General features: G+C 71.2%; 50 protein-coding genes (1 of these 50 running past the window's edge). 16 read left to right on the top strand and 34 right to left on the bottom strand.

Annotated elements, in window-relative coordinates; translation table 11 throughout:
- A protein-coding gene (locus HNQ61_RS18865) for a response regulator (protein WP_170032145.1) crosses the window boundary here: on the top strand, positions 1–61 show its 3' portion. Its footprint begins 365 nt before the window's first position; only the last 61 of its 426 coding nucleotides appear in the window; the start codon falls outside the window, past its left edge; it ends in the stop codon at positions 59–61.
- Here the strand turns inward: HNQ61_RS18865 and HNQ61_RS18860 are convergent.
- The 15 genes from HNQ61_RS18860 to HNQ61_RS18790 all read right to left on the bottom strand — a co-directional run bounded on the left by HNQ61_RS18860 (position 58) and on the right by HNQ61_RS18790 (position 72,161).
- On the bottom strand, positions 58–405 hold the full coding sequence (locus HNQ61_RS18860) for a tRNA-binding protein (protein ID WP_170032148.1): 348 nt from the start codon (positions 403–405) through the stop codon (positions 58–60). The two genes, HNQ61_RS18865 and HNQ61_RS18860, sit on opposite strands and share 4 nt — an antisense overlap.
- Positions 406–420: 15 nt before the next feature.
- A complete protein-coding gene (locus HNQ61_RS18855; protein WP_170032151.1) occupies positions 421–903 on the bottom strand; it encodes a GxxExxY protein in 483 nt (160 codons plus the stop codon).
- A 196-nt stretch (positions 904–1,099) separates the two neighbouring features.
- A complete protein-coding gene (locus tag HNQ61_RS18850; RefSeq protein WP_170032153.1) occupies positions 1,100–17,992 on the bottom strand; it encodes a non-ribosomal peptide synthetase in 16,893 nt (5,630 codons plus the stop codon).
- A gap of 164 nt (positions 17,993–18,156) precedes the next feature.
- Positions 18,157–21,510: a non-ribosomal peptide synthetase gene (locus HNQ61_RS18845; protein WP_170032155.1), complete on the bottom strand. Its 3,354-nt coding sequence runs from the start codon at positions 21,508–21,510 to the stop codon at positions 18,157–18,159.
- A gap of 22 nt (positions 21,511–21,532) precedes the next feature.
- Positions 21,533–22,615 (bottom strand): HAD-IIIC family phosphatase, encoded by a 1,083-nt coding sequence (locus HNQ61_RS18840; RefSeq protein WP_205761199.1) that lies wholly within the window; start codon positions 22,613–22,615, stop codon positions 21,533–21,535.
- A 154-nt stretch (positions 22,616–22,769) separates the two neighbouring features.
- Positions 22,770–27,188, bottom strand: a complete 4,419-nt coding sequence (locus HNQ61_RS18835) for a type I polyketide synthase (RefSeq protein WP_221305274.1) — start codon at positions 27,186–27,188, stop codon at positions 22,770–22,772.
- Positions 27,189–27,360: 172 nt separating this feature from the next.
- Positions 27,361–37,029, bottom strand: coding sequence for a non-ribosomal peptide synthetase (locus HNQ61_RS18830; protein ID WP_170032159.1), 9,669 nt, complete (start codon positions 37,027–37,029; stop codon positions 27,361–27,363).
- Between the two features lie 7 nt (positions 37,030–37,036).
- A complete protein-coding gene (locus HNQ61_RS18825; RefSeq protein ID WP_170032161.1) occupies positions 37,037–43,414 on the bottom strand; it encodes a non-ribosomal peptide synthetase in 6,378 nt (2,125 codons plus the stop codon).
- 224 nt (positions 43,415–43,638) lie between these two features.
- Positions 43,639–48,384: a non-ribosomal peptide synthetase gene (locus tag HNQ61_RS18820; RefSeq protein WP_170032163.1), complete on the bottom strand. Its 4,746-nt coding sequence runs from the start codon at positions 48,382–48,384 to the stop codon at positions 43,639–43,641.
- Positions 48,385–48,610: 226 nt separating this feature from the next.
- On the bottom strand, positions 48,611–53,173 hold the full coding sequence (locus tag HNQ61_RS18815; protein ID WP_170032165.1) for a type I polyketide synthase: 4,563 nt from the start codon (positions 53,171–53,173) through the stop codon (positions 48,611–48,613).
- Between the two features lie 137 nt (positions 53,174–53,310).
- Positions 53,311–63,006: a non-ribosomal peptide synthetase gene (locus HNQ61_RS18810; RefSeq protein ID WP_170032167.1), complete on the bottom strand. Its 9,696-nt coding sequence runs from the start codon at positions 63,004–63,006 to the stop codon at positions 53,311–53,313.
- The gene (locus HNQ61_RS18805) at positions 63,003–69,380 is read right to left on the bottom strand and encodes a non-ribosomal peptide synthetase (RefSeq protein ID WP_170032170.1); all 6,378 of its coding nucleotides are present in this window, start codon (positions 69,378–69,380) and stop codon (positions 63,003–63,005) included. The genes HNQ61_RS18810 and HNQ61_RS18805 overlap by 4 nt, the downstream gene beginning before the upstream one ends.
- A 515-nt stretch (positions 69,381–69,895) precedes the next feature.
- Positions 69,896–70,663: a thioesterase II family protein gene (locus HNQ61_RS18800; RefSeq protein WP_170032173.1), complete on the bottom strand. Its 768-nt coding sequence runs from the start codon at positions 70,661–70,663 to the stop codon at positions 69,896–69,898.
- 176 nt (positions 70,664–70,839) lie between these two features.
- Entirely contained in the window at positions 70,840–71,916 is a 1,077-nt protein-coding gene (locus tag HNQ61_RS18795) for an NHL repeat-containing protein (protein WP_170032176.1), read from the bottom strand.
- A gap of 8 nt (positions 71,917–71,924) precedes the next feature.
- The gene (locus HNQ61_RS18790) at positions 71,925–72,161 is read right to left on the bottom strand and encodes a hypothetical protein (protein ID WP_170032179.1); all 237 of its coding nucleotides are present in this window, start codon (positions 72,159–72,161) and stop codon (positions 71,925–71,927) included.
- Between the two features lie 153 nt (positions 72,162–72,314).
- Here HNQ61_RS18790 and HNQ61_RS18785 point away from each other — a divergent pair, with 153 nt between their 5' ends.
- Both HNQ61_RS18785 and HNQ61_RS18780 read left to right on the top strand, forming a co-directional pair.
- Positions 72,315–72,782, top strand: a complete 468-nt coding sequence (locus HNQ61_RS18785) for an EVE domain-containing protein (RefSeq protein ID WP_170032182.1) — start codon at positions 72,315–72,317, stop codon at positions 72,780–72,782.
- Complete coding sequence (locus HNQ61_RS18780; RefSeq protein ID WP_170032185.1) at positions 72,779–73,873, top strand: protein kinase domain-containing protein; 1,095 nt, start codon at positions 72,779–72,781, stop codon at positions 73,871–73,873. The genes HNQ61_RS18785 and HNQ61_RS18780 overlap by 4 nt, the downstream gene beginning before the upstream one ends.
- Positions 73,874–73,889: 16 nt before the next feature.
- Here HNQ61_RS18780 and HNQ61_RS18775 read toward each other — a convergent pair whose 3' ends face one another.
- A complete protein-coding gene (locus tag HNQ61_RS18775) occupies positions 73,890–74,642 on the bottom strand; it encodes a Rad52/Rad22 family DNA repair protein (protein WP_170032188.1) in 753 nt (250 codons plus the stop codon).
- A gap of 1,007 nt (positions 74,643–75,649) precedes the next feature.
- A complete protein-coding gene (locus HNQ61_RS18770; protein ID WP_170032191.1) occupies positions 75,650–76,516 on the bottom strand; it encodes a hypothetical protein in 867 nt (288 codons plus the stop codon).
- Positions 76,517–76,635: 119 nt separating this feature from the next.
- Here HNQ61_RS18770 and HNQ61_RS18765 point away from each other — a divergent pair, with 119 nt between their 5' ends.
- The 4 genes from HNQ61_RS18765 to HNQ61_RS18750 all read left to right on the top strand — a co-directional run bounded on the left by HNQ61_RS18765 (position 76,636) and on the right by HNQ61_RS18750 (position 83,590).
- Positions 76,636–78,423, top strand: coding sequence for an ABC transporter ATP-binding protein (locus tag HNQ61_RS18765; RefSeq protein ID WP_170032194.1), 1,788 nt, complete (start codon positions 76,636–76,638; stop codon positions 78,421–78,423).
- Between the two features lie 37 nt (positions 78,424–78,460).
- Positions 78,461–79,420: a sensor histidine kinase gene (locus HNQ61_RS18760; RefSeq protein WP_170032197.1), complete on the top strand. Its 960-nt coding sequence runs from the start codon at positions 78,461–78,463 to the stop codon at positions 79,418–79,420.
- Between the two features lie 5 nt (positions 79,421–79,425).
- Positions 79,426–79,821 carry a response regulator gene (locus HNQ61_RS18755; RefSeq protein ID WP_170032200.1) on the top strand — a complete coding sequence of 132 codons (396 nt, stop codon included), beginning with the start codon at positions 79,426–79,428 and terminating at the stop codon, positions 79,819–79,821.
- A gap of 835 nt (positions 79,822–80,656) precedes the next feature.
- A complete protein-coding gene (locus HNQ61_RS18750) occupies positions 80,657–83,590 on the top strand; it encodes a M16 family metallopeptidase (RefSeq protein ID WP_170032204.1) in 2,934 nt (977 codons plus the stop codon).
- A gap of 437 nt (positions 83,591–84,027) precedes the next feature.
- On the opposite strand, the gene HNQ61_RS18745 is transcribed toward HNQ61_RS18750, so the two are convergent.
- Positions 84,028–85,299, bottom strand: a complete 1,272-nt coding sequence (locus HNQ61_RS18745) for a pyridoxal phosphate-dependent aminotransferase (RefSeq protein ID WP_205761204.1) — start codon at positions 85,297–85,299, stop codon at positions 84,028–84,030.
- Positions 85,300–85,482: 183 nt separating this feature from the next.
- Positions 85,483–85,761: a hypothetical protein gene (locus HNQ61_RS18740; RefSeq protein WP_170032207.1), complete on the bottom strand. Its 279-nt coding sequence runs from the start codon at positions 85,759–85,761 to the stop codon at positions 85,483–85,485.
- Positions 85,762–86,380: 619 nt separating this feature from the next.
- On the opposite strand from HNQ61_RS18740, the gene HNQ61_RS18735 reads away from it, so the two are divergent.
- The 5 genes from HNQ61_RS18735 to HNQ61_RS18715 are packed head-to-tail and all read left to right on the top strand — an operon-like array spanning position 86,381 to position 91,661.
- Complete coding sequence (locus HNQ61_RS18735) at positions 86,381–87,493, top strand: M20/M25/M40 family metallo-hydrolase (RefSeq protein ID WP_205761205.1); 1,113 nt, start codon at positions 86,381–86,383, stop codon at positions 87,491–87,493.
- Positions 87,494–87,504: 11 nt separating this feature from the next.
- Positions 87,505–88,251 (top strand): ABC transporter ATP-binding protein, encoded by a 747-nt coding sequence (locus HNQ61_RS18730; RefSeq protein ID WP_170032213.1) that lies wholly within the window; start codon positions 87,505–87,507, stop codon positions 88,249–88,251.
- On the top strand, positions 88,248–89,885 hold the full coding sequence (locus tag HNQ61_RS18725) for a putative ABC exporter domain-containing protein (protein WP_170032217.1): 1,638 nt from the start codon (positions 88,248–88,250) through the stop codon (positions 89,883–89,885). Before HNQ61_RS18730 ends, HNQ61_RS18725 begins: the two co-directional genes overlap by 4 nt.
- Complete coding sequence (locus HNQ61_RS18720; RefSeq protein WP_170032220.1) at positions 89,872–91,119, top strand: sialidase family protein; 1,248 nt, start codon at positions 89,872–89,874, stop codon at positions 91,117–91,119. The genes HNQ61_RS18725 and HNQ61_RS18720 overlap by 14 nt, the downstream gene beginning before the upstream one ends.
- 5 nt (positions 91,120–91,124) lie before the next feature.
- Entirely contained in the window at positions 91,125–91,661 is a 537-nt protein-coding gene (locus tag HNQ61_RS18715) for a TlpA family protein disulfide reductase (protein WP_170032223.1), read from the top strand.
- Between the two features lie 542 nt (positions 91,662–92,203).
- Here HNQ61_RS18715 and HNQ61_RS18710 read toward each other — a convergent pair.
- The 4 genes from HNQ61_RS18710 to HNQ61_RS18695 all read right to left on the bottom strand — a co-directional run bounded on the left by HNQ61_RS18710 (position 92,204) and on the right by HNQ61_RS18695 (position 95,808).
- Positions 92,204–92,698: a hypothetical protein gene (locus tag HNQ61_RS18710; RefSeq protein WP_170032226.1), complete on the bottom strand. Its 495-nt coding sequence runs from the start codon at positions 92,696–92,698 to the stop codon at positions 92,204–92,206.
- Between the two features lie 87 nt (positions 92,699–92,785).
- Entirely contained in the window at positions 92,786–93,457 is a 672-nt protein-coding gene (locus HNQ61_RS18705; protein ID WP_170032228.1) for an ankyrin repeat domain-containing protein, read from the bottom strand.
- A 154-nt stretch (positions 93,458–93,611) separates the two neighbouring features.
- Complete coding sequence (locus tag HNQ61_RS18700; RefSeq protein ID WP_170032231.1) at positions 93,612–94,640, bottom strand: DNA topoisomerase IB; 1,029 nt, start codon at positions 94,638–94,640, stop codon at positions 93,612–93,614.
- 655 nt (positions 94,641–95,295) lie between these two features.
- Positions 95,296–95,808 (bottom strand): hypothetical protein, encoded by a 513-nt coding sequence (locus tag HNQ61_RS18695; protein WP_170032234.1) that lies wholly within the window; start codon positions 95,806–95,808, stop codon positions 95,296–95,298.
- 216 nt (positions 95,809–96,024) lie between these two features.
- Between HNQ61_RS18695 and HNQ61_RS18690 the strand changes: the two genes are divergently transcribed.
- The gene (locus tag HNQ61_RS18690) at positions 96,025–96,921 is read left to right on the top strand and encodes a lytic transglycosylase domain-containing protein (protein ID WP_170032237.1); all 897 of its coding nucleotides are present in this window, start codon (positions 96,025–96,027) and stop codon (positions 96,919–96,921) included.
- A 474-nt stretch (positions 96,922–97,395) separates the two neighbouring features.
- On the opposite strand, the gene HNQ61_RS18685 is transcribed toward HNQ61_RS18690, so the two are convergent.
- The 4 genes from HNQ61_RS18685 to HNQ61_RS18670 all read right to left on the bottom strand — a co-directional run bounded on the left by HNQ61_RS18685 (position 97,396) and on the right by HNQ61_RS18670 (position 102,433).
- Positions 97,396–97,998, bottom strand: coding sequence for a response regulator transcription factor (locus tag HNQ61_RS18685; protein ID WP_170032240.1), 603 nt, complete (start codon positions 97,996–97,998; stop codon positions 97,396–97,398).
- 10 nt (positions 97,999–98,008) lie between these two features.
- Positions 98,009–99,166: a sensor histidine kinase gene (locus HNQ61_RS18680; protein WP_170032243.1), complete on the bottom strand. Its 1,158-nt coding sequence runs from the start codon at positions 99,164–99,166 to the stop codon at positions 98,009–98,011.
- 166 nt (positions 99,167–99,332) lie between these two features.
- Positions 99,333–101,093, bottom strand: coding sequence for an amidohydrolase family protein (locus tag HNQ61_RS18675; protein ID WP_183685755.1), 1,761 nt, complete (start codon positions 101,091–101,093; stop codon positions 99,333–99,335).
- Between the two features lie 653 nt (positions 101,094–101,746).
- The gene (locus HNQ61_RS18670) at positions 101,747–102,433 is read right to left on the bottom strand and encodes a hypothetical protein (protein WP_170032249.1); all 687 of its coding nucleotides are present in this window, start codon (positions 102,431–102,433) and stop codon (positions 101,747–101,749) included.
- Positions 102,434–102,528: 95 nt separating this feature from the next.
- Between HNQ61_RS18670 and mqnB the strand changes: the two genes are divergently transcribed.
- A complete protein-coding gene (gene mqnB / locus HNQ61_RS18665) occupies positions 102,529–103,302 on the top strand; it encodes a futalosine hydrolase (RefSeq protein WP_170032252.1) in 774 nt (257 codons plus the stop codon).
- Positions 103,295–104,146, top strand: a complete 852-nt coding sequence (locus HNQ61_RS18660; protein ID WP_170032255.1) for a 1,4-dihydroxy-6-naphtoate synthase — start codon at positions 103,295–103,297, stop codon at positions 104,144–104,146. The genes mqnB and HNQ61_RS18660 overlap by 8 nt, the downstream gene beginning before the upstream one ends.
- A 503-nt stretch (positions 104,147–104,649) precedes the next feature.
- Here HNQ61_RS18660 and HNQ61_RS18655 read toward each other — a convergent pair.
- From HNQ61_RS18655 to HNQ61_RS28820, 6 genes are all read right to left on the bottom strand, one after another.
- Positions 104,650–106,710 (bottom strand): DEAD/DEAH box helicase, encoded by a 2,061-nt coding sequence (locus HNQ61_RS18655; RefSeq protein WP_170032258.1) that lies wholly within the window; start codon positions 106,708–106,710, stop codon positions 104,650–104,652.
- Positions 106,711–106,738: 28 nt separating this feature from the next.
- On the bottom strand, positions 106,739–107,272 hold the full coding sequence (locus tag HNQ61_RS18650; RefSeq protein WP_170032261.1) for a hypothetical protein: 534 nt from the start codon (positions 107,270–107,272) through the stop codon (positions 106,739–106,741).
- A gap of 136 nt (positions 107,273–107,408) precedes the next feature.
- Complete coding sequence (locus tag HNQ61_RS18645) at positions 107,409–108,293, bottom strand: L,D-transpeptidase (RefSeq protein WP_170032264.1); 885 nt, start codon at positions 108,291–108,293, stop codon at positions 107,409–107,411.
- 189 nt (positions 108,294–108,482) lie between these two features.
- On the bottom strand, positions 108,483–109,307 hold the full coding sequence (locus tag HNQ61_RS18640) for an MBL fold metallo-hydrolase (RefSeq protein ID WP_170035869.1): 825 nt from the start codon (positions 109,305–109,307) through the stop codon (positions 108,483–108,485).
- 30 nt (positions 109,308–109,337) lie between these two features.
- A complete protein-coding gene (locus HNQ61_RS29650) occupies positions 109,338–110,897 on the bottom strand; it encodes a rhomboid family intramembrane serine protease (protein WP_170032267.1) in 1,560 nt (519 codons plus the stop codon).
- Positions 110,898–111,071: 174 nt separating this feature from the next.
- Complete coding sequence (locus HNQ61_RS28820; protein WP_170032270.1) at positions 111,072–111,926, bottom strand: rhomboid family intramembrane serine protease; 855 nt, start codon at positions 111,924–111,926, stop codon at positions 111,072–111,074.
- A 182-nt stretch (positions 111,927–112,108) separates the two neighbouring features.
- Here HNQ61_RS28820 and HNQ61_RS18625 point away from each other — a divergent pair, with 182 nt between their 5' ends.
- Positions 112,109–114,511, top strand: coding sequence for an aldehyde dehydrogenase family protein (locus HNQ61_RS18625; protein ID WP_170032273.1), 2,403 nt, complete (start codon positions 112,109–112,111; stop codon positions 114,509–114,511).
- Between the two features lie 183 nt (positions 114,512–114,694).
- Here the strand turns inward: HNQ61_RS18625 and HNQ61_RS18620 are convergent, their stop codons facing one another.
- Positions 114,695–115,234 (bottom strand): YybH family protein, encoded by a 540-nt coding sequence (locus tag HNQ61_RS18620; RefSeq protein WP_170032276.1) that lies wholly within the window; start codon positions 115,232–115,234, stop codon positions 114,695–114,697.
- Between the last annotated feature and the right edge of the window lie 109 nt (positions 115,235–115,343).

The raw sequence follows: 115,343 nt of genomic DNA, 5'->3' as shown, positions 1-115,343 counted from the left end.
GGAAATGGGCGCACTCCTGTCCGCCGTGGCCGCTGCGCTGACCCCGGGGCGGACGGCCTAGAACACGCGCCCGCCCAGCGGCACGTCGTGGTCCGGCGCCATCAGCACGATGGCGCCGTTTTCGTCCGGCAGGCCCAGTACGAGCACCTCCGACATGAACTTGCCGATCTGCCGCGGCGGAAAGTTGGTGACGGCCACCACGCTGCGTCCCACGAGCGACTCCGGCGTGTAGTGCACCGTGATCTGCGCGCTGGACTTGCGGACGCCGATCTCCGGGCCGAAGTCGATCCACAGCTTGATGGCCGGCTTGCGGGCCTCCGGAAACGGTTCCGCGCGCTCGATGCGTCCAACGCGCATCTCCACGCGGTCAAAATCGCCGTACTCAATCATCTTCGTGTCTGACATCATGTAGAACTGCCCTCACGCGGAGGTCGCGGGGGGCGCGGAGGTCGCGGGGAGCTCTGGCGCGCGCCGCGGGTTTCCTGTCCGCTGCCGGTTTACGCGCAGCGCAGACTGCGCGGAAGGAACATGATCGTTTACGATGCGGCGCAATCCTTCGTTCATGCGCGGCGCACCGAAGTTGATCAGCAGACCAACCGGCAGATTCAGGAGGCGAAGGTACGTCAGAACCTGCTTCTTGTGAACGGGAGCAAGGGCCTCAATCGATTTCAACTCCACGAGCACCCGGCCCTCCACCAGCATGTCAGCCCGGAATCCCTCGTCAAAGTCCATTCCGGCAAAACGGAATGGCATTCTCTTCTGTCTCTCCACCCTCAGGCCGCGATCTTCCAGGAATCGTTCGAGCACCACCTCGTAGACGGACTCCAGCATGCCCGGGCCAAGATCCGTATGGAGTTTGTACGCGGCGCTCACGATCCGGCCGGTGATCTGGTCGATCTCCATGCTCCTCCCCTCTCGTTCAGTTCCCCGCGACCTCCGCGACCCCCGCGGCCTCCGCGTGAGGGCTGTTCGGTTTAGATCCATGATAACGAGCGGATTTCTGGACGCAAGACTCTCGTTCAGCCAAGTCTCCGCCGAAGAAAAACCGCCCCAGACACGATATTCCAGGGGCGGCGTAAAGGGTGAGGATTCGGAAAAATCAGCCGTCGCGCAGCGCCTCGCGAAGAGCGTCCGCGAGTACCCGCACATTCGGCTCGTACACCATGCGGGCGTGCGCTCCCGGGATCGTCCACGTCCGCAGACTTCCCGCCACGAACGGCTTCCAGCGCTCCGCCAGCGGGGGAAGGTGAGCATCCTTTGGATTCGCCTCTTCCGCCACGAACAGCGCCACCGGCCCATCGTACGGATCCGCCAGCCGGTACGCGTCGGTAGCCTCGGCCGTCGCCTCGTACACGTCAAAGACGCGCGACAGCCGCTCCAACTGCGCGTCCAGCACCTGCGCACCGTTTCGCGCCACCCACGCCGACAGCGCCTTCATCCATCCGGCCGGTCCCGCGGCGCGCAGTTCCGATTCCAGTTCCGCCAGCCGCGCCTCGTCGTTGGTCACCGAGTTGCGCGCAAAGCTCACGTACTGCTCCACGCGGTCCGGCGCCACCGCCTCGCGCAGCCCGTCCGGCGGAATCGTGTCGAACAGCGCCAGCAGCGAGACCTCCTCGCCGCGCGCGCGGAGCCGGCGGGCCACTTCCAGCGCCACCAGCCCGCCCGCCGACCACCCGCCCAGACGATACGGACCCGCCGGCTGCGCGAGCCGGATCTCGTCCACGTAGCGCTCCGCCATCGCCTGCACCGAACGCAGCGGCTCATCCTCCGTGGCGACTCCCGGCGCCTGCAGCGCATGGAACGGCTGGTCCGACCCCAGCAGCCGCGCCAGGTCCGTGTACGGCGTCACCGTTCCGCCTGCGGGAGGCATGCAGAAGAAGGGCGGCAGCGTCCCGCCGGAAAGCGTCACCCGCAGACGCCCCTCGTCCTCCGCCTCCGCACCGTCCCGTACCGCCGCCGTAAAGACCGACAGTGTCGGGTTCTGAAAGAGCGTGGCCAGCGGCAGGTCGCGCCCGAACCGCTCCCCCACGCGCGCCAGCAGCCGCACCGCCAGCAGCGAATGCCCGCCCAGCCGGAAGAAGTCGTCCCGCGCACCCACACATTTCACGCCCAGCGTGTCCGCCCACAGCGCGGCCATTTCCACCTCCGCCGCGCCGGTGGGCAGGAGGTATCCCGCCGCTCCGCCGCTCCCCGGATCGGGAAGCGCGCGGTAGTCCACCTTGCCGTTTCGCGTCACCGGCAGCGCATCCACCGGTACGATCACCTGCGGGACCATGTACACCGGCAGCCGCGACGCGCACAGGTCACGCAGCTCCGCCTCATCCACCTCTCCCGCCACGTATGCGATCAGCCGGTTCTCCCCGGCCGCATCAGGACGCGCCGCGACCGCCACGTCGCGTACGCCCGGATGCGTGCGCAGCACCGACTCCACCTCTCCCGGCTCCACGCGGAATCCGCGCACCTTCACCTGCATGTCGGCCCGACCCAGGAACTCCAGTTCCCCGCCGTTCCACCGCGCCAGGTCGCCGCTGCGGTACATGCGAGAGCCCGGCTCGCCGAACGGGTCGGGGACAAAGCGCTCCGCCGTGAGCGCGGGACGGCCCAGGTAGCCGCGCGCCCCCACCGGCCCGCCGATGTACAACTCGCCCGGCACCCCTTCCGCAAGCAGCCGCAGACGGGCATCCAGCACCCGAAGCGTCCGCCCGGCCGGCGGCGTACCCACGGGCGTCCGCGCCGGGAGCGCCTCCGCCCCGAACCCTTCCGGAACGGTGTACAGCGCAGCCGTCACCACCGTCTCCGTCGGCCCGTAACCGTTTACCAGCACGCCGGTTCCGGGCGCCTGCACCCACCGCCGCGCCCGCTCCGTCACCATCGACTCTCCGCCGATGCACGCGAGCCGCACGTGGCGGCGAACCAGGGCCAGCGCGGCGGAATCGTCCACCAGCTGGTTCCAGTACGCGGTCGGCAGGTCGAGATAGGTAATCCCCTCTTCCGCCACGCGCGCGGCAAACTCCGCCGGCGTCCACAGCTTGGAGCCGCGCATGACCAGCCGCCCCCCGGACAGGAGCGCGATCAGGATCTGCTCCACCGACGGATCAAAGGTCAGCGATGAGAACCCCAGCACGCCGTCCTCCGCCGTAATCCCGAAGCGCGCGCTCACCGCGTCCACGTTGGCGAGCGCAGCCGCGTGCGACACCACGACCGCCTTGGGCGCGCCGGTGGAGCCGGAGGTGTACAGCACGTACGCGGCGCTGTCCGGATCGGGAAGGTCCAGCATCCCCGTCCCGCCATCCTCCGCATCCTCTTCAATGACGAGGACGGGGAGGTCCGTGGGCGGAAGCCGGTCGCGCAGGTGCGCCTGCACCGCGACCACCGTCGCGCCCGAATCGGCCAGCGTGTACGCGATCCGTTCCGCGGGATGCGCGGCGTCCACCGGCAGATAGGCGCCACCGGACGCCATCGCCCCCATCATCCCCACCACCGCCGCCGCCGAGTGCTCCGCCACCACGGCGACCGGGCGGTCCGGCCGCGCACCCGCGGCACGCAGCCGGGCCGCCATCCGCTCCACCCGCGCGGCGAGGTCGGCGTAGGTGAACGACACGCCTTCCGCCACCAGGGCGACCGCGTCCGGCCTTCGTGCGGCCTGCGCGGCGAAGCGGCCCACGACGGTTTCCGCCCCGAGCGCTCCGCCACCGTCGCCCAGCGCCAGCAGGCGCTCGGCTTCCTCCGCGGTCGCCAGCGAGAGGCCAGACACCGGGGAATCAGGATCCGCCAGCGCCGCGTCCAGCAGCACGGCGAAGTGCTCCGCCATCCGCCGCACGGTTTCCGCCCGGAACAGGTCCGTCGCGAACTCCATCACCCCCGACAGGCGGCCGCCCTGCTCCGCCAGTGTAAGGGAAAGATCCACCAGCGACGTGTCGCGCGAACGCGGCAGCGGCACCCACGCCAGCTCTCCCGGCGCCGCCTCTCCCGTCCGCGCCGGCGGGGTGTTCACCAGCGTGAACATCGCCTGGAACAAGGGGTTGTGGCTCAGCGTCCGCTCCGGCTGCGCCGCTTCGACCACGCGCTCGAACGGCACGTCCTGGTGCCCGTACGCGCCCAGTGTGGCCTCGCGCACGCGGGCCAGCAGCGTCGTGAACGGAGGGTCGCCGGACAGGTCGCCGCGCAGGGCGAGGGTGTTGGCGAAGAAGCCGATCAACCCTTCCACTTCCGGACGGGTCCGGTTCGCGATCGGCGTTCCCACGACCATATCGTCCTGCCCCGACCAGCGCGCCAGCAGCACCTGGAACGCCGCGAGCAGCACCATGAACGGCGTGGTCCCCGTGCGCCCGGCGAGTTCCCCGACGCGCGCGCCCGCGTCTCCCGCGATCTGAAAGGAAACGGACGACCCTTCGCCGCTGGGGGTGGCCGGCCGGGGATAGTCCGTGGGCAGCTCCAGCAGCCCGGGCGCGCCGCGCAGCCGGTCCGCCCACCACGCCACCTGACGGTCCATCACCTCTCCCGCCAGTACACGACGCTGTTCCGCCGCGTGCTCCCCGTACGACAGGGAAAGCGGCGGCAGCGGCGACCCGTCTCCGGCGGCAAAGGCGCGGTACAGCGTGGCGAGTTCACCGCGAAAGATGCCGATGGACCAGCCGTCGCTCACCACGTGGTGCATGGTCCACAGCAGCAGGTGATCGTCCTCCGCCGCGCGGACAAGGCGGACGCGGAAGTAGGGACCCTCCGCCGGGAAAGGCCGCAGCGCCTCCTCTTCCGCCATCCGCCGGAACACATCCTCCACCCGCTCGCCGTCGCGCGGACTCACCTCTTCCGCCCGCAGGCGCACGGGGCGCGGCGGCTGCACCACCTGCACCGGCTCGTCCCCGCGCCGCTCGATGCGTGTACGCAGCGGCTCGTGGCGGCGCACGACCTCGTCCAGCGCCCGCTCCAGCGCCCACTCGTCCAGCGGCCCCACCAGGCGCAGCACGCCCGGCATGTTGTACGGCACCGTGCTCCCCAGCTGCGACAGCACCCAGAGCCGCTGCTGCGGAAAGGTGAGCGGATACACGCCGGGCGGATACACGGCCGCCGGCTCCTCATCCTTCGCCGCCACCGCGGGTGCGGCGGAGGCGGGACGGGCGGCATCCACCGCGGCCGCCATTGCCGCCACCGTGGGCGCAGCGAAGAAGGCGCGAATGGGCACCTCCACGCCAAGCCGCGAGCGGATTCGCGACAGCACCTGCGTGGCGCGAAGCGAATGCCCGCCCAGCGTAAAGAAGTCCGCGTCCGAGGCGATCCGCCCCGCCTCTCGCCCCAGCACCTCCGCCCAGATCTCCGCGACCGCCGTCTCCGTCGCCGAGCGCGTCACCTCGGGCACGGGCGTGGCCGTGATGGCCGGTTCCGGAAGGGCCGTGCGATCGACCTTGCCGTTCGGCGTCACCGGAAGAGCATCCAGCCGCACCACATCCGCCGGGATCATGAACTCCGGAACACGCGAGCGCAGGTGCTCGCGAACCCCATTCTCATCCGCGGACCCCACCACATACGCCACCAGCCGGCGCTCGTCTCCGCCTCCGCGCGCGACGACGACCGTATCGCGGATGGCGGGATGCGTGCGGATCGCCGCCTCCACTTCCCCCGGCTCCACGCGAAAGCCGCGCACCTTTACCTGCCGGTCCGCGCGCCCCGCGATCTCCACGGTACCGTCTGCACGGTAGCGGCCCAGGTCGCCCGTACGGTACAGGACATCGTGCGGATCATTCGTCCATGGATTGGGGACGAACCGTTCCGCGGTCAGCACCGGCTCGTCGCGATAGCCGAGCGCCACGTGCGGGCTGCGCATCCAGATCTCGCCCAGTTCGCCGATCCCCGCCGGCGCGCCGGACGCGGTGCGAAGCAGAAGCTGCACGTCCGGAATGCCGCGACCCACCGGAATGATCTCCGCGCCGAGCGATTCCAGATCGCGCGGAACGGGGAAATACCCCACCGCGCGCTGCGTTTCCGTCGATCCGTAGTAGTTGACGACCTGCACCGCGGGAGCGAGCCGGTGCAGTCGCGCCACCTCCGCCCGCGTGAGCACGTCGCCGACAAAGAAGGCCAGGCGCAGCGAAGGAATCCGCGCCGCCGAGTCCTGCACCTCCGTCAGTTGCTGACCCATCGCTGGCGTCAGATGAGCGACGGTGATCCCCGTTTCCGTCATCCACGTGGCGAGATAGCCCGGCTCGCCGGTGCGTTCCGCATCGGGAGCCACGATCGCGGCACCCAGCTGCAGCGGGGTGAAGACGTCGCGGTGCAGCGGGTCGTGCGCCAGCCCGGAAAGCAGGCTGAAGCGGTCCGCCGCGCCAAGGCCGAACGCCTCCTCCAGCCATGGCGTAAAGTGCGTGAGCGAGCCGTGGCGGCCCATGACTGCCCGGGGTGTCCCCGTCGTCCCCGAAGTGAACGACAGGTAGGCGAGCGAATCCGGCCCGATCTCCACCTCTGGCGCCACGGCTGCAACGGATTCGAGGCCGTCCACCTCGTCGGCCGACACTCCCGTCCGGACACCGAGCATGATATGGGAACGTGTTGTCGCGGAAAGCCGCTCCTCCACGACCGGGGGAACCGGGCCCGCCGCCGCCATGCGCAGCAGCGCCGTCGGCCGCGCGAGCCGAACGTATTCCGCCAGCCGCGTCGCGGGATACGCCGGGTCCAGCACGACAAAGGCGGCGCCCGCGCGCAGCGTTCCCATCAGCGCGCGCACCAGAGCGGCGGAGCGGTGCGCCCAGATGGCGACCACGTCGCCCGGGCGCACTCCATCAGACACCAGCCGCGCGGCGATGCGGCGGGTGGCTGAATCCAGTTCGCCGTACATCCAGCGCTCGCCCGGATCCTCCACCGCCACCTGGTACGGTGCACGTGACGCCTGTGCCGCAAAAAGGGCGGGTACGCTCCCCCGCCACTCGTCGGAAAGCGGTTCCGCGGGATCCGGCAGCGCATCCTCGTCCGACCGGAGCAGGAACCCGTCGAGCGGGCGAGCGGGGTCCTTTACCGCCTGCCGCAGCACTCCACCAACCTGCGCGAGCAGCGCTTCCATCCGGGGCGCGTCGAACAGGTCCGCATTGTAGACCAGGTGCATCGCCAGCCCGTCCGGCCGCTCCGCCGCGTACAGCGTGAGATCGAACTTGCTGGCGAGCTGCGCCCCGGCACCCAGTCCGGTCACCGCCGTATCTCCCGGCTGCCCCGCCGCTTCCGCGTCACCCCCACCAAAATTCAGCAGGTTGAGCATGACCTGGAAGACGGGGGTGTGGCTCAGGCTGCGCTCCGGCCGGATCTCCTCAAGCACGCGTTCGAACGGCACATCCTGGTGCGCGTACGCGCCCAGCGTGGCCTCCCGAACCCGGCCCAGCAGTTCACGGAACGACGGATTTCCCGACAGGTCCGTGCGCAGCGCGAGCGAGTTGAGGAACAGGCCGATCAGCCCCTCCAGTTCCGCGCGCGTGCGTCCCGCCAGCGGCGTCCCCACGACCACGTCTTCCTGCCCCGAGAGGCGGGAAAGGACAAGGGAGAACGACGCCAGCAGCACCATGAACGAGGTGGCGCCTTCCCGGCGCGCCAGGTCGCGCACCGAATCCGCCAACGCTGGTTCCAGCGTGGCCACGGCGGAGGCGCCGCGATGCGTCTGCACGGCGGCGCGGGGGCGATCCGCCGGAAGCTCCAGCCGCGGCGGCGCCCCGGCCAGCGTTTCCCGCCACCAGGCGAGCTGCTGATCCAGCACCGGGCCGCGCATCCACTCCCGCTGCCAGAGCGCGTAGTCCGCGTACTGCACGGGAAGCGGCGCCAGCGGCGAAGGCCGCCCCTGGCGGAAAGCGTCATGCAGGGCAGCGATTTCCGTGATCAGCACCCGGTTGGACCAGCCGTCGCTGACCGCGTGGTGCACGTTCAGCATCAGGACATGATCATCCGCGCCCAGCCGCACCAGCGAGGCGCGGAAGAGCGGCCCGCGCTCCATGTCGAACGGAGAGTTCGCGTTTTCCGCCGCAAGCGCGCTCAGCGCCTCCGAACGGCCCGGCTCCGCCCGCCCGGACAGGTCGTGAAACGGAAGGTCGACGGGGCCGGCCGGAAGAATCCGCTGGACCGGAAGACCATCCACCTCGGGGATGGCGGTGCGCAGCGTCTCGTGCCGGCGCACCATTTCCGTCACCGCCGCGCGCATGGCCTCCGCATCGACGGCACCGCGCAGGCGATGCACGGAGGGCATCAGGTAGACGGAGCCCCCCGGCTCCATGCGGTCGACAAACCACATCCGCTCCTGCGCAAAGGAGGCGGGAGCGGTATCGCCGCGGGGAACGGGGCGGATGGGGGGGATCGCGAGCGCGGGCTCCGCGTCCCGGACCCGGTCGATCTCCGCCGCGAGCGCGGCCAGCGTGGCATGCTCGAAGACGGCGCGAAGGGGGAGTTCCACCCCGAACGCATCGCGGACCCGCGCCGACACGCGCGTGGCGAGAAGGGAGTGCCCGCCGAGCGAAAAGAAGTGGTCCTCACGCCGCGGGTCCGGCCGCCGCAGCAGCGTGGACCAGATCTCCGCGAGCGTGCGCTCGGTGTCCGTTGCCGGCTCGCTACCCGCGCTCGGCGCCGCCGCGTCCGGCGCCGGAAGCGCGCGCCGGTCCACCTTGCCGTTCGGCGTGAGCGGGATGGCGTCCACCCACACGAACCAGGAGGGGATCAGCCATTCCGGGAGAAGTGCGCGGAGGTGTCCGCGAAGCGCTCCGGCGTCCGGCCGTTCCCCATCCGCCACCAGCCACGCGGCAAGTGCCCGGTCCGTCCCCGTCCCGTGCGCCCCGACGACCGCATCGCGCACGGCGGGAAGGGTGCGGAGGGCGGCGACGATCTCCGCCGGCTCCACGCGGAATCCGCGCACCTTTACCTGCGCGTCCGCGCGGCCGGCGATCTCCACCATCCCGTCCGGACGGTGGCGGCCGAGGTCTCCCGTGCGGTACATCCGGTCCGCCGGATCGCCGGTCCACGGGTTGACCACGAAGCGCTCCGCGGTCAGTTCTGCGTCGTTGCGGTATCCCGCCGAAAGGTACGGCGTGCGAATGACAACCTCACCCACCTCGCCCACGCCGGCCGGTTTCCCGTCCGGGGTGAGAACGAGCAGCTGCACGCCATCGATCCCCTGCCCAACCGGCTGAATACCCGGAATGGGGGCCGCGGGAACGCGGAACAGGCCCATGGCCTGCGGCGTTTCGGTGGCCCCGTAGAGATTCACCACCTCCACTCCGGGCGCCATCGCGCGAACGGCCTGCACGTCCGTGGCGGAAAGCAGGTCACCGCCAAAACACGCCAGTCGCAGCGCAGGGAGTTCGTCCGCCCCCGCGCCCCCGGCCAGAAGCTGCGCCATCGCGGGCGTAAGGTGCGCAACCGTGACGGCAGAGGAACGCATCCACCCCGCCAGCCACCCCGGCTCGCCGATGCGCGCCGGGTCGGGGATCATCAGCGATCCGCCACAGGTGAGCGGCGCGAACAGGTCGCGGAGCAGCGGGTCGTGCGCCAAGCCGGCAAGCAGGGCGAAGCGGTCGCCCGCACCGGTGGCGAACTCCCGCCCGTACCAGCCGAAGAAGTGGGAAAGCGGCCGGTGCGTTCCCGCGACGGCCTTTGGCGCACCCGTCGTCCCGGAGGTAAACGCGAGGTACGCGAGATCGTCCGGCCCGGCAGAAAGTCCCGGCGCCGTGGCCGGCGCATCGGAATCCATCAATCCCGCAGCGCCCAAGACGATATGGGAACGCACGGTTTCCGACAGCGCCGCCGCGAGTTCGTCCGGCACGTCACCCGCCGCGGCGATACGCACGAACGCGGCGGGAAGTGCGATACGCGACTGCGCGGCGAGACGAGCGGCCGGATACGCCGGATCGAGCACCATGAACGCCGCGCCCGCCTTCCACACGCCCAGGAGCGCGCGGACCAGCCCCGCGGACCGGTGCCCCAGAACCGCGACCACGTCGCCGGGGCGCACGCCGTCCGCGATCAGCCGGTTGGCGACACGGTTGGCGTCCGCATCCACCTCGCCGTACGTCCACCGCCGCTCCGCGTCCACCAGCGCCACCCGGTCCGGCGCGGCGGCCGCCCGCGCGGCGAACCGCTCGTGCACCGCGCCCGTCCACTCCTCCACCGGGAGCGAAAGTGTCGGGTCAGGAAGGGCGGGCCGCCCATCTTCCGTCACCAGCGAGAACGCATTGATCGGCAGGGCCGGATCGTTTGCCGCCTGCCGAAGCACGCTCCCAATCTGCGCGAGGACGCCCTTCATCCGCCCCGCATCAAACAGATCCGGGTTGTAGACCAGGTGCAGCGACAGCCCGTCCGGCGTTTCTCCCGCGTACAGCGTAAGGTCGAACTTGCTGGCGGGCGCGCCACCCGTCCCAATCGGCCGCACCTGCAGCCCAGGGAGGGAAACGTCGCCCTCCGCGAAATTGGACAGGTTGAGCATCACCTGAAATACCGGCGAATGCGCCAGGCTTCGTTCCGGGCGCAGCTCTTCCAGCACGCGCTCGAAAGGCACGTCCTGGTGCGCGTACGCCTCCAGCGTTGCTTCGCGAACACGCCGCAGCAGTTCGCCGAACGAGGGATTTCCCGACAGGTCCGTGCGGAGCGCGAGCGAGTTGAGGAACAGGCCGATCAGCCCCTCCGTCTCGCCGCGTGTGCGCCCGGCGATGGGCGTCCCCACGACGACATCGTCCTGTCCGGCCAGTCGCCCCAGGACCAGATCCAGCGCGGCGAGCAGGACCATGAAGAGCGTGGCGCCCTCACGCCGGCCGAGGGCCAGCACGGAATCCGCCACCTCACGGTCAAGCCGCACGCTTTCCGCGGCGCCCGTGTGCGTCTGCACCAGCGGGCGTGGACGGTCGGTGGGAAGCGCGAGCAGCGGTGGCGCGCCACCCAGCCGATTCCGCCAGAAACCGAGCTGCGATTCCAGCACCGGCCCGCTGAGCCACTCGCGCTGCCAGTGCGCGAAGTCCGCGTACTGGATGCGCAGCGGCGTGAGCGGCGATGGCGCATTCCGGGAGTACGCGTCATAGAGCGAGGACAGCTCGTTCCACAGCACGCCCATGGACCACCCGTCGCTGATGACGTGATGCAGCGTCAGCAGGAGCAGGTGCTCGTCTTCAGCCAACCGTACCAGCGATGCCCGGAATAGGGGGCCCTGCTCCAGATCGAACGGAGCGGCGGACTCGGCGCGGGCGCGGCGCAGCGCCTCGGGCCCGCGCTCAGCCTCGGGCAATCCGGTCAGGTCCTCCGTCGGGAAAGGAACGGGGGTAGCAGCCTCTACGCGCTGCACCGGGACGCCGTCCACGCGCGGAAAACGTGTGCGCAGCGGCTCGTGCCGGCGCACCACGTCGTCCAGCGCGCGGCCGAGCGCGTCGCGGTCCAGCGCTCCGTGCAGCAGGTACTGAAACGGCATGTGGTAGACGGGGCTCCCCGGCTCCAGCCGGTCCACGAACCACATCCGCTCCTGCGCAAACGACAGCGGCAGATCTCCCTCGCGCGGGACGGGAACGATGGGCGGCGCCTCTGATCCCGCCACGGCGCGCGCCATCCGGTCGATCTCCGCGGCCTGCGCGGCAAGGTTGGCGTGCTCGAACACGGCGCGAACCGGCAGTTCCACGCCAAATGCCTCGCGCACCCGCGACACCACGCGCGTGGCGAGAAGCGAGTGCCCGCCCAGCTCAAAGAAGCCATCCTCCGGACCGACCCGCGCCACATCCAGCAGGTCCGACCAGATCGCCGCGAGCAGTTCCTCCGTGGGGGTGCGCGCCTCTGCGGAACCCGGCCGGCCGGACAGATCCGGCTCCGGAAGCGCGCGCCGGTCCACCTTGCCGTTTCGCGTCAGCGGAAGCGCATCCATCCGCACGAACGCACCGGGGATCATGTACTCCGGCAGGCGGCCGCGAAGATGGATGCGAAGCTCCGCGTCCGTCATCGGGGATGCCATCACCATCCACGCCACCAGCCGCTCTGCGTCGCCGCTGCCGCGGGGGAGGACGACGACCTCGCGAACGTACGGATGCGCCAGCAGCACCGACTCGATTTCGCCCAGTTCGATGCGGAATCCGCGCACCTTCACCTGGTCGTCCGCGCGGCCGAAGAACTCCAGCCCGCCATCCACAAGCCGCCGCGCCAGGTCTCCCGAGCGGTACAGCCGGCCGCCCGCTCCGGGAACGAAGCGCTCCGAAGTCAGCGCTGGCCGATTCAGGTAGCCACGCGCCACACCCGCCCCGCCCACGTACATCTCTCCCACGACGCCGACCGGGACCGGAGCGCCGCGCCTATCCAGCAGGTGAACGGAAAGATCCGGGATGGGGATGCCGATGGGACTGGCCGCGCCGCCGTGCACGTCGGCCTCGCCGATCACCCGCCACGTGACGTGAACCGTGGTTTCAGTGATCCCGTACATGTTCACCAGCCGGGGCCGATCCACCCCGCGGCGCTCCACCCACCCGCGCAGACTGGCGGGATCCAGCGCCTCGCCGCCAAAGATCACTTCGCGAAGCGCCAGCGTGCGCGCATTCCCCGCCGCCGACGCGAGCTCGTCCGCGCGCATGAGCTGGCGGAATGCGGACGGGGTCTGGTTGAGCACCGTGACCTCCTCGGCCTCCAGGAGCGCGTAGAAGGCGTCGGGCTCGCGGCTGACCAGAAAGGGGACGACCACGAGCCGTCCGCCGTACAGCAGCGCGCCCCACAGCTCCCAGACGGAGAAGTCGAACGCGTACGAGTGGAACAGCGTCCACACGTCCTCCGGCCCAAAGCCGAACCACTCGTCCGTGGCGGAAAACAGCCGCACCACGTTCGCGTGCGTCACCTGCACGCCCTTGGGGCGGCCGGTAGAGCCGGAGGTGTAGATGACGTACGCGAGCGATTCGGGATCGGCGGTCTCCACCGGTGCCGTGGACGGCTCCGCGTCGATCGCCGCCGCGTCCGCGTCCATCCGCACGAGCGTGGCGGATTCAGGGAGCCGCTCGGTCAGCGCGTCCGTCGTCACGACCAGGCGCACACCGGAATCCTCCAGCATGTACGCCAGCCGGTCTTCCGGATACGCCGGATCCAGCGGGAGGTACGCGGCGCCCGCCTTGAGAATGGCGAGAATGCCTGCCACGGTCTCCACTGAGCGCTCTACGCACAGGCCGACCAGCGTGTCCGGCCCGGCGCCGAGCGCGCGGATGTGGTGCGCCAGCCGGTTGGCCCGCGCATCCAGCGCACCGTAAGTGACAGCTTCATCCCCGAACGTGACGGCGATGGCGCCTGGAGATCGCGCCGCCTGCGCCGCGAACGCACCGTGCAGCGTCTCCGTGACCGGAAAGGAGGAGATCGCGGCCCCCATCGCCGCGGTCGCCAGGCGCTCCTCGTCCGACATCAGCGGCAGGTCGGTTACAGCCATGTCGGCATTTGATGCGGCCGCGACGAGCAGGTTGGCAAAATGCCCCGCCATCCGCTCCACCGTTCCGCCGTCGAACAGGTCCGTGGCGTATTCGATGGCACCCCGCAACCCGCCATCGCCGGTCTCCACGAGCCCGAGCGTGAGGTCCACCTTGGCGACGGTGCCGCCCCCCGGGGCACCGGCCATGGCGATTCCCGGAAAGCCCTCGCCGGCGCCGTCCGGCGTGTTCTGCAGCACCATCATCACCTGGTAGATGGGCGCATGGCTCAGGCTGCGCCCGGGCTGCAGTTCCTCCACCAGCCGCTCGAACGGAAGGTCCTGGTGCGCGTACGCTCCCAGCGTGGCTTCGCGCACGCGGGCAAGGTGCGCGCGGAACGACGGGGCGCCGGACAGGTCGCCCCGGATGGCCAGCGTGTTGACGAAGAAGCCGATCAGCCCTTCCACTTCACGCCGCGTACGGCCCGCGACCGGCGTTCCGACGACCACGTCTTCCTGCCCGGACCAGCGCGACAGCAGAACCTGCCACGCGGCCAGGAGCGCCATGAAAAGGGTAGCCCCTTCCCTTCGCGCCAGCGCGCGAACGGGCTCGACCACTTCAGACGGAATGTGGAAGGGGAGCGCCGCGCCGCGATGGCTCTGGACGGGAGGACGGGAACGATCCGCGGGCAGTTCCAGGCGCGCGGGAGCGCCGGACAGGTGCTCCCGCCACCAGGCGACCTGCCGCTCCAGCACCTCGCCGGAAAGCCATTCGCGCTGCCACGCGGCGAAGTCGGCGTACTGCACGGGAAGTGGCGGAAGGTCAGCGTCTTCACCCTCCACGAAGCCGCGGTACAGCGCAATCACCTCCCGCCAGAACACGCCCATGCTCCACCCGTCGGACACGGCGTGGTGCATCGCCAGCAGCAGCAGGTGGTCGTCCGCCGCGAAGCGGATCAGCCGTGCCCGGAAAAGAGGGCCGTTCTCCAGATCGAACGGGAGCGAGGCCCACGCCGCCGACTGCTCCGCCGCCACCGCATCCCGATCGGATTCCGCCACCGGGGCGGCATCCTCGACCGCCAGCGCGAACCCGTCCGCCGGCTCTACCCGCTGCACCGGCAAACCGTCTACCACCGCGAACCGGGTCCGCAGCACCGCGTGGCGCTCCACCAGAGCCGCCATCGCCCGCGCAAGCGCACCCGGGTCCAGCGCGCCCCGCATGCGCACCGGAAACGGCATGTTGTACACGGGGTTGCCGGGTTCCATCCGGTCGATGAACCAGAGCCGTTCCTGCGCGAACGAGAGCGGAAGATCGTCCGCCGCGGCCGGCGTGAGCGGCCGCGCGGCGATCCCCGATTCCGCGCGGACGGCCTCGTCCACCCGCTCGGCGAACGAGGCCAGCCGCGACGACTCGAACAGCGCGCGCAGCGGCACCTCGGCGCCGAACGCCTGCCGCACGCGCGAAAGCACCTGCGTGGCGACAAGGGAGTGGCCGCCCAGCAGAAAGAAGTCGTCTTCCGTGCCCACGCGGGGCAGGCGCAGCAGCTCGGCCCAGATGGCTGCGAGCACGTCTTCGGTAGGCGTGCGCGGGGCGGCAAAGGCGGCGTCCGCCTCGGGGCCGGCGGTGGGCGCCGGGAGGGCGCGCCGGTCCACCTTACCGTTTGGCGTCAGCGGAAGAACATCCAGCAGCACCCACGCGGAAGGGACCATGTGGCCCGGCAGGCGGCGGGAAAGGGCATCCCGCAGCGCCGCCGGTTCCGGTGCCACGCCGTTGCGCGCGGTGACGTACGCAACCAGCCGCTTCTCGCCCGGGCCGTCCGCCCGCGCCACGACCACCGCGTCGCCCACGTGCGCATGGTCGCGGAGCGCCGCCTCGATCTCCCCCGGCTCGATGCGGAAGCCGCGCACCTTCAGCTGCTGGTCGATCCGACCGAAGAATTCCAGCACTCCCCCTTCGCGCCAGCGCACAAGATCCCCGGTGCGGTACAGGCGGGAGCCGTGCGCGCCGAAGGGGTCGGGGACGAAGCTGGACGCCGTCAGCCCCGGGCGGTTCAGATAGCCCAGCGCCAGTCCGGATCCGCCCGTGTACAGCTCGCCCGGAACTCCCGGCGGGCACGGCTGCATCCGGTCATCCAGCACGTGGACGATGGTGTCCGCAATGGGATGGCCGATGGGGACGGACGCGCGGGCCAGGTCGCCCGGCGCGACATCGTGGCAGGCGGTAAAGGTGGTGTTCTCAGTAGGCCCGTAGCCGTTGGTGATGCGCAGCGACGGAACGGCATCCATCACCCGCCGCAGATGATCCACCGAGAGCACGTCCCCGCCGGCCATGAGGTGGCGCACGCCCGTGAGCGCGGCCGGATCCTCATCCGCCACCAGATGGAAGAGCCCGGCGGTGAGCCACAGGTGCGTCACGCCCTCGCGCCGCACCTCCGCCGCGATCGCCGCCACCTCCGGCGTCCCCGCCGGGGCGAGCGCCAGGCGGCCGCCGTTCAGCAGCGGACCCCAGATCTCCAGCGTCGCCGCATCGAACGACGAAGGCGCGAGCTGAAGAAACACGGTGTCCGGCCCCAGCTCCGCAAACCCGCCGCCGCGCACCAGCCGCACGATTCCACGGTGCGGAACCACCACGCCCTTGGGCCGGCCCGTGGACCCGGAGGTGTAGATGACGTACGCCGCCGCATCCGGTCCGGCGTGTACCTCCGGATCGGTTTCCGCCTGCGTGCGGATCGTGTCCCGCTCCGCGTCCAGATCGACCAGGATGGCGTCCGTGGCGGGAAGCAAGTCCCGCAGTCCGGACGAGGTGACCGTGGCGGAAAGTCCGGCGTCCCCCGCCAGCCAGGCAAGCCGCTCGGCCGGGTACGCGGGATCCAGCGGCACGTAGGCAGCGCCTGCGCGCAGGATGGCGAGAAGGGTGACGACCAGTTCCGGCCCGCGCTCCAGAAACACCCCCACCCGCGCGCCGGGGAGAACCCCGCGCCCGCGCAGGTGATGGGCGAGCCGGTTGGCCGCCGCGTCCAGCTCGCCGTACGTCATTGCCCCGTCCGCCCACGAGAGCGCGGCCGAACGCGGCGACTCCGCCGCGCGCCGGCCGAACAGGACGTGAACCGGAATGTCCGTTTCCGCCGCGGCGGGACCCGTGCTCCACCGGGCGAGTTCGGCGAGTTCTTCGCCGGGTGCCATCCGCAGCCGCTGGACGGGAAGGTCCGGATCGCCGAGCGCCGCCTCGAGCAGTGCCTCGAAGTGGTCCAGCATCCGCTCCGCCGTGGTCTCATCCAGCAGATCGGCGGCGTATTCCAGCCGCACCGTCATGGCCGGGCCCGAGTGCCAGACGGCGAGCGTGAGGTCGAACTTGGCGAACGCGAAATCCTGCCGGACCTTTTCCATCCGCGTATCGGGCTTGGCGGATTCCGCCGTCCCGGTTCCCGCCACCGGCGTGTTCTGCAGGACGAACATGGCCTGCACCAGCGGCGGCGTTCCCCCCGCGCGGTCGGGGTTCAGTTCCTCCACCAGCCGCTCGAAGGGCATCTCCTGGTGCTGGTAGGCGTCCAGGAGCGTCTCGCGCGCGCGGCGCACCAGCTGGCGGAAAGTGGGATTTCCGTTCAGGTCACCGCGAAGCACGAGCGTGTTGGCGAAGAAGCCGATCAGCCGCTCCAGTTCCGCGCCGGTCCGCCCCGCCACCGCCGTCCCCACCAGCAGATCCGTCTGCCGCGTGTAGCGGGAAAGGAGAAGCTGAAAGGCGGCAAGCAGCACCATGAACGGGGTGCTTTCTTCCTCCGCGGCCAGCATCTGCACGGCGTCGGGAACGCCCTCGCGCAGCTCGATATCGACGACGTCGCCGCGTCCGCTCGGGGTGGCGGGACGGGGATGGTCGAGCGGCAGGTCCAGCAGCACCGGCGCACCGTCCAGGCGGGCCTTCCAGTGCCCGGTGAGCGAGTCCAGTCCGGTGCCGGAAAGCCGCTCGCGCTGCCGGCGGGCGTACTCGCCGAAGGTGAGCGGAAGCGGCGGCAGCGGCGAGGGTTCCCCCCGGCCGAACGCGCCGGTCAGGGTGCCGAACTCGCTCCAGAACACGCCCATGCTCCACCCGTCGGTCACCGCGTGGTGCGCGGTGACGAGCAGGGCCCAGTCCTCCCCTCCCATCCGCACCATGGTGGCGCGAAAGAGCGGCCCCTGCTCCAGGTTGAACGGCTCCAGCGCGAACGCCTGGGCCAGACGTTCAAGCTCGGCCTCGCGCCCGTCCTCCGGCCGCCCCGACAGGTCCACGACCGGGAGAACAAAGGGCGCGTGCGGCGCCACCATCTGCACCGGGCTTCCGTCCCGCGTCGCGAACCGGGTGCGCAGCGCCCCGTGGCGGCGAAGAATCTCGTCCACCGCGCGCTCCACCACCGCGTCGTCCACGGCGGAAAAGAAGCGGCGCGCGTTGGGGACGTTGTAGGCCGGGTTGGCGGGCTCCAGCCGGTCCAGCAGCCACATGCGCTGCTGCGTGAACGACACGGGAAACTCGCCGCCCAGCGCGCTGTCGGCGGGGGCTTCGGGCGCGGGCTCGGCGCGGCGCGTCTTGAGGCGGAGGGCGAGCAGCCTGCGCTGCTCCGGAGTCAGTTCGTCCAGCCTGCTGGGGATCTTGCTCATCACATTCTCGGTGCTCTCCCGCGGCGGGGAGAGGAACAGAAACAACGTTCGGCTCCGGACAGGGCGTGCTCACCGTGTCCGGTACCGTACTGAATCCAGAATCCGCCACGGACGGCCTGACCGGCCCGCCCGTGGCGGATTTGATGCAGGCTTGCCCGCGCGCGTCAGTCGCCGGCTTCGGCCAGCAGCGCCTCGATTTCTTCCGGCGACAGGTCCGCCAGCTCGTCCACCATGCGCGCCAGCACGGGCGAGCCGGCGCCCTCCACCGCTTCGGACACACCCGCGATGGTGGGGTGCTCAAAGAAGGTGCGGATGCGGATTTCCACCTCGAAGGTCTGCGCGATGCGCGCCAGCACCTGCGTCGCGAGCAGCGAGTGTCCGCCCAGGGTGAAGAAGTTGTCTTCCACCCCGAAGTCGTCGCGGCGCAGCACCTCGGTCCAGATGTCGGACACCATCTCCTCCACCACGGTGCGTGGCGCGATCCGTTCGGCATCCGACACCGTTTCCGACTGCGGCGCGGGAAGCGAGCGCCGGTCGATCTTGCCGGTGGTGGTCATCGGCATCGCGTCCACCGTCACGTACGTGGCGGGAACCATGTACTCGGGAAGCCGCTCGCGAAGAAAGGCGCGCAGATCGGCGCCTGCCGGTTCGCCCTCCGCCGAGGGAACCACGTACGCCACCAGCCGCGGATCGCCCGGCACGTCCTCGCGGACCAGCGCGGCGGCCTGCGCCACCGAGGAATGCCGCAGCAGCGTCGCCTCGATCTCGCCGAGTTCGATGCGGTAGCCGCGCAGCTTCACCTGCGTGTCCAGGCGCCCCATGAAGATCAGCTGCCCGTCGCTGCTCCAGCGCACGCGGTCGCCCGTGCGGTACATGCGCGGGCCGCCGTCGGGAAAGGGATTGGCGACAAAGCGCTCGGCCGTCAGTTCCGGACGGTTGTGGTACCCGCGCCCCACGCCGGCGCCGCTGATCCACAGCTCGCCGGGCACGCCGATGGGGGTGGGGCGCAGCGCCGCATCCAGCACGCGGGCACGGGCGCCCGCGATCGGACGGCCGATGGGGAGGATTCCTTCTCCGCCATCCTGGGCACGGAAGAAGGTCGCCCACACGGTGCACTCCGTCGGCCCGTAGACGTTGATGACCTCTCCCGCGCGCGCCAGCAGCCCTTCGGCCAGTTCGGTGGTGAGGGCCTCGCCGCCGCAGAGGACGCGCAGGCCGGGGTGCCCGTTCCACCCCGCGTGAATCAGCATCCGCCACGACGCGGGCGTCGCTTGCATGACGGTGACCTTTTCCGCCTCCAGCATCCGCGCCAGTGCGAGCGCGTCGGTCGCCTCCTCGCGCGAGGCCAGAACGAGCCGGGCCCCGGTGATCAGCGGGCCGAACAGCTCCAGCACGGAGATGTCGAACGAGGTGGTGGTGACGGAGAGCAGCACGTCGTTTTCCGCCAGCCCGGGATCACGGACGACGGCGCCCAGGTAGGCGGCCGTGGTGCCGTGCTCGATCTCCACCGCCTTGGGGCGGCCGGTGGACCCGGAGGTGAACAGCAGGTACGCCAGGTCCGACACCGACACCTCCACGTCGGGGCGCGGGAACACCTCTCCCGCCGCGGGGCGGGCGGGAACGGCGAGTTCGTCCGCCGCCGCGCCGGCATCCACGATCACCAGCGCCGCACCCGTGTCCTGCCGCATGAAGGCGATGCGCTCCGCGGGGTAGTCCGGCTCCAGCGGCAGGTACGCGCCACCCGCCTTCCAGATGCCGACAAGCGCGGCCACCATGGCCGCCGTGCGCTCCATCCGCACGCCCACCACGTCGCCCGGCTTCACCCCGCGCTCCACGAGCACGGCCGCGATGCGGTTGGCCCAGTTGTCCAGCTCACGAAAGGTGACACGCTCGGTACCGGCCACCACGGCGGTGGCGTCAGGAGTGCGCTCCGCCTGCGCCTCGCACAGCACGTGGATGGGCGCGATCGGCGCATCCAGCGGTGGCCCGGCGGCCCAGCTTTCCGCCACCGTGCGCTCTTCGGCCTCGCCCATCATCGGCAGGTCGTCGATGCCGGTGTCGGGCGAAAGGGAAGCGGAATCCAGCAGGGTGCGCAGGTGCTCGGACAGCCGCACGATGGTTTCGTGCTCGAACAGATCGGTAGAATACTCCATCTTGGCGCCCAGGCCGCTGAGCGTTTCCACCGTGGCCAGCATCAGGTCGAACTTGGCGACGCCGGTGTCCACCAGGCTCACGTCCTGGTCCGCGTCCACCGGGCGCGTGGCCAGCCCCACGCGGGTCTGCGGCACCGTAAGTTCGCGGTGCGTACGGACAAAGGTGTGGTGAAAGTACAGCGCCTGGAACACGGGGTGGCGGCTCAGGTCCCGCTCGATCCCCAGCAGGTCCACCAGCTTTTCGAACGGCAGGTCCTGGTGCACGTCCGCCTGCAGCACGGCGTCGCGCGTCCGGCGCACCACGTCGCGAAAGGTGGGGTTTCCGCTCAGGTCCATGCGCAGCGCGGCCGTGTTGACGAACACGCCCACGATCTGCTCCACCTCGGCGCGGCTGCGGTTGCCCAGCAGCGTGCCCACCACCACGTCGTCCTGCCCGCTGTAGCGGTGCAGAAGCACGTAGAAGCCGGCCATGATGACCATGTTGAGCGTCACCGCGTCTTCGCGGCACAGGTCGCGGAGCTGGCCCGTAAGGCGCGCGTCGAAGCGGAACCGGTGGAACCGGCCGCGAAAGCTGGACACCGCGGGACGGGGGTGGTCCGTGGGCAGTTCCAGGACGGGGCCGCCGGCCAGCGAGTCGCGCCAGTACGACACCTGCTTTTCCAGCGTTTCGCCCGTCAGGAACTGGCGCTGCCACACCGCGAAGTCCGCGTAGCGCAGGGTGGGATCGGTCAGCGGGGACGGGCGCCCCTCCGCGTAGGCGCCGTACAGGTCCACCACCTCGCGCAGCACCACCGGGTATGACCACCCGTCGATGATGATGTGGTGCAGCGTGATGACCATCGCGTAGTCCTCGTCCGAGACGCGCAGCAGCGTCACGCGGAAGAGGGGGAGCGTGTCCATGCGAAAGGTGCGCGCCGCTTCTTCCGACACGAGCGCGTTGACGTCCGCGGAGAAGTCCTCGCCCACCCGGTGGCGCATTTCGATGATTTCGATGCGCACCTCGAACGGGTCGTGCACGAGCTGCTTCAGCTCGCCGTCGGGCCCCATGTGAAAGGTGGTGCGCAGCGATTCGTGGCGGCGGACCACTTCCGAGTACGCCCGCTCCAGCAGCGCGACGTCCAGGTCGGCCTGCACCAGAACCGAGACGGGGACGTTGTACATGGGGCTGTCGGGGGCGAACTCGTTCAGGAACCACATGCGTTCCTGCGCGAAGCTGGCCGGGTGCTCGGGGCCGGGCCCGGCGGCGCGGGTCACCAGCTCCCGGGGGCGCAGGGCCGGCGCCTCGCCCCGCAGGCGGCGCTGCAGAAGCGCGCGCTTGTCGTCGGAAAGGGAGGCCCGCTTGGCGGTGATGTCGTGCGTGCTCATGGCTGCATCCACTCGGAACAGGTCAGCGCGTGATGTGCACGCGCACGAATTCGGGAAAGGGCTGCACGGCGGCGAGGTCGTGCTCGAATACGATCAGGTCTCCGTCGCGCTCTACCTCGCGAAAGCCGCCGAAGCGGTAGGTGACCTCCATCATCCGGTTGCGGCCGTTGGGCTTGAACTCCGCCCGCAGCCGCGCGCCGGCCGCGCGCGCTTCGTTCATCACGTGGCTCATCATGATCGTTCCCACGCCGCGCGACATCACCCGGCACGACATCAGCAGCAGCTTGAGGGTCCACACCGCGTCCGAGGTCTTTTCCACCAGCGCCAGGCCGATCTTGCCGTAGCCGCCGTAGCGGTCGTCCAGCCCGGCCACGAGCAGCAGGTGTCGCGAAGAGGTACGGAACGCGTTCAGCTCGTCGTAGCCGTAGGTGCGCCCCGTGGTGTTCAGCTGGTTGGTGCGGACGGTCAGCTCCTCCGCTCGCTGCAGGTCGGCTTCGGTGCAGGGGCCCAGGGTGAAGCGCATGTCCAGCGTGCGCAGAAACTCCTCGGACGGGCCGTTGAAGGTTTCTTCGGCGCGGCCGCGGTCGATGTCCGCCTGGTACATGCGGCGGCGGTTTCTGCTATCCTCGGTAATGAACTCGGGGTTCAGCTCCGGCCGCTCCAGCATCCCGTCCAGCTCCGCCGCGTCCAGCGTGCGCACGGCGGGACAGGCAAAGGCCACCTCCTCGCGCTCGAACGGCTGGTCATCCACGAACAGGAACGTGTCCTGGCCGATGTTGAGTGCCGTGGCGATCGCCTCGACGTTCTGCCCCTTGGCGTTCCAGTTGATGTGCGGGTACAGGAAGTAGTCGGCGATGCCGAGCGCCTGAAGCCGCGCCATGGCCCGGTCGTGGTCGTTGCGGCTGGCCACGGACTGCAGGATTCCGCGCTCGTCCAGCGTGCGCAGGATTTCGGCGACCCCGGGCCGGAGCTCGACGGTGTCGTCTTCCAGCAGGATGCCGTTCCAGATGGTGTGGTCCAGGTCCCACACCACGCACTTGACCGTCTTGGGCGGCTTCCGGGTGTCCGAAGCCGGCGCGTCGGCCGGCAGGGTTTCGTTGGTCACGGCTTTCCCTCGGTGATCGGGGTGTCCGCGAGGGACAGGGCCCGGCTGTTCGTCGTCATCGCCATCACGTTCCCGCCATCCCCGCTCCCGGCGGTCCGCCGCTGTCCGCAACGGGACCGCCGGAAGCCGTCATCGCCGGGCGCGCGCGTTCCCGTCAGGCGGTGCCCATGATCTGCGCCGCCTCGTCGTCCGAGATCCCCTCGATTTCGGCGATGATGGCGGCCTCGATCAGCTCCGCGAAGCGCGCGATGGTGGGCGCCTCGAAGATGGACTGCAGCGGCAGTTCGAGCTGGAACATGTCGCGCACGCGCGCCACGATCTGCGTGGCCAGAAGAGAGTGCCCGCCCATTCCGAAGAAGTCATCGTGGATGCCGATGCGGCGGATGCCGAGCAGGCTCTGCCACAGCTCCGCGAGCTGCTCTTCCACCTCGTTGGTGGGGGCGTGGTACTCCGACTCCAGCTCCGGGCGGTCGTAGAGCACGTCCGCGGGAGCGGCGGCCGCGGCGCGTTCGCGCCACCGCGTCTCCAGGTCCGTGGTGGACACCAGCACCTGCGCCTCTCCCGCCAGCGCGAGCGCATGCGTGAGGGCGGAAGTCAGCTCCTCCGCATCAATTCCCGCCTCGTCCGTTTCCGTCGCGGCCCGGTCCATCGCCAGCGCCGTCCACCCGGCACGGGCCGCAAAGGCGTCGATCAGCGTGTGCGCCGCCGTCACGCGGACGTGGCCCACCACGCCGAGCTCGCCGGCCAGGGAGGTGGCGAGAACCACCCATTCCGGACGCCGTTCGCCCAGCGCGGTGCGGAAGGAGTCCAGCGCCGCTTCCACCTCGGCCAGCTGGTCCGCCCACCCGGTCGTGGCCTCGCCGACGCCCGCGATCCCCACGATTGGCGACAGGTCCGGCGCGTAGAGCACGCCGTCCACGCGCCCCAGCCGCGTTTCCGCTTCCGTGACGGCTTTGGAGAGGGCGTCCGCATCCGCCAGATTCGCGCGGATCACCTCCACTCCCTCGCCCGCTTCGCCCGGCTGGCCGTCGGGGAGGATGAAGGCCATGCGCACGCCCGCCGTGGCCGCAATGGCGGAGGCTATGCGCGCGGAGCCCGCGCCCACCAGCAGGTACCCGCCGTTCTCGCGGATGCGCGCCGCGGGAGAGGCGGTCCGGGCCGGATGAAAGGCGCGAACCCAGCGGTGCCGTCCGCGCAGCGCGACCACGTCGCCGATGCCGCCGGAGACGATCTCCGCGGCGACCCGGGGCGCCAGATCCGCCGCGGCCGGCCCGGCGGGCACGTCCACCACGCGGCAGGAAAGGTGAGGGTGCTCGCGCTCGATCCCGCGCGCCACGCCCAGGAGCGCGGCCGCCAGCGGCGCGGGCTCCTCGTCTCCCGTCACCTGCTGCGCACCCTCGGTGAGGATGATCAGTTCGGCCGGCACCCCGGACGAGGCGATGGCGTCCGCAAAGAGCAGAAGGCTGGGGATGGCCATCCGCGGATCGGAAAGCGCCAGCGCGTGCACCACCGCGCGCGGCTGCATCCCGATGGAGGCGAGGGTGTCCGCCATCTGGCGGTAGTCCTCGCGGAACTCCGGGCGAACGGTGTGCAGCCGCTTGCCGGCGCTGTACCCGGTGTCGGGGCGAACGGAAATCACGTTGTAGCCCACGCGGTCCAGCGCCGAGGTCACCCGGTCCGCCAGCCCGCGCCCGCTGGACATCAGCAGGATGTGCTCATGTCCGTGCGCTGGCGCCGGAGGTGCGGGCGTGCGCGTCCAGGTGGGCGTGTGAATCCAGTCCGCGGGATCGTTCGAACGCGCGTTTTCCGCCCCGTGCGGCACCTGCCCGTCCCCCTGCGGAAGCTCCACCCAGTAGCGCTGGCGCTCCCACGGATAGGTGGGAAGCGCCACGCGCCGGCGCCGCTCCGACCCGCGGAAAGCCGCCCAGTCCGCCTCCACCCCGGCCAGCCACAGGCGGCCGAGCGCGTCCAGCAGGAACTGCGGATCCGGACGCCGGTCGTACGCGTAGCGCAACGACGGAATGGTGGCGGCGGGCGCCGGCTCTCCGTCCGCGCGCTGGCGGACAAAGGTGGAGAGCGTCTGCCCCGGTCCCACCTCCACCAGCACGCGTCCGGGTTCGGACAGCAGTTCCGAGATCCCTTCGGCGAAGCGGACGGTGCCCGTCAGGTGGCGGGTCCAGTATGCCGGGTCCGTCGCCTCCGCGTCGGTGATCCACGTCCCGGTCACGTTGCTGAGCATGGGGATGCGGGGCGGCCGCAGCTCCGCGCGCGCGGCGCGCTCCGCCAGGGCACCCGTCGCCGGCGCCATCATCGGCGAGTGAAAGGCGTGCGTGGTGGCCAGGCGGCGCGCCGTGTGGCCCGCCGCCGTGAGCGCCGCCTCCAGCGCGGCGATGGCGGCATCCGGTCCGGCGGCGACGGTCAGCTCCGGCGCGTTCACCGTGGCCACCACGGTGTCGGCGGAGAGGAACGGGCGCAGCGCCGATTCGGAAAGCGACACCGCGAGCATGGATCCGCCCGGCAGGCCGCCGATCAGCCGCGCGCGGTCCGCCACCAGCGCCAGCGCGTCTTCCAGCGTGAGCACCCCGGCGATGCAGGCCGCCGCGTACTCGCCCAGCGAGTGGCCGATGACGGCATCCGGTACGATTCCCCAGCTCATCCACAGCCGGGCCAGCGCGTAGTCGATGACGAACACGGCGGGCTGGGCCAGTTCGGTACGGTTCAGCCGCTCCGCCTCAGGGCTGGCGGCAGAGGTGCGGCCGAGCATTGCCTTCAGGTCGACGCCGAGCGAAGGCGCCGCGTCCGACGGGGCCTCCCCCGCGAACAGGATTTCCCGCAGGTCCAGCCCCAGCAGGGGCCGGAGCAGCTCGGCGCAGCGGTCCACCTCGGCGCGGAACCCGGGCTCGGCCTCGTACAGCCCGCGCGCCATTCCCGGGTACTGGTCGCCCAGTCCGGGAAAGAGGAAGGCGACGGACCGGCTCCCGGATTCCGCCACGCCGCTGGCGACGCGGTCCGGCAGGCGCTCGCGCAGCAGCGCCGCCGCGTTCTCCCCCTCGTGCACCACCAGAGTGCGGCGGTGCGAAAAGGCGCGGCGGCCCTCCCGCAGGGTGAAGGCGACGTCGGCCAGCGGCTGGTCCGGGTTGGCTTCCAGGTGCTCGGCAAGGCGGTCCGTCGCCGCGTCCAGCGCGCGGGGGGAGCGGGCGGACACGGTCAGAAGCTGCCACGGACGCGACGGGCCGGAGAGTTCGCGGGGCGGCGCTTCCTCCATGATCACGTGCGCGTTGGTTCCGCCGATGCCAAAGCTGCTCACCCCGGCGCGGCGTGGGTGCCCGGGCGCCGGCTGCCAGTCGCGCAACTCGTTGCAGACAAAGAACGGAGAGCCCGCGAAGTCGATCCTGGGATTGGGCTTGGTGAAGTGCAGCGTGGCCGGGATCTGGGCGTGCTCCAGCGAGAGCACCGTCTTGATTAGCCCGGTCACCCCGGCGGCCGTGTCCAGGTGACCCACACTGGTCTTTGCCGCCCCAAGCGCGCAGAAGCCGCACTCCTCCGTCGCCGTGCGGTACGCCCGGGTCAGCGCGGCGATCTCGATCGTATCACCCAGCTCCGTCCCCGTGCCGTGCGTTTCCACGTAGGTGATGGACGACGGATCGACGTCCGCGGCGGAAAGCGCCTCGCGGATGGCGGACGACTGTCCTTCCACGCCAGGCGCGGTAAAGGCGACCTTGGCCGAGCCGTCGTTGTTGATGGCGGATCCGCGGATGACGGCGCGCACCGGATCGCCGTCGGCCAGCGCATCGGCCAGCCGTTTCAGGACAACGACGCCCACGCCGCTCCCGCTGAGCGTGCCCGCGGACTGCTCGTCAAAGGCGCGGCAGTGGCCGTCGGGCGAACTGATCCCGCCATGGGAGTACAGATAGCCGCCGTCCTGGGGGATGAGGACAGTGGCGCCGCCGGCCAGGGCCATGTCGCTTTCGCCGCTCAGCAGGCTCTGCGCGGCCAGGTGGATGGCGACCAGCGAGGTGGAGCAGGCGGTCTGCACGGTGAGCGCGGGGCCGCGCAGGTTCAGCTTGTACGCCGTGCGCGTGGCGATGAAGTCCTTGCCACTGGCCAGGTTGGCCTGAAAGTGCCCCACGCTTCCCATGAGCGCGGGGTTGTTGCGAACGTGCTGCTCCACGTACATCGGCGCGCCCGCGCCGGCGTACACGCCCACCCGGCCGCGCACGTGCTCCGGCGCGTACCCGGCGTTCTCCATCGCCTCCCAGGCGCACTCCAGAAACAGGCGGTGGCTGGGCTCCAGGATCTCCGCCTCGCGCGGGCTGTAGCCGAAGAAGCCCGCGTCAAAGTGCTGCACGTCGCGCAGGCGGCCGATGGAGCGCACGTAGTCCGGGTGGGCCAGGTGCGCCTCGGGAACACCGGCCGCGCGCAGTTCGTCGTCGGTGAAGTGGGTGATCCCTTCCACGCCGTCGCGCAGATTGTCCCAGAACTCGTCCACACTGTCCGCGCCGGGAAACCGGCCAGACATGCCGATGACGGCAACGTCGAATTCCCCGTGCGCCTCCCCATCCCTATCCGCCATCAGGGAATCTTCCCCGTCGATCCGTCTCTGCTCGTGCTCGCTCATCGTTTCCGGTCCTGGCTGTGTATGTCCCGCAGTGTCGATCGATGTCGTGTCCGAATGCGTCTGCCGTTCCCAGACTGGCGCGTTCCGGGAGGCGTTTGATGGAAAACCTCCTCCGCGCGCCCGCCGCTTACCTCCGCCGGCGCAGGCGGTCGCGGCGGCTGGCGCCCCGGTCCGCGGCTTCGGCGTGCGGTGATTCCGTCGTTCCCGCCGTGGCGGGAGAGGCGCGGGGGTCCAGGTGGGCGGCCAGCGCGGCGACGGTGGAGTGCTGAAACAGGTCCACCACCGACACCTCGCGACCCAGCGCCCTGCCCAGCTTTTCCTGCACGCGGGCCACCAGCATGGAGTGCCCGCCGATCTCAAAGAAGTTGTCGTCCAGCCCCACCGCGTCCACTTCCAGCACCTCGCGCCACACGGCCGCGATGGTGCGCTCCGTGGCGCTCTGCGGAACGGAGACGGTGCGCGGCTCCTCGCTGGACGGCTCCGGCAGGCGGCGCCGGTCCACCTTGCCCGTGGCGCCCAGCGGCAGCCGCTCCAGCAGCACGGCACGGGCGGGAACCATGTAGTCGGGGAGTCGTTCGCGGACATGGGCGCGCACGGCGGCGCCGTCCAGGACGGCGCCGTCCGCCGGCTGGACGTAGGCCACCAGCATCCGGTTGGCGCCTTCGCCGCGCACGGTGACGGCGGCCTGCACGATGGCCGGGTGGGCCAGCAGGACGGCCTCGATCTCCCCCAGTTCCACGCGGAACCCGCGCACCTTGACCTGGCCGTCCGCCCGGCCCAGGAACTCCAGTTCCCCGTCCGCCAGCCACCGCACCCGGTCGCCCGTGGTGTACATCCGGGCGCCCGGCTCTGTCGCGAACGGATTGGGGATGAAGCGCTCCGCCGTGAGCGCCGGGCGGTTCAGGTAGCCGCGGGCCAGTCCCGCTCCCGCCAGGTGAAGCTCACCCGCGATGCCGATGGGCACCGGTTCGCCGCGCGCGTCCAGCACATAGCACTGCTGGTTGTGCAGGGGCTTTCCGATGGATGGCAGCCCCGGCCCGGCGGGCGGCACGTCCGACGTGGTGCTGAATACCGTGTTTTCCGTGGGCCCGTATCCGTTGACCAGGCGCAGCCCGGCGGGCCCGCGGCGGCGGAGCGCGTCGCCGCCGCTCAGCAGCGCACGGAGCGAGGCGGGGCGGGGAACGCCGCGCTCAATGGCTTCCAGCACCGCCTCCGCGGCGGGCGTGGGAAGAAAGCAGACGTTGACGCCGGTGTCCCCAAGCCAGCGCGCCAATCCGGCCGGGTCCCCGCGCAGCGCTTCGGGAAGAACGTGAATCGAAGCGCCGGCGCTGAGCGGCGCCCATGTTTCCATCACGCTCGCGTCAAAGGCGGGGCTCCCCAGCAGCGAGCCCCGGTCATCCGGGCCCAGCGCGTAGGCGGACTGGTACCAGCCCAGCAGGTTGGCGGTGCTGCGGTGCGTCACGGCTACCCCCTTGGGGCGGCCGGTGCTGCCGGAAGTGTAGATGACGTACGCCAGGGCGTCCGCGTCGGCGTGGACGGGCGGCTCTTCGGCGGACTCGCCGGACAGGTCGTCCTCGTCCAGCCACAGGACGGGGGCGGAGACCAGGACCAGCCGTTCGCGCCAGGCGGAGCCGGCCACCACGGCCACCACGCCCGCGTCGTCCAGCGTGTACGCGATGCGCTCCGGCGGGGAAAGCGGGTCGACGGGGACGTAGGCCGACCCCGCCTTGAGGATGCCGAGTTCCGCCGCGACCAGCGCCGGCGAACGGTCCACCAGCAGGGCCACGCGCCGCTCCAGCCCGGCACCCATCCGCGCCAGACGGTGCGCGATCCGGTTGGCCCACTGGTCCAGCTCCGAATAGGTCACGGACGCATCACCCGACACCACCGCGGGCGCGTTCGGAGTGCGCCGGACCTGCTCGGAAACGAGCCGGTGGATGACCTGAACCGGATGATCCGCCGCCGTCCGGTTCCACTCCTCCACCACGGTGCGCCGCTCCTCCGCGCCCATCATTCGCAGCGCGGACACCCGGCTGTCCGGAGCCGCCACCGCGGAGGCGATCAGGGTGCCGAAGTGCTCCGCCAGCCGGCGGATCGTCGCCTCGTCAAAGACATCCTGCGCGTACTTGAAGCCGCCGTGCAGCACGCCGCCGGCATCCACCATCGCCAGCGTAAGGTCGACCTTGGCGCTTCCCGTGTCGGGCTCGCTCGCCCCCACGTGCAGCCCCGGGAACTCCAGCGCGGCCCCGGTTCCGCCAGGCTGCATGGAGAACAGCACCTGGAACAGGGGGTGCCGCGCCACGCTGCGCTCCACCTTGAGATCCTCCACCAGCCGCTCGAACGGCACTTCCTGGTGCGCGTAGGCGTCCAGCGTGCGCCCGCGCACCTGCTCGAGCAGGGCGGAAAAGGTGGGGTCGCCGGCCAGGCTGGCGCGCAGCGTGAGCGTGTTGAGGAAGACGCCGATCAGCCCCTCCGTTTCCTCCGGCGTGCGGCCGGCGATGGGCGAACCGATGACGACGTCGTCCGCGCCGGACCAGCGCGCCAGCAGCACGTCGAACGCCGCGAGGAGCGTCATGAACACGGTCGCGCCGTGGCGTCTTCCGAGTTCCGCTACCGAAGCCGACAGCTCCGGCGTCAGCGCGAAGGGCACCATTCCGCCGCGGAACGAGGGGAGCGGCGGATGCGGGCGGTCCGTGGGGAGGGCCAGGACGGGGGCGCCGTCCAGCGTTTCCCGCCAGAAGGCAAGCTCCCGCTCCAGCGCCGGGCCGTCCAGCCGCTCGCGCTGCCACACCGCGTAGTCCGCGTACTGCACGGGAAGCGGCGCCAGCGCGGCTTCCCTTCCCTCCCGCGCCGCGCCGTAGAACGCCGACAGTTCGCGAAAGAGCACGCCCAGCGACCAGCCGTCGCTGACGATGTGGTGCATGGCCAGGAGCAGCACGTGCTCCTCTTCCGCCACCCGCAGCAGGCGCGCGCGGAACAGCGGACCGGCTTCCAGGTCGAACGGCGCGCGGGCCATCTCCTCCCCCGCGGCCTGTGCCTGCTCCCCCGCGTCCGCCGTCCCGGCCAGGTCGGCAAAGGGAAGGGGGACGTGCAGTTCGGGAAGGATGACCTGCACCGGCTCCCCGTTCTCCACGCGGAACACGGTGCGGAGCGACTCGTGGCGGGCAACGAGTGCATTCACCGCGGACTGCATCGCGACGGCGTCCAGGCCGCCCCGCAGGTGCAGCGCGACCGGAATGGTGTACGCCGTCCGTGCCCCGGCCAGGCGGGAAACGAACCAGAAGCGCTGCTGCGCAAAGGAAAGCGGAAGGGCCCTGTCACGCGCCGCGGGCACCAGCGGCGGCGGAACGAATCCGCTCCCCGCGCGGGCAGCGGCCGCGCGCGCGGCCAGCCCGGCCACCGTGGGGGCCTCGAACAGCGCGCGCAGCGGCAGATCCGCGCCGAACGCTTCGCGGATGCGGGACATCACCTGCGTGGCGCGAAGCGAATGCCCGCCCAGATCGAAGAAGTTGTCGTGCACGCCGGGCGCGGTGCCCAGGACGCGAGCCCAGATCCCGGCCACCACCTCCTCGGCGGGGGTGCGCGGCGCGACCCGGCCGGCTGCCTCCGCGGTGTCGTCCGGGGCGGGAAGTGCGCGGCGGTCCACCTTGCCGCTGGGCGTGAGCGGCATCCGCTCCAGCGTGACCCACGCGGCGGGAACCATGTACTCCGGCACGCGGCTGGCGACATGGGCGCGCAGTTCCGCGACCGTGGGCGCGGCGCCTTCCACCGGGACCAGCCAGGCGACGATCCGCTTTTCCGCGCCCTCGCCGCGCACGGCGACGGCGGCTTCGCGCACGGCGGGATGGGTGCCCAGCGCGGCCTCGATCTCCCCCGGCTCCACGCGGAATCCGCGCACCTTCACCTGAAAGTCGGTCCGCCCCACGTACTCCAGTTCCCCCGCGGGGAGCCACCGAGCACGGTCTCCGGTGCGGTACAGGCGGCTTCCGGGCGCGCCGAACGGGTCGGGGATGAACCGCTCCGCCGTGAGCGCCGGGCGGTTCAGGTAGCCGCGCGCCAGGTTCTGTCCCGCGGCGAACAGTTCGCCGGGAACGCCGACCGGCGCGGGAAGGAGCCGCCCGTCCAGCACGTGCAGCCGGGTGTTGTCCACCGGCGCGCCGATGGGCGGAAGCAGGGGCCACTCCGACGCGTCTTCCGCCACCTGATGCGCACTGATGACGTGCGTCTCCGACGGGCCGTACTGGTTGTCCAGCCGCAGCCCGGGGTTGGCGGCAAACAGGGCCCGCAGCTGCGGCGTGGTCCGCAGCGCCTCGCCCGCGGTGATGATCTCCCGCAGCTCCGGCAGTCGGCCGTCCACGTGCTCCGCCGTCTCCGCCAGGTTCTGGAGGGCGGCAAAAGGAAGGAACAGCCGTTCCACACGCTGGCCGCGGAGGAGCGCCAGCAGCGCCTCCGCGTCGCGGCGGGTGTCGTCATTCGTAAGGACGAGCGTGCCGCCCGCCGCCCACGCCGCAAAGATCTCCTGGAACGAGACGTCGAACGAGAGCGAGGCGAACTGCAGCGTGCGCGCGGCCGCGCGCCCCTCCCAGCGGGCGAGCTGCCAGCGAAGCAGGTTCACCAGCGCGCGGTGCGGAAGGGCGGCGCCCTTGGGCAGCCCGGTGGAGCCGGAGGTGTACAGGACGTACGCGAGGTTCTCCGGGTGCACGTCCACCCGGAGCGGCGCATCGGATTCCGCCACGATCGCGTCGCGGTCGGCGTCCAGTCGCAGCACGGGCGTGTCGGCAACCGGCAGCTTCTGCAGTACGGAATCGGTCGTCACCAGCACGGCCGCGCGGCTGTCGCGCAGCATGTACGCGATGCGCTCCGCGGGATACGCGGGATCCACCGCCACGTACGCCGCGCCCGCCTTGAGCACGGCCAGCACGGCGACCGGCATGTCCACCGACCGCTCCAGGCAGATGGCCACGCGCGCGTCGATCCCCGCGCCGAGCGCGGCAAGGCGGCGGGCCAGGCGGTTGGAACGCGCGTCCACCTGGGCATAGGTCAGCGACTCGTCCCCGAACTCCAGCGCCGCCGCGTCCGGCGTCAGCGCCGCCTGTGACGCGAACAGGTCGTGCACGCACACCCCTGCCGCCGCCGGGCGTTCGGTGCGGTTGAAGTCCGCGATCCACTCCGTTTCCGCCGTGGAAAGCATGGACAGACGCGAGAGCGGCGCATCCGGAGCGGCGACGGCGGCGGCGAGAAGCACGTCCAGGTGTTCCATCATCCGCGCGACCGTTTCCTGGTCCCACAGCGCGGCCGCGAACTCCACCCCACCCAGCATCTGCTCGCCGGCCTCGATCACCCCCACCGTCATGTCGAAGCGCGAGGTGCCCAGCTCCGTGCGGCGCCCCGCCAGCCCGGCCTCGCCCAGAGCGAGCGACGCGGGTGGCGCATTCTGGAGGGTGAGCATCACCTGGAACACCGGCGGGTGGCTCAGTGCGCGCTCCACGCCCAGCGCGTCCACCAGCCGCTCGAAGGGCAGGTCCTGGTGGGCGTACGCGCCCAGCGTCGTGTCGCGCACGCGACCGAGCAGGTCGCGAAAGGACAGGTTCTCGTCCACGCGCGTGCGCAGGGCAAGCGTGTTGCCGAAGAAGCCGATCAGCCCTTCCAGTTCCGGACGCGAGCGAGTGAGGATGGGCGTTCCCACGACGATGTCGTCCTGCCCGGACCAGCGGTGCAGCACGGCCTGGAAGGCGGCCAGCAGCACGATGAACAGCGTGGCGTTCTCCGTTCGCGCCAGCACCCGTGCACCCTGCGCGGCCGTGGCGGAAAGCGCGAAGCGATGGCTGCCGCCGCGCAGGTCCTGTACGGCGGGACGCGCCCGGTCCGTCGGCAGTCCCAGCGTGGCGGGCGCGCCTTCGAGCCGCTCGCGCCAGTAGGCGATCTGCTCCTCCAGCGTGTCTCCGGCCAGCCACGCGCGCTGCCAGGCGCTGAAGTCCGCGTACTGGATCGCCAGCGGCGGCAGCGGAGAGGGCTCGCCGCGCGAGAAGGCCTCGTACAGCGCCGTGAGTTCGCGGTACAGGATCCCGGTGGACCACGCGTCCGAGGCCGTGTGGTGCGCCACGGTCAGGAGGACGTGGCGGTCCGGTCGCAGGCGGAAAAGGGTGGCCCGCAGCAGCGGTCCGGCGGACAGGTCGAATGAAGCGCGGCTTTCCTCCGCGATGCGGCGTTCCGCCTCCGCCTCCCGCTCGTCTTCCGCCACGGAAGTCAGATCCACCCGCTCCACGCGGAAGCCGTCCGCCGGCAGGACGACCTGCACCGGCCCGTCCGCGCCGGGAACGAACGCCGTGCGGAGCGCCTCGTGGCGGCGAACGATCTCCCGCACCGCCGCGACCAGCGCGTCCGCGTCCACCGGGCCGGCGAGCTCCACCGCGTGGGGGACGTTGTAGACCGGCGTTCCCGGATCCAGCTGATCCAGAAACCAGAGCCGTTCCTGCGCAAAGGAAAGCGGGATGGGCTGGTCGCGCGGGACGGGGACGAGCGGAGGGCCGGCCTGCGCCTTTCCCGTCAGCGCGTCCACACGCACGGCGAGTTCGCGGACGGTCGGCGATTCGAACAGGGCCCGCAGCGGCACGTCCGCGCCGAACCCTTCGCGCACCCGCGCGATCACGCGCGCCGCCAGGAGGGAATGCCCGCCCAGATCGAAGAAGTTGTCCTCCGCCCCCACCCGCTCCGCGCCCAGCACTTCGGTCCACACCGCGGCCAGCCGCCGTTCGGTTTCCGTCACCAGTTCGGCGTGCTCCGCCCGGGACCCGTACTCCGGCGCGGGGAGCGCGGCGCGGTCCACCTTGCCGTTTCGCGTCAGCGGCAGTTGATCCAGCACCACCACGGCGGAGGGAACCATGTACGGCGGAAGTGCCGCGGCAAGGCGCGCGCGCAGCGCCGTCCCCGCGTCGGCATCGCCCGCGTCGGCATCGCCTGTGACGGCGTAGGCCACGATGCGGTCCTCGCCCCCGTCCCGGCGCACGACGGCGATGGCCTGGCGCACCCCGGTCTCCGCCCGCAGCAGCGCCTCGATCTCCCCCAGCTCGATGCGGAATCCGCGCACCTTGACCTGGAAGTCGATGCGCCCCAGGAAGTCGAGGGTGCCATCTTCCCGCCACCGCATGCGGTCGCCGCTGCGGTACAGGCGGCTTCCGGGCGCTCCGAACGGGTCGGGGATGAACCGCTCCGCCGTCAGCGCCGGGCGGTTCAGGTAGCCGCGCGCCACCCCCGCCCCGCCGATGAACAGCTCGCCGGGGACGCCGGCCGGAACGGGCCGCATCTCCCCATCCAGCACGTATGCCGTCACGTTCGCGACCGGCCCGCCCAGCGACGGCCGGGGATGCGCGTCCGAGATGCGCAGCGCGGTGGTGTCGACCGTGGCTTCCGTCGGGCCGTAGACGTTGAAGAACGCCGCGTCGCCCCGCGCGGAAAGCGCCGTCCACAGCTCCGGATCGATCGCTTCGCCGCCCACCAGCACGCGCGACGGCCCGATCGGCTCCGCGCCCGCGGCATCCAGAAGCAGCCGCAGCTGGGCGGGAGTGCAGTCCAGCACGTCCGCGCGCACCTGGAGCAGATGCGTGCGCAGGGCGGCGCCATCGTAGCGCACCTCCTGGGGCACGACCGCGAGCGCGTGCCCGTCCAGCAGCTGAATCCACTGCTTGACGGAGGTGTCGAAGGTGAGCGGCCCGTTCAGCGTCACCCGCCGGGGACCCTCGTCCGTTCCGTGGACCGCCCGCCCCAGCGCGTGCAGCAGGTTCACAACCGACCGCTGGCGGACGGCGACCCCCTTGGGCGTCCCCGTGGAGCCGCTGGTGTAGAGGACGTAGGCCAGGTTCTCCGCCGTGGCGGAAACGGCGAGGCGCTCCGCCGGCTCGGCTTCGATCTCCGCGCGGTCGCACTCCAGGCACACGACCTCGGCGCCCGCCCGGTCCGCCGCGGCGCGCAGGGCGGACTGGGACACCACCATGCGAATCCCGCCATCAAGCAGCACCGCACGCAGCCGCTCGTCCGGGTGCTCGGGGTCCAGCGGCACGTACGCGCCCCCGGCCTTGAGCACCGCGAGCAGGGCGACGACCGGCTCCACCCCGCGCTCCAGCAGGATGCCGACGCGCGATTCCGGCCCCACGCCGCGGCGGCGAAGCACGCGGGAAAGGCGCGTCGCGGCGGCGTCCAGCTCACGGAAGGTGACATCGCGCACCCCGTCGGTGACGGCGGTGGCGTCCGGCGTGCGATCCGTCTGCGCCTCGAACAGCTCCGCGAGGGTGGCGGTGTCGTTGAAGGGGAGGGCCGTGTCGTTCCATGCCCCCAGTACGAGGGCGCGGTCCTCCTCATCCAGCAGCGGAAGGTCGGAAAGGCGGCGGTCCGGATTGGACGCGACCCGCTCCAGCAGCCCCAGGTAGTGCTCCAGGATCAGCTCGATGGAGCGCGCGTCGAACAGGTCCGTCGCGAAGAGCGCACGCACCGCGATGGGCCCGCCGAACTCCGCGGCCTCCACGGACAGGTCGAAGCGCACCGTTTCCGCCTCCAGCCCCAGCGGCTCCAGCCGCAGTTCCGGAAGGGGCCCACCCCCGCCGGCCGGCGTGTTGTGGAGCGAGAACATGGCCTGGTAGACCGGCGCGCGGGACAGGTCCCGCGGCAGGCGCAGCTCCTCGACGACGCGCTCGAACGGCAAGTCCTGGTGCTGGAACGCGTCCAGCACGGTTTCCCTTTCCCGCCGCACGAGCTCCCTGAACGTGGGGTCGCCGGACAGCGGCGTGCGCAGCGCGAGCGAGTTGATGAAGAAGCCGATGAGCCCCTCCACCTCGGCGCGCGTGCGGCCGGCGATCGTGGTTCCGAGCACGACCTCGTCCTGCCCCGCGTGCCGGGCGAGGACCACGCGGAGCGCGCCGAGCAGGACGGCGAACAGCGTCGCGCCTTCCGCCAGCGCCAGGGCGCGGAGACCACTCGCGACGGCTTCGGGAACGACGATGACGCGCGGCTCGCCCCGCCCGCTGGGCGCGGCGGGACGCGGCCGGTCCGTCGGCAGCTCCAGCGCGGTGGGCGCGCCGGCAAGCCGTTCCCGCCACCACGCGGCTTCCTGCTGCAGCCGTTCGCCGGACAGCCACTCGCGCTGCCACACGGCGTAGTCCGCGTACTGCAGGGGGAGCGGGGGGAGCGGATCGGGACGCCCCTCGCGGAAGGCGCTGTACAGCGCTTCCAGTTCCCGCCCCATCACGCCCAGGCTCCACCCGTCGCTGACGATGTGGTGCATGCTCAGCAGCAGGGCGTGGTCGTCGTCGTCCAGGTGCAGCAGGGTGGCACGAAAGAGCGGGCCGCGGGCCAGGTCGAACGGGGCCAGCATGTCCTGCCGGGCCAGCCGCAGCGCTTCTTCGCCGCGCGCCTCCGGCGGCAGGTGCGAGAGATCCACCACCGGCAGCGGTACCGGCGTAAAAGGATGGATCACCTGCACCGGCTGCCCGTCGCGCTCCGCGAACACGGTGCGGAACGGCTCGTGGCGGCTGCGGAGCGCGTTGAGGGTGCGTTCCAGCGCGGACACGTCCAGCGGGCCGTACATCCGCCGCGGCATGGCCATGTTGTACAGAGCCGCTCCCGGCGTCATCCGGTCGATGAGCCAGAGGCGCTGCTGCGCAAACGAGACGGGAAGCGGTTCCCCCGTGCGCTCGCGCGCGGCCAGGCCGCCCGCGGCGCTGTCGCGCGAGGCCCGCAGCCGCATCTCCAGCAGGCGGCGCTTTTCCGGTGTCAGGCCGCGCAGGCGGTCCAGGAGCTCAGTCATCGTTGCCTCAGAATTCGGCGCCGGGCGTGGCGGATTCCGCCAGCAGCGCGCGCAGCTCGTCGTCGGAAAGATCGTCCAGATCTTCCAGCAGTTCGGACAGCGACGGATCCAGCGCGGCGTCCAGGCGCGCCGCCAGCTGGTCCAGCCGCGGCGTCTCGAACACGTCGCGAAGCGGAAGGTCCACCTGCAGCCGCTCGCGGATGGCGGATACCATCCGTGTCGCCATCAGGGAGTGCCCGCCCAGCGCAAAGAAGCCGTCCTCCGCCCCCACCCGCTCCACTCCCAGCAAACCGCCCCACACCTCCGCCAGCATCCGCTCCGTATCGGTGCGCGGCTCCACGTACGCGGCCCCCTGCACGGTGGGCGCGGGAAGCGCGCGGCGGTCCACCTTGCCGTTTGGCGTCCGGGGAAGCGCATCCAGCACCACCACGACGGACGGGACCAGGTAGTCGGGAAGGGTGCGGGCGAGCGCACCCCGCAGTGCCTCGGGGCTGGGCGGCTCCGCGCCGTCCACCGGAGTAACGTAGGCCACCAGGCGGGTGTCGCCCGCCCCGTCGGAATGCGCCACCGCGATCGCGTCGCCCACACCGGGGAGGGAGGCCAGCCGCGCCGCGGCTTCGCCGGGCTCCACACGGAAGCCGCGGATCTTGACCTGGTCGTCCATGCGGCCGGCGTAGTGAAGCTGGCCGTCCGCTTCCCAGCGCACACGGTCGCCGGTTCGATACAGCCGCGCGCCGGGGGTGTCGGAAAAAGCGTCCGGGATGAACCGTTCGGCGGTGAGCGCCGGCCGGTTCAGGTAGCCGCGGGCCACACCCATCCCGCCAATGTGCAGCTCGCCGTAGATCCCGGCGGGGAGCAGGTCACCCTGCGGGTCCAGGACGTACAGGCGGGCGTTGGGCACCGCCGTGCCGATGGACGGGGCGGGATCGTCCGCCTCCACCACGGCCGTGGCGGCATAGACCGTCGTTTCCGTGGGACCATACCCGTTCACCAGCCGGCGCCCCGCGCCCCAGCGGCCGGCGACCGCGGCGGAAAGCGCCTCGCCCCCGGCCAGCACGGCGCGAAGGTGCGGCAGATCCACCGGGTCCGTCACCGCGAGGGCGGAAGGAGGGGCGTGGAGCACCGTGATGCGCTCCGTCCGCAGGGTGGCGGACAGGGGCTGCCCCGGCATCAGCGCCTCGCGCGGGGCAATCACCAGCGCGGCGCCGCTCAGCAGCGTCGCGAACAATTCGGAGACGGAAACGTCAAAGGCGAGCGAGGTGAAGTGCAGCACGCGGCCGCCCTCATCCAGTTGCAGCCGCCGCGCGGACGCCAGCGCAAGGTTGGCCACGCCCCGGTGCGGCACGGCGACGCCCTTGGGACGCCCGGTGGAGCCGGAGGTGTAGATGATGAACGCCAGCTGCTCCGGGTGCACTCCGATGGCGGGATCCGTGTCCGGCTGCGCCGCGATCGACGGCGCTTCGGAGACCAGGTCCACCCGTTCCACGCCAGCGGTGCCGAACACGCCGGAGCCGTCCGGGTCGATCAGCAGGCGGGCGCCGGCGTCCGCCAGCATCTCCTCCGCCCGTGCCGGGGGGAGGGCGGGATCCAGCGGCAGATAGGCGGCGCCCGCCCTGAGCACGGCGAGGACGGCGATGACCGTCTCCGCCGACCGCGCGGCGATGATGCCGACGATGGATTCGGCGCCCGCGCCCCGTGCCCGCAGGTGGTGCGCGAGCCGGTTGGCGCGCGCGTCCATCTCCGAATACGACACCGTTGATCCGCCCGCGACCAGCGCGGGCGCGTCCGGCGTGCGCGCGGCCCGGGCAGAGACCAGGGCGTGCACGGGTGCGTCGGGAACCGGGACGGACGCGCCGCTCCACTCCGCCAGCAGCGTCTGCCGCTCCGCCCCGCGCAGCAGCCCGGGAAGGGCGTGGAGGGGGCGGTCCGGATCCGCCACCGCCGCGCCGAGGAGGTCGACGAGGTGCTCCGACATCCGGCGGACGGTCGCCTCGTCAAACAGCTCCGTGGCGTACTCCATCCCGCCGAACAGCCCGTCGTCCGCCGGCGTGAAGCCGATCGTCAGATCGAACTTGGAGGTGCCGGTCCCCGAGTCAGGCTGGACGGCGACGGCATCCCCCATCCGCCACTCCTGGCCATGCGGACGCTCTTCCACCGTGAACGCGACCTGGAATACGGGGTGGCGGCCCAAGGACCTCTCCACCCCCAGTTCATCCACCAGGCGTTCAAACGGAAGATCCTGGTGCGCGTGGGCGTCCAGCGTCGTTTCGCGGACGCGGCGCACCAGTTCGCGAAAGGTCAGCTCCGGGGTGAGCGCCGTGCGGAGCGGGAGGGTGTTGACGAACATCCCGATCAGCCCCTCCGTTTCCGCCCGCGTACGTCCCGCCACCAGGGAGCCGACCGTGTGGTCCGTCTCCCCCGTGTACTTCCAGAGCAGCAGGTGCAGCGCGGCCAGCAGGGGCATGAAGAGGGTTACCTCTTCGCTTCGCGCCAGCGCGCGGACGGCGGCCGCGGCCCCGGCGGGGACGGCGAACCCCAGGCTGCCGCCGCCGAACCCGGACACCGCGGGGCGCGGGCGGTCCGTGGGCAGCTCCAGCGAGGGAGCGCCGGCCAGCCGTTCGCGCCAGAAGGCGAGCTGTTCTTCCAGCCGGTCGCCGGAAAGGTACGTCCGCTGCCACTCCGCATAGTCCGCGTACTGCACGGCCAGGGCGGGAAGTGTGGCGCGCACCCCGCGCAGCCGGGCCTCGTAAAAGGCGCCCAATTCGCGATGGAAGACGCCCATGGACCAGCCGTCCGCCACCGAGTGGTGCACGTCCATCAGCAGCGTCCACCGGGCCGCCCCGTGGCGGACCAGGTGCGCCCGGAAGAGCGGCCCCGTGGCGAAGTCGAACGGCGCCACCGCCGCCTCGCCCGCCATCCGCTCCACTTCGCGGTCCGCGCGTTCCTCCGGAAGGGCGGACAGGTCCGTCACCGGCAGATCGAAGCCGGAGGGCGGGGCAATGACCTGCACCGCGCCCCCGTCGCGCTCCGCCAGCGTAGTGCGCAGCGGCTCGTGCCGGGCGACCAGATCCTCGAGCGCGCCGCGCAACGCCTCGGGGTCCACGGCCCCCCGCAGCTGAAGGCGGATGGGGATGTTGTAGAGGGCCGACCCCGGAAGAAGCCGCTCCAGGAACCAGATGCGCTCCTGCGCAAAGGAGAGGGGGGCCGTGCCGCCGCGCAGCCTGCGCTCCAGCGGCGTTCCGTCCTGCGCCGCCCGGGACGCCGCATCCACCCGCTGCGCCAGCTCTTCCACCGTGGGCGCCTCGAACACGGCGCGAAGGGGGAGTTCCACGTCCAGTTCTCGCCGGATGCGCGACACCACCTGCGTCACCATCAGCGAGTGCCCGCCCAGGGCGAAGAAGCTGGCGTGCACGCTCACGGAGGGCACGCCCAGCACCTCGCACCAGATCGCGGCGACCGCGCGCTCCGTGGCCGTGCGGGGTGCCTGCCATCCTTCTTCCGCCACCGCGTAGCCGGCCGGATCGGGTAGCGCGCCGCGGTCCACCTTGCCGTTTGCCGTCAGCGGCAGGCGCTCCAGCACCACGAAGGCGGAGGGGACCATGTACTCCGGGAGCCGGGCGGATAGCGCGTCGCGCATCGACTGCGGCGAGGGCGCGCCCCCCTCCGCTCCCGCCACGTACGCGACCAGGCGGCGGTCGCCGGGAACGGGCTCGCGGACCACAACGGACGCCTGCGCCACGCCGGGGACCGCGGCCAGCGCCGCCTCCACCTCGCCGGGTTCGATCCGGAAGCCGCGGATCTTGACCTGCAGGTCCACCCGGCCCAGGAACTCCAGTTCGCCACGCTCGTTCCACCGCGCGCGGTCTCCCGTGCGGTACAGGCGGCCGCCCGCGGCGCCGAACGGATCAGGAACGAAGGCGGCCGCGGTCAGCGCCGCGCGCCCCAGGTAGCCGCGCGCCAGCCCGGGCCCGCCCAGCAGCAGCTCGCCGGGCACGCCGGCCGGAACCGGCCGGCCCCGCTCATCCACCACGTACGCGGTGGTGTTGGCGATGGGACGGCCGATGGGCACCGCCGGCCCGGGATCGCCGGTGATGGGGTGAGTGACGGCAAAGGTGGTGCACTCGGTGGGGCCGTAGCCGTTCCTCAGCCGCACGCTTCCCGTCGCGGCCAGAACGCGGCGGACGGCGCCCGGATCCACCGCGTCTCCCCCCACGATCAGGTGGCGCAGCGGGGCAAAGGCGTCGGGGCGCTCCGCCGCCACCTGCGTGAACAGCGCGCTGGTCAGAAAGGCGGCGGTGATGCGCCCGGCCCGCAGCGCCTCGGCCAGCCCGTCGGCGGAAAGGGCCGCGTCGCGCCCGATCCCCACCAGGGTGCCGCCGTTGAGCAGCGCGCCCCACAGCTCAAAGTGCAGCGCGTCGAACGAGGCGTTGCTGAGCTGGGCGAAGCGCTCCGCGGCGCTGAAGGGAAAGAAGTCCGTGCCGCGGACCAGGCGGACGATGCCGCGGTGCGGAGTGCCGATTCCCTTGGGCGTCCCCGTGGAGCCCGAGGTGTAGACCACAAAGGCCAGCGCGTCGGGGTCGGAAACGGTGTCCAGCGGCGCCGCCGGGACGGCCTCCGCTGCGGCTTCCCGCAGGGACACCACGGCCCCGCCGAACCCTTCCAGGCCGGCGGGCACGTCGTCGCCCACGACAAGGGCGGCCGCGCCGCAGTCCGCCAGCATCCACGCCAGCCGCTCCGGGGGATGCGAAAGATCGAGCGGAACGCAGACGCCGCCGGCCTTGAGCACCGCGAGCAGGGCCACGAAGAGCGGGGCGGAGCGCTCCACCGCCACGCCCACGCGGCTTTCCGGCCCCACGCCCGCCGCCGCGAGGCGCCGGGCAAAGGCATTGGCGCGCGCGTCCAGTTCGGAATACGTCAGCACCGCGCCGTCGAACTCGAGCGCGGGCGCATCGGGTGTTTCCGCCGCCTGTGTCGCGAACAGAGCGTGGATCGTACTCGCGTCCGGATACTCGCGCGCCGTCTGCCCGCCGCGCGCCAGAAGCCCGTCCGCTTCGCCCGGCGCCATCAGCGGCACTTCGCCCACCAGGCGGGAGGGATCGTCCGCGATCCCTTCCAGCGCGGCGCACACGTGGTCCACCAGAATTCGCGCGGCGTCCGGGGAGAACCGGCGCAGGTCGTAGTTCAGCCGCAGCTCCAGCGAGGGCGCGGGGACGACCACCAGGGTGAGCGGAAAGTTGGAACGCTCCACCACCGGCAGGCCGGAAACGCGCAGGGTCGCCGCGGCGGATTCGTCCGCGGTGGCCGAGGGCGCGTTCTCGAACACCACCAGGCTGCCAAAGAGCGGGCGCTCGCGCGGAACGCCGCTCCACCCCTGCACGTCCGCCAGCTGCACGTGCTCGTGCTGCCGCGCCTCCGCCTGCCGCCGCTGCAGCGCCTGCAGCCACGCGGACACCGTCTCGCGCGCCGGAACGGCCACGCGCATGGGGAGCGTGTTGATGAACAGCCCCACCATCCGCTCCACCCCGGGCAGCTCGGCCGGCCGGCCGGACACCGTCGTCCCGAACACGACATCGTCCGTCCCCGCGTGGCGGGCCAGCACCAGCGCCCACGCGCCCTGCACGAGCGCGTTGACGGTGAGTGCGTGCTCGCGCGCCACCGCGAACAGGCGGCCGGTGCGCGCCTCGTCCAGCCGCGCGCGCACGGCGCCGTGCTCTTCGGCCACGTCGCCGCCGCCGAGGTCGAGCGGGAGCGGTGTGGCGGCCGCGAAGCCGGCCAGGGCGGCGCGCCAGTACGCTTCCGCGGCGCCCGCGTCCTGCCCCCGCAGCCAGCCGATGTAGTCGCGGTAGCGCGGCGCGGGGGGAAGGCGCAGCGGCTCGCCCGTGGCCTCGGCGTGGTACAGGGCGAACCAGTCGCCCAGTACGATTCCCGCCGCCCACGCGTCAATGAGGATGTGGTGAAAGGTGAAGACGACCACCCGCGCATCCGGGCGCACCCGCAGGAACGCGAGGCGGACGAGCGGCGCGGCCTTGAGGTCGAACCCGCGCCGCCGGTCCTCCGCCAGAAACGCGTCCAGCCGGGCCTTCCACTCGTCTTCCGACACCGCATCCGTCCAGTCGCGCCGCTCGGCCGCGACCTCTGCCTGGCGGAAAACGACCTGCAGCGGGTGCGGAACGCCTTCCCACACGAAGCCGGTGCGCAGCGCCGGGTGGCGCTGCACCACCTGGCCGAGCGCGCGATGGAACGCGTCCTCGTCCAGTTCGCCCTCCACAAGCAGCGGCCACTGCTCCACGTACGCCCCGCCCTCCGGGGCGTACAGCGCGTGGAACAGCATGCCGTGCTGAAGCGGCGACAGCGGGTACAGGTCTTCGAAGTGGTTCCGGCTCATCGTTCTTGATTCCGGCCGCATGCGGCTGGAAAAGGTTCTTGTTCGATGGGGAGCAGTCGTGGTGGATGACCCGAACCGCGCGTCCCGTTCTGTCCAATCCGGCGATTATCGTCCGCAACCGTCCGTGCCGCCGGCGTGGGCGGCGGCCCTGCCCCGTAGAATCCGGCTATGCCGCCGCGCGATCCGCCCCGGCCCCCGGGCGGATCGCGATCATCCGGTTTCCGTCACCCGCCGAGCTGCGCCATCAGCGCGTCCAGCCCGCCCTGGTCCAGCCCGGCGAGGTCGAAGTCGGAGGGCGTGAAGCCGCCTGCCTGCGGGTCGCGGCAGTGCGCGATCAGCGTCCGCAGCGCGTCCAGGTAGCCGGCGGCCAGGCGCTCCACCGTTTCCGGCCGGTGCACGCCCGGCGCAAAGGCCCAGGTCACGTGCAGCCTCCCCTCCGCCACCAGCGCGTCCACCCCGATCAGGTGCGAGCGCGCGCCCGCCGGCCCGCGGGTGGGGCCCACGTCCGCGTGCAGCTGCGTAAAGAGAGATTCGCCCGCGGCGCCGCCGTCCATCTGCCCCAGGTAGTTGAAGCTCACCTCGGGCGCGGGGATGGCGGCAAGGGTGCGGCGCGTCTCCTCGTCCGCCATCCAGCGCAGCAGGCCGTAGCCCAGGCCGCGCGAAGGAACGGCGCGCAGCTGCTCCTTGACCGACTTGAGCGTGTCGCCGGGATCACCCGTGGCGGGAAGCGCAAGGCGGACCGGGTAGATGGCGGTGAACCACCCGGCCGTGCGCGACAGGTCCACCCCCTCGAACAGGTCCTCGCGGCCGTGGCCCTCCAGGTCGATGCGCAGGTCTCCGGCACCCGTCCACGCGTGAAACGCCATCGCCAGCGCGGCCAGCAGCGCGTCGTTGATCTGCGTTCCGTACACGGGGGGCACCTCCTGCAGCAGCGCGCGCGTCTGCTCCTCGTCCAGCTGCACGGTGATGCGCTCCGCGGCGGCTTCCGTGTTTTTGCCCTCGCCGTCCCGCGGCAGCGCGGACGCCCCGCCCTGCGAGGTCCAGAACGGGAGTTCGTCCCCGGCGGCGGCGGAACGGGCATGCGCTTCCAGCGTTTCCGCCCACTGGCGGAAAGAGGTGGTCTTGGCGGGAAGGCGGACCTCCGCCCCGCGGGCGATCTGGCGGTAGGCCGACTCCAGATCCGCCATCAGCAGCCCCAGGGAGATGGCGTCCACCACCAGGTGGTGGGCAATCATCAGGAGCCGCGACGCGCGCCCGGCGCCCAGGTCCAGCAGGGCGAAGCGCACCAGCGGCCCGTCCGCCAGGTCCAGCGACGTCTGCAGCGCGGAGGCGCGGGCGGCCACTTCGTCGTCCACGCGATCCGCGGGAACGGCGCTCAGGTCGATGCGCTCAAAGGGGAGCGGACCATCCACCCCCGCGTTTTCCGCCGTCCAGCCCTGCTCGCCGCGGCGGAAACGGAGGCGCAGCGCGTCGTGGTGCGCCATCACCGCGGCCACCGCGGCCTGCACGTCCTCCGCGCGCGACACATCGCGCATCTCCAGCAGCAGCGCGAGGTTGAAGTGCGCGGGGTCCGGCAGCTCCTGCCCCAGGAACCAGCGCTGCACCGGGGTCAGCGGAAGGGGTCCCGCCACCACGTCCTGCTCCGCCAGGGGCTCCTGCGCCGCCGCGGCCACGGCGGCCAGCTCCGCCACCGTCTGGTGGATGAACATCTGCCGGGGCGTCACGCGAACGCCGCGCTGCGCCGCCCGCGCGATGATCTGGATGGAAAGGATGCTGTCGCCGCCGAGCGCGAAGAAGTTGTCGTGAATGCCCACGTGCTCCAGCCGCAGCACCTCTGCCCACAGCTCGCACAGCACGCGCTCCGCCTCGTCACGCGGCGCGTCCACGCCGCCCGCAGCGGCGGCGGTAGCGGCCCGCTCCGTCCGCACGGTGTCGGCATCGGGAAGGCGCTTGCGGTCCACCTTGCCGTTCGGCGTCAGCGGAAGCGCATCCAGCGCCACGAAGACGGAGGGGACCATGTAGTCCGGCAGCCGCGTCCGCAGGAACGTGCGGAAATCGGCGGCCTCCAGCGTGTCTCCATCCTCTCCCGCCACGTACGCCACCAGCCGGCGCTCGCCGCCCGGCTGGCGCGGCGCATGGACGAACGCCTCGCGGACGAGTTCGTGCGCCCGCAGCGCCGCTTCCACCTCGCCCGGCTCGATGCGGAATCCGCGCACCTTCACCTGGTCGTCCTCGCGCCCCATGAACTCCAGGGTGCCGTTCTCCAGCCAGCGCACGCGGTCGCCGGTGCGGTACATCCGCGATCCGTCCGCGGCGAACGGATCGACGGCGAAGCGCTCCGCGGTCAGCTCCGGGCGCCCCACGTATCCCGCCGCGACGCCTTCCCCGGCGACGTACAGTTCGCCGGGAACGCCGATCCCGCACAGCAGGCCGTGCGCGTCCAGCACGTACGCGCGCGTGGCGGCAATCGGGCGGCCGATGGGGACGGTGGCCGCGTCGTCATCCACCGCGGTGACGTGATGGGCGGTGGCGTATACCGTGTCCTCGGAGGGACCGTACATGTGCAGCAGCCGGCCCGGCGCGCCGCCGCGCAGGCAGATGCGCACCGCGTCCGCGTCCACCTGCTCGCCGCCGAAGAGCACGGCCGCCAGCGGCGCGAAGATCTCCGGCATCTGCCGGACGTGGCGGTTGAAGAGCTGCGTGGTGATGAAGGCGTGCGTGATCCCGCGCTGGCGGAGGGCGGATGCGTACGCCGCCGTATCCAGCAACACGTCGCGGTCCACCCCCACCGAGCAGGCGCCGTTCACCAGCGGCGCCCACACCTCGAAGATGGACGCATCGAACGACAGGTTCGCCGACTGGGCGACGCGGTCCGTGGCGCCGAGGGTGACGTAATCCGGCTGGTGGACGGTGCGCACCACGCCGCGGTGCGTGAGCCGCACCCCCTTGGGGCGCCCGGTGCTTCCGGAGGTGTAGATGATGTACGCCTCCGCATCCGGCCCGGGGGCGGCGGGAAGCGGGATGTCATCTCCCGCCGCGAACGCGACCGCATCGGTCACGTCCACCGTGGCGGTGCCCCGCGCGGCAAAGGCGGCAAGCGGGTCTCCGGTGCCCAGCACCAGACGGACGCCGGAATCCTCCACCATGAAGGCCAGGCGGTCCGTGGGGTACTCGGGATCCAGCGGCACCACCGACGCGCCCGCCTTCAGGATTCCACCCAGGACCGCCACCATCCGCGCCGACTGCCCGGTCAGCAGTCCCACGCGGTCGCCGGAGCGGACGCCCATCCCCGCGAGCCCGCGGGCGATGCCGTCCATCTGCGCGCGCAGGTCGGCATAGGTGAGGCGCGCATCCGCGTACTCCACCGCGGGGGCGTGGGGCGCCGCGTCCGCCCGTTCATCCAGCAGCGCGACCACGGTGGCGGCTTGCGAAGTGGATTCCGGGCCGGTGCCCCAGGCCAGCAGCTGCCGGCGCTCCTCATCCGACGTGATCGGCAGTGTCGCGATCGGTGCGTCCGGGCGGTCGCAGGCCGACTCCAGCAGCACACGCACGTGGTCCAGCATCCGCGCCATCGTGGCGGGATCCCACAGGTCCGACGAGTACTCCACCATGTTGGCCAGCTGGCCGTTCATCTCCAGCGTGGCGAAGGTCTGGTCGAACTTGGTGGCGTGCGTATCCACGAGGGAAACGCCGGTTTCCTGGAACAGCGCGCGGATGTTCAGCCCGCTGCCGACCTCGCTGTGCTCCTTGTGATGCAGGTTCCTGACGAACGTGTGATGAAAGTACATGACCTGGAACAGCGGATTCCGCGACGGGTCGCGCTCCGAGGTCACCGCGTCCACGATGCGGTCGAACGGCAGGTCCTGGTGCGCGTCGCCGTCCAGCACCGCCGTGCGCACCTGCGCCGCCAGGTCGAGAAAGGACATTTCCGGACGCAGACGCACCCGGATGGGCGCGGAGTTCACGAAAAATCCCACCACCGGCTCCGTTTCGGCCCGGTTGCGGTTGCCCAGCAGGGTGCCCACCACGATGTCGTCCTGGCCGCTGTACCGGTGCAGCATCAGGTAGTAGCCCGTCATGATCAGCATGTTCATGGACGAGCCGGTGCGCACGCCCAGCTCCCGCAGCCGGTCGGTGAGCGCCGCGTTCCACACGAAGCGGTGGATGGCGCCGCGGTGCGTCTGCACGGGGGGGCGCGGCCGGTCCGACGGCAGCTCCAGCGTGGGGGCGCCCTCCATGTGGCCGCGCCAGTAGTCCACCTGCCGCTGCAGCGTATCTCCCGTCAGGTACTCGCGCTGCCACGCCGAATAGTCCGCGTACTGGATCTCCAGCTCGGGAAGCGGCGAGGGGAGCCCCTGCACGAACGCACCGTACAGTTCGTCCAGTTCGCGGGTGATGATGGGCATGCTCCACCCGTCGGTGACGATGTGGTGCACCACGATCACCAGCGCGTAGTCCGCGTCCGAAACGCGCAGCAGCTTGGCGCGCATCAGCGGGCCGGCGGCCAGGTCAAAGGTGCGGCCGCCCTCTTCGCTCACCCGCTGGCGGATTACGTCTTCCTGCGCCGCCTCGCCGTTGGGGCCGCGCATCTCTTCGATCTCGACCGAGATGGGATACGCCGGCTGCACGATCTGCTTGGGCTGGCCGTCCACGAGGCGGAAAACGGTACGCAGCCCCTCATGCCGCCGCACGATTTCCGTCAGCGTGCGCTCCAGGACGGCCACGTCCAGCCGCGCGGAAACCAGCGACGCGATGGGGATGTTGTAGAACGGATTGCCGGGCTCGAGCTGGTCGAGGTACCACAGCCGTTCCTGCGCCCACGACATGGGATGCACGGGCCCGCCGCCCCGGCGCGTGATGGCGCCGCGGGAGTTGGCGGGCTTCACCTGTCCGGCCAGCCGCCTCTGAAGAAGCAGGCGCTGGGCTTCGGAAAGGCGGTCGCTGGGGCGCGCGGAAGTCTGGTTGCTCATTCCCTGAATCTGATGTCGCGTCGGTGCCGTCCGCTCTTCCGGAAGGTGCCGGAAGACGTGTCTGCCTGTCTGAAAACGAGTGCGGCGCTCTCGTCCGATCTCTCACCCGCGTGGCGGATTCCGTGTGACGCCGTCCGCCCGCCATCCACCCCGGCCTCCCCGGAGGAGAGGCCGGCGCGGGGCGCGCACTCACGCACCCCGCACTCACGCACTCACGCACTTCCCGTCAGGCGCTTCCCGCCAGCGCCAAGGCTTCCTCGTCCGACATCCCTTCGATTTCCGCCACCAGCGCGTCTTCCACCAGGGCGGCGAAGCGCGCGATGGTCGGCGCCTCGAAGATGGTCTTGAGCGGCAGTTCCAGCCCCAGCGTGTCGCGGCAGCGGGAGATGATCTGCGTGGCCAGAAGCGAGTGCCCGCCCAGCGCAAAGAAGTCGTCGTGCACGCCGATGGGCGAAATCCCGAGCAGTTCCTCCCACATCTCGGCGATGGTCTGCTCCACCACGTTCCCCGGCGCGTGGTACTCCGTCGCCAGCTGCGGCCGCGCGTACGATCCACCCGACGCGGGACCGCCCCTGGGTGCGCGGGCTGCCTCTTCCAGCCGCCGCGCGGGATCTCCGGTGGCGATCAGAACGTTCGGCTCGCCCGCAACCGTCAGCAGGTGCTCAAACGCCGTCGCCGCCTCGTGCGCGTGGATGCCGTAGTCCGCGGAGCCCTCGACGGACCACTTGTCCCACCCGGCGGATGTCCACGGGGTGGCGGCTTCGGCCTGCCCAGCGGCAAAGGCATCCACCGCCGCGTTGGCCGCCGAGGCATCCACCACGCCCACGCCGCCCAGGACGGGGGCCATCGACGATTCCACGACCACGAAGTCCAGCACGCGGTCGCCGATCGCCTGCGCCACCGTCCTCAGCTCGGCGGAAAGAAAGCCCATCCGGGTTTCCCACGCGGCCACGCGCATCTCCGAAACCGCCACCGGGTCCGCCGAGTCGTATCCGAACGGCGCGAACACGATTCCGTGCAGCGTTCCGAATTGCTCCTCAATATGGCGGAAAGCGGTGTGCAGGTGGTCCAGTTCCGAGGGGATCGCCTGAATTGGGACAATGTTGCCACCGTCTGCTTCCAGACGGCGGATCAGTTCGATCTGCCCGCGGGTGGGATCCTCGGGAAGACGGGCCGCCACCATGGCGTCCCAGCCGCCGCGGTGGGGAAGAACCGGGTCGATGACGGCGATCCGTGCGCCGTGCACGCGCACCAGGTGCTCGGCCAGCATGCCGTTGCGCCCGCGCAGCCCGCCGATGAACAGGTAGGCCCCTCCGGAGCGGACCGGCGACACCTCGGTCATTCCGGAACGGATGGATTCGTAGGCGCGCGCCCAGCGGTGGCGGCCCCGGAGTGCCACCAGGCGCTCCGTTCCCGCCAGCGCCTCCGCCGCGACGCGCCGGCCGAGGGCCCGCCCGTCCGATTCGGATTCCGCCGCGGCGTGGTCAACGTCCACGATGCGGACGGTGACGGCCGGATACTCGCCCGGCACCGCGGCCAGGCCGCCGAGCAGGGCGGCGCGCGCGGGATCCACGCGGTCACCGGACGCGACCTCCGCCGCGCCGGAGGTCACCGCCACGAACGCCGTTTCCGCCCCGCGGCCGAACGCGTCGGCCACCGCCAGGGCGCCCACCAGCCCGCGGTCCGCGCCGTCTCCCGCCAGCGGCCACAGGTACAACACGGTGCGCGGGGCCGCGTCTGTCCCCATCGCGTCGGCCAGGTGGCGCAGGTCCTCGCGCGAGGCGGGACGGAGCGTGTAGCCGTCCTCCGCCGGCGCGAACGCCGCGCCGGGGCGCACGACCGTCACCGTCCGCCCGTGCGCCCGCAGCCCGGCCAGGACGCCCGCGGACACCGCGTCGCCGTCGGCGAACAGCAGCACCGTTTCCGCCGTGGACGACACGGCGGGACGCGGCGCGGCGGTGCGGCGCCACGAGGGGACGTACAGCCACTCCGCCGGGTTCGGCCGGCGTCCGGAAACGGTGCGCTCCTCCTCCTGCTCGTCCGCGCGCAGCGGGTCGATGAAGTAGCGTTCGCGCTCCCACGGATAGGTGGGGAGCGGAATGCGGCGCAGGCGCTCGCCGTCGTGAAAGGCGGCCCAGTCTGGCGTCAGCCCGGCCAGCCACAGCCGTCCGAGCGCGCCCAGCAGAAAGCCCTCGTCCGCCGTGCGGTCGTACGGATAGCGCAGGGTGGGAATGACGGCGACGCCGCCGCTGTCCGCGCGCTGGCGCACAAAGGTAGACAGCGTCTGCCCCGGGCCCACCTCCACCAGCACCCTTCCCGCCCCGCGCAGCACTTCGCCCATCCCGCGGTCAAAGCGCACCGGCTCGCGCGTGTGGCGGGCCCAGTAGCCCGCGTCCGTGGCCTCCGCGTCGGTGATCCACGTTCCCGTGACGTTGCTGGCCATGGGAATGCGCGGGCGGCGCAGGCGGAATCCCGCCACCAGCCGCTGCACCGGCTCCACCGCCGCGTCCATCATCGGCGAGTGAAAGGCGTGCGTCGCGGCGAGCGGACGGGCCGCGTGCCCCGCCCTTTCCAGCCGCGCGCGGACCGCTTCCACCCCCGCCGCCGTCCCCGCGACCACGCAGAGCGCCGGCGCGTTCACCGTCGCCACGGTGACGCCATCGGAAAGGAAGGGCGCAACCGCCTCCGGCGAGAGCGGCACGGCCAGCATGGCGCCGCCCGGCAGGTCCGCGATCAGCCGCGCGCGCCGCGCGACGAGCGCCAAGGCGTCTTCCAAGGTGAAGATCCCCGCGATGCAGGCCGCCGCGTACTCGCCCAGCGAGTGGCCGATCACGGCTTCGGGAACGATTCCCCACGCCATCAGCATGCGCGCGAGGGCGTACTCGATGACGAACACCGCCGGCTGCGCGAGTTCGGTGCGGTTCAGGCGTTCCGCCGCGGCATCGGGCTCGGCCTTTCCCGCCAGCATCGCGCGGAAGTCCAGCCCGCCCGCGGGGGACGCGGCCGGCTCGGATCCGGCGGGAAAGAGCACTTCGCGCAGGTCCAGCCCCAGGTGCGGCGCCAGCAGATCCGCGCAGCGGTCCACCTCCGCGCGAAACACCGGCTCCGCGTCGTACAGGCCGCGCGCCATTCCCGGGTACTGGTCGCCCACGCCGGGAAAGAGGAACGCGACGGAGCGGTGCCCGTCTTCCACCGCCGCCGTCAGCATCCGCTCCGGGTGGCGGGAAGCGAGCAGCTCCGCGGCGTCCTCCCCGTCGCGGACGACCAGCATCCGCCGGAAGGCGAACTCGCGACGTCCCGCCTGCAGCGTCCAGGCGGTGTCGGCAATGGACGTGGCCGGTGCGTCGCGCAGGTGCGCCGCCAGCCGCTCCGTCGCGGCATCCAGCGCCGAGGGCGTGCGGGCGGAAAGGACGAGCAGGTGCGTGTCGCGGCGGGACTGAGACGCCTCCGGCTCCGGCGCCTGCTCGATCACCACGTGCGCGTTGGTCCCGCCGATGCCGAAGCTGCTGACGCCCGCGCGGCGCGGCACCCCGTCCATCCCCCACGGCTCCAGCCGCCCGGAGACGTAGAACGGGCTGGACGCAAAGTCGATCTTGGCGCTCGGCGACTGAAAGTGTACGGTCGGCGGCACCTGGCCGTTCTCCACCGCCAGCACGGCCTTGATGAAGCCCGCGACCCCAGCGGCGGCGTCCAGGTGGCCCACGTTGGTCTTTACGCTCCCCACCGCGGCGAACTGGCGGCGCTCCGTCCAGCTGCGGAAGGCCTGCGTCAGCGCGCTGATCTCGATGGGGTCGCCCAGGTCGGTTCCGCTGCCGTGTCCTTCCACGAAGCGGATGGTTTCCGGATCCACATCGGACACCTCCAGCGCCTCGCGGATCACGGCGGCCTGCCCTTCCACCGACGGCGCGGTAAAGGCGACCTTGAGCGAACCGTCGTTGTTGATGGCGCTTCCCTTGATCACGGCGCGGATGGGGTCGCCGTCGCGAACCGCGTCATCCAGCCGCTTCAGCAGCACCGCGCCCACACCCGAGCCGACAAGCGTGCCGGCGGCTTCCGCGTCGAACGCGCGGCAGTGCCCGTCCGGCGAGCTGATCCCGCCCGGCGCGTACATGTAGCCGGTGGTGGCGGGAACCACGTTGGCGCCTCCCGCCAGCGCCAAGTCGCACTCGCCGTGCAGCAGCGACTGCGCGGCGGTGTGGATGGCGACCAGCGAGGTGGAGCAGCCGGTCTGCACGCTCACCGACGGGCCGCGCAGGTTCAGCTTGTACGAGGTGCGCGTGGCGACGAAGTCCTTGCCGCTCCCCACGAAGAGCTGAAATTCTCCCACGGTTGCCGCCAGCTCGCGGCGGGGGCGCACGTGGTGGTCGGTGTAGTGCGGCACCCCGGCCCCGGCGAACACGCCCACGTTTCCGGCCACGCGCGCGGGATCCTGGCCGCCGTTCTCCAGCGCCTCCCAGCAGCATTCCAGAAACAGGCGGTGCCCCGGCTCCAGCGTTTCGGCCTCGCGCGGGTTGTAGCCGAAAAAGGCGGCGTCAAAGCCCTCCACCACGTCGCGGCTCAGCGGCCCCCCGGCGGCGACCCAGTTGGGATTCGCCAGGTCGTCGGGGTGCGCGCCCGCGGCCAGCATCTCGTCGGGCGAAAAGGTGCGGATCGACTCCACGCCGTCGCGGAGGTTGCGCCAGAACGCATCCAGATCGTCCGCGCCGGGAAAGCGCCCGGACATGCCGATGACGGCCACTTCGGGCGCGCCGCCGGTCTCGTCCATGTCGTGTTCGGTATCAGCGTTCATGATGGTGCCCTTCCGGTTCGGTCGGTCGATCTATGGTCGATGGACGGGGCGCGACTGCACGCCCGCTGTCCCGATTGGTGTCTCCACCGGGGTGCGCGGATGACGCCGCGCCCCGTTCCCGTCACTGCCGATGGCGGCTACCGCCTGCCGCGCTGCAGCATCTGCCTGCGCGCGGAGCCGCGGCCCAGTCCGCCCTCCTTCTTGCCCCCGGCCTCCTCTTCACCATCCTCGTCCGCGGGTGCGGAGACGGCGCGGGCGGCGCGCGCGGCCGCTTCCAGACGCGCGGCAAAGGCGGAAACCGTGGGATACTGGAACAGGTCGATCAGCCCCACGTCCCGGCCCAGCGCCGTCTGCAGCCGCTCCTGCAGTTGCGCCAGCAGCAGCGAGTGCCCGCCGATGTCAAAGAAGTTTTCGTTCACGCCCACGCTCTGGCGGCCCAGCAGCTCCATCCACACCGCGGCGATGCGGCCTTCCAGCTCCCCCTGCGGCGCGGCCCGGGGGCCGGCGTCGTCCGTGGCGGGAAGCGGGAGCGCGGCGCGGTCCACCTTGCCGTTGGCCGTCATGGGGAAGGCGTCCAGCACCACGAACGCGCTGGGCACCATGTAGTCGGGAAGTGCGCGCTTCAGCTGTTCGCGCAGCACGGTGGCGGAGGGGGCCGCCCCTTCCTCGGCGGGGAGCAGGTAGGCCACCAGGCGCTGGTCGCCGGGACGGTCTTCGCGCAGGATCACCAGCGCGTCGCGCACCCCGGGAACGCCCACGATCCGCGACGCGATCTCCCCCGGCTCCACGCGGAACCCGCGCACCTTCACCTGCTCGTCGATGCGGCCCAGGAACTCCAGTTCGCCGTCCGCGCGCCAGCGCGCACGGTCGCCGGTGCGGTACAGGCGGGAACCGGGCGTTCCAAAGACGTCGGGAACGAACCGCTCCGCCGTCTGCCCGGCGCGGTGCAGGTATCCCCGCGCCACCCCCACCCCGCCGATGCACAGCTCGCCGGGCACGCCCACCGGCGCGGGCTCACCCGTGGTGTCAACTACGTAGATGCGCACGTTGCGGATGGGCCGGCCGATGGAGGGCGTGCGCCCGTCCGGAAGGCAGACTCCGCACGCCGGTCCCACCGTGCTTTCCGTGGGCCCGTAGGCATTGATGAAGCGGCGGCCCGTGCCCCAGCGCTCCACCGTGGCCGCGCTGACCGCCTCGCCCGCGCTCACCAGCGTCTGCAGCTGGGGCAGGTCCTCCGGCGCGAGGACGGCGAGCACGCTGGGCGGAAGGGTTACGTGCGTGACCCCTTCGGCGCGCATCGTCGCCGCCAGCGCCGCGCCGGGCAGAAGCGCCTCGCGCGTCGCCAGCACCAGCGTCGCCCCGCTCAGCAGCGTCGTGAAAAGCTCGGATACGGCGGCGTCAAAGGAGAACGACGCGAACTGCAGCAGGCGGCTTTCCCCGTCGATGCGGAACTGGCCGATCTGCTCCAGCGCCAGGTTGGGCACGCCGCGGTGCGTCACCAGCACGCCCTTGGGGAGGCCGGTGGAGCCGGAAGTGTAGATGACGTACGCCAGGTTTTCCGCGTCCACCGCCACGCGCGGATCGTCCACCGGGCGCGCGGCGATGGCCTCCGCCTCCGCCTGGAGGTCCAGCACGTCCGCGATCATCCCGCCGGGCAGCCCGGCCGGCACCCCGGCGGGGGCCACGACGGTCTGCACCCCCGCGTCCGCCAGCATGTAGCGCAGGCGCTCCGCGGGGTAGGCGGGGTCCAGCGGCACGTACGCGCCGCCGGCCTTGAGAATGCCGAGGATGGCCACCACCGTTTCGGCCGCACGGTCGGCAAAGACGCCGACGCGCGTTTCCGGCCGCACGCCGCGCGCAACCAGGTGCGCGGCGAGGCGGTTGGACTGCTCATCCAGGGCGCGATAGGTGAGGCTCCGCGCCGCGCCGCGCAGCGCCTCGGCGTCCGGCGTCCGCGCCGCCTGGGCGGAGAAGAGTTCGTGCACGCGCGCGTCGGGAAGCGGGCGGTCGGTTCCCGCCCACTCGCGCAGCACGCGCTCTCGCTCGTCTCCGCGCAGCAGCGCGGGAAGCTGGGAGACGGGAAGGTCCGGCGACGCGGCCAGCTCGCCCACCAGTGCGGCCAGGTGCTGCGCCATCCGCTCGATGGTGGCGGGATCGAACAGGTCCGCGGCGTATTCGAAGCCGCCGAACATCCCGTCCTCCCGCAGGGTGAAGCCGCAGGTGAGGTCGAACTTGGCCGTGCGCGTGTCTCCGCCCTCGGTGTCGGCTTCCGCGTGGCCCAGGCGCAGGCGCGTGGGCGCGGCGTTCCCCTCGTCCACCGTGAACGTCACCTGAAACAGCGGGTGCCGGCTCAGCGTGCGCTCCACCTTCAGTTCATCCACCAGCTTCTCGAACGGCACCTCCTGGTGCGCGTACGCATCCAGCGTCGTTTCGCGGACGCGGCCGATCAGTTCGCGATACGTGGGGTCGCCGGACAGGTCCGTGCGCATGGCCAGCGTGTTGACGAACAGGCCGATCAGCCCCTCCGACTCCGCCCGCGTGCGCCCGGCGATGGGCGCGCCCACCACCACGTCGTCCTGCCCGGCGTAGCGGGAAAGGAGCAGGGCGAACGCGGCCAGCAGCGTCTGGAACGGAGTGGCGTTCTCTTCCCGGGCGATGGACTGCACCGCCCGCATCACGCCGAGCGGCATGTCGAACGCCATCCACCCGCCGCGCAGGCTGGCGGTGGCGGGACGGGGACGGTCCGTGGGCAGCTCCAGCGGCGGCGCCCCGGCCAGAACCCGCCGCCAGTGCGCCAACTGCGCCTCCAGCCGCTCGCCCGCGAGCCAGCCGCGCTGCCACGCCGCGTAGTCCGCGTACTGCAGCGCCAATGGCGGCAGAGGATTGGATGCGCCGGCCAGACGCGCCTCGTAGAAGGCGGCCAGTTCGCGGTACAGCACCTCCATGCTCCACCCGTCGCTGACGATGTGGTGCATGTCCAGCGTCAGGCGGGACTCGTCCGGCGCGACGCGGAGGAGCGACGCGCGAAAGAGCGGGCCCGCCTGCAGGTCGAACGGCCGCACCGCCTCGGCCGCGGCGATCCGGTCCGCTTCGGCGCGCGCCTGGTCCGCCTGTAGATCGGTGAGGTCGATGACGGGAAGGGTGAATCCGCGGAACGGGTGCACCACCTGCGACGGCTGCCCCCCAAGCGAGGTGAACGTCGTGCGCAGCGGCTCGTGCCGGGCCACCAGGTCGGCCAGCGCGGCCTGCATCGCCGGGGCGTCCACCGCGCCGGAAAGGTGCAGGCGGAACGGCATGTTGTAGGCGGCGGACGGGAGCATGCGGTCGATGAACCACATGCGCTCCTGCGCGAACGACAGCGGAATCGCCCCGTCCCTGGGCACCGCTACCAGCGGCGGTCCGGCGGCCTCGGCGCGGCCCCGCGCGGCGTCCACCCGCTCCGCCAGGGCGCGCAGCGTGGGCGCCTCGAAGATGGCGCGAAGGGGCAGTTCCGCGCCCAGCCCGGCGCGGATGCGGCTCACCAGCTGTGTCGCCAGCAGGGAGTGCCCGCCCAGGTCGAAGAAGCCGTCCTCCGCTCCGATGCGGTCGATGCCCAGCAGCACGGACCAGAGCGCGGCCAGCGCGCGCTCCGTGTCCGTCGCGGGCTCGGCAAAGGCGCGGTCGTCCGCCAGTTCCGGCGTGGGGAGCGCGTTACGGTCCACCTTGCCGTTGGGGTTCAGCGGCAGCTCCGCCATGGGCACGAACGCGGCGGGAACCATGTAGTCCGGAAGCCGTTCGCGGACCGCGTCGCGCAGTTCCGCCAGTTCCGGCATTCCTCCATCGCGCGGGACCACGTAGGCGATGATGCGCTTTTCGCCGCGGCTGTCCGCGCGCGCCACCACGCATGCGTCCTCGATGGCGGGATGCGTCTGCAGCGCCGCCTCGATCTCCCCCGGCTCGATGCGGAAGCCGCGCACCTTGACCTGCGTGTCCAGCCGGCCCAGGAACTCCAGCGTCCCGTCCGGAAGCCAGCGCGCCAGGTCGCCGATGCGGTACATCCGCGCTCCCGGCGTGGCGTCAAACGGATTGGGGATGAACTTCTCCGCCGTCATCCCCGGCCGTTCCAGGTAGCCGGTGGCCAGCCCATCGCCGCCCGTGTACAGCTCGCCCACCACCCCGGTCGGGCAGGGGCGAAGGTGGCGGTCCAGGACGAACGTGGTCGTCCCCGCGATCGGCCGGCCGATGGGAATGCTGGTGCGCGACAGATCCTGTTCGCGCACGGTGTGGCAGGTAGTGTACGTCGTGTTTTCCGTCGGGCCGTAGCCGTCCACGATGCGGAGGGAGGGACAGGCTTCCTGAAGCCGCCGCACGTGGGCCACGGAAAGGATGTCGCCGCCGGAAAAGAACTGCCGCAGCCCCTGAAAGGCGTCCAGCGCCTCATCCGCCACCACGTGAAAGAGGCCGCTGGTCAGCCAGAGCGTCGTCACCCCGTGGCGGCGCACCACGTCGCGGATCTCCGCGGGCTCCGGAATGCGCGGCGGATACAGCACCAGGCGGCCGCCGTTCAGCAGCGGCGCCCAGATTTCCCACGTGGCCACGTCAAAGCTGACGGGAACGATCTGCAGAAACGTTTCGCCCGGGCCCAGGTCCGCGTAGTCCGCGCCACGAACGAGCCGGACGATGCCGCGGTGGGGGACGGCGACGCCCTTGGGGCGGCCGGTGCTGCCGGAGGTGTAGATGACGTACGCCATCGCCTCCGGGCCCAGGTCGATGTGCGGATCCGTGGCGGCTTCCGCGTCGATCATCGCACGGTTCGCGTCCACGTCGATCACGGGAACGCCGGCGGATTCCACCGAGCCGCGCGTCGCCGTGTCGGCGATCACGGCCTGCATCCGCGCGTCGCGGACCATGTACGCCAAGCGGTCCGCGGGGTAGAGCGGGTCCAGCGGCACGTAGGTGCAGCCCGCCTTGAGCGCGGCGAGCACGGCGATCACCATCGCGGGCCCGCGCTCCAGGCACACGCCCACGCGGGCGCCCGGCGCGGCGATCCCGCGCAGGTGGTTGGCCAGCCGGTTGGCGGACTCGTCCAGGGCGGCAAAGGTCAGGGTCCCGCCATCCCAGGCGAGCGCGACGGCCTCCGGAGTGTTCGCGGCCTGGCGCCTGAAGAGCGCATGCACCGGAATGGAACGCTCGGCGGTGGCGTATTCCGCGCCCTGGCTCCACCGGCGGACGGTGCGCAGTTCATCGTCTCCCGCCAGCGCGTGCGCGCTCAGCGGAGCATCCGGGTCCGCGGCGGCGGCGGTGAGCAGGCGGGCGTAGTGGTCCGCCATCCGCGCCGCCGTGGCGTCGTCCCACAGGTCGCGCGCAAACTCCAGCGACGCATGCAGATCGCCGCCGTCCTCGTACAGGTCCAGCATGAGGTCGAACTTGGCGCTGTGGTGCTCCGTGCCGCGAAAGGAGATGGACGCGCCGGGAAGGACGGGCGCCGCGCCGGGAGCGTTCTGCAGCGCGAACATCACCTGAAACAGCGGCGGATACGCGGTACTGCGCTCAATGCGCAGCTCGTCCACCAGCCGCTCGAACGGCAGGTCCTGGTGCGCGAACGCCTCCAGCGTGGTCTCGCGCACGCGGCCGAGCAGGTCGCGAAAGGTGGGATCTGCGCTCAGGTCGGTGCGCAGCGTGAGCGTGTTGACGAAGAAGCCGATCAGCCCCTCCGTTTCCGCCCGCGTGCGCCCGGCGATGGGCGTGCCCACCACCACGTCATCCTGGCGCGCGTAGCGGCCCAGCAGCGACTGGAAGGCGGCCAGCGCCGCCATGAAGAGCGTCGCGTTTTCCGCCGCGGCCAGTGTCTGCAACCGCGCGTTGACCTCCGCCGGGATCTGAAAGTCGATCCGCCCGCCGCGGTAGCTGGGCGACGCGGGACGCGGGCGGTCCGCCGGAAGCTCCAGCACGGCGGGAACGCCGCGCAGCTTTTCGCGCCAGAAGCGAACCTGCCGCTCCAGCGTTTCGCCGCGCAGCCATCCCCGCTGCCACACCGCGAAGTCCGCGTACTGAATGGGAAGTTCCGGCAGCTCCGCCGCGCGTCCCTCCACCGCGGCGGCGTACAGCGCCGCCATCTCACGGAAGAAGACATCCAGCGACCACCCGTCGCTCACGGCGTGGTGCATGTTGATCAGCAGCGTCCACTCCCCGCCGCCGCGGCGGAAGAGCGTCGCGCGTACCAGCGGGCCGGCCGCCAGGTCAAACGGCGCCCGCGCGTCTGCCGCCAGCCGCGCGTCAAGCTCCTCCTCGTCCGCCACCTCCACGACGTCCAGCGCAAAGGGCGACGGCGGGTGGATGCGCAGCGTGGGCCGGCCGTCGCGGACGGGGAGGACGGAACGCAGCGTCTCGTGCCGGGCGATCACGCCGTCGATGGCCATGCGCAGCGCGTCCGCATCCACGGAACCCGACAGGTCCAGCATCAGCGGCATGTTGTACGCGGCCGCCTCCGGCGCCATCTGCTCCAGGAACCACATCCGCTCCTGCGCAAAGGAGAGCGGCAGATCGCCCTCGCGCGGCGCCACGGGAATGGCGGATTCGGCGCCGCCCTGTCCGCGCGCGGCATCCACCCTTTCCGCCAGCCGGCGGATGGTGCTGGCCTCGAACACGGCGCGCAGCGGAAGCTCCGTTTCCAGCACCCGGCGAATGCGGCTGATGACGCGCGTGGCCAGAAGGGAGTGTCCGCCCAGCAGGAAGAAGTCGTCGTCAATGCCGATTCCCGACACCGACAGCACCTCGCCCCAGATGCCGGCGAGGGCGATCTGCGTTTCCGTCTCCGGCTCCGCGCCGGGCTCGTCCGCCGCGGCGGCCTCGGGCGCGGGAAGCACGCGGCGGTCGATCTTGCCGTTGGCGTTCAGCGGAAAGGCATCCAGCAGCACGAAGGCGCCGGGGACCATGTACTCCGGCATCCGTCCCCGCAGCGCGTCGCGCAGTTCCGCCGCGGACGGACGGTTGCCGTCACGCGCGACCACGTACGCCACCAGCCGGCGCTCGCCCGGCGTATCTTCTCGCGCCACCACCGCGCAGTCTTCGACGGCGGCCACCTCGCGCAACGCGGCCTCGATCTCGCCGGGCTCGATGCGGAAGCCGCGGATCTTTACCTGCGCGTCCACGCGGCCCAGGAACTCGATGTATCCGTCTTCCCGCCGGCGCACGCGGTCGCCGGTGCGGTACAGGCGCGACTCGGGCATGGCGGAAAAGGCGTCGGGGATGAACTTCTCCGCCGTCAGTCCCGGGCGCGCCAGGTAGCCGCGCGCCAGCCCCGCGCCGCCCAGCACCAGCTCGCCGGGAACGCCGATGGGAACCGGCGATCCGGACGCATCCACCACGTACGCCGTCGTGTTGGCGATGGGCCCGCCGATGGGAACGGTCGGCGCGTCGGCGCGCACGGCATCCACATGGCGCCACGTGGCGAACGTGGTGCTCTCCGTGGGCCCGTAGACGTGCAGAAGCCGCCGCGGGCCGCCCGCCTGCAGCACGGCGCGCACGGCCTGCGGATCGCTCGCCTCGCCGCCAAAGCAGAGGTGCGTCAGCCCGTTGAAGCCGTCCGGCGCCGTCCGCGCGACCTGGTTGAAGAGCGCGGTGGTCAGGAACGCGGCGGTGATCCCCCGCTCGCGCAGCGCATCCACCAGCGTCGCCGGGCTCAGGATCGTTTCGCGGTCGATGCCCACGACCGCCGCGCCGTTCAGCAGCGCGCCCCACAGCTCCCAGGTGATGGCGTCGAAGGACGCGTTGCTCATCTGCGCGACGCGGTCCTTTTCCGTCAGCTGCGCGAAGTCCGCCCCGCGCACCAGGCGGACGATGCCGCGGTGCGGAATGCCGATTCCCTTGGGCTCGCCCGTCGATCCGGAGGTGTAGACGACGTACGCCAGCGACTCCGGGCCGCCGAACGCGTCCGCACGGTTGCCGTCATCCGCCGAGGCGATCGCCTCCGCCTCGCCATCCACCGAAACGGTCGTTCCGCCAAAGCCGGCCAGCGCCTCGGGAAGGGCGTCGCGCACCACGAGCAGCGACACGCCCGCGTCGGCGGTCATGTAGGCCAGCCGCTCCGCGGGATAGGACGGGTCCAGCGGGACGTAGGCGCCGCCCGTCTTGGCGATGGAGAGAAGGGTGACGACCAGCTCCGGCCCGCGTTCCATCGACACGCCGATGCGCGACTCCGGCCCTGCGCCGCGGGCGGCCAGGTGCGCGGCGAGCCGGTTGGCGGCCGCGTTCAGTTCGGAATACGACAGCGTGCGCTCACCCCACTCCACCGCCGGCGCGTCCGGGGACGCCGCGGCCACCTGCTCGAACAGCCGGTGGACCGGCTCCGCCGGGATGGGGGTCGGCGCCGCGTTCCACCGGCGGACCACGGTGTCCGCCTCGTCCGCGCCCATCATCCCCAGGCGGGAAACGGGCGCGTCCGGCTCCGCCGCGGCGGCCGCCATCAGCTGCACCATGTGGTCGGCGATGCGCTCCAGCGTGGGCCGCTCAAACAGCTCCGTCGCCCAGTCCAGCAGCAGGTACAGCCCGCCGTCGTCCTCCTCGTACGTGTCCAGCGTCAGGTCGAACTTGGCGACCGGGTACTCCACCTGCGGCGCCTCGGCGTCCAGCCCGCCCATCCGCAGCTTTTCCGTCCCCGCGTTCTGCAGGGTCAGCATGGCCTGAAACACGGGGTTGCGCGACGGATCGCGCGGCAGCTTCAGCTCTTCGACGATCCGCTCGAACGGCAGGTCCTGGTGGCTGAACGCGCCCAGCACCGCCTCGCGCTCGCGCACCAGCAGCTGGCGGAACGTGGGATCGCCCGACATGTCGGTGCGCAACGCCAGCGTGTTGACAAAGAAGCCCACCAGCGGCTCGATCTCGCGGCGCGTACGGTTTGCGACAGGGGTGCCGATGACGACGTCGTCCTGCCCCGCGTGCCGGGCAAGCACGATTCGCCAGCAGGCGAGCAGAACGGGAAAGATGGTCGCCCCTTCGCCGCGGCCGATCTCACGCAGCCGGTTGGCGACAGTGGCGGGCACGTCGCGCGTCAGGCTTTCGCCCACGTGGCTCTGCGCGACGGGGCGCACGCGGTCCGTGGCCAGCTCCAGCGCGGGAGGCGCGCCGGCCAGCGAGCCGCGCCAGAAGTCCAGCTGCCGCTGCAGCGTTTCGCCGCGCAGGTGCTCGCGCTGCCACGCCGCGAAGTCCGCGTATTGGATCGCCAGCGGCGGCAGGGGATCGGGCCGGCCGGCCGCGAACGCCTCGTACAGCGCCGCCAGCTCCTTGCCGATGATGCCGCTGCTCCACCCGTCGCTGATGATGTGGTGCATCGACAGCATCAGCAGGTGGTCGCGCGGGCCGATGCGCGCGATTCCCATCCGCATCAGCGGGCCGTGCTCCAGGTCGTACGGCGCGTTGTTGCTTTCCTCCGAAAGGCGCAGGACCATGGCCTCGCGCTCATCGTCCGGCAGGCCGCTGATGTCGCGCATCAGCAGGGGCTCGGGGATGAACGGGTGAATCACCTGCACACCTTCGCCGTCACGCTCCGCGAAGGTGGTGCGCAGCGCCTCGTGGCGCGCCCGGAGACCGTTTACCGCCAGCTCCAGCGCACCCACGTTCAGCTCGCCGCGCAGGCGCACGTGGAACCCGGTGTTGTACGCCGCCGCGCCGGGCTCCATGCGCTCCAGCAGCCACAGGCGCTGCTGCGCGAACGAGAGAGGCGCCGTGCCGTCCGGGCGCGGGCGGGCCTGGATGGCGTTTCCCGCCGCCTCGGCCTTGGTGCGCGCGATGCGCAGCTCCAGCAGCTTCCGCTTTTCGGGCGAAAGGGTCGCCAGACGATCCATCAGGTCGCTCATCGGTCCACCACGCCTTCGGCTTCGAGCGCCAGCAGCGCCCGCGCCTCGTCATCGCTCAATTCGTCAAGCTCGGCCAGCAGCCGCGCCGTCACCTGTTCGTTTTCCTCGTCCACCGCCGCCGCCAGCCCCGCCACCGTCGGCGTCTGAAACACCCGGTGCAGCGGCATTTCCACCCCGAACATCTCGCGTACGCGGGAAACGAGAACCGTCGCCAGCAGCGAGTGCCCGCCCAGCTCGAAGAAGTCGTCGTCGGCGCCCACCGCGTCCACGCGCAGCAGCTCCGCCCACAGCGCGCACAGCAGGCTTTCCGTTTCCGTCACCGGCGCGCGGTACGCCCGTCCGCCCGCGGCGCGCGTCTGTGGCGGATCGGGAAGGGCGCGGCGGTCGGTCTTGCCGTTTTCCGTCTGCGGAAACTCATCCACCACCACCAGCGCGGCGGGGACCATGTATTCCGGCAGGTGGTCGCGCAGAAAGGCGCGCAGCGCGGGCACCAGCCGGCGGATGCGGGCGCCGCGGCGGGGATCGTTGCTCCACCCCGCCAGCGGGCGGTCCGCCACCGGCGCCGCGAACGCGGGCGCCCCCTCTCCCGCCACGCGCGGGATGAAGGCGGCGTCCATGCACCCGGGGTGCTCCGCGGAGGGACGCAGCTCCGTCCTCATCCCCCGCTCTTCGCCCAGCCGGTACAGCGCCTCGGGATCGGCGCCGCCCATCTCCTCATCCGCCAGCAGCGCGTCGATCGAAACGCCCGTCCCGGCGTGGGCCGCGGCATCCGCCAGCCGCACCTCGCCAATCACGCGCGTGTCGGGAATGGAGGACACGCGCAGCGCGGCGCCGGCCTTGAGCAGCGCGCGCAGGTGCTCCACCCGGTCCACCTCCGCGCCCCACGCCAGCTCGCGCGCGGGAACCGGAGCCCGATCCTTTCCGCCCACGTGCAGAATGACGTCGTAGCGGTGCGCGCTCAGTTCGTTGCGGTGCTCGCCGCGCTTCACCTTGACCTCCACGCGGCGGATGCGCGGCACGCGGGCGCGCAGCGCGGCAAAGAAGCGCGGGTCCAGAACCAGCTCTTCTTCCTCTTCCGCGCGGCGGATGAGGCGCGCGCGCAGCTCCGCCGCGGGTGCGTCCCCCGGCAGGTGCGCCGCCTCGGTCCCCGCGTGGAAAGCGGACAAAGTAGCCAGCGAGCGCACGTCGCCCACGAACACCGCGCCGCCGTCCGCCACGCGGTCCACCGCGCCCTCCAGCACCCGCGCCAGATACGCGGCGGACGGGAAGTACTGGATGACGGAGTTCAGGATGACGGTGTCGAACTCGCCCGGCCCGAAGCCGTGCAGGTCGTCCGCGGGACGCGCCATCAGCCGCACGGGTGGCAGGCGCAGCCCCGAGCGGGGAAGCGCGTCGTGCAGGTTGCGGATGGCGGTGGGAGACAGGTCGCACCCGGTGTACGACTGCGCGTGCGGCGCGACGCGGAACAGGAAGAGCCCCGACCCCACGCCCAGTTCCAGCACGCGGCGCGGCTTGAGCGCCAGGATGCGGTCCGCCGTGCGGTCCACCCATTCGCGCATCTGCGCGGCGGGGATCGGTGCGCCGGTGTAGCTGCTGTTCCACCCGACGATGTTGAAGGTGACGTCGTCCGCGGCCGAGCCGCCGTACATCCCCTCGAACACCGATTCCCACTGCGACACCTGCGCGTCCGCGGGATCGTCCGCATCCACGCTTCCCGCCACGGCCGCATCTTCCGGCTCCGGCGCGGGAACCACGTATCCCACCAGGCGGGGCTCCCCGCCGGCGTCCGCGCGCACGTCCACCGCGGCGTCGCTCACCTCGGGGTGCTGCGCCAGAACGGCCTCCACCTCCGCGGGCTCGATGCGGAAGCCGCGGATCTTGACCATGTCGTCCAGCCGGCCCAGAAAGTCCAGCGTGCCGTCCGCCAGCCATCGCACCCGGTCTCCCGTGCGGTACGCCCGCGCTCCGGCGATGTCGGAAAACGGGTCCGGGACGAAGCGCTCCGCCGTGGCGCCGGGACGGCCCAGGTAGCCGCGCGCCAGCTGCGCCCCGCCGATCCACAGCTCGCCGGGCACGCCGATGGGCGACGGCTCGCCGTGCGCGTCCAGCACGTACAGCCGCGTTCCCGGCACCGGGCGGCCGATGGGGACGGCGCCGGCGTACTCCACCCCGGCCGGCACCCGCTGCACGCAGCAGCCGACGGTCGCTTCCGTGGGACCGTACTCGTTGAACAGGACGGCGTCCGGCGCGTAGGCGCCCCAGAACGCGGCCACCTCGCCCTCCAGGCTTTCTCCGCCGATGACGAACGCACGCGGCGCCGCCGCTCCCGCTTCCGCCCCCAGCTGGTTGCGCAGGAGGGAAAGATGCGTCGGCGTCAACTTCACCAGCCCCAGCCCGGAATGCGCGCGCAGCGCCGCGGCGAGACCGTCCGGCCCCTCGGAATCCGCCACCAGAATGACGGGTTCCCCGCGCAGCAGTGGGAGCCAGAGCGAGCTGACCGTCAGGTCGAACGCCAGCGGCGAGTGCACCGGCGCGCCGCGCCCGCCCAGGTCGTACCACGCCGTCGCCCATCCCAGGTAGGCGGACAGCGAGCCGTGCGGCACCGCCACGCCCTTGGGTTCCCCGGTGGATCCGGAGGTGTAGATGACGTACGCCAGCGCGGCCTCATCCGTCTCCACCGTGACGGGAGAGGGATCGCCCTCCGCCCGCCAGAGCGCGCCGATGCTGGCCTGCGCGGCGCCGGTGTCCGGAAGGCGCTCCGCGATGTGGTCCTGCGCCAGGATCAGCGACACGTCCGCCTGCCGCGCCATGTAGCGCAGCCGCGCGGCGGGGTAGCGCGGGTCCAGCGGCACATACGCACCGCCAGCCTTGAGAATGCCCAGCAGGGCGGCGACGGTCTCCGGCGCGCGCTCCGCGAACACCCCCACGCGGCTTTCCGTCCCGATGCCGCGGGCCATGAGCGCGCGGGCGATGCGGTTGGCGCGTGCGTCCAGCTCGCCGAAGGTCACCCGCCGCCCACCCTGCTCCAGCGCGATCGCGTCCGGCGTCCGTGCCGCCGCCGCCTCAAAGGCGCGGTGCACGGGAAGGGACGAAACCGCCGCGCCGCCCCGCGTCCACGCCGCCGTCACCTTGGCCTTTTCCGCCGCGGGGAGGATGGGGATGCGGTGGATGGGAAGGGTGGGGTCGGCGATCGCCGCGTCCAGCACCTGCGCCAGCTGCGCCGCCATCCGCTCCACCGTGGAGCGGTCCCACAGGTCCGCCGCGAACTCCGCCTCGCCCGCCAGCCCGTCCGCATCCTCAACGAACTCCAGCGCCAGGTCGAACTTGCTGGTGGCGCTGCTCAGATTGTCCAGCCGCAGCTGCAGCCCGGCCATCTCCATGGGCGGCGTCGGCGCGTTCTGCAGCACCAGCGACACTTGGAACACGGGGGACCGGCTCAGGCTGCGCTCCGGCTGCAGCTCTTCCACGATCCGCTCGAACGGCAGGTCCTGGTGCGCGTAGGCGTCCAGCGTCGCCTCGCGCACGCGGCCGACGAGTTCGCGAAAGCCCGGCTCGCCGCGCAGGTCCGTCCGCAGCGCCATCGTGTTGACGAAGAAGCCGATCAGCCCCTCCAGCTCCCGCCGCACCCGGCCGGCGATGGGCGAGCCCACCACCACGTCGTCCTGCCCGGACCAGCGGTGCAGCAGCACGTTCAGCCCGGCCAGCAGCGTCATGTACAGCGTGGCGCCCTCCGCGCGGGCGAACGCGTGCAGCCGGTCGGTGAGCGCCGCGGGAATGCGGAAGCGCACCACGTCGCCGCGGTGCGACTGCACGGCGGGGCGCGCGCGGTCCGTGGGCAGCTCCAGTTGCGGCGGCGCGTCGCCCAGGCGCTCGCGCCAGTAGGCCAGCTGCGTTTCCAGCACCGCCTCCGTCAGCCAGCGGCGCTGCCACACGGCGTAGTCGGCGTACTGCACGGGAAGCGGCGGCAGCGACGGCGCGCGCCCGCGGGCCAGGTCGCCGTACAGCGCGCCGAGCTCGTGAAACAGCACGCCCAGCGACCATCCATCTCCCGCCACGTGGTGCAGGTTGATGAGGAGCACGTGCGACTCCGCGCCCAGCCGCAGCAGCGTCGCGCGCAGCATCCCGTCGCGCTCCAGGTCGTACCGGCGCACCGATTCGCGCCGCGCCGCCTCCGCCACCGCCGCGTCGTGCGCGTTCGCGGACAGCGCGGTCAGATCGTGGACGGGGAGGTCGAAGCGCTCCGCGGGAAGCACCAGCTGCGCGGGCTGCCCGCTGGAAACCGGGTAGACCGTGCGCAGCGCCTCGTGGCGGCGAACGATCTCCTGCAGCGCGCGCCGCAGCGCCTCGGCGTCCAGCGCGCCCTCCAGCCGGATGGCGGCGGGGATGTTGTAGAACGGCGACTCCGGCTCCAGCTGGTGCAGAAACCACAGCCGCTGCTGCGCAAAGCTCAGCGGAAGCGCGCCCGCGCGGTCCGCCGGTTCCAGCGGGGGCTGCCCGGGGCCGGAATCCACCCCGCGCCACTCGTCCACCACCTCGGCAAAGGTCGCCAGCGTCGGTGCGTCGAACAGCGCGCGCACGGGGATCTCCACCCCCAGCAGCTGCCGGATGCGCGACATCACCTGCATGCCCAGCAGCGAGTGCCCGCCCAGGGCGAAAAAGTCGTCGTACTCGCCGATGCGCGCGGCGCCCAGCACGTCCGCCCACACCTCGGCCAGCACCTGCTGCGTGGGGGTGCGCGGCGCCGTCCCCCGCTCCTCCGCCAGCAGCTCCTGCACGGGCGCGGGAAGGGCGCGGCGGTCCACCTTGCCGGAAGCCGTCAGCGGAAGCGCATCCAGCCGCACCAGCGTGGCGGGAACCATCCACGCGGGCAGCCGGCTCATCAGCCAGGCGCGCAGGCTTTCGTCAGAGGGAGGGGCGTCCGGCTCCGTCACCCAGTAGCCGATCAGGCGGCGGCGCCCGGGCGCGTCCTCGCGCGCCACCACCACGCTGGCCACCACGCCGGGATGGGCGGAAAGCACGGCCTCCACCTCCGCGGGCTCCACGCGGAACCCACCCACCTTCACCTGCCCGTCCACCCGCCCCAGAAACTCGATCTCCCCGCCGGCCGGCCAGCGCGCGCGGTCTCCCGTGCGGTACATCCGCGCGCCGGGCTCGGCGGAAAACGGATCGGGGACGAAGCTCTCCGCTGTCGTCCCCGGCCGCCCCAGGTAGCCGCGCGCCACCCGCGGCCCGCCCACCACCAGCTCCCCCTCGTCCCCCGGGGCCACGGGCCGCATCGCCTCGTCCAGCACGTGGACGGCGGCATCCGGAAGGGGGTGGCCGATGGGGATGTCGCCGCGGCCGGGCTCCGCGAACCCCGGCCCGCGCACGTGCGCCGTGACGCCGACGGTGGTCTCGGTGGGGCCATAGCAGTTGATCCACGTCACCGCCGGCCCGGCGATGCGCGCCCACGCGTCCCACACGTGCGGAAGCGCGCGCTCGCCGCCCACGATCACCAGGCGCAGCGCGGGCGGAAGCGCCCCGCCGCCCGTGGACAGGTCCCCGGTCCAGCTGTGCCAAAAGGCGGTGGGAACGTTGAGAAGCGTGATCCCGCTCCCCTCCAGCCACCGGTGGAACGCCGCGCCGTACGCCGACAGGTGCGCGGGGCGGAACACCACCGCGGCCCCGGCGGCCCACGTGGGAATGATTTCCTCGACGCTGATGTCAAAACCCAGCGACGCCACCTGCGCCACGCGGTCGGCGGGGCTCAGCCGGTACAGGCCGATGACGGTGTCGCAGTGCGTGTCCAGCGCGCGGTGCGTCACGCCCACGCCCTTGGGCCGCCCGGTGGTTCCGGAGGTGTAGATGACGTACGCCAGCGCGTCCGGCTCCGCGTCCGCCGGCAGATCGCCCTCGTCCTCCCCCGCCCCGTCCTCCAGCGCCACCACGATCACCGGCGGCGAACCCTCGGGCACGCGCGCGGCGGAGGCGGCGTCCGTCAGGACGAGCGCCGCGCCGGAATCCGCCAGCAGAAAGCGCGTGCGGTCTTCTGGCGAGTCCGGGTCCACGGGAACGTACGCCGCGCCGGCCTTGAGCACCGCCAGCAGGGCCACGGCCAGTTCCGGCCCGCGCTCCATCACGATCCCCACCCGCGCGTCAGCCTTCACCCCCGCGCGCAGCAGGCGCCGCGCGAGCCGGTTGGCCCCCGCGTTCAGCCGCGCGTACGAAAGCACGGAATCCGCCAGCGCCGCGGCGGTGGCGTCCGGGGCGGCGTGGGCGGCGGCTTCGATGCGCCGGTGCACACCACCACTCCATCCGCCGGCCGTGCCGGGGGACGGAAACGGGCGGGCCTCATGGGGCCCGCCAAGGGGGTGAAAGCCGGAAATCGCGATCATGGATGGAGCGCCGGGGGAGAATGCGACCGGAGAACGGGGCCGGAGCGGCGCACGCGTGGCGATCCTAAAAAGCCATCACGCGCGCATCTGCAACAACGTCCCGCATCAGAGCTGGATTCCCGAAAGTCGGCCCATCCAGCCCATCTCGTCTCGGGGCCAATCTAATGGATTCCAGGCGGAAAAAGTAGTGTGGCGTCTCAGATTACGGGTTCGCCACACAAGTGAAACAGCGTGGACACCGTTGCCTCTGCTCACCTTTCCGGGGCGTACGCGCGAACGGTGGCTTCAGCGCTGACTGCTACACGGCCGGACGGCAAAGTGCCCGGAGCGTACGCACACGCTCCGGGCACTCGGCGATTTTTCAGCGGGCAGGCAACGGCCGGGCGAAAGCTGAACGCACGTAAGGCGCCGTTTCGCGAAATATGGAGGAAGATTGGGCGCGGAGGAGCGCAAAACGGGTGCAGGATGGCTCCGTTCGGCCGTCCCGCACCCGTTTTGCGCCAAAGACGGCGAGGTCAGCCGGCGGGCAGCCCTCGTGCCACGGTCAGCAGGTCGGCGGCGAGAACGCGCAGAAAGTCGGCGCGCCCCTCCTGCAGAAAGAAGTGCCCGCCGGGAAAGCCGCGGATCACGAAGGGGGCGCGGGTATGCCGTCCCCACGCCTGCACCTGGTCGTTGGTGGCCTTGCTGTCGGCCAGCCCGATGTAGGCGGTGATGGGGCAGTCCAGCGGCTCCTGTTCGCCAAAGACGTAGCACTCGTTCAGCGCCACGTCCGCGCGCAGAGTGGGCAGCAGCAGCGAGATCAGCTCCTGGTGCTGCAGCAGCGCGTCGGGAAGCCCGCCCAGCCGGTGCAGGTCGGCCAGGAACTCGGCGTCGGGAAGGTGGCTGGTGGGCTCGCGGCCGCTGGACCGGTCCGGGGCGCGGCGCCCGGAGGCGAACAGGTGCACGGGGCCGGGGCGCCCCTCCGCCCGCAGCCTGCGCGCGAGCTCGAACGCGATCAGCGCGCCGTTGCTGTGCCCGAACAGCGCGAACGGCAGGTCCAGGTACGGCGCCACCGCGGGGAGAAGCGCGTCGATCAGCGGCTCCATGCGGGTGATGGCCGGCTCGCCGATGCGGTTTTCGCGCCCGGGAAGCTGCACCGGGCACACCTCCACCTCGGCGGGAAGGGCATCGGCCCAGCCGCGGAACGCGGATGCGCCGCCGCCCGCGTGCGCCAGGCAGAACAGACGCAGGCGCGCCCGCGGGTTGGGCCGCGGGCGCGCAATCCAACGATCGACCGTATTCATCCGGCTCGCTCCGTGTACACTCCTAAACCGCCATCGTGGGCACCGAAGCTAACCCGGCGGGAACGCGGCGTACAGAGCCGGCGGGCGTCCATCACGCTCCTTTTCCGCAGATAACGGAAAAAGGCCGCCGGGGAGCGGCGGCCTGTGCGGAGGGTGATTCTTCGTGCTCCGGCGTGTCAGGGCCGGTCCGTCCGTTCTTGCGCCAGCGCCAGAAAGTCGCGCTCGGAGAGCAGCAGAACGCGTTGCTCATCGCCCTCGTATACCTGCACCAGCACACCCACACCGGGCCGGCTGTCCAGGAGCACCACGTAGCCGGAAAGCCGCGCCGCACGTCCGACATGCTGATCCGCGGCGGTGATCTCGGAGTACTCGAGCGCCTTGGTTCCGGCGGTGACCAGCTCGGTTTTCCAGAGCCGGCCACGAGCGGCGGCCAGCCCGCCGCGCATCCGCGTTCCGGGCCCGACGGTCGTCACCATTGCGCCGCGCACCTCCGTGGCGCCTGGCGGGGGACGTACGCCGTCCGCCAGCGGCGCCGACGCGGCGGAGGACGCGCCGCACCGCCACGTCACCAGCGACGGCCGGTCGCCCAGAGTGTGCCAGAGTGCCGCGCCGCGCGGAGTGGCGATCAGCCCGCTGGACATCGCGGAGCGCGGCTCCGCGGAACCGACCGTCTCGCCGAACACACTCGTGAGGGCCTCCGGCCCCGCACCGATCGGCAGGCGGTGCAGCCACCGCGCGGACGTTCCGCCCGGGCTGAAGCGCGCGCCGTACAGCAGCCACTCGCCCGGGCATGCGGTCGTCGCGGAAACCACGCCGAAGGGAAACCGCGGCAGGTTCTGCCGCAGCCCGCCGTCCAGATCAAAGGTGCGCACCCGGCCATCCACATCCGCCACCAGAATCAGTGAGTCTCCGGCGACGGCGACCGCCCGTACCGAACGCGCCTCCAGCGGCCCCCGCCCGTCCTTCAGGAACGCCGATCGCAATTGGCCGGAGCGGCGATACACCCGCACGTAGGGCGCGCGCATGTCGACGAGTACCACGTGCTTTCCGCTCGCGGTCACCCTGCCGCTCATGACGAGCGTGAAGTTGTTTCGGGGATCGGCGGACGGGCCCGCCACGATCTCCACCAGGTGCCTCCGGGGGTCGCGCAGCACCTGCCCGGGGTCCACGGAAGGGGCTTCGGTGCCGCACCCTGTGATCGCGCTGATGAGCCCCGCCCCGAGCACCCCGATCCACCAACGCCGCGGCCGCATCGCGGTGATCACATGCTCACCCACACGCACGTGCACTGGCCGGGTCCGCTGAGGTAGCAGTTCGCCAGCCTGTACGCACGGCCGCTGATCATTCGCGTGTCGCTGCCGTACGGCCGGACGCACGCCATCCAGCAGGGTACCGTTTCATCATCCAGATAGGGGTTGTCCATCTCCTGCCCGTGCAGGGAACCGTCGATCCAAAGCGTCGCAATCAGCAGGGCACAAGCCGGCAGCCTGACTTGCATGGAACCTCCGATCAGAAAACGACAATACGGGCAACCGCACGGTAGGCTGCGCAGATTGCCGGCACAAGCATTCTGATGGATGGAGGAGCTTGCCCGGCGGGCTCCTTCGCGCGAAGATGCCGCGCACACCAGACTTTTTCCCCTGATGATCCAATGCCGCGCAACTGGCTGTTGAAGAGCGAGCCCGACGTGTATTCCATCCACGACCTGCGGCGGGACGGCAGTACTTCGTGGGAGGGCGTGCGGAACTATCAGGCGCGCAACTTCATGCGCGACGATGCCAGGCCGGGCGACCGGGTGCTGTACTACCACAGCAACGCGTCGCCGCCGGGCGTGGCCGGGCTGGCGACGGTGTCGCGGGAGGGGTATCCGGACCCCAGCGCCCGCGATCCGCGGAGCGACTACTTCGATCCCAAGGCGTCGGACGAGGATCCGCGCTGGTACATGATCAACGTCGCGTTTCAGGAGGCGTTCCCCGCCCTGGTTTCGCTGGATGACCTGCGCGCCGCGCCGGGGCTGGAAAAGATGCTGGTGATCAACAAGAGCCGCCTGTCCGTGCAGCCCGTCACGGACGAGGAGTACGAGATCGTGGTGCGGATGGGGCGGGGCGAACGGACGTGAATGCGACATCACTACCGGGCGTTCCGCTCCCGGATGACATTGTATCCAGCATCGAAGCCCTGAAACAGGGCCTCGTTGATTTCGCCACCGATGGCGAGCACCCGGTCTCACCTGACGAGTACAGCCGGCTACGAAAGATCATCATCGGACTCACCAGTCGCGAGCACGTTCCCGAGTTCCTCATCGCGTGCAGAACGCGCCCCGAGTTCTGGGCATTCATTAGGACGAAGTTCGCGCACTACGCGGAGCGCCGGCTTTACTTGGCCCAAGCCTTCAACCCTCTTCTGGACGAACTGGAGGGGGCCACGCACCTGCCTGGGCTGCACTACGAACAGGGAGAGATCATCGGGCAGGGCGGATTTGGCGTCGTATACCGGTACCATCACCGGCTACTGGGGATGGACTTCGCCGTGAAGGTATTTGCGCCCGCGTTCTCGGAGGGAGGTGAAGGCCACCTCGAGCGCTTCTTTCGGGAAGCACGGATCCTGTTCGCGTTGGAGCACCCGAACATCGTCCGAGTGCACGATGTGGGTCTCTTGGGGCGGCGACCATACATCCGGATGGAAATGGTCCAGGGCCGCAGTTTGGAGCAGGTAATTAAACAGCATGGGCGCATCGCTCCGCGGCATGCACTCAGGGTTGTCGTCGAGATTGCCGAAGCGCTCCATCACGCCCACACAGTGGCCCGCGTGGTTCACCGTGATCTGAGGCCAAGCAATGTCCTCGTTTCGAAAGAGCCGCGGCGGCGCGTCCGGTTGATCGACTTCGGTTTGGGCGTATTCATCGAGGAGGAGATTGTCAGCCGTATCACGCGAGAAGGTGAGCGAGCCGTCGGAGGCCACTTTACCGCGCCCGAGTTGACGGCGAACCCCCGATTGCTTGATCCAAGGTCGGATATCTACTCGCTCGGTGCCCTCTGGTACACACTGTTGACCGGACGCCCACCCGCAGGGATCAATCCGGGCGTAGCGCTCGCTGCCGTTGACGGAATCAGCGAGGTCTACGCTGACACCCTGTTGCAGTGCCTTGCCGACGTGGAGCATAGAACCCGGTCAGCGGAAGCGCTGGTCGAGCAACTGCGGGCTTTGTAGCTACTCAGCGACATGGTCACGCCGCAGCGCGCTGCTCAGGAACCGTGCGGCTCCGTCCCGTTGCGGCCTCGATCACTTCGACCACTGCACGCGCGACGCGGGGCTCTTCCTTGATTGCCGGCCAGTTTTCGCGAACGTACTCCTTGAGATTCCGGGTTTTCCGGCTGATTCGGATCTCCACGGCATCATCGATCTGGGGACCGACGGACCGGATGTACTCCAGCATCGCCTCGTGATCGGGGTCACCGCCATGCGGGGCAGCGATGCGGGGTGACGCTTCCCGCTTGCTGGGCAGCACCTCCGCCGGGAGCTGTGGCGGATCCCACCGAAAAGAACGTCCTCCGGCTCTGTCGGGCAGCTTGCCGCGAAAGCGCCCGCCTTCGTGCACGTTGGCGAACGTTTCGTCCAGCGTGTACAGGTAGCGGCCGATGCCCCACTGCACGGCGGAGCGCTTCATGGCGCCGGAAAGGCCGCCCTTCACCCCCTCGACGTCGGTGTTCTCGGCGCCGTCCCACTTGGTGACCCACTCGTCGCCCACGCGGATGGACAGGCCGCACATGACGCCGCCGTCCGGCCCCGGCCGGAACTCGTTGCTCCAGCTTTCGGGGCCCACCACCTCGTCCAGACGGCTCTGGATGGCGCGGTTGGTGACGTACGGGACGCAGATGGCCCACACGCGCCCGTTCTTTTCGCCGGACGCCTGGATGCGCCATTCGATGGAATCAGGCTCAAAGAAGTCCTGCAGCGCCTTGAAGTTGATCTCCGCCATGCGTCCCTCCGTGGGCTTTCGCGCGCTCCGGGCCGCACCTTCGGCCCTCCTTGCTCCTGTTACGGTTTATATTCGGTTTTGTTCCGCAAATTGTCAAGTACCATGTAGTTGCGTGCACACTGGTGACGTGTAACGACAGGGCTGCCGGGGTCTCGCGCGTGATCGAAAGGGCGGAGACCAAGCGGGCGATGGCGGGTTGTGGATGAGGCCTGCCGGGTGTTCATCAGGTGCACGCGGGCGGAGTTCGTAGACATCCCCTCAGACGCAGAGACGAATGCAGCGGGCGTTACGCCGGGCGGCGAGTCCGGGCGGGCGACGACGCGCCGTGGCGAATCCGAGCAAGCGGGGGCGGGCGATGTCCCCGGTGGGAAGCGGAGCATGAGCGCGCCCGGAGTATTCTGAGCGGATGAATCCGCCGCTCCAACAGCGCAAAGCCCCGACACGCGGCCGCTGTCGCGTCCACGTTCGGGGCTTCAACCGCAGTGCGGGCGAGGTCGGCACACACCGCGTAGTTGGCTCAGCGGAAAGTAGATCCTTCGTCGGCGCCAGAGTTCGGTGCGGGCGCCGGAATCGGCCGGCGCCTCCTCAGGATGACATGGGTTGGGGCTGGGTCATGGTGTGGGTGGCCGAACCGGCCACCCACACGCGCGTCGCGCGCCGTTGCGCCCCCGCCCACGATGGGGCGACGCGCAACTCAGCCGCGGATGCAGTCCGCGGAGGCGGACTTCGTGTCTTTCGAGGCGCGGTTTCAACCGCCGGATAGCAACCCGCAGACACGCCCGAATCCATCATCCGCGCCAATCTGGGGTGTGCTCCCTCTCCCACATCCGTTCGTGGGAGAGGGTCGTCGTGCGCAGCACGCGGGGTGAGGGCCACAAGCGGCGGCCGCGACACCTCTCGCGACCGCCGCTCATCATCATTCCCACAATCGCGATCAGCCGGCCGGCATCACCCGATGTGCCTCACGCGATCACGCTCATCCATCGATCCCCATCATCCCCCAATCATCACGACTGCGTGCGGGTGACGCGCACCGGGCCGTCCAGCCGCACCGTGGCCGTGGAACCGGCCGGGATCACCGCGTCCACGTCCGTCGTGCCCACCGCCACCGCCGTCCCCGCCGCCGCGCCCACGACCGCGCCGGTGATGGTGGACCGGCGGCTGCGGCCCAGCACGTGGCCCGCCACGCCGCCCACCACCGCGCCCCCACCGATCGTGGCGGCCTTGCTGGTGCGGCTCTGGCGGCTGCGGCGAACCGTGTTGGGCGCATCCACCATCGTCACGTCGATGGGATAGGTGTTGCCGCCGTGCCGGATGGAGGTAAAGGTCACGTTCAGCGCCGTATGCTGCCCCGCGTGCCCGCTGGCCTGCGACCGCGTCACCCGGCCTCGCACCGTGGCGCCCGCGGGAATCACCGTGCGGCCGTCGCCGTCCGTCAGCGGCTCAGCGAGCACGGAGCTGAAGGTCTCGCCCACGCTCATGGTGCGCGTGCTGAGCGACTCGTCGAAGCGCACGCTGAAGGTGGTGCCGCCGGGAACGGTGCGCGTGGTGGTGCGCGGCTCCGACGCCGTCTCCGAACGCGGGCCGGGGACCCAGGGACGGGTGTCCGCGGGCGGCCGGTTGCCGGGCGTCTTGACCTGCGGCGCGGCGGACGGCGGAGCCTGCAGGGCGGTGCCGCTGTCCGGCGAGGGAAGCCCTTCCGTGGCCGTCTGCGGCGTGGTGTCGCGGGCCACCTGGGCCAGGTTCAGGTCGCGTTCCAGCGCCTTTCGTTCCAGCGCCACACGCTGGGTGTCCTCTCCCGAGCCGCAGGCGACCAGAATGGAGGACAGCGGCAGAACGGCCAGCAGCGCCGCGGTGAGGGTCCTGTTCGTCATCACGATCTCCTTTTCCCGCACGGTTCCTTGTCTTTGGGCGGGTATGGGACCAAGTTGGGTCCTCGCGTGCTCCCCGCCGCTCAGGCTGTAGACGGGGCAACGCCCATACCCACAGGACCATGCGAGCTCTCAAGGCACTTTTCCCGTATCTGCGCCGGTATCAGCTTTCCATCGCGCTGGGGCTGGTGTCCGTTCTGGTGGCCAACCTCCTTTCTGTCGGCAGCACCGAGGCGGTGAAGCACGCGCTGGACGCCATGGCGCGCGCCGGCGGCACCCGCGGCGAGGTGGGAAAGTGGGCGCTGGCCAGCGCCGGACTGGCCCTGCTGGCGGGCGCGGGGCGCTTCTGGATGCGCCAGAACCTGAACAGCGTCAGCCGCTGGGTGGAACTGGACCTGCGCGACGACTTCTTTGCCCACCTGCTGCGGCTGGACGCGCCCTTCTACAACGGCACGCCCACCGGCGAGGTGATGTCGCGCGCCACCAACGACCTGCAGGCGGTGCGGATGGTGGCGGGCCCGGCGTACATGTACCTGGTCAACACCGTCGTCTTCGGGCTGATGGCCATCACCCGCATGGTGATGATCGATCCGTGGATGACGGTGCTTTCGCTCGTCCCCATGATTCTGCTGCCGCCGGTGACGATCTTTTTCGGCAAGGTGATCCACGACCAGTCGGAGGGGATCCAGGCGCAGCTCGGCATCATGTCCACGATGGCGCAGGAGAACCTGGCGGGGCAGCGCATCGTCAAGGCGTACGGGCAGGAGGCGTCGCAGAGTTCGCTCTTTACCGAACTGGCGCGGGAAAGCATGCGCCGCAACGTGAACCTGGCGCGCACCAGCGGCCTCTTCTATCCCAGCCTCACGCTGCTGGCCGGATTGGGGATGATGCTGGCGCTGTGGCTGGGCGGGCGCGCCATTCTGGCCGACCGCATCACCATCGGCGACCTGGTCATCTTCATCCTCTACCTGGGGCAGCTCAGCTTTCCCATGATCGCCCTGGGATGGGTGGTGAACCTGTTTCAGCGCGGCGCGGCCTCCATGGCGCGCGTGTCGGAGATCCTGGAAACGCGCCCCGTGGTGGCCGACGTTCCCGGCGCGCAGGGCCCGGACGAGGTGCGCGGGGAGATCGAGTTCCGCGACGTGTGGTTCCGCTACCCGGGCACCGAGCGCGACGTGCTGCGCGGCATCAGCTTCCGCGCGCCGGCGGGGGCCACGGTGGCGCTGGTGGGGCCGACCGGCTCCGGCAAGTCCACCGTCGTTTCGCTGCTGGCCCGGCTGTACGACCCCACCGCGGGCGAGGTACTGGTGGATGGCGTCGCCGTGCGGCAGTGGCCCATGGACCAGCTTCGCGGCGCGGTGGCGCTGGTGCCGCAGGACACCTTTCTGTTCAGCGCCACCATCGGCGAGAACCTGTCGCTGGGGTTTGACGAGGAGGACGAGGAGCGGCGGCGCGGGCGGGTGCGCGCCGCAGCCCGCGTGGCGCGGCTGGAGCAGACGGTGGAGGAGCTGCCCGGCGGATACGACACCGTGCTGGGCGAGCGGGGCATCAACCTGAGCGGCGGGCAGAAGCAGCGCGCGGCGCTGGCCCGCGCCGTGGCCAAGGACGCGCCGCTGCTGGTGCTGGACGACGCCCTTTCCGCCGTGGACACGCAGACCGAGCACGAGATTCTGGGCGGGCTGCGCGGCGTATTCGCGGGGCGCACGAGCGTGATCGTGAGCCACCGCGTGGCGGCGGTGATGGACGCGGACCTGATCCTGGTGCTGGACGACGGGCGGCTGGCGGAGCGCGGAACGCACGCCGAGCTGCTGCGGGCGGGGGGGCTGTACGCCGCCCTGCAGAGGCGCCAGCTGCTGGAGGCGCAGGTGCAGAGTGACGATCTCCTTGCAGGCGCGTCAGGCGCCGTCTAGATTGGCCGCATCATACGTTCCCTCCGTACGCACCCGCATGGACGACCTCCGGCTCTATCTTCTGGGCGACCACGCCACCGCGGAGCGCCTGCGCCAGGTGCTTGACCGCGAGGGCTTTCGCGTCATGGATGCCCCCCTGGGCGACGGCACCGGAATCACCCTCGAGGTGGACGGCACCACGCCCACGGCGGCGCGGGAAGCCGCCGCGCGCATCGAGGAGCTGGAGCGCAGCGTGCTGGAGCTGCGCAACCTGGACGTGGCCAAGAGCCAGTTCCTCACCAACGTGTCGCACGAGCTGCGCACGCCGCTCACGGCCATCGTCACCTACGGCGAGATCCTGCGCGACGGGCTGCTGGGCGAAATCAGCGACCGCCAGCGCGACGCCATCGAGTCCATGATCGGCTCGTGCCGCCAGCTGCTGGCGATGATCGAAGAGATCCTCACCTACGCCCGCAGCAGCGCCACCGTCATCGACATCCGCCCGGTGGAGTTCAGCATGGCGGGGATGGTGAGCGAGGTGCGGCGGATGAACGAGTCGCTCCTTTCCCGCAAGCAGCTGGACTTCAGCGTCGACATCGCGCCGGACCTGCCCGATGCCTGGGCGGACCCGGACAAGGTGGCGCACGTGCTGCGCAACCTGTTCGGCAACGCCATCAAGTTCACCTCGGAGCGCGGCCGGCTGCGCGTGGTGGCGCGGCGCGCGCCGGGGCAGCCCGGGTGGCTGCAGGTGGAGGTGGCGGACAGCGGAATCGGGATCGATCCGGAGCACCACGAGCTGATCTTTCGCGAGTTCGCGCAGGTGGATGCGTCGCGGGCGCGGGTGCACCACGGCACGGGGCTGGGGCTTTCCATCGCGCGGCGGTTCGTGGAGCTGCACGGCGGCCGCATCTGGGTGGAAAGCACGCTGGGCGAGGGCAGCCGCTTCTTCTTTACGCTGCCGTCCGTGCACGTGACGCGGCCGGTGGCCGGCGCCGCGCGGGAAGCGCCGGCGCTGTGAGCGGCATGGCGCGCAGCATTCTGCTGGTGGAAGACAGCGATCCCATCCGCACCGCCTTCACCATTCTGCTGGAAGACGCGGGGTACGAGGTGCGCGGCGCGGCCAACGGCGGCGACGCGCTGCGGATGGCGGCGGAGCGGCTGCCGGACCTGGTGATTCTGGACATGGGGCTGCCGGACATGACCGGTGTTCAGGTCGTTCGCCACCTCAAGGCCGACCCCGCGACCGCCTCGGCGCCGGTGGTGGCGCTCACCGGCCGCGACGAGGACGCCGACCGCCGCGCCTGCCTGGACGCCGGGTGCGCCGCGTACTGGGTGAAGCCGGTGGACACGCAGCGGCTGGTGCGGGAGATTCCGGAGTTCATGAACGGCGAGGGACAGGGAATAGGGAATAGGGAATAGGTGGATGCGGCGCGGCTCCGGGCCGTGGTTCGGGTCTGCCTCCACGTTCTCTCGATGGGCCCGCTGATCAACGGCAACGCCCCGCATCCGACTGCCGGACGCGGGGCGTTTTCGTTCTCGCGGCGATGCTTCCGGCGCAGTCCGCGCAGGCGGACTTCGTGTCCTTCGAGGCGCGGTTTCAACCGCCGGGCCGATCCCCGCCCGCCGCGCCCTCTGCCTTTTCACCCGCGCCGATTCGCCTCCACCGACTCTCGTCAGCGCTCCACCTCTGACTCCTTGGGGATGACAGCATCTGGGGCTGCATCATCATGTCAGGCGCCCTTGGCGTCATCCTGAGAAGGCGCCGGATGAGGCAGCCGACCTGCCGGGCCTTGGCGCCGACGAAGGATCTGCTTTCCCCGCGAGAACGGGCGTGCGTTACGCGCCGTTGGCTCGGCGGATGGTAGATCCTTCGGTCGCGCAGGATTCGGCGCGACGGAGAGGGCGGCGCACGCTCCCTCAGGATGACGCCTCGCGGCGCAAAGCCGTGCGAATGCCGTACGTACGCCCACCGGCGTGGTTGGCGGGAGAGACGGGTTGCGGGCCGTTTCTCGATACGCTCTCAAAAGGCGTGCGCGTGTGAGGAGTTCTGGCCAGCCGAATCTCTCAACACCGCTCAGGATGAAGCGTCTGGGCTGCCCCCCTTGCCATGCGCCCCGAATCCGTCATTCTGAAGCGGATTCCCACCGCGGCGCCCGGGAGGGAACCTGTGCCCGCGGGCGCCGCTATCACGGGCGCAAGCTGTTGATCCACAGAAACTTGAATCGCTCTCCCCAGGCCTTTTCACCGCACACGCATGATTACGCGCATCCATCATCTTTCCATTGCCGCCGTGCTCCTGCTCGGCGCCTGCGCCCGCCCGTCCACGCAGATTCCGGCATCCACGAGCGGCGGCGGCGAATCCGTTGCTGACACGGTCGTCCAGCCGGACAGCACGGAGCAGGCGCTGCGGCCGCAGCTCACCGGCGACACGGCGGTCATCACCGACACGCTGCCCAACGGCCTTGTCTACTACGTGCGCCGCAACGCCGAGCCCCGCGCCCGCGCCGAACTGCGCCTCGTGGTGAACGCCGGGTCCGTCCTTGAAGAGCAGGACCAGCGCGGACTCGCGCACTTTCTGGAGCACATGGCGTTCAACGGCACCCGCCGCTTCGCCAAGCACGAAATCGTCGACTACCTGGAGCGCGCGGGCATGCGCTTCGGGCCCGATATCAACGCCTACACCAGTTTCGACGAAACCGTCTACATGCTGCAGCTGCCCACGGATAGCGCGGCGCTGGTCGGCACGGGAATGCGGATTCTGCGCGACTGGGCGACGGGCATCTCGCTGGATTCCGCGGAGATCGACGCCGAGCGCGGCGTGGTGCTGGAGGAGTGGCGGCGCCGGCTGGGTGCGGGATCGCGCATCAGCGACCGCCAGTACCCGTTCCTCTACGCCGGATCGCGCTACGCCGACCGGCTTCCCATCGGCGACCCAGAGCTGCTGCGGACGTTCAAGCCCGAGGCGCTGCGACGCTTCTACCACGACTGGTACCGCCCGGAGCTGATGGCCGTGGTGGCCGTGGGCGATTTTGACGCGCGCGCGGTAGAAGCCATGATCCGCGAGGAGTTCGGCGCCATCCCGCGCTCCGCGGGAACGCCGGAGCGCACGCCGTCCACCATCCCGGAACGCGACAGCACGCGCACGCAGGTCACGGTCGATCCCGAGCTTCCGTCCACGGCCGTCAGCATCAACTGGTACCGCCCCGCGCCCCGCGACACCTCGCTGGCCGCGTACCGCCGCGCCGTCGCCGAATCCATGTTCGCGGGGATCATCGGCGAGCGGATGAACGACATCAGCCTGCAGCCCGGCGCGCCGTTCCTGAACGTGAGTTCGTACCTGGGCGGGTCGCTCCGGCCAATCGCGACGTTTTCGCTGAACGCGTCCGTGGCCCAGGGCGGCGCGGAACGCGGCCTGGCCGCCATGCTCACGGAACTGCGTCGCGCGGCGCGGTACGGCTTTACGGCGGATGAACTTGGGCGCGAGCGCACGCAGTCGCTGCGCAGCTGGGAGCAGATCTACGCCGAGCGCGCCAAGACCACCAGCGGCCAGTTCACCGGCCAGTACGTAGGCCACTTTCTGCAGGGCGGCGCGCTGCGCTCGCTGGACGACGAGTACAACATCAACCGCGCGCTCATCTCCCGGATTACGCCAGCGGAGGTGCAGGCGGCCGCGCAGCGCTTTGTGGATGCGCGGGACCGTGTGGTGCTCGTCACCGCGCCCGGCGGCGAGGGCGCGCCCCGGCCCACCGAGCAGCGCCTGGCGGCGGTGATGGATTCCGTCGCCTCGGCCGAGGTGTCGCCCTTTGTGGAGACCTCGAGCGACGCCCCGCTGCTGGCCCGCATGCCGGAACCCGGCCGCGTGGTGGCGGAGGACAGCGTGCCCGAGGCCGGAATCACGCGGTGGACGCTGAGCAACGGCGCGCACGTGGTGCTGAAGCCCACGGACTTTTCGGATGACCAGATCCTGTTTGCCGCCCTGAGCCCGGGTGGCACGTCGCTGCTGCCGGACAGCCTGTTCCGCGCCGGCCAGGCGGCCACCACGGCGGTGCAGCTCGCGGGCGTGGGCCAGCTGAGCGTGACGGAACTGCAGCGGCGGCTGACGGGAAAGGTGGCGGGCGTGGGCTCGTTCGTCGGCGAGCGGGAGGAAGGGATGAGCGGCCTGGCCGCCCCCCGCGACGTGGAAACGCTGTTTCAGCTCGTCCACCTCTACTTTACCCAGCCGCGGCGGGATACGGTCGCGTGGCAGGCGTACCTTCAGCGCGGGCGCGAGGCGCTGCGCAACCGCACCGTCACGCCGCAGAGCGCGTTCGGCGACAGCCTCAGGGCCATCCTGGCGCAGAACGACGTCCGTTCGCGCCCGTACTCCATGGCCACCTTCGACTCGCTGGATCTGGACCGTTCGCTGGCCATCTACCGCCAGCGCTTCGCGGATGCGGGCGGGTTCACCTTCTACTTCGTGGGCAACCTGCGCCCGGACTCGCTGCGGCCCCTGGTGGAGCGCTACCTGGCCAGCCTGCCCGGCACGGGAACGCCGGAATCGGCGCGCGACCGGGGCGTGCGGCCGCCGGCGGGAATCGTGCGGCGGACGATCCGGCGCGGCCTGGAGCCGTCGGCGCGCACGGCGATCGTCTTTACCGGACCGGCGCCGTTCTCGCGCGAGAACCGGGCGGCGGCGGCGAGCCTGGCGGATGCGCTGGAGATTCGCCTGCGAGAGAAGCTGCGCGAGTCGCTGGGCGGCACCTACAGCGTGAGCGTGGGGGCCAGCCTGTCGCGCGATCCGGTGCCGCTGGCCACGGTGTCCATCGAGTTCGGGAGTGCGCCGGAGCGGGTGGATGAACTGACGCGCGTCGTGTTCGCCGAGATCGACACGGTTCGCGCCGGCGGCGTGCCGGCGGACGTGGTGGATAAGGTGCGCGAGGCGCAGCGGCGGGAGAAGGAAGTGTCGGTCCGCGAAAACTCCTTCTGGCTGTATACGCTGATGGAGTACGACCGCCTGGGGTGGGACGTGCGCGGCATCGACGACGCGCCGCTTTCCGGGTCGCTCACGACGGCGCAGGTGCGCGACGCGGCGCGGCTGTTTCTGGATCCGCGGAGGTTCGTGCAGGTGTCGCTCGTGCCGGAGGCGGTCCGGCCGGCGGCACCAACTCCGGCGGCCCCAGCGACGCCGACAGCGCCCGCGGGGAACTGACTTCGGGGGGATGGGTCGAGGCGGGGCGGCGGAGTTCGCGGGCGGCCCCCACCCGGGCTCGCATTACTCGCCCACCCTCCCCCAAAAAAGACTGGGGAGGGTTGTTGACGGGCGGATGGGGGCGGCAGGTCAGGCGAAGACTGGCGCGTGCGCGGATTTTGGTGGGCGAATAAATCCGCCGCTCCAAAAGCGGGAAGCCCCGACACGACGCCCACAGGCGTCGTGTCGGGGCTTCAACTGCATTCGGGACCGGCGACAATGCCGAGGGTGCAGTCCGCGGAGGCGGACTTCGTGTGGTTCGAGGCGCGGTTTCAACCGCCGGACGAGCGTCCGCGGCGCACACCACAGTCTCCCCCGCGCCGGACTGGGGTGTGCTCCCTCTCCCACATCTGTTCGTGGGAGAGGGTCGTCGTGCGCAGCACGCGGGGTGAGGGCCCCTACGGCGGCGTCAGCGCCTGCAGCGCCGACGTGAGCCGAACCAGCATCGGCTGGATCTCCGCGACGGAGGTGGCGCCAACGGACAGGCGGAACCATCCGCTCTCCTCCTGAAACCCGAACGCCTGAAAGTGCACCACGGCCAGCCCGGCGGATTCCAGCAGGTACTGCCGGATCTGCTCGTTGGTCTGCAGCACTTGGCCCGCCGGCGTCTTCCACCCGTGCAGCGCAAAGCGAGCGCTCAGGTAGATGGCGCCCATGGGGGTGATGGCGTGCACGGGAAAGCCCTGCCCGGCAAGCGCCTCGATCCCGTCGTACAGCGCGTCAAGCCGGTCCTCTACCCCGCGGAACATCTCCTTGTGGTACGCGCGGATCTCGTCGGTGGCGTCCAGCAGCCTGGCCGTGGCGATCTGCTCCGCGCGCGGCGCCCAGGCGCCCACGTGGCCCAGAATGCTCGCCATCCGCCCCGTCACGTCCGCCGGCCCCACCGTCCAGCCCACCCGCACGCCCGTGGCCGCGAACGACTTGCTGATGCCATCCACGAAGATGGTGTAGTCGCGCATGGCGGGGCGCAGCGACACCGGATTCACATGCTGCGTGTCGCCAAAGGTCAGCATCCAGTACACCTGATCGTACATCACGTACAGCGGACGCTCATCCGGGCCGCGGCGGGCGTTCTCTTCCAGCACCAGGTCGCAGATTTCGCCCAGCGCCTCGGCGGTGAACGCGGTGCCGCAGGGGTTCAGCGGCGAGTTCAGCGCCAGCAGCCGCGCGCCGCGCACCGCATCCTCCAGCAGCGCGCGCGTGGGGAGAAAGGCGTTCTCCGCATGGCACACCACCGGCACGCCGCGCGCGCCGGACATGTGGATGTAGTGGTTGTTGTTCCACGAGGGGACGGGGTACACCACCACGTCGCCCGGATCCACAATGGCGGTAAAGACCGAGTAGATGCCCGGGCGCGAGCCGGCGGTGATGAGCACCGATTCCAGCGGGTACTCCAGCCCAAGCCAGCGCTGCAGGAACGCGGCGACCGCCTGCCGCAGCGGCAGCATGCCGTCCGCCGGCGGATAGTTGGTTTCGCCCGCGGCCAGCGCCACGCCGATTTCCCGCTCCAGGTACTCGGGAATGCGGAACTCCGCGGGGGAAAAGTCGCCCACGGTCAGGTTGCAGATCTGCTCGCCCTGCGCCACCCGCGCGCGGATGTCGGCCGCGATCTTCAGGATTTCGGAGCCGATCAGCCCCGCCGCCATTGTCGAAACACGTCCGTCCGTCATCGCCCGTTCACTGCGGTTGAGGGAGAGCGCCTGCGTTCAAGCGCGGCAACCTAGCCATGCGGCGGCGGGCGCGACAGATGCGAGACGGCGGGAATTGAGCCGTGCTCACCGTGGAAAGAGCCAGATGCAGCGGCGGCGCCCTCCGGTTGGGAGGGCGCCGCCGGGTGCCGGGGCAGGGCTGAATCAGGCGCGCAGGCGGCGCAGGCGGGTGTCCTTGGCGCCCGCGGCCACGCCGGTGCCCACGCCGGCGCCAAAGAGCAGCGCCGTGCCGCCGCCCACGATGGGCAGCAGGCCCACCACGGGAAGGCCGATGGCGAACGCCGCCACACCCGCGATGATCGGGGCGTATCCGCGCTGCACCGCGTCCACGTACGCAAGACGGCCACGAACGAACTTGCGGGCCTGCAGATATCCAAAGGCGCTCGCCGCAACGGCCGCCGCCACGCTGATCAGAAAGAACATGAGTTGATCTCCGGTCTGGTGTCACTGCCCCAACCTCTCGTGGCCACCCTACGCGTCCCGCCCGCCGGGAGTTTCAACATCGGGAGATGGATCACGCAGAGCAGCGGAGGAGCAGAGGAACAGCGGCCGGAGGCACTCTCCCGGGCACCACCGGGGTTCCGCCCATCACCCCCTCGTCATCCAGGAAGGGTGGTGAGAAACCAGTCCATACTGGCTCAGATCGGTCCCAGGACGGCTCACGCCGCAAGGCGTCATCCTGAGAAGGCGCCGCACGCACCTGCCGCGACGCCGAACCTTGGCGCCGGCGAAGGATCTGCTCTCCCCGCGAGAACGGGCGTGCGTGTCGCGACGTTGGCTCGGCGGGAAAGTAGATCCTTCGGTCGCGCATGACCCCGGCGCGGCGGAGAGGCCGTCGCACGCTCCCTCAGGATGACGCCTTTCCGGCGGAAGCTGGCGGAGCGGCCGGTTCTCCCCGCGCCTTCCGGCGGAAGCCGACAGGACGGCCGGTTCTCCCCGCGACCTCCGCGAACCCCCGCGGCCTCCGCGTGAGATGCAGTTCAACGGAGCGGCGGACCACACGGTACGTTGCCGCTTCCCCGTCGGCCGGGCATATTGGACGGTGCTCCGCATCGCCCTGCTTTCCTCACGCGCGACCCCCGTGCATTCCATGCGCCGCCTTCCCCTGCGAAGGACCGTCTTCGCCGCGCTCGCGTTCTCGTCCGCCGCGTGCGCCCGCCCGTCCGCCACCGCATCCACCCCCGCCGCAACGCCCGCCAGCGGCGCCGTGCGGGTGCAGGACGTGCGCACCGCGCTCTTTGACCTGGCCGCCGACAGCATGCAGGGCCGCCGCACGGGTACGGAGGGCGGAATGCGCGCCGCCGTCTACCTGTCCGGCCGCCTGCGCGCCATGGGCGTGGAGCCCGCCGGCGACATGGGCTACTACCAGGTGGTCCCCATCGAGGTGGACAGCGCGGACCCCGCCGGGCGCCGCCTGCGCCTGACCACGATGGACGCCCTGGCGCGGCTTCCCGCCGGGCGCGCGCGGCAGGCGTACAACGTGGTCGCGCGCATTCCCGGCAGCGACCCCGCGCTGGCGAGCGAGGCCGTCATCGTGGGCGCGCACTACGACCACCTGGGCATCGGCCGCGCGGAAAACGGCGACAGCATCTACAACGGGGCAGACGACGACGCCAGCGGCACGGTCGCCGTCCTGGAGATCGCCCGCGCGTTGCGTGCCCGCCCGGCGCGGCGCACCGTCATCCTCTTCTTTGCCACCGGCGAGGAAGTGGGAATGCTGGGAACGCGCTGGTACCTGCAGCACCCCGTGGTGCCCATCGAGCAGACCGCGGCCGGGCTGTTCGTGGAGATGATCGGCCGGCCGGACTCGCTGGCGGGCGGCCCCGGGCGCGGCTGGCTGACCGGCTTCGACCGCAGCACCGTGGGCGCGTCGCTCGCCGCGGCGGGGGTGCCGCTGGTGCCCGATCCGCGCCCCGCGCAGAACTTCTTCGAGCGGAGCGACAACACGCCGTTCGCGCGGGTGGGCGTGCCGGCGCACGTCATCTCGTCCTTCAACCTGCACACGGACTACCACCACGCGGGGGATGAGGCCGGGCGCATCGACTATCCGCACGTCGCGGCTCTCACGCAGGCGGCCATCACCGCGGTTCGCACGCTGGCGGACGGCCCGCGCCCCCAGTGGAACCCCGGCGGGCGCCCCGCGGCGCCGCGCTGAAGGGAACGCGAATGATTGAAGTCCAGGGCTTCACCAAGCAGTACGAGGGGCGCGTCGCCGTCGACGACCTCACCTTTTCCGTCCAGGGAGGGGAGATCGTGGGTCTCGTGGGCCCCAACGGCGCCGGGAAGACGACGACACTGCGCGCCCTGGCCGGCATCCACCCGGCGACGGCGGGCCGCATCCTGATCGGCGGGCACGACTTGGCGCGCGAGCCCATCCAGGCCAAGCGCCGCCTGGCCCTGATCCCCGACGAGCCGCAGCTGTTTTCCAGCCTGACGGTGTGGGAGCACCTGGACTTTACCGCGCGCGTGTACGGCGTGCGCGACTGGCGCGCGCCCGGCGAGCGGCTGCTGACGGAGCTGGAGCTGATCGACCGGCGCGACAGCATGGCGGACGAACTGTCGCGCGGGATGCGGCAGAAGGTGGCGGTGGCCTGCGCGCTGCTGCACGACCCCGCCGTGCTGCTGCTGGACGAGCCGCTCACCGGGCTGGACCCGCGCGGCATCCGCACCCTGTACGACACCATCCGCCGCCGCGCCGCCGCCGGATGCGCGGTGATGCTGTCGTCGCACCTGCTGGGGCAGATCGAGGGATTGTGCACCTCGTTCCTGGTGGTGCGGCTGGGGCGGATGCTCTTTCACGGCTCGCGCGACGACCTGCGCGCCCGCTACGCCGCCGAACTGGGCGAGGCCGCGTCGCTGGAAGACATCTTCTTTCACCTGACGGAAGACGCCGCGCCGGGGACGCCGGCGTGAATCCCGGGCTGCGGTACCTGGCGTGGGCGAGCGTCCGCGGCGTGTGGCGGCGCACCTTCCGGCGCATGCGCACCACCCGCGGCGCGCTGACCACGCTGGCCGGCGCGGTCTTTACCGTCCTCATCGTGGGCGGCCAGATCACGTCGCTGTTGATGATGAACTCGCCGCCCCCTCCGCACGACACGGCGGTGCAGACCTTCGGCCTGTTCCTGTTCGTGTTCACGCTGGGCGGCGTGGTGATGTCGGAGGCGCCGTTCTTCTGGCCGCCGGAGGTCACCTTTCTCTTTCCCGCGCCGCTCGGCCGGCGGGAAACGATGCTGTACATGCTGGTGAGCCGCGCGTGGGGGCAGGCGTTCGCCGGCCTGTACTTCGCGCTGGTCAGCATCCGTCTGGCGCCGCTGCCGTACGCGCCGTTCGTCGCCGTTCCGCTCTCCATCCTCTTCATGCAGGCGGCGACCACGCTTACGGCGCAGCTGCGCATCGGCGTGGGCGACCGCACTCCGCCCGCGCTGCGCCGCCTGCTCAAGCCGCTGGTGATCGCGGGCGTGCTCCTGGCCGGGCTCGGCGTGTACCGCCGCGCGCGCGTGGTGGGCGGGGGGAACGCGGCCGCGGAGTTCCTGGCCTCGCCCGCGCTGCGGATCATCAGCCTGCCGCTGCGGCCCTTTGCCGAAACGTTCGCCGCCACCACGGCGGCGGGCGTGCTGGCGTGGGGCGCCGTCGCCGCGCTGACCGTGGGCCTCACCGCGGCCCTGGCGGTGCAGCTGCCGGTGGACTACCGCGAGCGGTCGCTGGTGAGCAGCGAACGCCGCTTTGCGCAGCTGCGCCGGGCGCGGATGCGGCGCGGCGGCGCGACCGTGGCGGGAAAGCCGTCGCATCGCAGAGTCCCGGTGCCGGCGCTCGCCTTTCTGGGCCGCGCCGCGCCGCTGGCCCGCCGCCAGCTGTACGAACTGGGGCGCGGGCTGAACGCGCTGCTGCTCCTGGCGTTCTTTGCCGCGGTGTCGTTCTTCTACACCGTCGTCATGCCGGGGCTGGGGGCGGAGCCGGGGGAGCGCGGGCCGCTGGGAACCTCGCTGATGGCGCTGGTCTTCGTGTTTCCCCTCCTGGCCAGCAACAGCTTCAACATCGACTTCCGGCGCGACGCGGACCGCATGGCGTACCTGCGCTCGCTCCCGCTCTCGCCTTCCGCGGTCGCGCTGGGCGAGATCTTCACCGCCGCGGCCATCGTGGCGCTGGTGAACCTGCTGATGCTGGCGGGCGCCGCGGCGTGGGAGAACGGAAACGTGAACCCGCTGCTGATGACCGCGGCCGCCGTGATGGCGGCTCCCGTGGCGTGGCTGGCGGTGGCGATGGAGAACTGGCTGTTCCTGCTCTTTCCCTTTCGCGTCAACGGCGATGGATCGGTGCAGTCCGGCTTCGCGGGACGGCAACTCTTCAAGATGATCCTTAAGCTGCTGACCGTGGGGCTGATCGGGGCCCTGGCCGGCGGCGCGGCGTGGCTGGCCTCCTTCGCGGGCGGCCGCGTTCCCGCCGGGATCGCGGCGGGGCTGGTGGTGCTGGGCGGATGCGTGGGCTTGACGCTGATGGTGGGCCGCGCCTTTCACTCCTTTGACCTGACGGTGGATGCACCCGACTGACCTTTCGCGCCGCGCGGCGATCGCCGCCGCCGCGCTGGCCCTGCTGGCCGCCTGCGCGGAAACCGGCGGCGACAAGACTACGGCCGCTGCGGCGCCGGCGCCGGTGCGCATGCTTCCCTCCCCCGCCGCGCCGGGGAGCGGAGAGCCCAGCCTGGCCGTAGGCGAGGACGGCCGCGTGCACCTGTCGTGGCTGGAACCGGGCGAAGGCGGAATGCACCGCCTGCGCATGTCCACGCTGCAGGGCGACCGCTGGTCCGCGCCGCACACCGTGGCCAAGAGCACGGACATGATGGTGAACTGGGCGGACTTCCCCACCCTGTCGGCCATGCCGGGCGGGCGAATGGCCGCGCACTGGCTGCAGAAGCGGCCGGGGAAGGGGTTTGCGTACGACATCCGCGTGGCCGTCTCGCCGGACGGCGGCGTCACCTGGTCGAAGGGCGTGGTGCCGCACCGCGACGGCGTGGCGGCGGAGCACGGCTTCGTGTCGCTGTGGCCGGAAGCGGCGGATTCCGCGGGAATGGTGTGGCTGGACGGGCGCAAGTACGCGGGGAGCGGCGCCAAGGAAACGATGCTGATGGCCGCCTTCATCCGCCCGGACGGCACCGTCTCGCCGGAGCGGCCGGTGGACGAGCGCATCTGCGACTGCTGCCAGACGGGGATGGCGATGACGGCCCGCGGCCCGCTGGTCGTGTACCGCGACCGCTCGCCGGACGAGGTGCGCGACATCTACGTGACGCGGCGGGTGAACGGGGTGTGGACGCCGGGCGTTCCCGTGGCGCGGGATGGATGGAAGATCGACGCCTGCCCGGTGAACGGCCCCCGCGCCGATGCGCAGGGCGACCGCGTGGTGGTGGCGTGGTTCACCGGCGCCAACGATGCGCGGCAGGTGAAGCTCGCCCTGTCCACCGACGCCGGCGCGACCTTCGGGGCGCCGGTGCGGATCGACGGCGGCAACCCCGAGGGGCACGTGGATGTGAAGATGATTGACGGCGGCGCGGCGGTGGTCAGCTGGATGGAGCGCGCGGCCTCCGGCGGCGGCGGCGAACTCCGCGTCCGCCGCGTGGAGGCGGATGGGCGGATGGGCGCGCCGCACGCCGTGGAAACCTCTGCCACGCTGCGCTCCAGCGGCTTTCCGCGCATGGCGCGCGATTCCGGCGGCGTGGTGCTGGCATGGACCGCGTCCGGCAAGCCGTCCGCCGTGCACGTGGCCCGGCTCACCGTTCCCAGGGATTGATCGTGATGCTCCGTCTGACTTCGCGGGTTCGCCGCCTGGCGCTCGTCCCCGCCCTGCTGCTGGCCGCCGCGTGCGAAGAGGGCGCCGGCGTTCCCGGCGCGGTGGTGGTCGGCAAGCCGGCCCCGGCGTTCGCCGCCACGCCGCTGGAGGGCGGGCCGGCGTCGCTGCAGGCGCTGCGCGGCACGCCGGTGCTGCTGAACGTGTGGGCCACGTGGTGCCATCCCTGCCGCGACGAGATCCCCGCGCTGGAAAAGCTGCACCGCGAGTTCAGCGGCGCGGGGCTGCGCGTCGTGGGCGTCAGCATCGACCAGGGCGGGCAGGACGCGGCGATCCGCGGGTTCCTCAAGGACTTCAACGCCACCTATCCCGTGTGGCTGGATCCGGAAGGCGAGATCACCGTCACGTATGCCACCATGGGCGTGCCGAACACCTTTCTGATCGGGCGCGACGGGACGCTGCTATGGAAGCACGTGGGCCCGGTAAAGGAGACCGATCCCGCGCTGCGTGCCCTGATCCAGAAGGAACTCGCTGCGGGCCGGTGATGGCGGTTCTCCAGAAATCGTCGGAAAGATGAACTGCCGTTTCACACGGAGGAGTTCGGCGCGGGACCTATCCCGGGGATCGCCGGCCGGATAGAGTTGGAACGGTTCGGGAGATGATCCTGAGCAGGACCAGAGTGTCGTCCGGGCCGCGGAGGATCGAGAGCGAATGAATCCGCCGCTCAAACAGTGCAAAGCCCCGACACGCGGCCGCTGACGCGTCCACGTTCGGGGCTTCAACCGACCCGGCGGCAGCCCCGGCGCGGGACGCGCACGCCGGGCCCGCGGATGCAGTCCGCGAAGGCGGACTTCGCGCCGTTGTTGCCGCGGTTTCAACCGCCACCGATGTCCGCCACACGCGCCGCGCTCTCCGCCGCGCCGAACGGCTCCCCCTCACCCGCGGAGCGGGTGGAGGGGGCCGGGGGGAGGGGCCCTCTCCGGCCGCACGACACCATCCGGAACGCTCCCCATCATCCGCGAAGCAAGGGAGGGACGACGCCACGGCGCCGTCCCTCTTTTATCTGCTCGTCATCGCACGCGCCACATCACTCGGGTGGAGCCTGGTCGCGGGCGCGGCGGTGCTGGTTCTGGCGGTCCTGCGCGGCGCGCGCCTCATCCAGCCGGTTCAGGCGCGTGAGAAGGCGGATCAGCCGCTCGTAATCCACCGCCAGCACGCGATGGTTGGGGCTGGGCAGCGCCTCCTCGGCGCGGATGCCGGCGGCAAGCGCGTCAGCGGACTCCCACTCGCGGCCGCCCTGCAGCAGCGCCTCCGCAAGGGCCAGGTGAAAGCGCGGCTCCGTGGGCATCAGGGTGAGCGACGCGCGGTACGCGTCCGCCGCCTCGTTCCAGCGGCTCTGCCGGCCCAGCGCAATCCCCTGCTCGAAGGCGGCTTCCGCGCGCAGCGAGCGGGCGAACGCCTCGGCTTCCGGCGTCACGACCGGCGCGGGCATGGGGACCGGCGCGGGTGCGGGCGGCGGCTGGCGCGGCGTGCACGCGGCCAGAGCGAGGAGCGGAATCAGAACGGTGGTGCGAACCTGCATGGACATCATCCCGCGGACTTCAGGGTCGTTTGCGATCAGGTGATGCGATTGGGACGGCGTACCCCGTGCCCCGGCGGAAAGTGGCGCTCACTCCTCCGCGCCGTGCGCCAGAAGGTATCGAACGGCCTCGTCGCGCTCGGCCGTGCGCGCAAAGTCCAGCGGCGTGCGCCCGTCGTCCGCGGCGGCGTTGGGGTCCGCCTCCGCCGCCAGCAGCACGCCCATGATGGCGACGTCGCCGCGGTTGGCGGCGGAGTGCAGCGGGCCGAACCCGCCCTTCTGCCGCGCGTTGGGGTCCGCCCCCGCGCGGATCAGCGCCGCGATCCCGTGCGCCGCGAGCGGCCCGTTGAGCGCGGCGTGCAGCGGCGTGTTGCGCATCCAGTTTTCCGACACCGCGTTGGGGTCGGCGCCGCGCTCCAGCAGCAGCCTCATGGTGCCCTGCTGGCCGAAGAAGGCGGACAGGTGCAGCGGCGTCCATCCATCGTGCGTGCGGCGGCCGGGAAGGTCGGAATCCGCCTCCAGGTGCGCGCGCAGGCGATCCTCATCCCCCATCGCCGCCGCTTCCCATCCATCCAGTTCCCGCCCGTGCCGCACGAACAGTTCGGCCAGGTCGCGCCGGCCGCGGTAGAGCGCGTTCAGCAGCGGGCTGGCGCCTTCATCCCCCACCAGCCCCGCCGCGGCGGGATCGCGCTCCAGCAGCGCCGCGAGCGCGTCCGCGTCGCCCCCGTTCACCGCCTCCATCACCTCCACCATTCCCGCCATCCCCGCACTCCGTCAAAAAGGGAAGAAGGGCCTCACACAGAGGCACAGAGCCGCAGAGAGAAGGGCACAAGAGTACGGGGGACGGAGGAGGTCAGGAAAGCCCCTGCCCCACCCGATCCCGCTCTGCGTCTCGCGACTTCATGACGTCCTCGCCTCATCCCCACTTCTGAAGAAAGCGCATCAGGGCGGCTTCTTCGGGATAGTAGCGGCCCGGCTCCTCGTCATCCCGCGTGGATTCGCGCATCATGGGGGCGATGGTCTTGCCCTGCTCGTAGCGCTCGATGACGGCGGGATGGACGTACGCGCTGCGGCACACGGCGGGCGTGTTGCCCAGTTCCGTGCTCACCAGCTTGCACGCCAGCACGACGTTCTTCTTGGCCTCACGCTCGCTGGACGGCGGGCCCAGGTCCGCCAGGATGGTGGCCATGCGCACCGTGCCGCCCCAGGTGCGGATGTCCTTGGAGGTGTACTTGGCCCCCAGGATCTGCTTGATGTACCCGTTGACCTCCGAAGCCGTCACCGGGTGCGTTTTTCCATCCTCGCCCACGTACTGAAACAGCCGCTTGCCGGGCAGGGTGAGGATTTCGTGCATCACCTCCACAAGCGGCGTGTCGGCCACGACGATGCGCTGGTCGATGGACTTCTTTCCGACGTAGGTAAAGACCAGGCTCTCGCCGTCGATCTTCAGGTGCTTCTTCTGCAACGTGGCGATGCCGAACGTGCGGTTGGCCACGGCGTACTGCTCGCTCCCGATGCGAAAGAAGCCGCGCATGATCAGCCGGACGACCAGGGCCAGCACCCGCTCGCGCCCCAGCCCCTCGGCGGAAAGGTGGCGCTCCGTTTCTTCCCGCAGCTTGGGGACGGAGCGCGCGTACTGCAGCAGCTTGCGATACTTGCGCTTGCTGCCCTTGGCGACGGAATCGGGGTGGTAGCGGTACTGCTTGCGGCCGGCCGTGTCGAAGCCCACGACCTGCACCTTGGCGGCGGGGTCGGGGCTGATCTGCACGTCCGTCCACGCCGGCGGAATCACCAGCTTCTGGATGCGGGCGAGCGCGGAGGGGCTGCGCAGCGGCTTGCCATCGCCGCGCAGGTAGCTGAAGCCCTCTTCCGGGGTGCCGATGCGCCGCCAGGGCTTTTCCTTGGGCTTTGCCGCTGTGCGCGCGCGGGGAGGTCTGGTTGCCATGCGCCGCTACTCGTTCAAGGAGCGTTCCCAAAACGTACAACGGAAACGATCAGACGCGAATCAGCATCTCGCGGTCCGTGATTCCGCCCGTCCATTCGCACCGAGACTGCACGCTGACGAGCCGGCGATGGGACTCGTTCGCACCCACGCCGGTGCACCGGCGGAAGGTCCGCTTCTGCCCGCGAACTGTCGTGCGTCTCGCGCAGTTGGCTCGGGGGGAGAGTAGATCCTTCGGTCGCGCACGACTCGGCACCGGGGACAGGGCGGCGCACGCTCCCTCAGGATGACATGGGGTGGTGCCGCGCGAAGCTGCCGGCACTCCGGCGCCAAGCCGGGCCCCGCGCCATTCATCGGACGGAAAAACCCTTGTACTACAACGGCTTGCACACCAAACACATGTCATCCTGAGGAGGCGCCGGCCGAAGCCGGCCATCGCCCCGAACTCTGGCGCCGACGAAGGATCTACTTTCCTGCGAGCCAACTTGGCGCATCACACGCCCGTCCGCATTCAATCCGCCGGCATCCGCCGGGAGCAGGCAGTCCAAGCGCGCGGCGGATCGACGTCATCGGCGATGAAGTGAATACGCTGGATGGGGATGCGCAAACGGGACGACCGCGTGGATCGTCCCGTTCGCCATCCATCGAACAGCGCCGGTCAGGGCTCCGGCCGGGCGGCTTCCTGGGCGGCCTCCAGCGCGCTGGGCACCTGGTAGTACGGTTCTCCCATCCTCGCGGCAATGCCGTGAATGCTGTCGGCCAGCAGGTTGTAGCGCATGGCCAGCGAGCGGTGCCGGCCGTCGATCTCCTGCCACTCCCGCAGGCTGGCGTTGCGCTCATCCACCCGCAGGTTGTAGCGCGTGCGCTCCTCGTTCCACTGCGCGTACACCTCGGGGGTCAGCGCGCCGCCACGGGCCATGCGGTAAAAGCGCTGCAGGGACTTCAGATCCGCGGTCAGCCGGCGGTCCTCGTCCGAGACGGTGGCGGAAAGCGAGTCGGAGCGCGCGCGGGTGGCGATCAGTTCCGTGGCGGTCTGCTGCAGATCCGTGCGCAGCGTGCGCACCAGGGCGCGCTCGTCGCGGTAGGCCACGTAGCTGTACAGCTGCTCCGATCCCTTGATACCCACGATCACCAGGACCACAAAGAGCAGAAAGCGGGCGGGAGAGGTCATGCGGGGCCCTCGCGGGGTTGCGGGGAAGGCCGGAAAGCGGCCCTCCGCAAGCAGTTGCTACGCCTTCAACATGCCCCGGTTCCACACGGGGCGCAACCCCATGCGGGACGCAAACATATGTGCCCGCTGGCACGGAGCGTGCACCGAGTGGAGGCCCCTGCCGGACCGCGGTGGGACAGCGGAATGAAGGAACCCGAGCAGCAGGAGAGTCAGCCGATGCACAGCTCCCGAAAGCGCCCCATGCCCTGGCAGGCCGCCGCGCCGGTACCGCAGCACCCGGTGGGGCGCACCCGGCGCCGGTTTCCTTCGGCGAGTGAGCCGGCGCAGACGCCCGCGCGCTACCGCCGCGCCTTTGACGGCGCCGGTGACCGGCGGGTCACCGGCACGCGCCGCGTAAACGAGGGCATCCGGCTTCCCAGCCGCGGGCCCACCTCGTTCGACCGCATCCGCCGCGGGCCGCTCAAGTACGGCATCGTGGGCGTGGGCGTGGCGGGGATCGCGGGGCCGCTGGCCATCGCGCGCGCCAACGAGATGCGCAACGATCCCACGCACGAGCGCCAGATGTCGGTGCTGCCGGAGATCACGGCGCCGCGCGTGCTTTCCGACCACGCGGTGGGCCAGGCGTGGCGGCAGGCGCGGGTGGAGGCGGCCGAGGTCAAGAGCACGGCGCGCGACGAGGTCATCCAGCGCAACGTGCAGAAGTACTCGGAATACGACATCCCGCGGCCGCTGGCGGAGGACATCTACGACATCGCGCTGCAGGAGAACATCGACCCGGACGTGGCGTTCGGGCTGGTGCGCACCGAGAGCGCGTTCAAGAACAGCGCGACCAGCCACGTGGGCGCCATGGGCCTCACGCAGCTGATGCCCAAGACGGCGGCCTGGCTCAAGCCGGGCACGCAGCCGCGGGATCTGCGCGACCAGCGCACCAACCTGCGCATCGGGTTCAAGTACCTGAACCAGCTGATGGACAAGTACGAGGGCGACACCGAGCTTGCCCTGCTTGCCTACAACCGCGGCCCCGGCACGGTTGACCGCGTGCTGAAGCGCGGCGGCGACCCCGACAACGGGTACGCGGACATGGTTCTGCGCAACGCCCCCGCGCACCCGTAGATCGGGATCGGACGGCGACAAACACGGCCCCTGCGGACACTGATCCGCGGGGGCCGTCTTACTTTGCGCCGAGGTTCCGGCATTCGGCGCGGGCGGCGGCCCTTCCCCCAAAAAGCTCTTTTGGCGGGAAGGGAGACCTCAGTGCCGGGGAACGTGCGGCGCGGGTTCGGAGGGTATTGTCCGGCGGTTGAAACCGCGCCTCGAAAGACACGAAGTCCGCCTCCGCGGACTGCGCCTGCGGCATCCTCGCCGATCCCGAACGCAGTTGAAGCCCCGACCCGGACGCGCCAGCGGCCGGTGTCGGGGGTTCCCGCTGTTTGAGCGGCGGATTCATTCGCTCAGGATACTGTCCGCGGCGCGGATCCGCTCACCCGCGCCGAACCGTCCCCTCCAACAACCCTCCCCCAGTCTTTTTTGGGGGAGGGTGGGCGGGTGGTGCCGGCCCGGGTGGGGGCCGCCCGCGAGCCAGCCCGCCTACAACCACCCCTTCTCCCGCGCCACGCGCGCCGCCTCGATGCGGTTGGCCGCACCCATCTTGGAGATCGCCGACGACAGATAGTTGCGCACCGTCCCGTCTGACAGAAACAGCTCCGCCGCGATCGCGGTGCTCGCCAGCCCGTCCGCCGCCAGCCGCAGCACCTGCCGCTCGCGGCTGCTTAGCGGATCGCTCTCCGTCCACGCCTCTCGCGCCAGCGTGGGATCAATCGCGCGGCCGCCCGCATGCACCCGCCGCACCGCGTTGGCGAGTTCGTCCGATGGGCTGTCCTTGAGCAGATAGCCCGCAGCGCCCGCATCCAGCGCGCGCCGCAGATATCCGGAACGCGCGAACGTCGTCAGGATCACCACGCGCGTTGGCAGCCCGCGCCGCGTGATCTCCGCCGCCACGTCCAGCCCCGTCAGCCCGGGCATCTCGATGTCGGTCAGCAGCACGTCGGGCGCGTCGCGCTCCACCATCAGCAGCGCCTCGCGGCCGTCCTGCGCGCGGGCCACCACCTGGATGTCGCTCTCGATCTCCAGCAGCGCGGCGAGCGCGCCCAGCACCATCGCCTGATCCTCCGCCACCAGCACGCGGATCATTCCCGCCCCCTCACGCAGGCACCGCCACGGCCCGCGGCCGTGCTTCCACGCCCGGACCCGGCCGCGCGGGGACGCGGACGATGATGCGCATCCCGCCGCCATCCGGCCCGTTTCCGCCACGGGTGGTGCCGCCGACGGAGGCGATCCGCTCCCGCATCCCGCGCAGCCCGTTCCCCTCCGTCACCATCCCCGCCCGTCCATCATCCGCCACCTCCAGCACGCACTCGCCGCCCTCCGCGTACAGGCGCACACCGCACGCGGCCGCGCCGGAGTGGCGGACCACGTTGGTCACCGCCTCGCGAAGCGCCAGGGCCAGCGACTCCTCCACCTCGCGCTCCAGTTCCACCGGGGCGACCTCGATGCGCGCGCGAATGCCGGCGGCGGACAGGATCGCCTCCGACTGCCGCACCTCATCCGCCAGCGACGCGCGGTAGCCACGGATGGCTTCGCGGACCTCGCGCAACGCCTTTCGCGCCACCTGCTCGACCTCGCGGATCTCCTGGCCCGCGCGCTCCGGGTCCCGCGTGCTGAGCTTGGCCGCCAGCTCCGACTTGAGGACGATGAGGGAAAGGGTGTGCCCCAGCAGATCATGCAGGTCGCGGCCGATGCGCTCCCGCTCCGCCACGGCGGCCAGGTGCTCGATCTGTTCCTGCGCCATCTGCAGCTTTGCGTTGGCCTTGGCGGCCTGCGCGTGATGCAGGTTCACCGAGCCGATGACCAGGGGCATGAGGACGGACGAACTCCAGTACCAGATGGGTGCCTGCAGCATCCACGACGCCGTTCCGCCGATGAGCGCGATGCCGGCGATGGTGGCCGCCGCGAGCCGCGTGCGCTCCAGCCGCCCGGCGAAGCTGGCGGCAAAGATCAGAAACACCGAGGCGCCGCTGTTCCCCGGCGCCATCACAACGCCCAGCGCCACCTGCACGGCCACGACGAGCAGCAGGTCGCGTCCGGCCACCCAGAACCCGCGGAAGTACGAGGCCAGAAACACCACCAATGCCGCCACCGTGGCGACGGCCGCTCCCGCCGTCAGCGTTCCCGTACGCAGGTGGTGAACCGGGTCTACCAGAAGGAACGACAGGTAGATGAGCCACACGTACGCCGTCCAGCCGACGTCGTCGCCGGGTGGCAGCAGCCGCCTGCCGCGAGAGGGTGAATCCACGTTCATCCGTACCTCTCTGTTCCAATCGCGGCGCTGACGACGTGCACCATCGCGCGATCATGTGTGGCGGGTCAGGGACGACCCGGGACGGAGATCCCGTCATCCCGCGAACCATTGCGGCGCATCCCGGATCCAGGATGCGCCGCGCCTTCGACCATCCCCGGTCCGTGTCTCAGCGCAGGCGGAAGTCGTCGACCAGGAAGCGGAACGCGCCGGGCTGCGGGCCGCCCGCCACCACGATTCCCGCCACGTCGCTGCCGTCGACGCCGAAGTCCGTCCACGACAGGTTGACTTCGCGCCACTCCGGTCCCGCCACGAATGTGCGGATCAGCGGCTGCATCCCCTTGGACTGGGCGAACACCATCACACGGTAGGTGCCGCCGTCGCCCCGCGTCCAGAACCCGAAGCCCGGCCGGGCAGAAAGGTCCACGGGCGCCATCGCCTGCCCCGCCATCCACATGGCCCCGTACCAGGCGTAGGGAATGGTCGCCGCGATGGTTCCGGCCACCTGCATGGCGTGTCCGCTGCCGTTGGCGCCACCCGCGATCACGGTCACGTCGCCGGTGGAGGTGCCGCCCGCGTACGAATCCGGCGAGGGCATCCACGTCCCCGTCGTCGCGGCGAGCTCGCCCGATTCGAAGTCGCTGATGATCCCGCCCGGCACGGCAGCGGCGCCGCCGGCCCGGGGTGCGCGGGCCGCCGCCACCCGCCGCGCCAGGCTCTGGCGATCGACCGGCACGCCGCCTTTCCAGACACCGCTGATCGCCCGCGTGGCCGTGATGTCGCGCGTGGGATCGCCGTCCACCAGCAGCAGGTCGGCGCGCATGCCGGGGGCGATGCGGCCGCGGTCCGCCAGCCGGAAGGCTGTGGCGGGAACGCTGGTGGCCGCCCGGAGCGCCTCGACGGGCGTCAGGCCGGCGGCGACGAGCAGTTCCAGTTCCCGGTGCAGCGCGGCGCCGTACGCGGTGCCGGGATTCGGCGCGTCGCTTCCCGCCAGGATCGGCACACCGGCGGCCCGCAGCTGCCGCACGGTCTCGTTCGCGGCGGCCAGCGTCTGTGCGGGGGCGCCCGCACGTTGCGGAAAGCCCTGCTTGAGCGCCTGCGTGCGCTCCGCCAGCAGGTAGGGCGCGAGACGGGCGTCATCCACCAGCGAGGCGCCACCGCCCGTGCCGGTCATGCTCGCCAGGACGACGAGGGTGGGGATGACGAACGCGTGGCGCCCCGCCGTCATCCGCGCGAAGTCCGCGTCCGGCGCGCGGTCAATGAACAGGTGCACCAGCCCGTCGGCGCCTTCTTCGATGGCGGCTTTTGCGCCCGCCGCGTCGCTGATGTGCACCACGGCCAGCTTGCCTCGCCGATGCGCCGCGCGGATCACGGCGCCCATCGTCTCCCGGCTGAGGGTGGGGATCGTCTGGCCGAACGTGTGGCCATCCTCGTAGACAATCTTGATCCACTCCGACCCCTCGGCGATGCGCGCGTCCACGAACGACTGCGCGGAATCCGGCGTGGTGATAGTGGGGATGGCCATGCCGAACTGCGTGCCGTGGCCGCGCGGCGCAGTCACCAGCGTTCCGGCGGAAAACAGGTCGGCGCGTCCGTCCGCCTGTCCCGCGGCCTGCTGCGCGCGCATCGTACGCGCGATGGACACGTCCGTGAACATGTCCAGGTGCGTCGTAACGCCAAAGACGACCGCCTCCTGCAGCGCATCGCCAAACGTGTGCGTGTGCGAGTCGATCAGCCCCGGCAGCAGCGTCTTGCCCGCGCCGTCGACGAGGGTGGCGCCGGCCGGTGCGCGGACTCCGCGGCCCACCTGCGTGACCTTTCCCGCCTGCACCAGCACGTCGCGCCCGTCCAGCACGCGCTCGCCGTCAAACACGCGCGCGTTGCGGATGAGCGTGGCCGCGCCCTGCTGCGCCTGCATGGCGCGGGGCATCGACAGTGAAATCGCCGCGAGCATGAGTGCGGAGATCGCGCGGCGGGAACGGCGGGCGCGGACGGGGCGGAGAACGGGAGTGTCTGGGTCTGCTGACATGGGAGTTTCTTGCAACGGGGATCCGGATGGACAACGGCACGTTCGCACCGTGCCTGCAAAGGTGTGCAGATCCGGTGGCCTCAACCACTCCGGAACGTCACTACCTGCGCATGACGTTTGTCACGCGGAGAATGATTCGCGAGGCGTCTCCTCGTGCAAACAGACGCGCGGAGACGGGAGAACGACGGATCGGTGTGCTCCGGATGGTGTGGATCGGCGGCGGGCACCCCTCACCCCCCGGCCCCCTCTCCCGCAAGCGGGAGAGGGGGAGACCTCAGCGCGGCGGCGAGCCACGGCACGTCATCTCTGGTTATTGAGCAGTTGAAGCCCTGCTCGTGGACGCGACAGCGGCCAAGAGTCGGGGGTTCCCGCGGTTCGAGCGGCGGATTCATTCGTTCAGGGGATTTCGGCGCCGTGCCAAACCCGCCGTGTGCTCCCTCTCCCACATCTGTGCGTGGGAGAGGGTCGTCGTGCGCAGCACGCGGGGTGAGGGCGTCACTGTCCGCCAAGCAAATCCTTGAGTGTTGCCGTCTACTCGTCTCGCGAACTCCCGCTCACCGCCCGTTCGCGACCAGGAACACCCACTCCCATCCATCCGGCCCGCGGCGGAAGCCCGCCCGCAGATCCCCGTAGGCCGGGTTGGTCGCGTACTCCGGCGGCGAGGCCCACACCGGCGTCGTGCCGACGGTCACGATCCCGCGGTCCATCAGGAAAGGCATGCGGTCCAGCGCGCGGTAACCCTCCCGCTCCCACGCGGCCAGCGTCTCCAGCGTGCCGACCTCCACGGGGCCGAGCGTGCCCGCAAAGGTGCGGGCCATCACCGGGCGCAGCGCCTGGATGTCGCGCATGGACGCGGCCTGCCGCACGGCGAACGCAAAGTCCGCCAACTCCATCCGCGCCGCGTCGATCGGATGTGGCGCGTAGTGCACCACCGCGCCACGCTCCAGCCAGCCGGTGGGCGCCCCGGGGCAGACCGCGCACCGGAGCAGCAGATCCGTCGTATCCGCCCGCAGCACCTCCAGCCGCATGAAGATGTGGGGCAGCGGCGTCATTCCCGTCTCGCCGCGCAGGCGCAGGCCGGCCGAGCGCGTCCACACGCTCTGGTTCTGCGCGATCGGTGGCGGAACGGGTGCGGCGGGCTGCACCTCCACAGGCGGGGCGGGCGGCGCGGTGACGGGGCGCGGACGGGCCGGCCCGCCACACGCGGCAAGCACGAGCAGGAGCGGAACGAAGCGGCGCATGGGTCTGGCGAGAGAAGGCGGGGCGTTCGGTTTCCGCGCCCCGGCGTGGCGTTTAGATTCGTCGATCTCGATTCATCGAACACGAATCTAACGTGATGAACTCCCATTCCGCGCCACTGGCGCTCATCTGCTCCGTTCCGTTCGAGTGCGCACGTCTCGTGGCGGCGCTCGACGACGGAGAACCCGTCGTCATCGGCCGCAAGGATGGGTGGACGGGGCGGCTGGGCGGCACGCCCGTCATCATCCTCCCCGGCGGGATGGGCAAGACCAACGTCGCGCACGCGGCCACGGCGCTGCTGGAAACGCGCGCGGTGTCGGGATTGGTGGGATTCGGCATCGGCGGCGCCTACCCCGGCTCCGGGCTTTCGCTGGGCGACGTCGCGCTCGCCACGCACGCCGTCTACGGCGACGAAGGCGTGCAGACGCCGGACGGGTGGATCGGCACGGACGCGATCGGCATTCCGCTCTGGCGCGGCGAGGCGGGCCCCGTCTTCAACGACTTCGCGCTGGATCAAGGACTGGTGGACCGGGCCCGCGCGGCGCTGGCGTGGTCCGGATGCGAGGTGCGGACCGGCCCGTTCGTCACCGTGAGCGCCTGCTCCGGCACGGATGAGCTGGGCCGCGAGCGCGCGGAACGCTTCGGCGCGCTGTGCGAAGGGATGGAAGGCGCGGCGCTGGCGCACGTCTGTGCCATCTACGGGGTACCGTTCCTGGAAGTACGCGCCGTGAGCAATCACGTGGAAGACCGCGACATGTCCCGCTGGCGCATCGCGCCGGCCGTGGAGGCCGCGCAGGACGCCGTCCTGACGCTGGCCGGGGCGTGGCCGCGCATCTGTAATCCGACACCGACCGAACCGGAACATGGCTGACCCGCATACGCTTTCGCTGGGCTACTCGCCCTGCCCCAACGACACCTTCATCTTCGACGCGCTGGTGCACGGCCGGATCCCGGCGGACGGGATGCAGTTTACCGAGCGGCTGGAAGACGTGGAAACGCTCAACCGGCTGGCCGCCGCGGCGGAGCTGGACGTCACCAAGATCTCGTACGGCGCCGCGCCCGCGCTGCTTCGCGACTACGTACTCCTGCGCAGCGGCGGCGCGCTGGGACGCGGCTGCGGCCCGCTGATCGTGTCGCGCGAGCCGATGGACCGCGAGTCGCTGCGGGGCAAGCGCATCGCCATCCCCGGCCGCAACACGACGGCGAACCTGCTGCTGCGCCTCTTTGCGCCCGACGCGGAGCCGGGGATCGAGGTCGTGTACAGCGACATCATGCCCGCGGTGGCGCGCGGCGACGTGGACGCGGGGCTCATCATCCACGAATCGCGGTTCACCTATCCGCAGCACGGGCTGGTGAAGGTGGCGGACCTGGGCGAGTGGTGGGAGCAGACGACGGGTCTGCCGATTCCGCTGGGCGGCATCATGGCGCGGCGGGCGCTGGGCGAGCAGGCCATCCGCGAGGTGGATGCCGCCATCCGCCGCTCGGTCGAGCACGCCTTTGCGCACCCGGAAGACTCGCGCGCGTACGTCCGCGCGCACGCGCAGGAGATGGATGACGCCGTCGCGAAGCAGCACATCGACCTGTACGTGAACCGCTTTTCGGTGGATGTGGAGCCCGAGGGCGAGCGCGCCATCCGCGAACTGTTCCGCCGCGCGGCGGATGCGGGGCTGCTGGATGCGGATCATCCCGCGCCGTTCCTGGACGCGGCGGCGTAGCCCTCACCCCGCGCGCTGCGCGCGACGACCCTCTCCCACAAACGGACGTGGGAGAGGGAGCACACCCCGGTTTTGTGCGATCCGGATGATCTGGCGCGGGCGACGGGCACCCCCCCTCCCCCCAGCCCCCTCGCCCCGCAAGCGGGGGAGGGGGGGCCGTTCGGCGCGGAGGATGGTTCGGTGAGCGTCCGCAGTTTTTGTCCGGCGGTTGAAACCGCGCCTCGAGAACCACGAAGTCCGCCTCCGCGGACTGCGGCGGCGGACACTGTCGAACGCCTGTGATGCAGTTGAAGCCCCGAACCGGATGCGCCAGCAGCCGGTGTCGGGGCTTTCCGCTTTTTGAGCGGCGGATTTATTCGCTCTCGTTGGGGGAGGGTGGGCCGGTGGTGCCGGCCCGGGTGGGGGCCGCCCGCGAACTCCGCCCCTCACACGAATCCCGCCGGCAACAAAAACGGGGGCGCACCTGATCGGTGCGCCCCCGTTTCGTTCATCCGCTGAGACGATCAGCGACCGCCGCGGTACCCGCCGCCGCCATCACGGCCGCGTCCGGGACCGTCGCGGCGCGGGCCGCGCGGACCGTCCGCGTAGTCGCGGCGCGGAGGGCCGCTGGCCCCGCGCACCTCGCCCTGATCCTCACGCGAGCGGCGGATGGCCACCGGCCGCCCGCGGATGCTCGCCTTGCTCAGCTTCTCCACGATCGCGTCCGCATCGGCCTCGTCCACATCCACCAGCGTGAACTGGTCCGCGATCTCGATGGCGCCGATGCGGTCGCCGCTGATGCGCGCCTCGCCCGCGATGGCGCCCACGATGTCCGCCGGGCGAATCCCCCGCCGGCGGCCGATGCCGATGTACAGCGTCGCCTTTCCGGCCGGCGTGCGCCCGCCTTCCTGGCGGTCGCGGCGCCCGCGCGGGCCACGGCCCTCTTCGCCGCCGCTGCTGAAGCGCTCCGTGCGCTGCCCGCCGCGATCGTCGAACTCCGGAATCTCCGTATCGCTCCCCGGCTCTTCCGTCCCCGACTTCTTGGCCGCGATGCGCAGCGCCGCGGCCGCCACGTCGATGGGATCGAACTCCTCCATCAGCGGGCGGACGATGTCGCGGAACGCTTCCAGCTCGTCCGGCGACGCCAGCGCCTCACGCACCGAATCCACGATGCGGCCGCGGCGGCGGGCCCGGATCTCCTCCGGACGCGGCACCTTGGCGTGCTCAAAGGGCTGCCCCGTCGTGCGCTCGATGGCCTTGAGCAGGAACCGCTCGCGCGGCAGCACCAGCGTAAGCGCCGTACCTTCGCGCCCGGCGCGCGCCGTGCGGCCGATGCGGTGCACGTACACTTCCGGCGTCTGCGGAATGTCGTAGTTCACCACGTGGCTCACGTGCTCCACGTCCAGCCCGCGCGCCGCCACGTCCGTGGCGATGAGCAGGTCCGCCGTGCCCTGGCGGAACTTGGCCATCACCCGGTCGCGCTGCGCCTGCGCCAGCCCGCCGTGCAGCGCCTCGGGGTGGTAGCCCCGCACGCCCAGCGCCGCCGTCAGTTCATCCACCTCGCCGCGGGTGCGGCAGAAGATGATGGCCGAGGTGGGCGCCTCCACGTCCAGAATGCGCGCCAGCGCCTCCAGCTTGTGCTGCCGCGGCATCAGGTACGCCACCTGCCGCACCAGCGGAGTGTCCAGCTTTTCGGGGACGACGGTGACGCGTTCCGGCTCCTTGAGCGCGCGCCGCGCCAGGTCGGCGATGCGCGGCGGGAAGGTGGCCGAGAACAGCGCCGTCTGCCGCTCCTTGGGCAGCTGCTCCAGAATGGCTTCGATGTCCTCGATGAAGCCCATGTCCAGCATCTCGTCGGCCTCGTCCAGCACCACGTACTGCGTGCCGGAAAGGTCCAGCGAGCCGCGCCGGATGTGGTCCAGCAGACGCCCCGGCGTGCCGACCACGACCTGCACCCCGCGCCGCAGTTCGCGAAGCTGGCGGGTGATGTCCTGCCCGCCGTACACGGCCAGCACCGAAACGCCGCGCCGCGCGCCGTACTTCTGCGTGGCCTCGGCCACCTGAACGGCCAACTCGCGGGTGGGCGCCATCACCAGCGCCTGCACGCCGCGGACGGACGGGTCAATGCGCTGCACCAGCGGCAGCGCGAACGCCGCCGTCTTTCCCGTTCCGGTCGCCGCGCGGCCGATGACGTCGCGCCCGGCCAGCAGCACGGGAATGGCGCGTACCTGAATGGGCGTGGGCTCCTCGTACCCCAGCGCGTCCAGCGCCACGAGGATTTCCGGGGCCAGCCCCAGGTCCACGAAGCCCGGGCCCTGCGGCGGCTCCGGGCGAACGTTCTGCGCCACGGCCGGAACGTCCGCCGGGGCGGGCGCTTCGGACGGGGCCCCGGCGGAAACCGGAGCTTCCGCCGGGGTCTCGGCGGAGGCCGGAGCCTCCGCCTGCGACTCACGGGTCACCGGCTCATCGGCCGGCTGCGCCTCCGCGGCGGGCGCCTGGGCCGTGGGTGTGGCTTCCGGCGCGGCGGCGTCGCCGGGCTCGGGGGTATTCTGCGGCGCGCTCTCGGGCGCGGTGTCTTCCGGCATCATCAGTCTTCGTGTTCGGTCTCCGGCTTCAGTATCCCACGGCGCCCACGTCGGGCTCGCGGGCGAACGCCTGGAAGGCGTCGGCCGGGTCTTGGTACCGCTCCAGAAAGCCGCGCAGCCGGCGGAAGCTGACCCGCAGCGTGCGCTCGCGCAGCAGCGTGTCGGGGTCCACCGGCGGCTCCAGCCACTCCGGGCGGTACTTGTCGGTCGTGCCGAACCGGGGGGCGTTGTCGAGCCCGTCCTCCGGAGGCAGCACGCCCATGCCGGACCGCACCAGCTCAAAAGCCAGCAGCGGATCCAGCCCTTCGTCGCGCGAGATGTCGTACATCAGTTCGGCGAGTTCGTCGGCCATGCCCACGCCCACCGCCTCCTGCACCACATCCAGCCGGCGCCGGCTGAGCTCGTCGGCGTTCAGCCCTTCTTCGGCCCCTTCGCGCAGTCCGCGCGGATCGCCGAACCAGGTGTCTTCGCCGCGGCGCTGGCGCCTGCGTTCACTGTACGCGTCCAGAACGTGTCCGGCCCGCGCTTCCCTGTCCGTCGTCGTCCATTCCGTCTCGCCCACTCTGCCTCCCGGTGCGTGTTGGCCAACGCACGCGCGCAAGGGGCGGACCACCGCGCCAGTGCGGAGCGGAAAAACGAAACAGCGGGCGCTCACCGCACCCGCTGTCCCGCCATCCGCGCCGTCGTGGAGAGCGGCGTCAGTAGATGTACACCGGCGTGCCGACCGGGGCGTTGGCGAAGACGAACGCGATGTCGTCGTCAAACAGCCGCACGCAGCCGTGCGTTCCCCAGAAGCCCACCGCCAGCGGGTCGTTGGTCCCGTGGATGAGGATTCCGTCGCCCGTGTCGAGCTTGAACTTGCCCAGCACGTCGGGGATCTTGCGGTTCACCGTCCCGAAGGGCGGAATGTACAGCACGTCGTTGAACAGCAGCGGGCGTCCCGCCGGAATGCTGTCGAACTGGCCGGCCTTGAGGATTCCCAGCCGGTCGCCGCGGCGAACCACGCGGCCGTCCGCGCCCAGGTCGATGCCGCCCGCCGGAAACTGGCGCACGGTCTCGTGCTCGCCGTAGTAGTGCCAGTCGGGCGGATTCCAGAGCGGGTTTTCTTCCTTGGCCAGCACCACGCGGCGTCCGCGCGGCGTGCTGAAGTCGGCGCGGCCGATGCCCTTGGGGCCGCGCACCACGCCCATGCCCACCCCGGCCGCCGCCTCCATCAGCGTGTCGCTGCCGTTGATGAGCCACAGCTTGCGGTCGTAGATGGAAACGATGATGCGCCGTCCCGTGGCGCGGTTGGCCGCCGTGCGCCAGCGCACCCACTCCACGCTGTCGGCGCGGTTGCGGGGGGCGTGGGGCGCGGGGTCCGGGTTGTCGACGCCCATGCGCCGCAGCCGGTCCTGCATCAGCTCCTCGCGCGACACCAGGCCGCGGGGACGCGAATCTTCCGGGTCCGGCACGGTGTCCCGCGCGGCCTGCGCCGCGGCCGGAACCGCCGCGCCCAGCGCCAGCAGCACGGCCAGCGCCGCTCGTTTCAAGCTTGCCTGCACCATCGTGACCTGCTCCTGCGCGTGTAGAAGGCCGAACATACAAGTCTCGCGCAAACGCGCGCGATGTCAAGGCGTACGCCTGCACGGGCCGCGCGCGCGGAGTCCGTCCGCGCCCGCCGGCCTCAGTGTACGGCAGGCTCCGGGCCATCGTTTCGTCCCCTGCCCCGGGCGCGCGGCGGATTCCGCGAACAGCCGTTTCACACGGAGGTCACGGAGGATGCACGGAGGTCACGGAGCCGCGTCCGCACCTCCCTCGAGCGCCGCCACGTACCGCGCGGCGGAACGGGCGACGGCGTTCCGGGCGTCCTCCATCACGTGCATGTCCCACCAGGCGCCGTAGATGCGGTCAAAGGCGTACGGCTCTACGACGGCGGCGACGCGGCGCACGCTCGCCGCGTCCAGCGGGATCAGGTTGGGATAGCTGCGGAGGAAGCTGACCCACCGCCGGTCGGGGACTACCTGGATGATGTCGCCGGTCAGCAGCGCGCCGCGGCCGTCCGCGCCATCCGCCCAGTGCAGTACCGTGCCGCCCGCGAAGTGGCCCCCGCAGCGGATGAGCGTGGCGCCGCCGCCCAGATCGCGCGTCTCCCCGTCCCAGAACTCGATCCGCTCGTCCGGCCGCATCACCCACTCGCGGTCGGCGGCGTGGAGCAGGACGGGCGCGTCAAAGGCCCGCGCCCACTCCACCATGGTCGTGTAGTAGTGCGGATGGGAGATGGCGATCGCCCGGAGCCCGCCGAGCGCGCGGATGATGTCGATGGTGGCGTCATCCAGGAGGGCGATGCAGTCCCACAGGATGTTTCCCGCCGGCGTGCGCACCAGCAGCGCGCGCTGCCCGATGGCGAACCGGGGCTCCGTGCCGATCCCCATCAGCCCCGGCTCCAGCCGCTGCCACGCGTTGCGGTGCGTCCGGCGGAGATCCTCCAGCGTGGTCCACCGCTGCCCGCCGTGCCCCACGTACTGCCGCTCGTCCGCGCAGATGGGGCACGCGTCCGGCGGCGATGGCAACGGCGTGAACTGGGTGCCGCAGGTGACGCAGATCCAGGCCCGCATCTCGTCCGTCATCACACGCAGCTCCAAGGGTCAGCGGAGAAAAATGCGGATCGTGACGAAGATCGCCGCCGCGGCGCTGGCCAGGATCACGCCGAGGGCGAGGCGTCCCGCCCACTCCAGCCACGCACCGCCCGTCCACTCCGGAGTCCGGGCCGCGCTGGGGACGGCGAGCAGGCCGATCAGCAGGCCCACCGCCAGCCCGCCCGCGTGCGCCGCGTTATCGATGTAGGCGTACGCAATCCCGCCCACCACGCCGATCAGCGCGATGTTGAGGAGCAGCGCGCGGGAGAACCCCTCGGGAAAGTCGGCCCGGCGGCGGCGCACCATCACGACCAGAAACCCGAACAATCCCATCAGCCCGCCGGAGGAACCGACCGAGACTCCGTCCGGGGGCAGCAGCGCGCTGGCCGCCCCGCCCGCCAGCGCCGCCAGCAGAAAGGTGATGGGGAGCCACGCACGCGGCGCGCGGCGTTCCATCATCCGGCCCAGCGAGTCCAGCGCGGACACGTTGAACGCCCAGTGCACGACCCCGCCATGCAGGACCGGCGCGGTGAGCAGGCGCCACCACTCGCCCATCTCCAGCCAACGCATGCTCACCGCCCCCGCATGCACGCTCGCCGTGAGCGCCAGCACCTGCAGCAGTCCGGTCGCCGCCAGCGTGCCGACCATCGCCGTCGTCCATTGCGCGGGAACGGTCTGGCGGAACCATCCGGCGGCGAACGCGTTCAGGTCCCGCTCCATCCGCTCCGCATCCATCCCCCGGGCCCGTGCGCGCGCCGAACCCAGGTACGCCACCCAGCCCGCGAACAGCACGGCTGCGGAGATGGACAATGTTCTCGAAGCCGCCCCGGACAAGCCGAACGACCCCGTGTACAGGACGGTAAACAGCAGCATCCCGGGGACCACCGCGTCCTGCCGGCGGTTGCGCGAGGCCAGTGCGTCCATCAGAAACGGCACCCTCCATACGGGAACGACGCCCTCGCTTTCCGGCGTCCACACCAGCGACGGCCCCACCCCGCGCTTCACCAGGTCGATCAGCTTCTCGCGGGCTACCGGTACTGGCTCGCCGCTCGTGCGCGACACCATGCCGTACTCGCCGGTGGTTGTCTCGGACGGCGGCGGCACCAGGTCGCGCCAGGTGTGCGGTCCGGCGCGGGCCACGGCCGGAATCCTGGGACGCGTGGCCTGCTTCGCCTGGCGCACCTCGTCCCGGGTAAGCCGGGTGTGAAATGGATTCCACGCCAACCACGCAGCCAGCCCCACCCCGGCGAGGAGCCAGGCGGCGACGCCGGGATTGTCCCTGGCGAACACCGCGATCCCGGAGACCACCAGCAGGCCGACTGCCATCACCCCCGAGTGCCGGCCACGGATGCGCTCGCCGATGGCGTCGCGCAGCATCGGCACGTCCCACGGGCGCACCAGCCCATCCGACCCCGGCGTCCACACGCGCGGCGGCAGCAGGCGCGAGCCGCACCGCCGGATCAGCTCGGCCTGCGTGCACGCCACCCGGCCGTCGCGCGGGTCCTCGTACCCGTACGGCAGCGCTTCCGCGATGGACGGATCAGGCGTGGGATCCAGCGGCTGGTTCACGGAGAGCGGAGATCGGGAGGGTGGGGAGAACCTGATTCCGGTAAGAATATGAATCCGCCGCGCCGGTGCAATCTCCAGAAGACCAGAGGAAGGGATCACGCAGAGCAGCAGAGCAGCAGAGGAGAAGCGGTGCAGTTCTCTGCTCCTCTGCTGCTCTGCGTGAGACCCCGTTCCTCAGGGCAGAAAGGCGATGCCCAGCATGGCAAGAATGGCGATCACCGCGGCGATGGCGAGGATGACGAGCGACGCGATCCCCGCCCGCTCCAGCCCCGGCCCGCCGCGCGGGTCCCACCGCTTCGCGCCTTCGGGGATGGCGAAGAAGCCGATTGCCGCGCCCGCGACGATGCCGCCCAGGTGCCCCGCGTTGTCGATGTACTGGTAGTAGACCAGCCCCAGCCCCGCGATCAGCGCGATGTTGATCACCAGCGAGCGCAGAAAGCCCGGCGGCATGTGCTGCCTGCGGCGGTGCGCCATCACCAGCAGAAAACCGAACATCCCCATCAGCCCGCCGGACGCGCCCACGCTCTGCGCGTCCGGCGGCAGAACGAAGCTCGCCACCGAGGCCCCCAGCGCCGACACCAGGAACACCAGCGGCACCCATCCGCGCGGCGCACGCCACTCGATGGACTTTCCCAGCGACCGCAGCGCGCTGAAGTTGAGGATGAAGTGCAGCGGGCCGCCGTGCATCAGTTCCGCCGTAAGCAGCAGCCACCACGCACCCGACCGCACGCGCGCGGGGTCCATCGCGGCCGGCGTGATGTACGCGTCGCCCCGGCCGAACCCGGCCCATGCGGCCGCGCCGTTGCCCACCCCGAAGAACACCAGCACCTGCACCAGCGCCACCGCGCCGATGATGACGGCAAGCGCCAGGGTGAACGGGGCCGGCGGCGCGGGCGGAAGCGGGCGCGGATCGGGGTCTGGATCCCCGTCCAGCGGCGGATGGGTCTGCCACCGGTCCGGGCGGGCGGGCGCGGCGGCGGGCTCCGGCGGCAGCGGCGGGCGGGGTGGATACGGATCGTGATCGGTCACGCGATGTCGTTCTGCGAAAGGGACGGGGCGCGCGGGTTCCGCGCCGCAACTGCGCCGTGGGACGGCAATCCGCACGCCGGGCGCGCGCGGGCCTGCCAAACGGATGCGGATGCTGTAGATTGAGGCCCGCCGCGCGTCCGGGACGCGGCCCCGCCGTCGCACCCCCTTCCCGCAGCAGCCTGATGAGCATCGCCGAGATCTTCGAGACCATGGAATACGGCCCCGCACCCGAAAGTGCCTCGCCCGCGGTGGCCTGGCTGGAGGAGCGGGGACGCACCTTCGGGCACTTCATCGCCGGCGAGTGGCGCGATCCGCGGGGCGGGGAGTACTTCGACACCAGCAATCCGGCCGACAACCGTCCCCTCGCGCGGCTGGCGCATGGGAGCACGGAAGACGTGGACGACGCCGTGCGCGCCGCCCGCGAGGCGCTTCCCGCGTGGCAGGCGCTGGACGGCCATGCGCGCGCCCGCTACCTGTACGCCATCGCGCGCCACATCCAGCGCCACAGCCGTCTGTTCGCCGTGCTGGAAACGGTGGACAACGGCAAGCCCATCCGCGAGTCGCGCGACATCGACATCCCGCTGGTGGCCCGGCACTTCTACCACCACGCCGGGTGGGCGCAGTTGATGGACACGGAGTTCCCGGGCGCAACGGGCGTGGGAGTGGTGGGGCAGATCATCCCCTGGAACTTTCCGCTGCTCATGCTGGCATGGAAGGTGGCCCCCGCGCTGGCGATGGGGAACACCGTTGTCCTGAAGCCCGCGGAGTTCACCTCGCTGACGGCGCTCCTGTTCGCCGAGGTCTGCCGTGACGCGGGCCTCCCCGCGGGCGTGCTGAACGTGATCACCGGCGACGGCCGCACCGGCGCCGCGCTGGTCGCGCACGACGACGTCGACAAGATCGCCTTCACGGGCAGCACCGACGTGGGCCGCATCATCCGCGTGGCCACGGCGGGCACGGGCAAGAAGCTGTCGCTGGAGCTGGGCGGCAAGTCGCCCTTCCTGGTCTTTGACGACGCCGATCTGGACAGCGTGGTCGAGGGAGTCGTCGACGCCATCTGGTTCAACCAGGGGCAGGTATGCTGCGCCGGCTCGCGCATTCTGGCGCAGGAAGGGATCGCCGAAAAGCTGACGGCGCGGCTGCGCGAGCGGATGGAAACGCTGCGCGTGGGCAATCCGCTGGACAAGTCGGTGGACATCGGGGCGATCGTGGCGCCGGTGCAGCTGGACCGCATCCGCGAACTGGTGGAGCAGGGGCGGCAGGAGGGCGCGTCGCTCTGGCAGCCGTCGTGGAGCTGCCCCACCGAGGGCTGCTTCTTTCCGCCCACGCTGTTCACCGACGTGCAGCCGTCGTCCACCGTGGCGCAGGTGGAGATCTTCGGCCCGGTGGTGGTGCTGATGACCTTCCGCACGCCCTCGGAGGCGGTGGAGCTGGCCAACAACACGCCGTACGGCCTGGCCAGCAGCGTGTGGACGGAAAACATCAACCTGGCCCTGGACATCGCGCCCAAGATCAAGGCCGGCACGGTGTGGATCAACAGCACCAACCTGTTCGACGCGGCGGCCGGATTCGGCGGCTACCGGGAGAGCGGGTTCGGGCGCGAGGGCGGGCGCGAGGGGCTGTGGGAGTACATCAAGCCGCGCTGGGAAGTGGCCGGCAAGGGCTCCGCGCCGCGGCGGGAAACGGTGCGTACCAAGCCGCCGCGCGGGGAAAAGCAGAAGAACGGCGGGCCCTCGCTGCCGCCCATCGACCGCACCGCCAAGCTGTACATCGGCGGCAAGCAGGCGCGGCCGGACAGCGGGTACAGCATGCCCGTGTACGGCCCCGGCGACCGGCTGGTGGGCGACGTGGGGCTGGGCAACCGCAAGGACGTGCGCAACGCGGTGGAGGCGGCGCACAAGGCCCGCGGCTGGGGCGCGGGCACGGCGCACAACCGCGCGCAGGTGCTGTACTACATGGCCGAGAACCTGGGCGCCCGCGCCGACGAGTTCGCCCGCCGCATCGCCGCCATGACCGGCGACGAGGCCGGCGCCGAGCGCGAGGTGGAGGCCAGCATCCGCCGCCTGTACACGTACGCCGCCTGGGCCGACAAGTACGACGGCCTGGTGCACGCGACGCCGCTGCGCAACGTGACCATCGCCATGAACGAGCCCATCGGCGTGGTGGGCGTGGCCTGTCCCGATGCGTTTCCGCTGCTGGGCTTCATCAGCACGGTGATGCCGGCGGTGGCCACGGGGAACAGCGTCGTCGTCGTGCCTTCGGAGCGGTGGCCGCTGGTGGCCACGGACTTCTACCAGGTGCTGGATACGTCGGACCTGCCGGGCGGCGTGGTGAACATCGTCACCGGCAAGCGCGACGAACTGGCCGAGACCCTTGCCTCGCACGACGACGTGGAGGCGATGTGGTACTTCGGCTCGGCGGACGGGAGCGCCATGGTGGAGCGCCTGTCTGCCGGCAACATGAAGCGCACCTGGGTGGGCTACGGCCGCGACCGCGACTGGCTGGATGCCGAGCAGGGCGAAGGCCGCGAGTTTCTGCGGCAGGCCACGCAGGTCAAGAACGTGTGGGTGCCGTACGGCGAGTAATTCCGCTTTCGGTTGATGAACGGCGGCAGGCCGGGATCCGTGTGGATCCCGGCCTGTTTTGCGTTCGCCTGCTCTGTCGTTTCACGCGGAGGACGCGGAGGTTTCAACAGAGGGGCACGCGGGGGAACTGCAGGGGGAGATGATGCCCGCCCTCATTGAGATCACGCCCTTCATCCCTGTTCCCTATTCCCTGCCCGGCTCGCGCGCTGGGGCCCGGCTCACCGTGTGCGACTCGATGCGCCACGCGCCGTCCGCCCCGCGGCGCGCCACCATCAGGTACGTGCCGAACACGGCCTGCGGGGGCCGGCCGGGCGCGGCGACGTTCTGCGAGTACACGCCGCGCTCGTACGCCAGCGCGCCGTCCTCCGCCGAGGCCTCGGCTTCCATCACGAAGTCCTGCAGCGCGGTAAGGCTGCGTGCGTAGCCGTCGCGAATGGACTCCCGCCCGCGGACCACCACGCCCGACGACCCCACCAGCGTGGCGCTGTCCGTGTACAGCCCCGCCAGCGCCGCCGCGTCACGCGCATTGTACGCGCGCACAAAGGCGGCGTGCAGCGCATCCAGCGACGCGGAACCGGTGGATGCGGTACGGCGTGACGCCAGGGCGGCCGATGAGGATGCGGTTCGCGCGGGCGTCTGCGTCGGCTCCGCCTGCCGCGCGTCTCCAGAGGCGGGCTTGCACGCGAGCATCAGGGGAAGCAGCAGAATCAGGTGGCGTTTCATTCGGTTGGGTGGCTGGGGCGACTGAAACGCTTGGTGTGAGTTTCGGGATACATTCGGTGCGCTCGGTGTACACTTGGGCGGTCCTTTAGCCCGAGAATACCACAATGCT

The organism is Longimicrobium terrae (assembly GCF_014202995.1).
In the GTDB taxonomy this organism is placed as follows: domain Bacteria; phylum Gemmatimonadota; class Gemmatimonadetes; order Longimicrobiales; family Longimicrobiaceae; genus Longimicrobium; species Longimicrobium terrae.
Note: the sequence above shows the minus strand (reverse complement) of the source record. Positions and strands in the feature narration are given on the sequence as shown.

What these genes read in the sequence shown, in the direction of transcription:
- HNQ61_RS18860 (WP_170032148.1), bottom strand. Translation starts at nt 405, where the DNA reads ATGTCAGACACGAAGATGATTGAGTACGGCGATTTTGACCGCGTGGAG.
- HNQ61_RS18855 (WP_170032151.1), bottom strand. Translation starts at nt 903, where the DNA reads ATGGAGATCGACCAGATCACCGGCCGGATCGTGAGCGCCGCGTACAAA.
- HNQ61_RS18850 (WP_170032153.1), bottom strand. Translation starts at nt 17,992, where the DNA reads ATGAGCAAGATCCCCAGCAGGCTGGACGAACTGACTCCGGAGCAGCGC.
- HNQ61_RS18845 (WP_170032155.1), bottom strand. Translation starts at nt 21,510, where the DNA reads ATGAGCACGCACGACATCACCGCCAAGCGGGCCTCCCTTTCCGACGAC.
- HNQ61_RS18835 (WP_221305274.1), bottom strand. Translation starts at nt 27,188, where the DNA reads ATGGCGGATAGGGATGGGGAGGCGCACGGGGAATTCGACGTTGCCGTC.
- HNQ61_RS18830 (WP_170032159.1), bottom strand. Translation starts at nt 37,029, where the DNA reads ATGACTGAGCTCCTGGACCGCCTGCGCGGCCTGACACCGGAAAAGCGC.
- HNQ61_RS18825 (WP_170032161.1), bottom strand. Translation starts at nt 43,414, where the DNA reads ATGAGCCGGAACCACTTCGAAGACCTGTACCCGCTGTCGCCGCTTCAG.
- HNQ61_RS18820 (WP_170032163.1), bottom strand. Translation starts at nt 48,384, where the DNA reads ATGAGCAACCAGACTTCCGCGCGCCCCAGCGACCGCCTTTCCGAAGCC.
- HNQ61_RS18815 (WP_170032165.1), bottom strand. Translation starts at nt 53,173, where the DNA reads ATGAACGCTGATACCGAACACGACATGGACGAGACCGGCGGCGCGCCC.
- HNQ61_RS18810 (WP_170032167.1), bottom strand. Translation starts at nt 63,006, where the DNA reads ATGAGCGACCTGATGGATCGTCTGGCGACCCTTTCGCCCGAAAAGCGG.
- HNQ61_RS18805 (WP_170032170.1), bottom strand. Translation starts at nt 69,380, where the DNA reads ATGATCGCGATTTCCGGCTTTCACCCCCTTGGCGGGCCCCATGAGGCC.
- HNQ61_RS18800 (WP_170032173.1), bottom strand. Translation starts at nt 70,663, where the DNA reads ATGAATACGGTCGATCGTTGGATTGCGCGCCCGCGGCCCAACCCGCGG.
- HNQ61_RS18795 (WP_170032176.1), bottom strand. Translation starts at nt 71,916, where the DNA reads ATGCGGCCGCGGCGTTGGTGGATCGGGGTGCTCGGGGCGGGGCTCATC.
- HNQ61_RS18790 (WP_170032179.1), bottom strand. Translation starts at nt 72,161, where the DNA reads ATGCAAGTCAGGCTGCCGGCTTGTGCCCTGCTGATTGCGACGCTTTGG.
- HNQ61_RS18785 (WP_170032182.1), top strand. Translation starts at nt 72,315, where the DNA reads ATGCCGCGCAACTGGCTGTTGAAGAGCGAGCCCGACGTGTATTCCATC.
- HNQ61_RS18775 (WP_170032188.1), bottom strand. Translation starts at nt 74,642, where the DNA reads ATGGCGGAGATCAACTTCAAGGCGCTGCAGGACTTCTTTGAGCCTGAT.
- HNQ61_RS18770 (WP_170032191.1), bottom strand. Translation starts at nt 76,516, where the DNA reads ATGACGAACAGGACCCTCACCGCGGCGCTGCTGGCCGTTCTGCCGCTG.
- HNQ61_RS18765 (WP_170032194.1), top strand. Translation starts at nt 76,636, where the DNA reads ATGCGAGCTCTCAAGGCACTTTTCCCGTATCTGCGCCGGTATCAGCTT.
- HNQ61_RS18760 (WP_170032197.1), top strand. Translation starts at nt 78,461, where the DNA reads ATGGACGACCTCCGGCTCTATCTTCTGGGCGACCACGCCACCGCGGAG.
- HNQ61_RS18755 (WP_170032200.1), top strand. Translation starts at nt 79,426, where the DNA reads ATGGCGCGCAGCATTCTGCTGGTGGAAGACAGCGATCCCATCCGCACC.
- HNQ61_RS18750 (WP_170032204.1), top strand. Translation starts at nt 80,657, where the DNA reads ATGATTACGCGCATCCATCATCTTTCCATTGCCGCCGTGCTCCTGCTC.
- HNQ61_RS18745 (WP_205761204.1), bottom strand. Translation starts at nt 85,299, where the DNA reads ATGACGGACGGACGTGTTTCGACAATGGCGGCGGGGCTGATCGGCTCC.
- HNQ61_RS18740 (WP_170032207.1), bottom strand. Translation starts at nt 85,761, where the DNA reads ATGTTCTTTCTGATCAGCGTGGCGGCGGCCGTTGCGGCGAGCGCCTTT.
- HNQ61_RS18730 (WP_170032213.1), top strand. Translation starts at nt 87,505, where the DNA reads ATGATTGAAGTCCAGGGCTTCACCAAGCAGTACGAGGGGCGCGTCGCC.
- HNQ61_RS18720 (WP_170032220.1), top strand. Translation starts at nt 89,872, where the DNA reads ATGCACCCGACTGACCTTTCGCGCCGCGCGGCGATCGCCGCCGCCGCG.
- HNQ61_RS18715 (WP_170032223.1), top strand. Translation starts at nt 91,125, where the DNA reads ATGCTCCGTCTGACTTCGCGGGTTCGCCGCCTGGCGCTCGTCCCCGCC.
- HNQ61_RS18710 (WP_170032226.1), bottom strand. Translation starts at nt 92,698, where the DNA reads ATGCAGGTTCGCACCACCGTTCTGATTCCGCTCCTCGCTCTGGCCGCG.
- HNQ61_RS18705 (WP_170032228.1), bottom strand. Translation starts at nt 93,457, where the DNA reads ATGGCGGGAATGGTGGAGGTGATGGAGGCGGTGAACGGGGGCGACGCG.
- HNQ61_RS18700 (WP_170032231.1), bottom strand. Translation starts at nt 94,640, where the DNA reads ATGGCAACCAGACCTCCCCGCGCGCGCACAGCGGCAAAGCCCAAGGAA.
- HNQ61_RS18695 (WP_170032234.1), bottom strand. Translation starts at nt 95,808, where the DNA reads ATGACCTCTCCCGCCCGCTTTCTGCTCTTTGTGGTCCTGGTGATCGTG.
- HNQ61_RS18690 (WP_170032237.1), top strand. Translation starts at nt 96,025, where the DNA reads ATGCACAGCTCCCGAAAGCGCCCCATGCCCTGGCAGGCCGCCGCGCCG.
- HNQ61_RS18685 (WP_170032240.1), bottom strand. Translation starts at nt 97,998, where the DNA reads ATGATCCGCGTGCTGGTGGCGGAGGATCAGGCGATGGTGCTGGGCGCG.
- HNQ61_RS18680 (WP_170032243.1), bottom strand. Translation starts at nt 99,166, where the DNA reads ATGAACGTGGATTCACCCTCTCGCGGCAGGCGGCTGCTGCCACCCGGC.
- HNQ61_RS18675 (WP_183685755.1), bottom strand. Translation starts at nt 101,093, where the DNA reads ATGCCCCGCGCCATGCAGGCGCAGCAGGGCGCGGCCACGCTCATCCGC.
- HNQ61_RS18670 (WP_170032249.1), bottom strand. Translation starts at nt 102,433, where the DNA reads ATGCGCCGCTTCGTTCCGCTCCTGCTCGTGCTTGCCGCGTGTGGCGGG.
- mqnB (WP_170032252.1), top strand. Translation starts at nt 102,529, where the DNA reads ATGAACTCCCATTCCGCGCCACTGGCGCTCATCTGCTCCGTTCCGTTC.
- HNQ61_RS18660 (WP_170032255.1), top strand. Translation starts at nt 103,295, where the DNA reads ATGGCTGACCCGCATACGCTTTCGCTGGGCTACTCGCCCTGCCCCAAC.
- HNQ61_RS18655 (WP_170032258.1), bottom strand. Translation starts at nt 106,710, where the DNA reads ATGCCGGAAGACACCGCGCCCGAGAGCGCGCCGCAGAATACCCCCGAG.
- HNQ61_RS18645 (WP_170032264.1), bottom strand. Translation starts at nt 108,293, where the DNA reads ATGTTCGGCCTTCTACACGCGCAGGAGCAGGTCACGATGGTGCAGGCA.
- HNQ61_RS18640 (WP_170035869.1), bottom strand. Translation starts at nt 109,307, where the DNA reads ATGCGGGCCTGGATCTGCGTCACCTGCGGCACCCAGTTCACGCCGTTG.
- HNQ61_RS18625 (WP_170032273.1), top strand. Translation starts at nt 112,109, where the DNA reads ATGAGCATCGCCGAGATCTTCGAGACCATGGAATACGGCCCCGCACCC.
- HNQ61_RS18620 (WP_170032276.1), bottom strand. Translation starts at nt 115,234, where the DNA reads ATGAAACGCCACCTGATTCTGCTGCTTCCCCTGATGCTCGCGTGCAAG.